Origin of the sequence: Thermaerobacillus caldiproteolyticus (genome assembly GCF_015326725.1) — a bacterium.
GTDB lineage: Bacteria > Bacillota > Bacilli > Bacillales > Anoxybacillaceae > Thermaerobacillus > Thermaerobacillus caldiproteolyticus.
Genome location: NZ_CP064060.1, coordinates 2,552,501 through 2,666,602, shown reverse-complemented (window position 1 = coordinate 2,666,602; position 114,102 = coordinate 2,552,501). Strand labels below are relative to the sequence as shown.

Here is a 114,102-nt window from a genome sequence, read left to right as displayed (position 1 = left end):
CTTCGATTTTTCTTGCGAATTTTTCTAGCCTTCTCGTTGTCTATCTTTGTGGATGTGTATGGTTATATGCAGCGATGAAATGGATCATTGAAAAACCGTTTACAATTGGACAAACATTATGGTTTGGCTTTGTGCTACCTGTGCCGGGCGATCTATTGTTATGTACGGTTTGCTCTGTTATCATCGCGCGCATCTTGCCACGAATCAATGTTGTTATCAGCAAACAGGAGGTGGCTTTATAATGGGAAAAGCGATTTTTATTACCGGAACGGGAACAGAAATTGGAAAAACAATGGTTACTTCTTTTCTAGCCTTGGCTTTACAAGAAATGGGGCTAAAAACAAAGATTTTTAAGCCGATACAAACAGGATTAGCTGAAGAAAGCTCCTCTTTCGCTGATCAATATTGGTATGAAACCGTGATGGGGGCAGAAAAAGGGTCGACGGGAATGTATTATATGGAACCGGCTGTTTCCCCTCATTTGGCTTCTGCGATAACGAATACTCCTATTGCTCCGCATTTAATAAAAAATAAAATCGTAGAATTAAAGAATCAGTACGATGTTGTTCTTGTAGAAGGCGCGGGTGGGCTTGCTGTGCCACTTATAGAAACAGGACATGATTTTTATATGACAAAAGATTTGATTCAAGAATGTGAGCTTCCAACTGTCATTGTGTCATTGGCTGGGTTAGGGGCAATTCATCACGTCGTTACGACCGTTTCGTATGCGGAGAAGCATGGGGTTGACGTTCTTGGATTTGTATTTAATCAATTTGATGCAAGCAATGTTATTCACGTCGATAATGTGCGGACAATTCAAAAATTGCTGGGTTTACCAATCATCGCGAAAGTTCCTGTATTCAAACATTTATCGCGAAATAACCTCGCTGCATTTGTTCAAGCATTTTTAGAGAACCACGAACAAAAGAGTTTATTCATGGAGGGATTGTCCATTGAAGTATAGTTATGAGCAGTTAGAACAATTGGATAAACAGTATGTTTGGCATCCATTTACACAAATGAAGACATATGTGGAAGAAAAGCCGTTAATTATTGAAAGAGGACAAGGGAGCTACCTGTTTGATGTCGATGGAAATAAATATTTGGATGGTTACGCCTCTTTGTGGGTAAACGTACATGGACATAACGACCCTGAATTAAACGAAGCTTTACATGAACAAATTGAGAAGATTTCTCATTCTACGTTATTAGGGTCTGCTAATGTTCCCTCCATTTTATTAGCGAAAAAATTAATTGAAATTTGGCCGGGACATCTCTCGAAAGTGTTTTACTCTGACACAGGAGCTGCGGCCGTAGAAATCGCCTTAAAGATGGCGTATCAATATTGGAAAAACATCGATCCAATTAAATATGAAAAGAAAAATAGGTTTATTTCCTTAAAGGAAGCGTATCATGGTGATACTGTCGGCGCTGTGAGTGTCGGTGGAATGGATTTATTCCATCGCATTTTTAAGCCACTATTGTTTGAACGAGTCGAAATTCCTTCTCCGTATGTCTATCGCATGGAAGAATACGGCGATGAAGAGGAGATTGTCAATTATTGTTTACAACAGCTAGAGGATGTTCTTATCCAGAAGCATGAGGAAATTGCTGGAGTGATTGTGGAGCCGCTCGTTCAAGGAGCTGCGGGTATCATTACTCATCCAAAAGGATTTTTAAAAGGCGTTGAAACACTTTGCCGCCAATATGGTGTGTTGCTTATTTGCGATGAGGTTGCCGTTGGGTTCGGCAGAACAGGAACGCTGTTTGCGTGTGAACAAGAAGAGGTTCATCCTGATATTGTTTGCTTAGGAAAAGGTATTACTGGAGGATATCTCCCTTTAGCGGCCACATTGACAACAGAAGACGTTTATGCTGCGTTTTTAGGAGACATCGATGAAAATAAGACGTTCTACCACGGGCATACATATACGGGAAACCAACTATCTTGTTCGGTAGCGCTAAAAAATATTGAATTAATCGAAAAGAGGAATGTTGTTTCAGAAGCGAAGCGCAAAGCCGCTGTATTAGCAGAGAAGCTGCCAACGCTATATGAGTTGCCTATTGTAGGAGATATTCGTCAAAAAGGATTGATGGTTGGAATTGAGATTGTGAAAGATAAAAAAACAAAACAAATCTTCCCTCGTTCTGAGAACATGGAGCATCAAATCATTTTAGAAGCAAGGAAGCGAGGGCTCATTATTCGCCCGCTTGGACCGGTGCTCACGTTCATTCCAGTATTAGCGATGACAGATGACCAGATTGAAACAGCAGTCAATATCATCTTCGATTCGATTGCGGAAATGGTCAAAGTCGTTCGATAATTGTTTCTACGGCTGCCCAGCGAGTCTAGGCGCCTATTTTTTTTGCAAAAACGGTCAATCGCCCATGCCCTTGGCGTTTGTCCTACATATGTTGAAAGGGAAGAAGCACAAAACAATCAGCAAAGGGGAGACGAACATGAGTGATGTAAGTTTACAAGATACAAGGATATGGGGATTTGGCCGTCCATGGGGATTTGGGAGATTTGGCCGCCCATTCTTTGGCGGTCCATTCTTTGGTGGTTTTGGTCGTCCATTCTTTGGCGGCTTTGGCCGTCCATGGGGATTTGGTTTTGGTGGTCCGTTCTTTGGCGGTCTGTTAGGTGGACTGTTGGGTGGCGCGCTAACAGCTCCGTTCTTTGGCGGATATGGTTATCCTTATGGCTACGGATACGGATTTCCTTATGGTGGAATATGGTAGTAACGTTGAAAGGGAAGAAACAAAACAATTAGCAAAGGAGAGACGAACATGAATGATGTAAATTTACAAGATACAAGAATATGGGGATTTGGTCGCCCATGGGGATTTGGGGGATTTGGCCGCCCATTCTTCGGCGGTCCATTCTTCGGCGGTCCATTCTTTGGCGGTCCGTTCTTTGGAGGTTTTGGTCGCCCATTCTTTGGAGGTCCGTTCTTTGGCGGTCCATTCTTTGGCGGCTTTGGCCGTCCATGGGGATTTGGTTTTGGCGGTCCGTTCTTTGGCGGAATGTGGTGGTAACAAAAATGGCTTGAGCCTGCCGGTTACTGGCAGGCTTTGATGTTTATCATCAAAATTATTTATTGTTCCATGTTCACATATCACATTGACCGAATAAAAGAATGGTTTTCATTTTTCTAAGGATGTTCTTGGTCGAAAGAAAAGCAACAAAGTTTCCGAAAATAGCCTAAAATCTGCTCAGTTAGTCAGTAAGCCTATGCTTTCCTAAATAGGGGGGATGTAGATGGTGATCTTAAGTAAAGAGGAAACAAGATGATTAGGCAGCGGCCATACTATGGTGACCGAGACTATTTTTAGGTGGACTATTAGGGAGTGAATTAATTCTCTATATACGTATCATTGGGATGAAAAATTTGTGGGCTGCTTCCCTATCATTTGATCCTTCATTGACATAACGTGTTGGTGTCCAGTTTTATTTTGGCGAAGGAGGTATTATGGGGAGTATCGTGTCTATTAGCTGATTTTCAGCGATGATGGAGACAACAGCTTTTATGGTCAAGAAGTTGAATCTCTTATGTTACATTATACATAAGTATTACTTACAGTGATGAAAGGTTTAACGTTTCGTTCTGCCAGTATTCTACGGTGTTCAATAATATATCTTTTGTTTGGCGAAATACGCCCATTTTACTATAATTGTAAGAAAGTTTAAAAGTATGGAGGAAAAGAACATGGATGAAACGTTTCTTGGACAGTTTGAGGCGTTAGTGGACAAATATACAGAGCTGTTGCTTGGTCACACGAATGAAGAGCTAAAAGAAAAAGTCAAAGTGTGGGCGTTATATTCTCATGTAGCAAAATCAATGCCGGCTCTCGCCAAGCATTGGAACGAACGATATCCTGAAGCGAAGGAACAGATGAAGCAGTTAGTTGCGGAAATTAAACAATTGAATGAAGAAGCGCGCGCGAATGCAAAAAAGCCATGATCTGCGTCATGGCTTTTTATACTTGTTTATTGCATCGTATTCTGATATGGAAATTGGTTTGTGTATCCTTGGAATTGTTGATACGATTGTTGCAGTTTTTGTTGATCGGCCGCTTCGATTTTGTACCACCCTTTTTTAAACATTAAATGGTAAAGTTCACGTTGACAATTTTGTGTTTCTGTAAATATGTTCAGTATGTCTTGATATAATTGTTGATGGCTTGCCTCGTGCAAAAATACGCTATAAGCCGATGTCATATATTTTTCTGTTGTTAACATATCGTTAAGAAAGTCGCGATCATTCATTTGCGGTGTTTTTGGCACTTGCGTTTCCGGATTTTGAATTTGATTTTGGTTCATCACGATTCCTCCTTTGTTACTGCAATGGTATTGTAGGCTGCTGGCTTGGATTTTGTAGGTGGTTTAGAATTTTTTGGTAGTGACGCTGGTGCATTTGCCCCGCTTTTTCAATTGCGGCAACAACTTCTTTGTCTTGACATTGAGATGCGAAAAAGTGAGCTTTTTTCATGGAGAGTAAATTCCAAGACATCATATCGGTTAAATAAAGTGCATCTTTTGTTGAAATTACTTGTGGTGGTTGCGGTATGACCGCTTGTTGCTGTTGCATGTTCATTTGTTGTTGCATACATAATGCTCCTTTCCAAAATGAATATTTCAGTTGTAGATTGTTCATTTTGTGGAAAACTATGCATAGAGCGGATTTTGTCGAAAAAGATATTCAATAATAAGAAAACATGTTACAATAAAATTATGAATGCGTTTACAGGATAAGGGGGTACAACAATGGAACAGTTGATGCGCGACTTTTTTTTGTTTTTATCGAAAAATAAGACATTAACGAAATTAGCGAAAAAATATGGATTGCGTTTCGGTGCCTCCCGATTTGTTGCAGGGGAAACGATTGAGCAGGCTGTCGAAGTGATTAAACAATTGAATAAAAAAGGCCTTGCTGTCACAGTTGATTATTTAGGCGAATTCGTAGATAACGAAAAAGAAGCCAACGAAATGGCCAATCATTGTATCGAAGCGATTCAAGCGATTGGACGAGAAAAGCTCAATTCACAACTGTCCTTAAAAATGACATCGATGGGGCTCGATATTTCCGATGACCTTGTGATGAGAAACATGCGCCGCATTTTAGAAACGGCGAAAGAGCACGGTGTGTTTGTGACCATTGATATGGAAGATTATTCTCGTTGTCAAAAAACGCTTGATATTTTCAAACAATTGAAAAAAGAGTATGACAATGTCGGAACGGTGCTACAAGCCTATTTGTATCGCACCGAAGCGGACATCGAAGATTTGAAAGATTATCATCCGAACTTGCGTCTTGTTAAGGGAGCATACAAAGAATCCCCAGAAGTGGCATTTCCAGATAAAAAGGACGTCGATGACAACTTCAAAAAAATTATTAAAATGCATTTACTAAACGGAAATTACACCGCAGTAGCGACTCACGATGATGCCATTATTGAGTACACGAAACAGCTGGTAAAAGAATATAATATTCCAAATGACCAGTTTGAGTTTCAAATGCTTTACGGAATTCGTCCAGAACGTCAAGAACAGCTTGTACGCGAAGGATATACAATGCGCGTATATGTCCCATATGGAACGGACTGGTATGGCTACTTTATGCGCCGCCTTGCTGAGCGCCCCGCGAACGTCGCATTCGTTTTAAAAGGCGTGTTGCGTAAATAAAAACAGCAAAAGGATGTCTTGTTAATGGGACATCCTTTTTTATATACTGTGCTGTTCGAACTGTACAGAAGCTATAGGACCATCTACATCTTTTTATTTACTCTCCTTGCATGTTGTGCTGTTTATATTGTTGATTTTGACTCGTCTTTTTTCCGCCGCCATCCATTTCTACTGTCGGACCTGCGTTTCCTTTCGCACTTGCTGCGCTGACCGCTGTTTTAGATGGATTTTTTTGTCTTTTTGCCATTTTGCTCACCTCCGCTATTAGCGTCACCGAAAAATAATTTCTTATGAATACAAAATTTGTTAAGTTTATATATTGCGAAAATTTGAAACATATTTTATATTTAAGATAGCAACAATTTGGTGCGAAATTTTTTTTTCGACAAAAAATGAATGACTATTCATTCAATATAGTGAGGGGGAAATGGCATGGTCAAACGAATTAGAAGGGCCGCTGTGCTTGGCTCAGGAATAATGGGCTCCGGGATTGCCGCACATTTAGCAAATGTCGGAATTCCAACGCTATTATTGGATATTGTGCCGCACGAATTGACAAAAGAAGAAGAAGCAAAAGGGCTTACTCTCGAGCATAAGGAAGTTCGCAACCGCTTTGTCAATCAAGCACTCCAAAAGCTGCTGAAACAAAAGCCAGCACCGCTTACCTCAAAAGAAAATTTGTCTCTTATCGAAATAGGAAACTTTGAAGACGATTTTCAACGTTTAGCAGAGGCAGACTGGATTATTGAAGTCGTCGTTGAAAATTTAGAAGTGAAAAAAAGCGTCTTTGCTAAAGTCGATGAGGTAAGAAAACAAGGAAGCATCGTCAGCTCCAACACATCGGGAATTTCTGTTGAGGCTATGGCAGAAGGGCGTTCGGAAGATTTTAAAAAACATTTTTTAGGCACTCATTTTTTCAACCCGCCCCGCTATTTAAAATTGCTTGAAATTATTCCAACGAAAGATACGGATCAGAACGTGTTGGCATTTATGAAAACGTTCGGTGAAGATGTTTTAGGAAAAGGGGTTGTCATCGCGAAAGATACACCAAACTTCATCGCGAATCGCATCGGAACATACGGTTTATTAGTTACGGTGCGCGAAATGATGAAAGGCGGTTACAGCGTCGGTGAAGTTGACTCGATTACAGGTCCACTGATCGGTCGACCAAAGAGTGCTACTTTCCGCACGTTGGATGTTGTCGGATTAGATACATTTATCCATGTCGCTAACAACGTATTTGAAAAAGTAGAAGGAGAAGAAAAAGAAGTGTTCCGCGTTCCGGATTTTATGAAAACGATGTTAGAAAAAGGCTGGCTCGGCAGCAAATCCGGACAAGGCTTTTTCCTCAAACAAGGAAAAGAAATCTTGGAGTTAAACTATGAAACGCTCGAATACGGGCCGCGCAAAAGGCTAAAAACCCCAGCAACGGAAATGAGCAAACAAGCAAAAGGGCTTGCAAATAAATTGAAAGCGCTTGTATATGCTGATGATCGAGCAGGAACGCTTCTTTGGAACATTTTAAGCCCTGTTTTGGTCTATTCTGCAGAGCTGTTAGGAGAAATTGCTGATGATATTGTGGCAATCGATCGCGCGATGAAGTGGGGATTTGGCTGGGAGCTTGGTCCGTTTGAAACATGGGATGCGATTGGCGTCGAGCAATCCGTTCGCAAAATGCAAGCGGAAGGGCGTGACGTTCCATCTTGGGTAACCGATATGCTTGCCGATGGCATTACCTCTTTCTATAAATCGGAGCAAGGACAGGTATCTTATTATGATTGCGGTGAGTATAAAGCAATTGAAGAAAATCCAAAAGTTATCCATATTCAACGGCTAAAAGAACAAAAAGGCGTAATTAAGAAAAATAGCGGAGCAAGCCTCATTGACCTCGGTGATGACGTTGCACTTTTAGAATTCCACTCACCAAACAACGCAATCGGCTTAGATATTGTACAGATGATTAACTACGCGCTTGAAGAAGTAGAACGTAATTATAAGGGTCTTGTTATTGGTAATCAAGGAAAAAACTTCTGTGTCGGCGCTAATCTTGCGATGATTTTAATGGAAGCACAAGATGACAACTATTTTGAGCTTGAGTTTGTCGTTCGCCAGTTTCAGCAGGCGATGATGAACATTAAATACAGTCCAAAACCAGTTGTCGCTGCTCCATTTGCGATGACGCTTGGCGGCGGAGCGGAAATTTGCCTGCCGGCTGCTCGCATTCAAGCAGCGAACGAAACATATATGGGGCTTGTCGAGGTCGGCGTCGGTCTCATTCCTGGCGGCGGCGGAAGTAAAGAATTGTATATCAAACATTTAAGCAGCATGCCAAACGGTGTCGAGTTCGACCTGCAAAAAGTAGCAAACAAAGTATTCGAAACGATCGCGATGGCGAAAGTGTCGACATCTGCAGCAGAAGCGCGGGAACTCAACTTCTTAAACAAACAAGACGGTATTACGATGAATGGCGATCATTTGCTTTATGAGGCGAAACAAGCGGTTATCTCTCTCTATGACAACGGTTACCAACCACCAATCCGCAAAAAAGTGCCGGTCGTCGGTGAAACGGGCTATGCAACATTGTTGCTTGCTGCTCAATCGATGTATCATTCCGGTTATATTTCTGATCATGATTTGACGGTTGCGAAAAAGCTCGCTTACGTCATTGCGGGCGGAAAGGTTCCATACGGTACGGAAGTAGACGAACAGTACTTACTAGATTTAGAGAGAGAGGCATTTTTAAGTTTAGTAGGAGAACCAAAATCACAGGCGAGAATGCAACATATGCTTGTGAAAGGAAAGCCGTTACGCAACTAAAAGAATGTTCTTTTTCCATGAAGAAGAGAGCATAAAAAAACAGGGGGGATAATTGTGAGAGAAGCGGTCATTGTAGCAGGGGCGCGTACGCCGGTAGGAAAAGCAAAAAAAGGAACGCTCGCCCATATACGTCCGGATGATTTAGGAGCGCTCGTCGTGAAAGAAACGTTAAAGCGGGCGGGAAACTATGAAGGAAATATTGATGATTTAATCATCGGTTGTGCGATGCCGGAGGCGGAACAAGGGTTAAATATCGCCAGAAACATCGGTGCATTAGCCGGACTTCCATATACGGTGCCAGCAATTACAATCAATCGCTATTGCTCATCTGGCTTACAAGCGATTGCTTACGCGGCGGAGCGAGTGATGCTTGGTCACTCCGATACGGTCATCGCTGGCGGAGTTGAATCGATGAGCCTTGTTCCGATGATGGGGCATGTCGTTCGTCCGAATGTCAAAATTGCGGAACATGCGCCAGAGTATTATATGTCAATGGGGCATACAGCGGAGCAAGTGGCAATGAAATACGGTGTCAGCCGTGAAGAACAAGATGCTTTTGCTGTTCGCAGCCATCAGCGCGCAGCCAAAGCGATTCGCGAAGGGAAATTTGTCGATGAAATCGTGCCAGTGGAAGTCACGATTCGGAAAGTGGAAAATAACCGTTTCGTTGAAAAGACCGTGATCTTTTCCGAGGATGAGGGTGTGCGTCCAGATACGAATATGGAAACATTGGCGAAACTTCGTCCAGCGTTCGCTGTAAACGGGACAGTCACGGCAGGGAACGCTTCCCAGACGAGTGATGGCGCTGCAGCGGTAATGGTGATGGACCGTGAAAAAGCGGAGTCATTAGGTTTAAAGCCGCTGGGAAAATTCCGCTCGTTTGCGGTTGCTGGAGTTCCACCGGAAGTAATGGGCATTGGTCCGGTTGAGGCAATCCCAAAAGCATTGAAACTAGCTGGACTAGAGCTTTCTGATATCGGCTTAATTGAACTGAATGAGGCGTTCGCTTCCCAGTCCATTCAAGTTATTCGTGAGCTAGGATTGGACGAAGAAAAAGTAAACGTGAACGGTGGAGCGATTGCGCTTGGGCATCCACTTGGCTGCACGGGGGCGAAATTAACGCTGTCATTGCTTTACGAAATGCGCCGCCGCAACGAGCAGTTTGGAATTGTGACAATGTGTATCGGCGGCGGAATGGGGGCAGCAGGTGTATTTGAATTAATTTCTTAATGGAACGAAGGAAGCGGGCGGTCTCACTCCCGTCCGGTTCGTTCAGAAATAAAGGGGAGGAGTTAAAAATGACAAAAGCAGTGGAAAATGTCATTAAAGGTGGAAGCTTTTTAATTGAAGATGTTCCTTGTGAGCGTGTATTTACTCCAGAGGATTTTACAGATGAGCATAAAATGATTGCGAAAACTACGGAAGAATTTGTCGTAAATGAGGTACTTCCACAGCTTGAGCATTTAGAAAATCATGAATTTGACCGCTCTGTCAAGCTATTAAAACAAGCGGGCGAGCTCGGCTTATTAGGAGCGGACGTTCCAGAAGAATACGGCGGATTAGGGCTTGATAAAATTAGCTCTGCGCTTATTGCTGAAAAAATGGCGCGTGCAGGTGGATTCTCGATTTCTCACGGAGCACATGTTGGAATTGGTTCGCTTCCGATTGTATTGTTCGGTACGGAAGAACAAAAGCAAAAATATCTCCCGGCATTAGCGACAGGAGAAAAAATTGCGGCGTACGCCTTAACGGAGCCTGGTTCTGGTTCAGACGCATTAGGAGCAAAAACGACAGCGAAGCTAAACGCAGAAGGAACTCATTACATTTTAAACGGTGAAAAACAATGGATTACCAATGCTGGCTTTGCCGATGTATTTGTTGTTTATGCTAAGGTGGATGGAGAGCATTTTTCAGCGTTCATCGTTGAGCGCGATTTCCCTGGCGTGTCAACAGGGACAGAAGAAAAGAAAATGGGAATTAAAAGCTCATCGACGCGTACGTTAATTTTACAAGATGCACTTGTACCAAAAGAAAACCTGCTTGGCGAAGTAGGAAAAGGTCATGTCATCGCCTTTAACATTTTAAATATTGGGCGCTATAAGCTAGGGATCGGTGCTGTTGGCGGAGCGAAACGAGCGTTAGAAATTACAATTCAATATGCGAACCAACGTCAACAATTTAAAACGCCAATTTCCAAATTTACGTTAACACAAGAAAAATTTGCGACAATGGCTTCGAGATTATACGCGACAGAAAGCTCTGTGTATCGTACAGTTGGTTTATTTGAAGAACGAATGAGCCAGCTCGATGAAGAGAAAGCAAAAGACGGAAAAGAAATCGCAAAATCGATTGCGGAATACGCGATTGAATGCTCGCTCAATAAGTTTTTTGCAACAGAAACATTGGATTACGTTGTCGATGAAGGTGTACAAATTCATGGCGGTTACGGATTTATGCAAGAATACGAAATTGAAAGGGCGTACCGCGATTCGCGCATTAACCGCATTTTTGAAGGAACGAACGAAATTAACCGCCTGCTCGTCCCAGGTATGTATTTACGAAAAGCGACGAAAGGCGAATTGCCACTTCTGCAAAAAGCGCAACAACTTCAAGAAGAATTAATGATGCTCATGCCGGAAGAAGTCGGCGATGGCGTATTAGAACAAGAAAAATATTTAGTGCGCAATGCAAAAAAAATTGCTTTACTGGTAGCTGGGTTAGCCGCGCAAACATTCGGTCCGAAATTAGATAAAGAACAAGAGATTTTAGTGAACATCGCTGACATTGTCAGCAACATTTATGCGATGGAATCTGCATTGCTTCGCACAGAAAAAGCGATTCAAAAATCAGGGGTAGAAAAAAATAAACAAAAACTTCTCTATACACAAATTTTCTGTCAAGAAGCATTTAATGAAATCGAAGCACATGCGAAAGAAACGATCGTTGCTGTCGAACAGGGTGACACATTGCGTATGATGTTATCTGCTTTACGCAAGTTGACTCGTCATACACCAATCAATGTGATTGCGAAAAAACGCGAAGCAGCTGCCGCATTAATTGAAGCAGAGCGCTATATTGTGTAATATGGAAAGTACCAGGCGAGCTCGTCTGGTACTTTGTGTTTGTAAAGGACGGTGGAATAGGAAGATGGCGTTCACGTTTTATTGGTATCCAAAGTGCGGGACATGTCGTAAGGCGAAAAAATGGCTAGAGGAGCATGGTATTTCTGTTCATGAAGTACATATTGTCGAGAATCCGCCGACAAGAGAGGAACTCGGCGAGCTTTATCGAAAAAGCGGATTAGAATTAAAAAAGTTTTTTAATACAAGTGGTATGAAATATCGTGAATTGGGCATGAAAGATAAAGTAAACACAGCTTCTGAATCGGAATTGCTTGATCTCCTTGCCTCTGATGGAATGTTAATCAAACGGCCGATTTTAACTGATGGAGAAAATGTGATCGTTGGTTTCAAAGAGGAAGAATATGAAAAATTTTTTTCCGCTCTGAAGAGATAGTCGGTGAGTTTTTCGAAAAAATCAGTTATTATTAAGAAGAATACAATTGTAGTTGGAGGGACTGTGATGAACACGCCAAAAGAATTGCGCTATTCTGAAGAGCATGAATGGGTACGTGTGGAAGGTGACAAAGTTCGTATTGGGATTACTGATTTTGCACAATCCGAGCTAGGTGACATTGTATTTGTGGAGCTACCTGAAGTGGGGGCAGAGATTACTGCCAACGAGCCGTTTGGTAGCGTTGAATCAGTCAAAACCGTTTCAGAACTATATGCACCTGTGAGTGGCAAAGTTGTCGAAGTGAACGAAGCATTAAATGATAATCCTGAATTTGTGAACGAGTCTCCGTATGAGAAAGCATGGATGATTGTTGTCGAGCCTTCTGACCTAAGCGAAGTAGACAACTTATTAACAGCGGAACAATATGAAGCGATGATTAACGAAGACTAAAGCATATTTATACCAAATAACGACAACGCTTCACCTGTAAGTATAAGGAAAATTGGGACAAGCAATGGCAATAGAGCCGTTGCTTGTTTCCATACGACGAGTATTCGACCAATGATTGGGCACCCTATAGTTAAATACGTTCGAGGGGGTGTCTTTTTTATGACGTTGGAGAAGAAAAGACTAGATATTACCGATCGTATAGTCGGTAAACTTAAAAATGATACAATCGAGCTGTTTGCGGAGAACGAACCGATCGGACGGATTGTTCTTTCCGAAGCCGGCGGTACCTTTGAATTGAACAATGGGTATGAGAAAGAACTAGATAAAATTTATAAGCAGGTCACATTGACAACCGATCCTGATCAAAAGTACGTCGATTGCGACAGCGAGTATGGCTGGTGTTGAAAGCAGCGGGTTTTTACCTTACCGTTGCTTTTTTATTTTTTGCAACATGAAAGGAGAAAATGGTGTGTTTATGGAATAAAATATATGTAATCTCTTTTCATTAGGTGATGCTTATGACAATGGTAGAGACAGGAAAAGTGATTATTGTAGAGGGGCGATCTGATAAGAAGAAACTAGAGTGCATTATTAAAGAACCAGTTGAAATCATTTGTACAAATGGTACGATTAGTAATGCTAAATTAGACGAATTAATCGATGAGCTATATAATAAAGAAGTATTCATATTAGTCGATGCTGACGAAGCAGGAGAAAAGCTGCGGAAGCAATTTCGACGTGAACTTCCCGAAGCGGAACATTTATATATTGATCGAATGTATCGAGAAGTAGCAGCAGCACCAAAACAACACATTGCGGCTGTGTTATTAAGCGCCAATATAGATGTGCATACGGATTATTTATAAAAGGTGTGAAAAATACGCAAATGGAAGCCTTGACATTGGAGCAAATCGACGAAGCAATCGAACAAGAGGAGATTGTATGCGTTTATTTATATACGCCGATGTGCGGAACATGTCAGCTCGCAAGCCGGATGCTTGAAATTGTTCAAGAGCTATTCCCTGATATAAAGTTTTGCAAATCAGACATTAATTATATGCCAGAACGTGCAATTTCATGGAGCATTGAGAGTGTTCCGTGTCTTCTCATATTCCGAAACGCGCAGCTAGAGAAAAAAATATACGCGTTTCATTCCGTTCCGTACTTGTATGAAACGATTAAAAAGCTTTTATAAAGAGATGGCTTGAAGCCCTTGATTTAAAATTCCAACCAAAAAATGAACGAAAGATAAGGCTGTCCGAAAAAATCACATTTTCGTGATCTTTTCGGGCAGCTTTTTTTTAAAAAAATATAGAAAAATTCGACATAAAAACCCTTTATTTCACATATTTCTCAGGAAATATCAGTAATACGTATAGAGTTTGTGGTTTAATTTGTATATTTTATTGGTCATTTGTCGAGAAGTTAGCAAAGGATTCATGCGCTTTCTCATGGAATGTACATGTAAGAGACTAATGGGGGAGGTTGGTAAAACAATGGGGATCTATAGTCTTATTCAGCAATTCATTGAAAGGATTCAAACGTTACATCATTTATTACCGCTTTTGCCTGAGGAGCATGTATATATTCAGTTTGAATGTGAGAACGAGAATGTTATTTTTGCTATTTCAAAAAACGGTACGGAAGAGGAAAAAAATGTAGATGAAAAAAGACTATTAACGATTCGGGGTTCAGAAGAGGCGATTCAAGCGCTTTTAACTGGAGAATTAAAATTACAGCAACAAATGCGCCTGAAAGAGTTGTCCGTTGTGGGAAGCTTTCGGCATATACTTCTTTTAGAATCAATTTTTCATTTAGCGAAGCCTTATCGATTTGTTCGCTAAAGGTTTTTAATATTAAGAAAATAATTAACGAAAAGAAAATGGCGTGGTACAATTCGAAAAAATAAAACGATTATACATTTCTTATCAAGAAAGGCGGAGAGGGACTGGCCTGATGAAGCCCGGCAACCGGTTTTTGCAACACGGTGCCAGAGTACGGTATTAAGATGCATTTTGTTGATCCAGCTAATCTGGAAAATTTTCGCGCGGCAATCACGCCAAATACAAAAGCGATTTTCGCCGAAACAATCGGCAATCCGAGCCTGCATGTATTAGACATTGAAGCCGTAGCTGAGATTGCTCATGAAGCAGGCATCCTACTTATTATCGATAACACGTTTGCGACTCCTTATTTATGCAGACCGATTGAGCATGGAGCTGATATTGTTGTTCATTCAGCAACGAAATGGTTACTTGGAAACGGAACAACGCTTGGCGGGATTATTGTCGATGGTGGAAATTTTGATTGGAACTCACCAAAATTCCCTGAATTTACAACGCCGGATCCGAGCTATCATAATCTTGTTTATGCCGAAGCGTTCGGACCTGCCGCCGATATTGCTAAGGCGCGAGTATAACTATTGCGTGATTTAGGCCCAGCCATTAGTCCTTTCAATGCCTTTCAGCTTAACTTTGTGGTCTTGAGACATTACATGTGCGTATGAAAGAACATATTGCTAATACGCGAACAATTGTTGAATATTTAGATCGTCATCCAGCTGTAGAATGGGTGCTTTATCCGGAACATGAGCAACATCCGTCTAAAGATTTAGCAGAAAAATATTTGCCAAAAGGAGCTGGTGCAGTCGTTGTTTTTGGAATTAAAGGTGGCCGGAAAGCAGGAGCAAAACTGATTAACAACGTGAAATTTTGGTCACATGTAGCCAACGCTGGTGACGCGAAAAGTTTAATTATTCATCCGGCAAGCACGACGCATCAGCAGTTGAGTGCAGAAGATTTAAAAGCATCTGGCGTTACTGAAGATTTGATTCGCTTATCTGTTGGAATTGAGAATGTGGATGATTTAATTGAAGATTTGGAACAGGCAATTCAAGCCGCTACTGAAGTTGCCTCGGATTTGTCTTTGTATCGATGATCAAAGTTTTTGTTGACACTTTATTTCATGCATGTTAAAATCACACTTGTAATTTATAAAACTACTTGAGCTGATTAAAGTTTTAATTGAATAAAGCGCGTTCAGTGCTCTTATCAAGAGAGGTGGAGGGATGTGCCCAATGAAACCCGGCAACCGTCAGCATTTTTGCTGAAATGGTGCCAATTCACACAAAGCGATTGCTTTGAGAGATAAGAGACAGAATAGGAGATAATGCCTTTCTGTTCTCTTGAGCAGAAAGGTTTTTTATTTTAAGTATGTCGGCGAAGATAGGAAGCAGCTGTGAAGAAAAGGAAGGTGAGAAGCAAATGATTACATTAGAAAATGTAACGAAAATTTATCAATCTAGCAACGGTTCAGTAACAGCTGTCGATGATGTGAGCTTGCACATTAAAGAAGGGGAAATTTTCGGGATTATTGGTTATAGTGGAGCTGGAAAAAGTTCGTTAATTCGTATGTTAAATGGACTAGAAAAGCCCACGAAGGGAAATGTCATCGTTGCTGATCGAAATATTGCCAATATTAAGGGGAAAGAATTACGCGAAGCTCGTCAAGAAATCGGGATGATTTTCCAACATTTTAATTTATTATGGTCAAGAACCGTGCGTGAAAATATTGCGTTTCCATTAGAGATTGCAGGAGTTCCAAAGGAACAACGGTTAAAACGCGTGGACGAGCTCATTCAGCTTGTTGGCTTGCAAGGACGTGAAAATGCCTATCCATCACAATTAAGCGGCGGCCAAAAGCAGCGTGTCGGCATCGCCCGTGCTTTGGCGAATAATCCAAAAGTATTATTATGCGATGAGGCGACATCAGCGCTAGATCCACAAACAACAGATTCCATTCTCGATTTATTGGTAGATATTAATCAGCGTCTTCGTTTGACGATTGTTCTCATCACTCATGAGATGCACGTTATTCGGAAAATTTGTGATCGTGTAGCCGTCATGGAAAACGGTAAGATTGTTGAACAAGGCGAAGTGCTTCAAGTGTTCCGTCAACCAAAGCAGACAATTACAAAACGGTTCGTTCAACAAGTCATTGAACCGGAAGAGACAAAAGAAACGATTGCTCATTTAATAGATAAATATCCGAGAGGGAACGTGATTCAATTAACCTTTGTTGGCGAGGCAGCTGAGCAGCCATTGATAGCGAATCTTACTCGTCAATTCCAAGTAAACGTGAATATCCTTCAAGGGAAAATTTCGCAGACCCATCAAGGTTCGTACGGGGTATTATTCGTGCATATTGATGGAACAGATGAGGAAGTAGCAAAAGCGATTGATTATATTCGCCAACAACAGGTTGGGGTGGAGGTGATTACCGATGTTCAATAGCCTCTTACCGAATGTGCAATGGGATACCATTTGGGCGGCGACAGTAGAAACCCTTTATATGACTGGTATTGCTGTTGTTGCAACGTTTGTGTTAGGTATTATCCTTGGTCTTTTATTATTTTTAACCTCAAAGGGGAATATATGGGAGAATCGGCTGGCGAATGCGATTATTGCGGCGTTTGTGAATATTTTTCGCTCTATTCCGTTCATTATTTTAATTATTTTATTGATTCCGTTTACTAAGCTTGTCGTTGGTACGATTCTCGGTGCGAATGCGGCATTGCCAGCACTTATTATTGGTGCTGCCCCGTTTTACGCGCGCATGGTTGAGATTGCGTTGCGAGAAATTGATAAAGGTGTCATTGAAGCAGCAAAAGCGATGGGAGCGACAACAGCGACAATTATTTGGAAAGTGCTTCTTCCGGAATCGTTGCCGGCTCTTGTTTCCGGAATCACGGTGACAGCGATTGCTCTTGTTGGCTATACAGCCATGGCTGGCGTTGTCGGTGCGGGTGGACTTGGAAACCTTGCTTATTTAGAGGGATTCCAACGCAACCATAACGATGTTACATTTGTGGCTACCGTTCTTATTTTAGTCATTGTTTTTGTCATTCAGTTTATTGGTGACTTTGTCACTTCTAAAATAGATAAACGATAAAAAGGGGGAAAATAGTATGAAAAAATGGCTTAGCGCATTATTTGCAGCTGTGCTCGTATTAGCGCTTGCTGCATGCGGCAGCAATGACAATGCTGAAGGAAGTAAAGAAGGAAAAACAACAAAATTAGTCGTCGGTGCTTCTAACGTTCCACACGCGGAAATTTTAGAACAAGCAAAGCCAATTCTTAAGAAAAAAGGAATTGATCTTAAAATCGTAAAATTCCAAGATTATATATTGCCAAACAAAGCATTGGCGGATAAAGAAATTGATGCGAACTACTTCCAACATATTCCTTATTTAGAATCTCAGAAAAAGGAATACGGTTATGACTTCGTGAATGCAGGTGGCATTCATATCGAACCAATCGGTATCTATTCGAAAAAGCACAAAAGCCTTGAAGAACTACCAAAAGGCGCAACGATCATTATGAGCAACTCTGTTGCAGACCATGGTCGTATTTTATCAATGTTGGAAGAAAAAGGACTTATTAAACTAAGAGAAGGTGTAGATAAAACAAAAGCAACGGTTAAAGATATTGTCGAAAACCCGAAAAAATTGAAATTTAAAGCAGATGTTGATGCAGGTCTTTTACCACAAATCTATAAAAACAATGAAGGCGATGCGGTGGTCATTAACGCAAACTATGCGTTAGATGCTGGTTTAGACCCTGCGAAAGATCCAATCGCAGTCGAATCGCCAAAAAACAACCCATACGTCAATATCATTGCGGTACGTAAAGGTGATGAAAACCGCAAAGAAATCAAAACGCTTGTAGAAGTGCTTCAATCGAAAGAAATTCAAAACTTTATTAAAGAAAAATATAAAGGTGCAGTTATTCCAGCGGCACAAAAATAATAACGGAAGCAGTTTTGCTTCCGTTATTTCTTTTTCGGCAGTTTTTCAAGAACAGCGATTAATAAAGTAATAATGATGACTGAACATTGTACAGAAATCACAATTACCGCAATGTCGGTAAACATTAGTGAACCGAGAGCGAATATAACATAAAGGAGCATCATTAAAAACATTGATATCCATTTGTCCAACATCATTTTGTCTTCACTTCACTATATTTGAATTCGCTTGTTTAATCTCCTTTTCCTTTAAGCATACTAACAGCGATATGATTCTTTCGAAGGGGTGTTTGTAGTGAATCAGCAAAGCTATACATCGACAGAAGCGGCGTTACAACATTACAAAGAAGGGTTGGGAACGTTTACGCAAAAATTGCCGGAAATCGCTAGAAGCTTTAATGCCTTTACGGAAGCTTGTTTTGAAGAAGGAGCATTATCGAAAAAAGAAAAGCAGCTCATCGCGCTTGGAATTAGTCTGGCTACCCAAGATGAGTATTGCACGATTTATCATACAAAAGGTTGCCTTGATCAAGGTGCATCGGAACAGGAAATTTTGGAGACTTGCGGTGTAGCCGCGGCATTTGCTGGAGGAGCAGCAATGAGCCAAGCGGTGACATTAGTTCAAGAATGTATCGCTGAACTTGCGACAAAACATTAAATCACTAAAGACTCCGAATGGGAGTCTTTTTTCGATTACATATGTACATCATAACTTGTCAACTGCGCATCACTTAATCGAAACTTCGTAAAGGTTTGAAGTGGGGATTGCGAGTGCCAAGCAGTCCTAACGTGTGGGGATCCGGTCGTTAGGGAAGGTTCGTATAGGATCGTGTCTTGTATGGTACCGTCCAACGGTTTGTTATCCATCGATAGTATTTATTTTCCACATATAGTAGACACATGATGACGTTCAACGTTTACGGTGGCGATGATTTCTTGCCGCAACCTATTATGTTGAGTAGTCCGTAAACAATAGGAGCGCCTGATTCAAGGGTTTTCTCCTGTGCTGGCCAAGTAAGTAGGAAATAAAGGGAAGATTTTGTCTAATGCTAACGTCCATTCCTCTCCGGATTCTCGCTTGCAGAAAGACCTTCATACACTTGAAGCTGGAGCCTTCTGTGCAATTTAAAATGGAACTTTTAAAAGTATAGGTAGGATGGTAAATGGTTGCTAATACTTTTAATTTGTTATAAAATTATAATGAGAATAAAATGAGAATATATCAATGAAGTAAGTTTAGTCAATGATATACACAATTTTTTGTGGAAATTGGAGGTATTTTTCATGGCAGTGCTGACGATTAAAGATCTTCACGTATCCGTTGAAGGAAAGGAAATTTTAAAAGGCGTGAACCTAGAAGTAAAAGGCGGTGAAATTCACGCCATCATGGGCCCGAACGGAACGGGGAAATCAACGTTGTCTTCCGCGATCATGGGCCATCCAAAATATGAAGTAACAAAGGGAAGCATTACGCTAGATGGACAAGACGTTCTTGAAATGGAAGTCGATGAACGGGCGCGTGCAGGTCTATTCTTAGCGATGCAATATCCAAGTGAAATTAGCGGTGTAACGAACGCGGACTTCCTTCGTGCGGCTATTAATGCTCGCCTTGGTGAAGGAAACGAAATTTCATTGATGAAATTTATTCGTAAATTGGATGAAAAAATGGAATTTCTTGAAATGAATTCAGATATGGCTCATCGTTACTTAAATGAAGGATTCTCCGGCGGTGAGAAAAAGCGCAATGAAATTTTGCAGCTAATGATGTTAGAGCCGAAAATCGCGATTTTAGATGAAATTGATTCCGGTCTTGATATCGACGCGTTAAAAATCGTTTCAAAAGGCGTAAATGAAATGCGCAGCAGCGACTTCGGCTGTTTAATCATCACACACTACCAACGCTTGTTAAATTACATTACTCCAGATTACGTACACGTAATGATGCAGGGACGAATTGTGAAATCAGGTGGTCCAGAATTAGCACAACGTCTAGAGGCGGAAGGATACGATTGGATTAAAAAGGAACTCGGTATTGAAGAAGAAACGGTTGAGCAAGAAGCGTAAGCGTTAGGAGGAATAGTATGGCGATTGAAACGAAACTACCATTCGACCAAGAATATGTGCGCTCCTTTTCTGAAGGGAGCGGTGAACCTAGCTGGCTTTTAGATCTTCGCTTACAAGCTCTTGCCAAAGCAGAAGAGTTACCACTACCAAAGCCAGACAAAACAAAAATCGATCAATGGAACTTTACTGAATTTGCTAACCATGTTGTGCAAAGCGCTCCGATTTCTTCATTAGAAGAACTGCCGGAAGCGGTAAAAGCACTCATTGATTTGAACGAAGAAGTGAAAAATTTATATGTCCAACGTGACAATACGCCGGCATATATTTCATTATCCGAAAACTTAAAAGAAAAAGGCGTTATTTTTACTGATATTTTTACAGCGGTACGCGAGCATAGTGAATTATTGCAAAAATATTTGATGAAAGACGGCGTCAAAATCGATGAGCATCGCTTAACCGCATTGCATGCAGCGCTTCTCAATGGCGGTGTGTTCGTGTACGTTCCAAAAAATGTGGAAATCGACACTCCGCTTCAAGCAGTGTATATTCAAGAAAGCAAAGACGCAGCATTATTTAACCACGTCATTGTTGTGGCGGAAGATAACAGTAGAGTGGTTTATGTTGAAAACTACATTTCCACAATGGAAACGTCTAATGCAGTAGTCAATATTGTTGCCGAAGTATTTGCCAACACGAATGCACGCGTATTTTTCGCAGCGGTTGATAACTTAGCCAAAGGCACGACAACGTATGTGAATCGCCGTGGCATTGCTGGGCGTGACGGACGCATCGAATGGGCATTAGGTTTAATGAATGACGGTAATACAGTTTCAGAAAATATCACCCGTTTAATTGGCGATGGTTCCTATGGTGATACAAAAACGGTTGTTGTTGGGCGCGGCGAACAAGTACAAAATTTCACGACAAGCGTGATTCATTACGGAAAACATACAGAGGGCCATATTTTAAAACATGGAGTAGTAAAAGATAGTGCTACATCGATTTTTAACGGCATCGGGAAAATTGAACATGGCGCATCAAAATCGAATGCACAGCAAGAATCGCGTGTTCTTATGCTTAGCGAAAAAGCGCGCGGCGATGCGAACCCGATTTTATTAATCGATGAAGATGATGTCATGGCTGGCCACGCTGCTTCTGTTGGTCGTGTTGACCCGATCCAGCTGTATTATTTAATGAGCCGCGGTATTCCAAGAGTAGAAGCGGAGCGCTTGATTATTCACGGATTCTTAGCTCCTGTTGTCAATGAAATTCCGATTGAAGGTGTGAAAAAACAACTTATTGAAGTGATCGAAAGGAAAGTTAGATGATGGATATGAAAGAGGTTCGTAAGCTGTTTCCGATTTTGAGTCAAGAAGTGAACGGAAAGCCGCTCGTGTATCTTGATAGCGCAGCAACCTCTCAGAAGCCTCTTCCAGTGATCGAAGCGCTTGATAAATATTATCGTGAATACAATTCGAATGTTCATCGCGGCGTGCATACCCTTGGTACAAAAGCAACGGATGCATACGAAGGGGCACGTGAAAAAGTGCGTAAATTTATTAACGCCAAGTCGACACAAGAGATTATTTTTACACGCGGAACGACAACCGCATTAAATACAGTTGCAACAAGCTATGCACGTGCAAACTTACATGAAGGCGATGAAATTGTCATTACGTATATGGAGCACCATAGCAACATTATCCCTTGGCAACAAGCCGCCAAATATACAGGGGCAACATTAAAATATATTCCGCTTCAAGAAGATGGAACCATCAGCTTAGAAGACGTTGAAAAAACGATAACACCAAATACAAAGATTGTTGCGGTTACGCAAGTATCGAACGTCTTAGGTACCATTAATCCGGTAAAAGACATTGCGAAAATCGCCCACCGAAACGGCGCTGTCGTAGTTGTAGATGCAGCGCAAAGTGCTCCGCATATGAAAATTGATGTTCAAGATTTAGATTGTGATTTTTTAGCCTTTTCCGGGCATAAGATGTGTGGTCCGACGGGAATTGGCATATTATATGGTAAAAAGGCATTGTTGGAACAGATGGAACCAGTCGAATTCGGTGGAGAAATGATCGACTTTGTCGGATTGTATGAATCGACATGGAAAGAACTTCCTTGGAAGTTTGAAGGAGGAACACCGATTATTGCAGGAGCGATTGGCTTAGGGGCAGCGATCGATTTCCTAGAGCAAGTAGGCTTAGAAAACATTGCTGCTCACGAACATGAGCTTGCTCAATATGCGTTGGAACAGCTTTCAACGATGGAAGGACTCACGATTTATGGACCGAAAGAACGTGCAGGATTAGTGACATTTAACATTGATGGTGTTCATCCGCATGATGTTGCGACTGTTCTTGATGCGGAAGGAATCGCTGTACGTGCCGGTCATCACTGTGCCCAACCGCTCATGAAGTGGTTGAATGTTTCGGCGACAGCACGTGCAAGCTTTTACCTTTATAACACAAAAGAAGATATTGATCAGCTAGTTGCCGCATTACGGAAAACAAAGGAGTATTTCGATCATGTCTTTTAATAACTCTTTAGATACTCTTTATCGCCAAGTAATTATGGATCATTACAAAAACCCGAGAAATCGCGGTGTTCTCGAAGGAAATAGTGTCGATATTAACATGAACAACCCAACATGTGGGGACCGTGTTCATTTAACGATGAAAGTAGAAGACGGGAAAATTATCGATGTAAAGTTCGAAGGGGAAGGCTGCTCGATTTCCATGTCATCAGCTTCGATGATGACGCAAGCGATTAAGGGAAAAACGGTCGAAGAAGCGTTGAGTTTGGCACAAATCTTCTCTAATATGATGCAAGGAAAAGAATACGATGACTCAATTGATTTGGGGGATATTGAAGCGCTTCAAGGTGTCTCGAAATTCCCTGCTCGCATTAAATGTGCGACGCTTGCATGGAAGGCGATGGAAAAAGGATTGCATCAACACGAATAATGGAAGCATGAAAAGGAGGCGAACATCATGGCGAAAAAAATGCCGGAAATCGGCGAATATAAATATGGCTTCGCCGATAAAGACGTTTCCGTGTTCCGGGCCAAACGCGGATTAACAAGAGAGATTGTCGAAGAAATCTCTCGCATGAAAAACGAACCGCAATGGATGCTCGAATTTCGTTTAAAGGCATTAGATATTTTCTACAGCATGCCAATGCCGCAATGGGGTGGCGATTTATCTAGCCTAGATTTTGATGAGATTACCTATTATGTTAAACCATCAGAAAAGTCCGGGCGTTCTTGGGATGAAGTGCCAGCGGAAATTAAAGCGACGTTTGATAAATTAGGAATTCCAGAAGCGGAACAAAAATATTTAGCAGGAGTATCAGCGCAATACGAATCGGAAGTTGTGTACCATAATATGAAAGAAGACCTTGAAAAATTAGGTGTTATTTTCAAAGATACAGATTCCGCATTAAAAGAAAACGAAGACATTTTCCGCGAGCATTGGGCAAAAGTCGTACCACCAACAGATAATAAGTTTGCGGCGTTAAACTCTGCGGTATGGTCCGGTGGATCGTTCATTTACGTGCCAAAAGGCGTAAAAGTAGAAACCCCATTGCAAGCGTATTTCCGCATTAACTCTGAAAACATGGGGCAGTTTGAACGCACGTTAATTATCGTTGATGAAGGTGCGCACGTTCATTACGTGGAAGGTTGTACAGCTCCAGTGTATACGACGAATTCTCTTCATAGTGCAGTTGTTGAAATTATCGTCAAGAAAGGCGCTTACTGTCGTTATACAACGATTCAAAACTGGGCGAACAACGTCTTTAACCTTGTTACGAAGCGTGCGGTTTGCGAAGAAAACGCAACAATGGAATGGATTGACGGAAACATCGGTTCAAAATTAACGATGAAATATCCAGCTGTCATTTTAAAAGGCGAAGGTGCACGTGGATTAACGCTTTCGATTGCGATTGCCGGAAAAGGTCAACATCAAGACGCCGGTGCGAAAATGATTCACCTTGCGCCAAATACATCATCGACGATTGTTTCCAAATCCATTTCGAAACAAGGTGGAAAAGTGACATATCGCGGTATCGTTCATTTCGGTCGAAAAGCGTCAGGCTCGCGCTCGAATATTGAATGTGACACGCTCATTATGGATAATCAATCAACATCCGATACGATTCCGTACAACGAAATTTTAAATGACAACATTTCGTTGGAGCATGAAGCAAAAGTATCGAAAGTATCAGAAGAGCAATTGTTCTATCTCATGAGCCGCGGCATTTCCGAACAAGAAGCAACGGAAATGATCGTCATGGGATTCATTGAGCCATTTACAAGAGAACTTCCAATGGAATACGCTGTTGAAATGAATCGTCTCATTAAATTCGAAATGGAAGGATCCATTGGTTAATTTGGATATCACTAACCCGGTCATTCGTTGCCACGAAGGACCGGGTTTTTCATTGTCACCTAATCTCATGGAATCATTACCAAGTCTTAAATGATTGTGATATGATGGAAGCAGGTGATACAAATGATTTATATTGGACTAACGGGCTGGGGGGACCATGATCGTCTTTATCCGCCCGGCCTTGCTGCAAAAGATAAATTACAAGAATACGCTGCTCATTTTCCAACTGTAGAAGTCGATTCATATTTTTATGCGATTCAGCCAAGGCAGAACGTGGAAAAATGGATTCGCGAAACACCAAAATCGTTCCAGTTTATCGTCAAAGCATACCAAGGAATGACAGGACATGAACGTGGAGAAATACCTTATCAAAACAAAGAAGAGATGTTTGCAGCCTTTTTAGCATCGATTGAGCCATTTATCGAAGCAGGCAAGTTAGCAATGGTATTGTTTCAATTTCCGCCTTGGTTTGATTGTCGCCGGGAACATGTGACGTATTTGCGTTGGTGTCGAATGAAGATGGGGAATATACCGGTGGCGTTAGAATTTCGCCATCAATCATGGTTTGCCCCTCGTTTTTATGAAAAAACATTACAATTTATGACCGAAGAAGGATGGATTCATAGTATTTGTGACGAACCACAGGCAGGGGAAGGTTCGGTTCCAACTGTTCTTTACCCAACGAACCGGGAAAAAACGCTCATCCGGTTTCACGGCCGAAATATCTACGGCTGGAATAAAGCAACAAGCGGAGAAAACTGGCGAGCGGTTCGGTATTTGTATCGCTATCGTGAAGAGGAATTGCTCGAATGGGTGAGCCATATTCAAAAACTGAAAGAGACAACAAACAATATTTATGTGTTATTCAACAATAATTCCGGCGGTGATGCCGCAGACAATGCGAAGCAGTTCATGCGTTTGCTTGGCATTGAATATACCGATTTAGCGCCGCGGCAACTAGACTTATTTTAATGGATGGAGATGAGGATAATGGAATACGTGCTGCTGATTCTAGTCGGGTTTTTAGCCGGTACCATTGGTAGTTTAGTCGGCTTAGGGGGAGGAGTAATTATCGTTCCGTCTTTATTATTTTTAGGAGCGACTCACTTTTTACCGACTGTTTCGCCGCAAGTTGCTGTTGGGACATCATTAGTTGTCATTATTTTTAACGGCCTTTCTTCGACGTTATCTTATATGAAAGATAAAATGGTTGATTACCGAAGCGGACTTCTCTTTTTTATTGGAAGTGGACCAGGAGCGATCGTTGGTGCATGGGTGAACAATGTGCTAAGCTTAGCTCATTTCTCCCTTTATTTCGGCCTCTTTCTAATCTTTGTCTCGTTTTTGCTAATGTTAAATAGAGATTCTTCGAAACAAGTAGAATCCAAGCATTTTAAAATTACGCGTACGTATATAACGAATGAAGGGGAAACGGTTACGTACGGCTATCATCCTGTGCTAGCGATTGTGATTGCATTTATCGTTGGTTTTTTTGGTGGACTTTTTGGTATCGGCGGCGGTTCGCTAATGGTTCCGGCTATGATTTTATTATTTTTGTTCCCGCCGCATGTGGCGGTAGCGACGTCAATGTTTATTGTGTTCCTGTCTTCCCTCGTTAGTTCTCTGACGCATATTACAATGGGAAATGTAGAATGGCTATTTGCCCTTGCTCTTATTCCGGGCGTTTGGTTTGGTGCAAAAACGGGCGCGTTCATTAATAAACGGTTAAAAAGTAAAACGGTCGTCATCGTTTTGCGGCTTGTGCTTGTTCTTCTTGGAATTCGCCTAATTTATCAAGGCATTTCGTAAAAGAGGTGTTGTTTGTTGGCACAAACGATTTATATTTACCATACAAACGATGTACATAGCCACTTTGAAAATTGGCCAAAAATCGTGAAATTTTTGCAGGAGCGAAGAAAAGAACATGAACGCAACAAAGAAGCGATGTTATTATTTGACATTGGAGATTTCATTGACCGGTTTCATCCGATTACAGAGGCGACAAGAGGAAAAGCGAATGTTGAGCTGTTAAATGAGCTCCATTATGATGCGATCACGATTGGCAATAACGAGGGAATTACCTTAACTCACGAAGAATTAAATGAGCTGTATGAAGAAGCTCGGTTTCCAGTCCTTGTTGCGAATTTGTTTCAACAAGATGGTAAACGTCCTGCTTGGCTCCGACCTTATGAGCTGATTTCTCTTTCAGATAAAATTACCTTGGGGGTTATCGGTATTACCGCCCCTTTTAGAAAATTTTATGAGTTGCTCGGTTGGACAGTCGTCTCTCCATTTGATCTGTTGGCAGAAATGGTAGCGGAAGTACGAAAAAAAGCGGATTTTGTCGTTTTGCTATCTCATTTAGGAATTAACGATGATGAGAAAATCGCCCAAACGGTACAAGGAATTGATGTAATTATCGGGGGACACTCCCACCATTTATTGCCTAATGGAAAAATAGTCGATGGCACGCTGTTATGTGGAGCGGGGAAATATGGCCAGTACATCGGTGTGGTCAAACTAGACATAGATGAGATCAATAAGCCGACAGCAACAGCTTCTGTAGTAGATGTGTCGATGCTTCCAGATTGTGAAAACACAAAACAACAACTGTTGGTACTTCAACAAGAAAGCGTGCGTCAGCTTGAACAAGAAAAAGTGGTTGAGCTTCATGAAGATTTGCCGTTACAATGGTTTGCCCCTTCACCGCTTTCTCAACTGTTAGCAACCGCCTTAAAAGAATGGTGCGATGGTGACATTGGGATGGTGAATGCGGGTGTGCTATTAGAGCCACTTTCTAAAGGGATCGTCACAAAAAAAGACTTACATCGCATTTGTCCACATCCAATCAATCCATGCAAAGTCTATTTGCGAGGCGATAAGTTAAAAGAAGTGATTTTGCAGGCGAATACGGAGGAAATGAAACACTTTCCTGTCAAAGGTTTTGGATTTCGTGGCAAAGTGATGGGGCAGATGGTATATGATGGGGTTGAATTACAAACGGAAATTATGAAAGATGGTTCAGAACGTATTTACCAGATTTTGATTAACGGAGAAGCACTAAATATGGACAAAACATATGCCGTGGCAACAATTGATATGTTTACATTTGGACATTTTTACCCAGAAATTTGCCGTGCTCTGCAAAAAACATATTATATGCCGGAATTTTTGCGTGATCTTTTAGCATGGAAGTTATCCAACAATAGATAGGAACACTTCCTTTCTCGATTCATACATTGAATTAGGGAAAGGAGCGTGGGGATGATGGTAACCGTCAAACCGATTATGATTGAGAACTATCCGTTTATCGCTGTTTCAGTTCAGTTGCCAAAAACGAATTTACTTGCTGTAGCAAATGAAAAGGGCTATATTATGTGCGGGGCATTAGATGTGAACCTGTTAAATGAACAATTGAAAGATCGCGGTATTATTGCAGGGAGAGCCGTAGGCGTCCGCACGATTGAACAATTATTAGAAGCTCCGCTTGAGTCCATCACGATCGCTGCTGAAAAGCTTGGCATCAAGGTTGGTATGAAAGGAAAAGACGCATTGCTGAAAATGATATAAAAAATTATAAAAGAAAAGTGCGTTATGTCCTCTCTTTACAGCATACATATAGCTTGTAAAGGGGGGATATTCATTTTGGCAAAGTTTCCCGTTCGCTTGTCGAAGAAAAGGGGTCCACTGCCTTTTCGCTATTTATTTTTGTTAACGTTCGTATTTTTTATATTATCGACAGCAGTTAGCCTTTGGATTATTAATAAAGGAATTGAGCCAACGCTTATGGATATTGCCGAGAAAGAAACGAAGCGGATTGCGAACTTGATCATTAATGGTGCAATAAATCAACAAATTACCGAAGACGATGTTGATGTCAAAGATTTGATTAAGGTTCAACAAGATGAATATGGAAGAATTTCTTCTATCGATTTTAACGCTGCCGTTGTAAATCGAGTTCTCGCTAAAACAAACAATCGAGTGTTAAAAAACTTAAAAGCGGCGGAACAAGGAGATTTACGAGAACTTGAATTTCCAGATGTAAAAATCGAAACAAACGGTATGGAAAATGAAGGAATTATTTATCATATCCCACTTGGTCAGGCAACGAACAATACGTTACTTGGAAATTTGGGTCCAAGGATTCCCGTGCGCTTTTACGTCATTGGTAATGCGACTTCAGATGTTAAAACAAAAGTGGAACCATTTGGAATTAACAATGCTCTTATTAAAGTGCTCATTCATATTAAAGTCAATGTACAAGTAGTGATTCCGTTCGCAACCAAGTCTGCTACTGTCTCAACTGATATCCCGATAGCGATGCACGTTATTCAAGGAGAGGTACCGAACTTTTATAACAATGGAGGAAATTCTGATCCATCATTTGAAATTCCGCTCAATTGATATGTACTGCAGTCTTGAATTTGTGATACTGTATTAATTACAAAAATTTTTTGATATATGACATTTTGTGTTAGCTATCCCAGCAATAATAAGGGATAGCTATTTTAATTGAATATCAAAATTTGTAAATATTATTTTGATATTGCAGACTATAGACGTTATACTCATTTATATATAAAAAGTCAAAAAATAAAAATTATTTTTTATCCATTTAAAGACAAGAACTTGTACAAATGGAAAATCGATAACAGCGGGAAACGCGAGACGGCTTTATTTTGGCAGAGGCGGGGCAGCCATCGGTTTGGGAAACTTAACAGCTTTGGTGTTGTGCTGGCTAAACTTAGTCGAAATCATTTTGCTTGCATGGGTCGTGCATGAACTAAACCATTTGCACAACCATGCGAGACAGTGTGGTTGACATTATGTTAGGGGCATGGTGGAAAATTTGCTTAAGTGTCATTACAATGATTGTCTTAGGTTATATGATGATTGATAACATTCGTACAAACTCAAAAGAAAATTACCGTGGATATGAGACTTGGTTTGTGATATCGCTCGGTTGGGTCGCCGCTGTGTTAACGCTACTTGTTGGCATTGCCTTTTCAATGAAACGGCAGAGAGTGTCATGATGCTTATTGATAAGGAGGTTTAGCGACTAAGTATTATTCATGCTGTTGTAAAAGCAAAACACAAAATCATAGAGAAGAAACGGTTTATTGATTGTGAACATATGGTAGGCAATTCGTCAGAGGGATTGTTTCTGCAAACCTGTCTCAAAGCTAAGATCAGATAAAGAAATGATGTTATGAAAAAGAGGTCGGATTACTTCCGACCTCTTTGTTTTTTCTTTATCTTTTCCATTCGCTCCCACATTTTTAAATGAGGATAAGGGTCAAATGACCATTCCGTGTAGCCGTTATCTTTATACATTCCATAATGGAGATGTGGAGGAAACTTTCCAGCAGTGCCTGGTGGACCGTAACCGGAGCTGCCGACAGAGCCGATAATCGTCCCCGGTTCAACGATTTGTCCCTCACGCAAATCGCTTACAAATCCGTTTAAGTGGGCAAAATAATGGTACGTATTGTTAATATCTCGGATGCCGACACGCCATCCTCCATATTTATTCCATCCTTTCAGCTCAACAATTCCATAACAAGTTGAACGTACGGGAACTCCATAACTAGCGAAGATATCTGTTCCTTCATGAATGCGTCTTCCGCCCCATCCTCTTGCGCTGCCCCATGTATTCTTGTAACTGTAATTGGAATAAAGGGGAAGAGGGAATACATGACCATCGAGCTTGAGGGTTTGATACTTTTTATAAATTTTGACTTTCCCTAAGATTAAATCGACTGTTTTGCTTCGTTGATAATAGTTCCATAATGCCATTTTAATATGCTGGTGGTCAGTTCCGTATGACTGGAGAAATCGAGCCATAGAGAAGATGATATCTTCATCGTTTGTTGGATCGGCTACACCGTCTCCGTTTCCGTCAATTCCCAATCCGCCAAATTGCGAGATCGTGAACGGGTTAGTATCATTTTCAGCTTTGTTGAGTGGCCCTGCCCATATTTCCGGCTTAATATAAATCCCAAGCACTCCTTTAGGTTTAGGGAGATCACGACGAACTTGACGAACATTTCGCTCATATTGATCAATGGCGGCAAAATAATACCAAGGAATGAGTGAGACAGCCTCCGCTTTTTTATACAACTCCATTCGTTGCTGATATATCTTGTCTTGATCAGTGCTTGTTTGCGCCAGTGCAGTAAGCGGTGTAGTAAAAGTAAATAGCGCGATGAGCGTGAGAACAACAAATTGATACACTCTTTTCTACTCCTTTCCCATCGGTCTCATATGTTTAGTTTGAGGAGATTCTTTCGTTTCATAAATGTTAAAAATCGGTAGACCAATCGGTTTGCGACAATTTCTTTGTGTTCGTCCGTTCTTTTTCTTATAATTAAGATATAACTTTAAATTATTGGAGTGTGAAAAATGGCTACAAATGAAGAACGTCTTCGAAAACCAGAATGGTTAAAGATAAAATTAAACACAAACGAAAATTATATCGGTTTAAAGAAAATGATGCGTGAAAAACAACTGCATACAGTATGCGAAGAAGCGAAGTGTCCAAACATTCATGAATGTTGGGCGGTAAGAAGAACAGCAACATTTATGATTTTAGGTAATGTTTGTACGCGCGCTTGTCGCTTCTGTGCAGTAAAAACAGGATTGCCGACGGAGCTAGATTGGCAAGAGCCAGAGCGCGTGGCTGATTCCGTGCGTCTCATGAATTTAAAACATGTCGTGGTTACTGCAGTAGCTCGGGATGATTTAAAAGACGGAGGCGCAGCTGTATTTGCGGAAACAGTACGGGCAATTCGCCGTAAAAATCCGTTGACAACCATTGAAGTCCTTCCTTCTGATATGGGAGGCGTATATGAAAATTTAAAAGTTTTGATGGATGCGCGACCAGATATTTTAAATCATAATATTGAAACGGTTCGACGTCTTACACCAAGAGTACGTGCGCGTGCTACATACGAGCGTTCTCTTGAATTTTTGCGTCGTGCCAAAGAATTGCAGCCAGATATCCCGACAAAATCGAGCATTATGGTTGGCCTTGGTGAGACGAAGGAAGAAATTCTCGAAGCGATGGACGACTTACGAGCGAATCATGTCGATATTTTAACGATCGGTCAATATTTGCAGCCAACGAAAAAACATTTGAAAGTCGAAAAATATTACCATCCACATGAATTTATGGAGCTGAAAGAAATTGCGTTAAGCAAAGGATTTAGCCATTGCGAAGCGGGTCCGCTTGTTCGCTCGTCTTATCATGCCGATGAACAAGTAAATGCTGCTACCCGCCAAATGAAAGCATAAATTCAAAAAACGGTCTGATTCCTTCTCAAAAGGAAATCAGGCCGTTTTATTTATTAAGGAAAGAGAGTATCAATTTTCCAAGAAGTCTAGTCCGGCATCTGTCCTCTTATGTCAAATGAACTCGTTACGAAGCAATCAGTACTTCTGCGTGTGAAGAACATTTGGCTTCGTAAACGATTCGCGCTATCTCCGCTTTCTTCATTGTGCAGATCCGGCGACCGTTTCCTAGATACGCTTTAGTTCCACTGCGGCGGCAACACATTGAGTCAACTTCTTTGAGTAACCCACGCAAGATTACATGAAGTTTGGTCTGAGCCTCCCCGCAGATCCTTTCAGTACGTTTCGAGGGATGCGGGTCGCTACTGTCTAGCTCGGTTCGCAATCAGTTTGCTTCACTCAACATTTGCTTAGAGCATGGTTTGAAGAGAGCTTTGTGGTCAAACCAGCTCTCCTTGGTGGGAAGAATATGTGCCCATCGCACTTAACAGAGAGACTTATTTCGTTCCCATTTGTTTTGGTGTGCCATCGTGAGTATCACGATCGAGACGGTCGTTCCTTTCATTAATCATTTCTCCGTTTGCATTTTCCCCGTCGCTTAATTTACGACCTTGAGGATATTTCAACATTTCTTTAATCGTTGTATCAATAATTTGGTCGATGTTGCGGCTGTTTGAATCTAAACGACCGAAGCGCTCAATTTCTTTCATCATGCGCGGGTCGTCAGCTACGTATACGTGGTAGTAGCGCGGGACAACAGAAAGCGCTGTCTTCTTCACTTGGTCAGCTGTTTCAAAACGGTTTTTTGTATCCGTATCGTAAGCAATTAACACTTCTTCATCTGTTACAAGAGTCGCAACATCATTGACGTTTGGAAGCTGTGTACACAATTTGCTGATTAAATCAGCGACACGTTCACGATTTAGTGTCGGCATATTTGCGTATTGATTCATATCACCGGGAATAGGGCTTTTTTGATGGCGAACATAACCAAAATTGTTCATCGGTGTATCATCGCCGTTTGGAACTCCTTCATCGTTATATAAATCATTACGATCTGTTACGTTAATTGTGTTGCCGCTTCGTTCCAATATGTCATCATCGTTATTTTCAGCCATTTGCGCACATCCAACTAGCGAAACAGTAGCGCTAATGGATAACGCAAGTAACGTCTTTTTCAATGCAAACACCCCCTCACCTTCAGCATGCCTTTCTTTGCAAACTTTGATAACAGTAATTGATTGGGAACGTTTCATCATTTATGATTAAAAGTGAAAGATGAGGTGAATAGAATGATTTGCATTAACAATACGTGTTATGAATTAATCGAAAATGTAAAGAACGGTTTTAATGAAGAAGCATTTCGCGCGCGCTATGCCGATATTTTAAATAAGTATGATTACATTGTCGGGGATTGGGGATATAATCAATTGCGTTTAAGAGGGTTTTTTGATGATCATAATCAAAAAGCCACGTACGATACAAAAATTAGTACGTTGTCGGAATATTTGTATGAGTATTGTAATTTTGGTTGCGCGTATTTTGTATTGCGGAAAGTAAAAAGGTAAAAATGGCTATCTCATTCCAATATGAGATAGCCGTTTTTTATCATAAATTATGCTTGTCCGTAAGGAAATTGCTCATTTTTTCTCGGATCGTCATGCGGTGGATGGGCCCCCGGATCTTGTCTCGGAATGTCTTGATGCAACGACTTGTATTCGTAGTTAAAGGCGCTATAATAACGCTGACCTTTTTTCCATGGAGTACTTTTGTTTTGCACGGGCTCGTTCTTACCACGCGGGGAACCGTACGGACCTTCTGGAAGCGTTTCCGGAACAAGAAAATTTCGGATTTTTTCGACCGTAGAAAAATCGCTATATTTTTCCTCTTCTCTCATATTATCACCTTCTTCGCAAGGGGGTTACGTATAATAATTTCCCCCGAACGAAAAGGAGCTATGAAATAAATTCATTTAAAAATGAGCGTAAATCGTTGGCATCTTCTTCGCTTAGGCGATACGCCTGCTCTAAATAACCCGGTTCGTCTAAATCATCTTGACCGATAATGGCAAAGCGGTTACTTTGCATATTGAGGACCAAATATTTTCCATAAAAGCGATCCGTTTGAATAATCGCCAAATCAAAACGTTGCTGCTTTCCTAAAAAGCTGACAAATCGTGTTTTCGTTTCCACTGTATCATCGTATAAGAAAAAGCGTTCATCCATTGCTTATTTCCTCCATCCAAACAAAGTTATATTTTTATGATAACAAACGTTCATGTAAATGTCTGTATGGATTTAGTGTGATACAATAGAAGAGAAACATCCAAAACAGGGGGGATAATAGATGTACTTTGTCGATCGTAATAAAATTGAGAAAACATTACGTTACATGGAAACGTTATTACGTGTATATAAACAGCAAACATCATGGGAGGGAGAGCTTGCCCAGCTTGCTTTGGAGCGCACCATTCATCTGTTGATTGAAGCGGTGTTAGATGTCGGAAATGCGATGATTGACGGTTTTATTATGCGCGATCCGGGCAGCTACGAAGACATCATCGACATTTTAACAGATGAAAAAGTAATTACTGAACATGATGCAAAAGGTTTGAAAGCGATTATTTCATATCGAAAAATGCTCGTCCAACAGTATACAGACGTTCATCATTCACAATTGTTAGAAACGGTCAACGAGCACTTCTCAGCATTACAATCGTATCCGATGGCGATTCGGACGTATTTGGAAAACGAACTCGGACCGGTATCAGCATTCCGAAATTAGCTCGAAAAGTGCGTAAACATAAGAAATACTATAAAATGAAGGGGAAGGCGGTAACGGTGATAGACTACAAATTCCCTTCTGCGAAACAGAGAAGTCGAAAAGTGTTTCACCGTAATTAGTGAAACGCTGTACGCCTCATTTGCAGGTATTAGAGCGTAATGGACTTGTACATGTCATTACTTGTTCGCCAAGCGATGGACAAGCGAACGAACGTATACGAACTGCCGGGAAAAGACAAAGAAATGCCCCTTAAATTGGTAAAAAACTGAATGATCGTGATTCTGTTTCAAATACGAACGGAACGAATGAACAAACAATACAGCTACGATTTTGTCAACTTGCCGGGATGGCACAATGAACAAGGTGCTAATCACAGTTATTTACACATGCCGGATGTAGTGTTACAAACGTGTATGGACACAAAAGAGATGTATTCATTAATCAGTTACAATATATGTGAAAACGCTTCAGATTGCCAAGAAGCGTTTTTGTTTTTGACATTTGCCATCCCTTGAGATAAAGTGTGTTACGTGTAAATGTGAAAAGGGAGTGAATGATGTTGAAAAAATATAAAGGATATTTAATCGATTTAGACGGTACGATGTATCGTGGAACAGAATGCATTGTTGAAGCGCGTGAGTTTGTCAAAGAATTATACCGACGTGATATTCCGTACTTATTTGTGACGAATAACTCATCACGGACGCCAGCACAAGTGGCAGAAAAACTTCAATCGTTTGACATTCCGGCAACAGAACAACAAGTGTTTACGACAAGCCAAGCCACGGCCAATTACATTTTTGAGAAAAATCCGAATGCGTCTGTCTATGTTATTGGAGAAGAAGGAATTCAAACCGCACTTAAGGAAAAAGGATTTACATTCGCAGGAGAAACTGCTGACTTTGTCGTAATGGGAATTGATCGAAGCATTACATACGAAAAACTAGCAGTGGCTTGTTTAGCGGTTCGCAATGGAGCTACGTTTATTTCAACAAACGGTGATATCGCAATTCCAACGGAACGAGGGCTATTGCCAGGAAACGGGTCGTTGACAGCGGTTGTGGCTGTATCTACCCAAGTTCAACCGATTTTTATCGGAAAACCAGAAAAAATTATTATGGAACAGGCATTAAAAGTTCTCGATGTACCAAGAGAAGACACCTTAATGATTGGTGATTATTATGATACCGATATTATGGCAGGGATGAATGCAGGGATCGATACATTGTTAGTTCATACGGGAGTGACGACAAAAGAACTATTACAGCAATATGAAAAACAGCCAACATACACTGTTGACTCGTTACAAGAGTGGATGGAACGAATTTAAATAACAAAGGAGGCGCGTGTGTTTTTTCGAAAAAGAAGAAAAGCGCCTCCGTTTTTTTATTCACTATGAGTCGCTCGATGTGCCAACCGGCTTGAAGCAGCGGCCGCAATGGCCCCGACGATGTCATCTAAAAACGTATTGCATTTTCCAGTTGATTTATCGTTTAAGTATTGTAAAATTCCCGGTTTTTGTTTATCAATATAGCCATAATTGGTGAATCCGATAGAACCATATACATTGACAATCGATAGCGCTAAAATTTCGTCTACCCCGTATAATCCTTCGTCACGGCGAATAATAGATTGTAATGGTTCATCCAATTTGCCTTCTTCGGCCAAACGATCAAGCTGAATGCCGGTAAGGATTGCATTTTGTACTTCCCGTTTCGAAATAACACGATTGACGTTTTCGATACACTCTTCAATTTGTAAATCCGGATGGTATTTCGACTGAAGATAGTAGACGAGTTGAGCGATATCTTCAATGGTGACACCGCGCTCTTCTAACCATTGGCGCGCAGTTTGTTCAAGGTTCGTCATGCTCTGTTCTTTCATTCGCTTCACCTGTTTCTTTTATAAAGTGTTTTTTATTATATGTTTATCATGACACAAATGTGTCTTTCATGTAAACCATGCTGCATTTATTGTGAGGAAGGGAAGATTTTTTTAAACAGACCCTCATATACTATTTTTATGAAGGGGGGAAGGGAGTGCGCGACATCATTAGCAATGAATACGGGCTAACCGTTGAGCGATGGGAAAAAATAGGACGTTATGATACGTTTATATGGAAAAATTATCGCTATATTTTAGTGCCTGCTTTACTGAGAACGGAAGCAGAAATCAGCGAATTGCAACAAATGAGTGCTTATTTATCGGCAAAGGGAGACGTGACGGTGGCCACATTTGTGCCAACACGAACCGGAACACTTATGACCCATATTTCTGAACAACCTGTTATTATTCTTCGCACGTATGTTCAGTCATATACGAGACAAGTTGTTGTTGGAAGGGAATTAGCAAAGCTTCATCATCGTGGCCGCTTATTTCCTGTGCCGGTTGTCCATTGCAAACGGATTGGACAATGGAAAGAGCTTTGGGGAAAACGGCTTGATCAAATGGAAGAGTTTTGGCGAAGCAAAACCCAACTAGGGCCCGAAGATGCATTTGATCGATTATTTATCGAATCGTTTCCTTATTATATCGGTCTAACAGAAAATGCCATTCAATATGTAGCCGATACCGAATTAGATGAGGTACCTAGTACAGTCGATTCAGCTACGATTTGTCATGAGCGATTACCGAACGCTCTCTGGGTGGAAGGAAAGGAAAGCAAGTTAGCAATAGATTGGGTATATGATCATTGCGCCCGCGATTTAGCCGAGTGGGTGCGCCATATGTATGTAAAGAGATCTGCTATTGCGGAAGAGGAAATTAGGCAGTTTTTTCGCGAATATGAACATACCACTCCGCTGTCGGCATTTTCTTGGCGGCTAATTTATGCGCGTTTATTATTTCCGCTTCATTATTTTGAGTGCATTGAAGGATATTACGTAACGGAGCACGAAGAGGAAAAAAAGAAGTATGAACAGACATTGATCACTATTCTTGACCGTTCACGGGAATATGAGCGATTTTTAGGCTCTTTCTATGACCTTCTTGAACTTTCTTCCCGTCGATGGCGCTTACCGAAAATTGGCTGGCTTTCTTATGCTTAGGACAGAACGGTGGTAGCGATATCATCGTTTTTTTATGGGCAATTATGGTAAGATAAAAACGGCAATGTGTTTTTATAGAAGAGAAAGGAGTTTTAGCAATGAATAAACCATACGTGTTTATTACAAGGAAACTGCCGGATGAAGCGATAAAGCCGTTAACAACATTGGCTGAGGTGAAGATGTGGCCATATGAGGATGTGCCAGTGACACGGGAAGTCTTACTTTCGGAAGCAAAAAAAGCGGACGCGCTTTTTACGATGTTATCCGATCGAATTGACCGTGAAGTGATGGAAGCAGGGGAGTCATTAAAAGTCATTGCCAATTTAGCAGTGGGCTTTGATAATATTGATGTTTCATTTGCGACAGAACGCGGTATCGCTATTTGCAACACACCCGATGTATTGACAGATACAACCGCTGATTTAACTTTTGCGTTATTATTGGCAACGGCTCGTCGCGTTGTAGAGGCAGCGGAATTTGTCAAAGCCGGTGAGTGGAAGAGCTGGAGTCCATTTCTTTTAGCTGGACATGATGTTCACCATAAGACGATTGGAATTGTCGGTATGGGGAAAATCGGTCAAGCCGTAGCTAAGCGGGCTACTGGATTTGAAATGAACATTTTGTATCATAACCGCTCACGAAACGAAGAAGCGGAACGAAAGTTAGGTGCAACCTATTGTACGTTTGCTGAATTATTGGAAAAATCGGATTTTGTCGTTTGTTTAACACCACTGACGAATGAAACACGTTGGTTGTTTAATCGAGAAGCGTTCCAGATGATGAAACGCTCTGCCATTTTCATCAATGCGGCTAGAGGAGCTGTTGTTGATGAGGAAGCGTTATATGACGCACTGATCAACGGAGAGATTGCCGGAGCAGGATTAGATGTATTCGAGAAAGAACCGATCGATCGAAACCATCCGTTATTAGCGTTAAACAATGTTGTGGCACTTCCGCATATTGGTAGCGCAAGTGTGGAAACGCGCGTAAAGATGATGGAATTGTGTTGTCGTAACATTGTTGCTGTGCTGAAAGGTGAAGCACCAGAAACGTTGGTCAATCAACAATGGTTAGAAAAGACGAGACGAGTTTTATAATCATCAAACGAGCAGTCTCCTCGCGAGACTGTTTTTTATAAAAAAAATTATCTGAATTTACTTGATGTTAAGCGTTTTCAATATATAAGATAATAAAATAATGATTGTAAAAGACAGGAACATCTTTTATAATGTCTACTATAAAAATACAAATGTACATAACGGAGAAACAAAAGGGGTGGAGAGCATGGTGAAGCCAATTTCGGTTGGTTTGTTAGGATTAGGAACAGTCGGCAGCGGGGTTGTGAAAATTATTGAAAATCATCAAGATCAACTCATTCATCAAGTCGGCTGCCCGGTTACCGTGAAAAAGATTCTCGTTCGAGATATATATAAAGAACGCGATGTGAAAGTGGACTCAAGCCTATTAACAACGAATGTGGATGAAGTCATCAACGATCCAGGCATCGATGTAATTATTGAAGTAATGGGCGGCGTCGAAGAAACGAAACAACATCTTTTACGAGCGTTGCAGCAAGGGAAACATGTCGTTACCGCGAATAAAGATTTAATGGCATTATATGGATCGGAGTTGTTAGCTGCAGCGACTGAAAATGGATGCGATTTATTTTACGAAGCAAGCGTTGCGGGAGGCATTCCGATTTTACGTACACTTGTTGATGGTTTATCTTCTGACCGGATTACAAAAATGATGGGAATCGTCAATGGAACGACGAACTTTATTTTAACCAAAATGTGCAAATACGGAAGCGCCTATGAAGAAGTATTGGCAGAAGCACAAGCGCTCGGGTATGCTGAAGCGGATCCATCTTCTGATGTCGAAGGGTTAGATGCAGCAAGGAAAATGGCAATTTTAGCGCGATTAGGGTTTTCTATGAACATTGATCTAGAAGATGTCCAAGTACGAGGGATTACGGATATTACGGAAGAAGACTTGAATTACGGAAAGCGATTAGGCTATACGATGAAGCTCATTGGTATTGCCCATCGTGAAGGAGAGAAAGTTGAGGTAAGCGTACAACCCACGTTCTTGCCTGATTCCCATCCACTGGCATCAGTAAGTGATGAATACAATGCGGTATACGTATATGGAGAAGCGGTTGGAGAAACGATGTTCTACGGTCCTGGAGCGGGAAGTTTGCCGACGGCGACAGCGGTTGTTTCTGACTTAGTGGCTGTCATGAAAAATATGCGGTTAGGTGTGAACGGTCGAAGCGCAGTAGCACCACAATACGAAAAGAAATTAAAAGCGCCAGCAGAAATTTTCTCGAAATACTTTTTACGTATTCATGTGAAAGATCAGGTCGGAGCATTCGCAAAAATTACAACACTGTTTTCAGAACGGGGTGTCAGCTTCGAGAAAATTTTACAATTACCATTAAAAGAGAACGGTCTTGCGGAGATTGTCATTGTCACTCACAGAGCGTCCCAAAAAGATTATGAAGATATTTTACAGCAATTAAGTGATCTTGAAATAGTTCATAATATAAAAAGTTGGTACCGTGTAGAAGGGGATGGAAAATGATGATGTGGAGAGGAATCCTGCACGAATACCGTGATTTTTTGCCCGTAACGGAACGAACACCTCGGCTTTCTTTGCAAGAAGGAAATACGCCGCTTATTCCACTGCAACGTTTGTCTAAGCAGTTAGGTATCGAGTTATACGTCAAAGTTGAAGGTGCGAATCCGACCGGATCTTTTAAAGATCGCGGCATGGTCATGGCGGTAGCAAAAGCGAAAGAAGAAGGGAGCCATACGATCATTTGCGCTTCAACAGGAAACACTTCCGCTGCGGCTGCCGCTTATGCTGCCCGTGCTGGCTTGCGCTGCATTGTTGTTATTCCGCACGGAAAAATTGCCATGGGAAAATTAGCGCAAGCGGTGATGTACGGAGCAGAAATTTTCGCAATTGAAGGAAACTTTGACGAAGCGTTAAAGATGGTCCGCCGCCTTAGCGAAATGGCTCCGATTACGCTTGTTAACTCAGTCAATCCATATCGTATCGAAGGACAAAAAACGGCCGCTTTTGAAATTTGTGATCAGCTTAGTAAAGCGCCTGACATTCTGGCAATTCCGGTTGGAAACGCCGGCAATATTACGGCTTATTGGAAAGGATTTAAAGAATATCATGTAAAAAAACAAACGGGGCTTCCAGAAATGCGTGGCTTTGAGGCAGAAGGAGCAGCTGCCATTGTCCGCAATCGAGTTATCGAACAGCCGGAAACGGTGGCGACGGCCATTCGAATTGGCAACCCGGCTAGCTGGGAAAAGGCGGTTCAAGCAGCTGAAGAATCAAAGGGAAAAATCGATGAAGTATCCGATGCGGAAATTATAGAGGCATATAAACTTCTCGCGCGTAAGGAAGGGATTTTTGCTGAACCGGCTTCATGTGCATCTATTGCCGGTGTGATCAAACAACGGAAGCGAAACGAAATTCAAGAAGGAAGCACTGTTGTTGCTGTATTGACTGGTAATGGACTAAAAGATCCGACGATTGCGATGGAAGTGGCCGATATTCAACCGCTTGTTCTTCCAAACGATGAAAAAGCTGTATTTGAGCATATCCAAGGAGTTGTCCATCAATGAAAGAAGATGGGATGTTAAAAATCGTTGTCCCGGCGAGTACAGCGAATTTAGGACCGGGATTTGACTCCGTAGGTCTCGCTGTTTCTCGTTATTTAGTATTAGAAGTGCGGCGGGGGGATGAATGGCGGTTTATTCCTCGTTCGCCGGAAGTGCAAACAATTCCGAGGGGAACAGAGAATTTAGTGTTTCAAGTAGCGGAAGAAGTAGCAAAACAATATGGCTGCACGTTACCGAACTGTGTTGTCGACGTATATAGCGATATTCCGTTTACACGAGGGCTGGGCAGCAGTGCGGCGGCGGTTGTTGCGGGAATTGAACTAGCCAATGAGCTTGCTTGCTTGTCATTAACTATCGATGAAAAGGCACGACTAGCTAGTTGCTATGAGGGACATCCTGATAATGTCGGTGCATCATTGTATGGCGGATTAGTCATCGGAAGCCATAGTGAACAGGAGACAAACATTCTTTCGGTTCCTGATATCGAACTTGATCTTGTTGCTGTTATTCCGAATTATGAATTGGAGACGAAAAAAGCACGCAATGTTCTTCCGCATTTTTTTTCAAAAGCGGCAGCGGTGGAAGCAAGTGCAGTAAGCAATGTGCTTGTAGCTTCATTATTAACGAAAAATTGGGAATTGGCAGGAAAAATGATGGAATCCGACTTATTTCATCAGCCGTATCGAAAAGAACTCGTTCCTGAATTATCGATGGTGCAAAAGCTTGCCAAAGAATATGGTGCTTTCGGGGTTGCGCTGAGCGGGGCAGGCCCGACTGTTCTTTCTTTTGCGGAGCCAGGAAAAGGAATCTTCATAAAAGAAAAGTTATCAGAACATTTTCAAGATTGCACGGTTGAGCTGTTAAAGGTAGAACAAAGGGGAAGTCAAGTATATTATAATATGGCCTTAGAAAAATAACAGCGATTCTCAATGAGAATCGCTGTTATTTTCATGTAGCTTTGAGAACTATTCGTGTCATCTTCGCCTTTTTTAGAACACTTGTTCAACTTCAACGACACCAGGTACTTCTTCTAAAAGAGCACGTTCAATTCCTGCTTTTAATGTGATCGTCGAGCTTGGGCAGCTTCCGCAAGCACCGAGCAGGCGTAATTTGACTACTCCGTCTTCTACATCGACAAGTTCGCAGTCACCGCCGTCGCGAAGCAAAAATGGGCGTAGTTTATCTAAAACTTCTTGGACTTGTTCTTTAATTTCTTGATCGCTCATTCTTATCGACTCCTTTCTTTAACTTTATTATAATCATGATAAAGAAAAAAATCTAATAACTTTTTTCGCTTAAGAGAGGAAAGGTGGCAAATATGTTATTTAAGCCCGTCGAAATATGTGTGTATGGCGCAGAGGTGATTTGCCCCTCTTGTGTCAATTTACCCTCTTCAAAGGAAACGTATGAATGGTTAGAGGCCGCCATCAAACGGAAATATCCGGATCAGCCATTTACGATTTCATATATCGATATTTTCAATCCACCTGAGGATGAGGAGAAGAAAGCTTTTGCCGCAAAGGTAATTGAAGAAGATTTATTTTATCCGGTTGTGCTAGTGGAAGGAACGATTGTTGGTGAAGGAAATCCAAAATTAAAAGTGATTTATGAGGCAATGGAAAAGTACGGTTATAAAGCAGTAGAGAAGGAATAAACCAAAGAAAAGGGATGATCTCGCCCAAGAGATATCCCTTTTCTTTGGTTTAATAACCATTGTGATATTTGTACATCCAAAGGACACCGGACTTTAGAAGCCGTGGTACTCTTCCTGTTAACGGGCGATCGGCAACGAGACCGAATCCGTGTTTTTTGCCAAGCGAACCAAGGATCCCTTTTAATTTAATTGGTGGAAATTCGCTTGGCGGATCTTCCCCATTCCAGCGTTTTTGCAATACTTGAACAATTTGTTCTGCTTGTCCTTCCGCAAGCTGTGCGCTTGGAGCGTGCGGTAAGCTTGCACAGTCGCCAACGACATACACATTTTCATAGCCGGGGATATGGTGCTGCTTCGTTAAAGTGACGCGTCCTTGTGCGTCTTTTGCCACATCTAATTCGCGAACGACTCGATTAGGTTGAATGCCCGCCGTCCAAACAATGGCATCACAGTCAATCGGCTCGTCATGGTTGTAAAGTACATTCTCTTCTACTTTTGTAATGTTAGAGCGGCGGATGATTTCTACTTTATGTTCTTCAAACCATTTTTCTACATAGTCGCTTAAGCGTTCTGGAAACATTGGTAAGATTCGCTCACCACGGTCAAATAACATAACGTGTAGATCCGGCCGGCTTTCTGAAAGCTCACTGGCCAGCTCGACACCGCTTAACCCAGCGCCAACAATTCCAACCACTGAACGAGGTGGCAAGTTATTTAATTTTTGATATGTAGCCCGTGCTTTATCAATCGATTGAATGCTGTAAGTGAATTCTTCCGCGCCAGGGACACCGTGATATTTATCTTCACAGCCTAAACCGATGACTAAATCATCATATGAAATTGTCGAATCGTCTTGGAGAAAAACGGTTTGGTTATCTAAATCGACTTTTACTACTTCCCCGAAGCAGTAAGTTAATTGGGGATGTTCAGGAAATGGGACGCGAATATGATGGTCGCTAATCGTTCCCGCCGCAAGAGCATAATACTCTGTTTTTAAGCAATGATATGAAACGCGGTCAACAAGTGTAATGTGAACGTTCTCAGGTAAATGATTTGGGAGGAGACGAAGCAAGATGCGCATATTTCCATATCCCCCACCAAGTAGAACGAGGTGTCTCATACGAAAATTCCCCTTTGTTATTGTCTTTTGAAGCACAACGTGTAACAAAATGTCACTAAAAGTATAGCGAAATTGTGACAAAATAACAACAATTTTTCGGAAAAATGATAAATATATGAACAAAAGAGAGGATAAATGCCAGCCAATATATAAAATAAAGCATCATAAATTGACGTTTGCGCAAAAAACGGATACGATGGAAGGCAGTAGAGAGGTGATGAAGCATTGATTCAACCAATTATTGAATTTTGTATGAGCAATTTAGCGAACGGTTCGCAAAAAGCGTTAGAAATATTAGAAAAGGATCCGAATTTGGATATTATTGAATACGGGTGTTTAAGTTATTGCGGAAAATGTGCGAAATCATTATTTGCTTTAGTGAATGGAGAAGTAGTTACAGGAGAGACACCTGAACAATTAGTGGAGAATATTTATAAATTTCTGGAGGAAAATCCTATGTTTTGAGGAAAAGCGGCTTCCGATGCCAACGGAAGCCGCTTTTTTTTTGCCTATTATGATTGAGGTGTCTGCTGGTTGTCACGAATTTCTTGCCACCGCTCCTGTGCCATACGAACAATTCCTTTTTCGATCGTTTCGTTCTTTTTGGCGGTAACTTTAGAAAAATATAAAATGGCTTCTTTTGTATTGTTTAATCTTCTATGTAATTCACCGATTAAATAAAGGAGACGTACTTCCGCCATGTGTGTGCCAACAAAATCATCTTTACTATAAGATGCTGTATATTCTTGCAGAGCTAGTCGCATAAATCGTTCTTCTTGATCGTGAATGTTGTATGTTCGATAGAGCCAAGCAAGACGCATATATAAACCGGCTAATACAATATGCTTTTCCTGTTTTAATGTTGCTGAATAAATTCCAAGCTTATAAGTATTCACCGCTTCTTGAAACGTTCGTTTTCCGCTATATTGTATTCCCCCTTTCCATGCTTGGCAGATGTTTTTTTGAATGGCATCAAGTGAGGAAGGGGGAAAATAAGAAGAAAATTCTTCAGTAACGGCAAACCCGCAATGAGGACAAATGCTTACATAATAAAAAAGAGGATTTAAATCGTCTGGTTGGTAATAAGAACAAAAATCGGTATCATGTCGAATTGCACGCACAAAGCGTGAGCGAATTTTCTTTGTGCTATACGGCTGTTTGCAAACGAGGCAAGTCATATGTTGGTCATATAATGCATCTACATTCATTGAGCATCCTCCAGCCTATTTGAATAACGATGTTCCCCATCATTATAACGGAAAATCTGTATCGTTCCTATTCCTTTTTGCTTAAAATAGAGAAAGAGGATGCCGCGTGGACATCCTCTTTCCAGGTGTATATGAAAAAACGGGGGATATTTTCATTGTGTCCCGATGATGTTCCCTTTATACTTATAGATAAAAAATTTTTATGTTTAGGAGGAAACAATGGATCGCTTTTCGTTTACAAAAATGCATGGATTAGGAAATAGCTACATATATGTAAATATGTTTGAGGAAACCATTCCAGAGTCGCTATTGTCGGAGCTAGCTGTTAAGGTATCGAATGTTCATACGGGAATCGGTGCAGATGGAATGATTTTGATTTGCCCGTCGGAAGTGGCACCTGTAAAAATGCGGATTTTTAATAGTGATGGTTCTGAAGGAAAAAATTGCGGCAACGGGCTTCGTTGTGTAGCAAAATATGCGTATGAACATCAATTGGTAAACGAACGATCGTTCTTTATTGAGACATTATCAGGACTAGTAAAGGCGGAAGTGTTTGTAGAAGACGGAATCGTGACGAAGGTAACGGTTGATATGGGAAAACCGCGATTAAAGAGAAGCGAAATCCCAATGCTTGGTGAAGAGGCTGCACAAGTCGTGGCAGAAAAAATAGAAGTGGCTGGCGAGACCTACGAAATCACAGCCGTGTCAATGGGAAATCCGCACGTCATCTTTTATGTCAATGATATCAATCAAGCACCGGTAACGACATTGGGGCCGATTGTCGAAAAAGATCCGCGTTTTCCAGAAGGAGTCAATGTTGAATTTGTGGAGGTCGTCAATGACTGTGAGCTTCACTTTCGCGTATGGGAGCGAGGTTCAGGGGTGACACAGGCGTGTGGAACAGGGGCATGTGCGGCAGTCGTGGCTTCTGTGCTAAACGGTAAAACGGCTCGAAATCAAGAAACGGTTGTTCATCTTGCTGGCGGGGATTTATCGATCACCTGGACGGATGAAGGAAATGTATTCATGACTGGACCAGCGGAAACGATTTGTACAGGTGTTTACTATATATGAAATATTTGAGCCGAATGTGTAAAAACAGATATACTAAATAGTAAGGAGGGAAAAAACATGGCTGACGTAATTATTCTTACTGAAGCAGCTGCTTTTCAAATTAAGGATATGATGAGAGAAAATGGAGAGGAAGGTGCCTACCTTCGTGTTGGAGTGAAGGGTGGCGGTTGCAGTGGTTTATCGTATGGCATGGGCTTTGATCATGAACGTCATGATAATGACCATGAATTTGAACAGCATGGGATTAAAATACTAGTCGATAAGGAAAGCGCCCCAATTTTGCAAGGAACGGTGATTGATTATAAACAATCGCTCATGGGAGGCGGCTTCACGATCAATAACCCGAATGCGATCGCGACATGCGGCTGTGGTTCATCATTCCGAACAGCAACGAATGCCGGTACACCAGAGCAGTGTTAAACGGTTAAACGGCGATATACAACGGTTTTAGAGGCGGGATATTTCTATCGCAAACATAAACGGATAATTCAGATAGGGTCGATAATTACACCGTAAAATTCGGTGATAAACAACCCCGGACAAACATATTAACGACCCTAAAATTCGCTTAATAGAGTTGCGGATAACGACCTTCCTACCGATGAGATTCGATATTCATCGGTGGGGAGGTTTTTTATTTGACTTTAAAGAGAAAGAAAAGGCGGGCTGAACGAGTTTCGCCAAAGCAATATCCGAAACTAATTAGTAATAGCAGGAAAACGGATAGAGGGATTGAGAGAGCATGCATTACAAGATTACATAAAAACATGGGGTTACTTTACGAATTGGTTAAAGAAAAATTACGGTGAAATTCAAGCAATCGATCAATTAACTACGGAAGTATTAAGAATTTCCATTAATTACATGGAACGTGTTGCAAAACGCATAATGGATGCATAAAAAGACAAGAAAAATCCACCTTTTTAGAAATTATATACAGTGAACAAAAAACCTATTTCCAAGAAGTGGACACGATCATGATTTCTCATATTGTCAGTGAACATGCATTGTCTAGCGAATGGACCCTCTTTTACAAGCTTTGTTTCTGTACATTGACCAACTTTCTTTATTAGAAGTTCCTTATGTGACAGGTCGATCACCCATTTCGAAAAAATCATAAAATGTTTCTTGTTAAAAACTTATTTTTCCATTGTTTCTCTACGCCAGTTGGTGGACACACTGAATCGCTTTGGCTACTTCCGACGAATTTGCGGACTTCAAGAGGTTCCACATCTTTCTTACGTTTTCGCGTGTAGGGAAATGGGTTCGAGAACAAGGTTTTTCCGTTTTTAACGCCCGACTTCTCAACGATTTAAGAGAAAAGTAGTCATCATCGACAGTACGGTACTCCGAAGCCGTCTCTATGATTCTCAAGCCGGATGGGAATCTCGACTCGGTACCACTGGTTCAAAGGATACTTTGTACCACAGCGGAAGGAATTATCTTATCTCATACTCTTGCAACATCCAATCAACATGATGCAGCCGTTGCGATTGAGTGATTCCTGCTTTAAAAAAGTGGCAGATTGAGTTTGCCCTTGGAGATGCTCTCTATGACAGTGAAAAAGTTCGTCCAACGCCGAACAAACAGGAATCTCTTTTGTTTCGCCCATGAATCCTCGAAATAGCCATGAACGAAAAGATGCCTACGGTCGGGTAATTTCTTCGTTTTTGAAAACCAAATTCGGAAAATGGTTGTTTCGTTTAACAGACATTTAATCGGTTAAACAACCATGTTGGTATGGGTTTCACTGCTATTTTCTGCATGTATCATTTGCATCCTTATGCACAACTTCGGGTTTTTACTCTAGTTTTGTAACAACATCAATAATTGTGATTATATGGAAAGAAACACTAATATGAATGAAGAATGCAGGTAAAGAAAATTAAATACGATGTTTCGTTCATAGTTCTATAGATCGATAGAAAAGAAGAAGACTATGGAGGACATTGTATTGTAGGAAATGAATCAGGAGGAACGAAATGAGTAATAAAGATTGTAACAGACGTAATATTTTTAATTATCTCTTGCAATGGGATAATTCTGCCCCTGTCCCTAAAATGCAAATTTTTTCAACTGCTTTAGGAATGGCATTGCCTATTATTTTTGGCGCGTTGATTGGTCATGTAGAAATTGGATTCATAGTTGCTCTAGGCGGTCTTTTTATTCCCCCTCCAAATGATAATGATCCATTAAAGGTGGAAGTTTTAAATTATGTGCAAGTAATTTTTACAGGATTCATTGCAATTAGTTTAGGAGCATCTATTGGAAATAATCATTCTTTACTAGCCAGTATCTTTTTGGTGTTTATTAACGGATTTGTTTCTTTAGTAGGTGGCATTAATCGTACATTAGCTGTTAACAGTGTACGTTTTACTATTTTTTTTATTATTGGTACAGGTATATCGTTACCAACACAGGTCAATCCATTTATTATTGGCTTGCTATTTTCTCTAGGTTCTATATGGGCTGCTTTTATATCTCTATTTTTTTCTATTTCTTATCTGTTTTTTATGAAACAGAAAAAGTCTAGTCAGTCCTTATCTAACAATGATTCAAATGCTGATTTTCCTACGCAATTTAGATACTGGCTATTCAGATTGAAAAAATTTCAGACTTGGTTCTATACGATCCGCTTGGTTTTGTGTTTGAGTATCGCTCAGGTTATTCAATTATTATCAGAGAACCCGCATGCCTATTGGATTAGTCTGACTATTGTTTTGGTACTTCAAAGAAATACATCTAGTGGTCCTTCTAGAATTTATCAACGTGCTGTAGGAACATTTTTCGGTGTTTTGATTGGTGGTATCGTATTAATATTTCCTTTGTCCATTCTATGGATTATTGTCATAGTAGCGCTCATCGGTGGTGTTCGTAGTTATTTAAAGGTCCGAAATTATGCAGTTTATTCGATGGTAATGACACCATTGCTTTTTATTTTGCTAAGTAGAGGAAAACAAATTTCTTTTGATCTGATTATCGATCGGCTTATGTATACTTTTGTTGGCTGTACCATTACCCTTGTTTTCGGTTATTATATTTGGACAGGTGTAGAAAAACAAAAATTAGTTAAAAAATAAAAAGTATTACGGATAATTTACTGCGATTTTGATTTTCAGACCGTTCGTAAAAGCACACCATTAGGGAAAAATGGACACAACGCTGCAAATATCGTTGTTTAACGTTTGTAAAGGTGCGTGGAAATATTTACGAACGTCTACGAAACCGTGGGACGTTGTAGGGATTCGATTCAAAAGGTAATAACCGTACTTAATTTGTGTATGTGTTCAAAAATGGGAGCCGAATATCTTCGGGCTCCCATTTTATTATCCACTCATTATTTACCGATAAACATTTGTGTCCAGTGGTTTCCAGCTTGCTCAAAACCTACTCCAATGTGAGTAAACTGTTTATTTAAAATGTTGGCTCTGTGACCAGGGCTATTCATCCAAGCTGTAACAACCTCTTGTGGGGTACGTTGACCTTGAGCAATGTTTTCACCCGCTGTTTTGTAAGTAACACCAAAATCCCTCATCATATCAAAAGGAGAACCATAAGTCGGACTTGTATGTGAGAAATAATGGTTTTGTTGCATATCCTGTGATTTCTTCTGAGCCACAGCACTTAGCTGAGTATCCGCTTTTAAAGCAGGAAGACCTGCTCGAGCTCTTTCTTTGTTCGTTAATTCAATTACTTGTTGAGCATATTGGCTGATCCCTGTAGAAACCTGAGCCTGCTGTTGCTGAGTTGGTGTCTGTTGTTTAGGTTGAGTTTGTTGTTGTGTTGGTGTTTGTATTTGCTGTTGTGCTGGTGTTTGTATTTGATTTGGTACTAGTACATATTGTCCATTCAATTGTTGCTGAAGTCTTGCTTGCAACTCAGCTGCTTCTTTAGGATCCACTTGAACAAATTTGTACTTTGCATCTTGGATCAATACTGCTCTTGTATGAGGATATTTGTTACTTGGTATTGATGTATACGAAGCCGAAATATTCATGTTTTTATTATCATAATTGTCATTACGGTCCGTATCCCTTATGTTACACGCTGCAAGTCCCATTACTAAGGCAGAAACTGCGAGAAAGCCAGTCACTTTCTTTATCATGGTAATGCCTCCTAAAGGTATTATTTTTACACCCTTAGTTTTTATATCTTTGAAAGAAAATAAATATGGGAATAACTGTGGTAAATGGAAGGTACGAAGAATAAAAGCAAGTTACTTATGGGGGAAATACGGAGTCAAATGCGATTCAGTGGTTTATGGTGAGAAAACTAACGGTTTTGTTTTAAGGTAGGTCTGCGATTTTTTTCTGTTTCGATGACTTGGGGCATTTATTTGAATTGATAATCATCGGTAAGAAATGACGTTAAAACAATCCTCAGACCTTTGCATAATTGGATTAAAACATTGATATTATGCGTTTGAATCTCCGGCAAACATACCGCATAATTTACGATGAATAATCCGAATGCCATTGCAACGTGTGGTTGTGGTTCGGCATTTCGAACAGCGACGATGCTAGTATGCCGAAGCAATGCTAATGATGATCTCCTTAACGATCGTTTCTTTTTCGCTAAGGAGATTTTTTATTGAGTAAATGTATTCATTAAAAGCAATAAATTAAACACCATTCACCTTTATACATTAAAGAAGGGAAGGATTGTGAAACTGCAATGGAATTTTATATTGGCACTCTTATCGGCGATCATTATAGCCATTTTTGCCGTTGCGAATGTGGAAGGCATTTCTGTTCATTATTTATTGGGAAAAACCGAGAAGCCACTGATTATTGTGGTTTTAGGATCAACAGTGACGGGAGGAATCATCATTGGTTCTATCGGTCGGTTTCGCCTTTTTATGTTGCGACGACAAGTCAAAATGTGATCAAAGGAAAATGAAGAGTGAAAGGAAAAACGAGTATGTTAAGGGAGAAAAAGACAAAGCTATCTGCTTTATCTCTAGAAACGGAATAGATGTGTAGGGATGTCTTGCGAGCAAAGACATCCCTGCTTTGATGATTAGAACATGGAAGAAGAATGCATAGGTTGTACTTTTGCATTCGGATCAATATAGGCTTTTGCGTTGTTTACCGCTGTTGGAGCTTCACCGAAGCCGCAGGCGATTAGTTTAACTTTTCCTTCATACGTGCAAATATCTCCTGCCGCGTACACGCCCGGAATATTTGTTTCCATTTTGGAGTTCACTTTAATCGAGTTTTTCTCAATTTCAAGCCCCCACTCTTTAATTGGACCGAGCGAGGAAACGAAACCATAGTTGACGATAACCGCATCAACATCAATCGTTTCGCGTGATCCGTCTTTAACATGTTCGAGTATTACTTGACGAACGCCGTTTTCATCGCCAATTAGTTCAACTGGAACAAATGGTGTTTTTACTTCTACTCGTGAGTTCATTAAATTTTCTACGCTATGTTCGTGAGCACGGAATTTATCGCGGCGATGCACAATGGTGACTTTTTCAGCAATCGGCTCTAACATCAATGCCCAGTCTACCGCAGAGTCTCCACCACCGCAAACAAGTACTTTTTGTCCAGCAAATTTATTTAAATCATCAATGAAGTAATGCAAGTTTTTGCCTTCGTATTGTGCCGCGCTCTCAAGCTCGAGACGACGTGGTTGGAATGCACCGTTCCCCGCTGTAATGATTACAGTTTTGGAATAGTGAATTTCTTTATTCGTTGTTAACTTAAAAATGCCGTTGTCTAGTTTTTCTAACTTTTCAACGGATTGTTCTAAGCAAATAGTTGGATTAAATTTTGCCATTTGTTCTTTCAAGTTATTAATAAGTTCTTGTGCACGAATTTTTGGGAATCCAGCAACATCATATATATACTTTTCGGGATAAAGGGCAGAAAGCTGTCCGCCTAACTGTGGCAAACTTTCGATAATTTTGACACTAGCTTGGCGCATTCCACCGTAAAAGGCTGTAAATAATCCCGTCGGGCCACCACCGATAATCGTGATGTCATACACTTTTTGATCCTCTTTCATGACTGACTAGTTCCCCCTTAAACATGAATTGTCTATACCCGATAGACGGCTAATCCTATCATATCATAAAAAAATCACATAAAGTATTTTTTACCTTTAAAATTTGAAAAAATGACTTGAAAAGATTCAAAAAAAGGACTAATATGTTTTAGTGGATAGATTGTTAAGATTTTACGACAATTTTTTTACGATTTTTTGTATTTTTTTATCTATTATCGTGAATTAGTTCACAAACTTCGTTCAATAAAAAAGTATGTAGCGGCAAAAGATATACGTAAGCTGCAAAATCTAAAAAAGGGTGGAAGTGATTTCGTTGAAAAAGCCAAATGTTGTCATTTTAGGTGCTGGTTATGGCGGTTTAATGACGACCGTACGTTTGCAAAAAATGGTCGGTGTCAATGAAGCAAACATTACGTTAGTGAACAAAAATGATTACCATTACGAAACGACATGGCTCCATGAAGCATCTGCAGGTACGTTGCACCATGATCGTGTACGTTACCCAATCGCTGATGTCATTGACCGCAACAAAGTGAACTTTGTGAAAGATACCGTTGTAAAAATTGTTCCAGATGAAAAACGAGTCATTTTGCAAAACGGGGAACTTTCTTACGATTATTTAGTTGTTGCGCTTGGTTTTGAATCAGAGACATTCGGCATTAAAGGGTTAAAAGAATATGCGTTTTCGATTGCCAATGTCAATGCATCACGCCAAATTCGCGAGCATATTGAATATCAGTTTGCTACGTATAACACAGAAGAAGAAAAACGTGATGAGCGCTTGACTATCGTTGTTGGCGGTGCTGGATTTACAGGTATTGAATTTTTAGGGGAACTTGTAAATCGTGTTCCAGTGCTTTGCCGTGAGTATGATATCGACCCGCATAAAGTGCGTATTATTTGTGTAGAAGCGGCGCCAACAGCACTTCCGGGCTTTGATCCAGAGTTAGTTGAATATGCGGTTGGTCTATTAGAACGTAAAGGCGTCGAATTTAAAATCGGAACGGCCATTAAAGAATGTACACCGGATGGAATTATTGTGGCAAAAGGCGATGAAATCGAAGAAATTAAAGCTGGAACTGTTATTTGGGCAGCCGGTGTCCGCGGAAGCTATGTGATTGATGAATCCGGCTTTGAAGCTATGCGCGGTCGCGTTAAAGTTGACCCATTCTTACGTGCTCCTGGCCATGACAACATTTTCATTGTTGGGGACTGTTCGTTAGTCATTAATGAAGAAACCAATCGTCCATACCCACCAACGGCGCAAATTGCGATGCAACAAGGTGAGCTATGTGCGAAAAACCTCGCTGTGTTAATTCGTGAGCAAGGAGAATTGCAACCGTTCAAACCAGATATTAAAGGAACGGTATGCTCACTTGGTCATGATGATGCGATTGGCGTTGTCTTTGGCAAAAAAATGTGGGGCACAAAAGCAAGCTTCATGAAAAAAATGATTGACAACCGTGCGCTTTATTTAATCGGTGGTCCATCGCTTGTCATGAAAAAAGGAAAATTTAAATTCTTTTAATGCGATTTGGGCAAACGAAAGGACAAGTCCTTCATGTTTGCCCTTTTTCGTTATTTTTTTATCGAAAAGGGATGGTGAATATGGGAGAGAAGCGCGGCAATGTATGGTTAGCAGCGGCTGGATTAGTGATCAACTCAGCTGGAGAATGGCTTGTTGTAAAGAAAAAATACGGGGGATTAAAAGACAAATGGTCGCTACCAGCAGGGTTTGTACAACCAGGGGAAACGTTAGATGAGGCGGCGGTTCGTGAAATCAAAGAAGAGACAGGCATTGATGCAGAAATTGTTGGATTGATCGGAATGCGCACCGGTGTCATCCGCGATGAAGTAAGCGATAATATGGCTATTTTCCTGCTCCGAGCTTTATCAGAAAAGATTATCGTTCAAACAGAAGAATTATGGACAGCCACATTTTCGAAAAAAGAAGTTTTAAAAGAAGATAAAAATACATCAGCATTATTGTTGCATTTATTGCAATTAGAGCCTTTTTCGTACTTATCACTTCATGATGGTATGAATCCAGGAGAGCCGTTTGGATACACAAAATATCACCTTTATTTTAAAAATTCGAAAAAATGAGATATACAAAGAAAATGAAAGCATAATGTTGATGTATCCGTTTACATCAATGGAAATGGCGGAAATTCTCCCTTTTCTTTTTAGATGAAATTTTGTTATATTATCAGAAAATTAAGAAAACAGAGAGGGGAATAACAAATGAAACAAACAGAACAAACGCTATGTCCATATTGTGCGGGGCACGGATATGTTCAATTGCTTTTAGGCGGGTCAGAAACATGTTATTGTTGTTCCGGAAAAGGAACAGAGCCGAAAAATAAATAATCGTCTTCGTTGACTCCCCATCGGTCATTCAGTACACTTAAAAAGGATATACTGGAGGTGATGGGGATGGAAATGAGCTTACCCGTTTTAATCATATCGATGTTGCTATTTTTCGTATTATTTTTTGGTATCGGCTTTTTATTAAATATGATATTAAGGCAGACATGGATCATGGCGATTTTAAGTCCAATCATTTTTATATTCATTATTGATGACGTGAGATGGACTGAATATTTTACAGCGCCAAGCGCTTCATTTTCTGCATTAAAACATAAAATTATGTCGTTAGCACCGGCAGATGTAATGATTCTTGGAAGCGGATTAGTCGGAGCGATTTGCGCTGGAATTGTCATTCGAACGCTGCGGGCAAAAGGATATCAAATGTTTTAAGGCTTTCGCATCTTAAGCGGAGGCTTTTTTAATTTTTCTCACTTCTCTCACAATGAATATTTCTTTTTTTCTTTGGAAATAAATAGAGCTGTGAGAGGAGTGAGGAAATGAGCTTTATAAGAAATATAATAAGAAGATCTATCATGTGTAGTTTATTCTGCTTTGCTTTATTAACCACTTTTCAATCGATTTCTGGTGTAGAAGCAAAAATGTTAACTGATTGGCTTTATGATTCACATTTTTATGGACAGCGATTTTTTGACAACTTAGATATAGAACCACATTTATTGGCAGATCGTCAAAATGATTGGGCGCATTATAAACCGGCAACGAAGACACAAATTTCATCCGTGCAAACAGTCAATGATTCTGTCAGTTTAGAAGAAGCATTTGATTGGTCAAAATATCCATCTGCTACTGTCGTTGCGACTGGCTATACAGCAGGAGCCGAGTCAACAGGAAAATCACCGGGACACCCAGAGTATGGAATCACGTATTCGGGAGTAAAAGTGAAAAGGGACTTATACTCTACTATTGCTGCTGATTTGAATGTTTTCCCGATTGGTACTATTCTTTTTATTCCCGGATATGGCTACGGTGTCGTTGCGGACAAGGGAGGAGCCATCAAAGGGAACCGCCTTGACTTATACTATGAGACAGTAGAAGATGTATACAAATATTGGGGCAAGAAAAAGGTTCAAGTGTACATTGTGAAAAAAGGCAGTGGAACGTTATCTGAAGAAGAATTGAAAAAACTTAATGAAGACGAGACAATGCAAGTATTTAGGCAACAATATTTAAAATCGAAGAGTTAAAAGAAAAGCAGAGGCGCCGTGATCGTTTCGTATACCATTGGCTGTTTGTGATTGAAGGAATATTATTGCTCCTTGGAAAAGGGCAGGCAGAAACCTTGCCCTTATTTTTATTGGCCGAGAAGACAATCGATACCGTCGTCTTTTGGGAAAATATAGGGGTGAAGGAGGGGAGCGAGTTTTTTTAATCCAACTAACAGGCGCGGAGAAGGACGACAGTAGAGGGCTTCTTCAAGAACATAAATACGATTGGTTCGGACAGCCTCGATCTCTTCCCATCCCGGCCGTTTTTTGACGATGTTTTTGTCCATTTTCTCTGTTTGCACGCCGACCCACACAAGACAAATATGTTCAGGATTTCGCACTTTCACTTCTTCCCAGTTTGTTTGTATATTTGCTTGCTTTATATCTGCAAAAATATTCGTTCCCCCCCGCTAATTCGCTTATTTCACTTAACCAGTTTGCTTTTCCGGGCGTAAAAACAGGCTTTGGCCACCATTCCCAATAAACCTGCGCTCGCTGCTCAATTTTCTCTGCTAGTTGTCTATACTTATCAATGAAAGCATGATAGCGACTTACAATCGTTTGTGCTCGCTTTTGTTGATTAAGCGCTTCCCCTAACCGAAGCAAATCGCCGGCAATATCGTTTAATGAATGAGGTTGCAGCACGAGATGGGGGATGTTTCGCTTTTGTAGTTCGATGACGTTTCTTTCCATACCGGGAACGCTTAAAGAGGCAAGCACGAGATCTGGTTTCATCGCTTCCACTTTATCGATATCAATGTTCAAGTCAGGTCCGACTTGTGGCAATGCGCGTACGGATGGTGGCCAATCGGAGTATTCGTCAACGGCAATGAGATGATCGAGCAATCCTAGATAGGCAATAAGCTCCGTATTGCTTGGGCAAAGAGAAATGATTTTCATCGTACCACTCCTTTATTTGTCGCTCCTCTTTTTATTCCACTCGTTCTCTTTCGTTTCCTTGTGTTATGATGAAAAAAGGGAGGGAGAAGTTTTGGCACATTATCCAACGGAATATTACGAATTTTTTGTAAAGTTTAACGAAGGCGACTATTATACCTGTCACGACTTATTAGAAGAAATTTGGATGGCTGATAAGGAAAACTTATTTATTAAAGGTTTGCTGCAAATGACGGTAGCGCTTTATCATTACAGCTATGGTAATGTGAAAGGTGCAAGGTCGATGATGCAAGTCGCTCGTGATTACTTGCAGAAATATCGCCCGTTTTATTGGGGAGTCGATGTGGAAGAGATTTATACCTACATTGAGCATTGTCTTGCTATCATTCCAACAGATGTGGATCGCATTGATTTTTCAGAAATCGATCGACTTCCATTACTTCCTCCCCTTGTGTTATACTTGCATGATTAATGTGATTATCGAAATATTTTACTGCTTCCTATATAATGGAGAAGAAAAGGGATAAATTAGGGAGGGAGCTGGATGTTTACCGTGAAGCAAGATGGGTTGTTTGATGCGCCGCATGAGGCTGTAGTGATAGGGCTTTTTGATAAAAACCAGCCTCTTAGCGGAATTGCAGCGAAATGGAATGAACAGCTTAACGGGCAATTAACGATTTTGTTAAAAGAAGGCGACATATCAGCGAAGAAAAAACGAATTTCGAAAGTACACACACTTGGTCAGACAGCAGTGAAGCGTCTTTATTTTGTCGGATTAGGAAAAGAAGAAGAGTTGACGTTTGAAGTGCTACGAGAAGCGTTCGGTAAGTTATTTAAAACTTTGAAGGAAGCGAAATTAACAGAAGTGGCGGTCGCTCTTGATACCTTCACGAATGAACGAATTGATGCAAATGAAGCGGCTCATGCTCTTTCTGAAGCACTTTTACTTGCGACGTATCAATTTGCTGGTTATAAGCAAAAAACAAACGAACCGGAAAAGAAATTAGAAAATATCGCGATTTATACAGAAGCGGATCAATCTGAAATAGAAGCAAGTGCATTTGTTGGCCGTGTGTATGGGAAAGCAACAAATTCCGCTCGGACATTAGTGAATACACCGAGCAATTTATTAACGGCAACAGACTTAGCGAACTATGCAGTCAAACTAGCGCAAAAGTACGATTTTGAGTGCGAAATACTTGAGAAAGATGATATGGAAAAGCTCGGTATGGGTGCGTTTCTCGCTGTGAATAAAGGATCGACGGAACCGCCGAAGATGATCGTTCTCAAATATCAGGGCAAAGAAACGTGGGAGAACGTCATCGGTCTTATCGGAAAAGGGGTAACATTTGATACGGGAGGCTATTCCATTAAGCCAAGAGAGAGTATGGTTGATATGAAAACAGACATGGCTGGGGCAGCAGCCGTGCTTGGAGCGATGGAAATTATCGGAGAACTTCGCCCGGAACAAAACGTTGTAGCAGTCATTCCAGCGACGGATAACGTCATTAGTGGCGATGCGTTCAAACCGGATGATGTCATTACATCGATGAGCGGGAAAACGATTGAAGTAAAAAATACAGATGCGGAAGGGCGCCTTATTTTGGCTGACGCGATTACGTATGCGAAGCATCATGGTGCCAATTATCTTATTGATGTTGCGACATTAACGGGCGGAGTCATTGTGGCGCTCGGCGTTCATACGACAGGAGCAATGACGAATGACGAAGCGTTATTTGAACAGCTATTAGAGGCATCGATAGAAACAGGGGAGTTTATTTGGCGTTTACCGATCACGGAAAAAGATAAAGAACGCGTGCGCAGCAGTAAAATTGCTGACCTCAATAATTCACCGGGACGTGAAGGACATGCGATTATGGGCGGTGCGTTCCTTGCCGAGTTTGCTGAGGATACGCCATGGATTCACCTTGATATTGCTGGAACGTCTGTCACATCGAAGGAACACGACCTCGGTCCAGCAGGAGCAACCGGTGTGATGGTACGGACGCTTGCTACATTGGTTGAACGATTTGAATAATTTTGAATAATATAGAACGAAGCTGTATGCTGGCTTCGTTTTATTTTGGTATTTTATATGTACAAAATGTGAAGGTAATGTAAATTTTGTGTAAAGTTTTTGATACATTGTTGTAAATTCGACAATTGTTGATAAAATAAGACAGGGTGGCTCATTTTTTAATATTGTAATAAATGGGGGTTTTCATATGATTTTCTCGCCAAAAAAGGATGTTTTTTTTGATTTGTTATTTACCATTTCAGAGAACGTAAAAGAGGCTGCACAATATTTTGTGGAGTATAAAATTCATAATTTAAGCGATTTAAAAGAATTTGCGCGCGTTATGAAAGAGTATGAGCGGAAAGGTGACTCTTTCATTCATGAACTGGTTGTGGCATTAAATAAAACATTTATTACACCGATTGAGCGCGAAGATATTCACCAATTAGCGATGAAAATGGATGATGTACTGGATGGATTAGAACAATGTGCGGCTCGTTTAGAAATGTTTTCATTTACTGAGATTGATGATCATATGATTAAATTTTTTGATAATATTTACAAAAGTACGATTGAAATTGCCGATGCGTTAAAGTTATTGGCAAGCAAGAAGTTAATTGAGATGAGAAAACATGCGATTCAAATTAAAGATTTTGAATCAAAATGTGACGAAATTTTACGTGCATCGATTAAAAACTTATTTGTAACACAGAAAGATCCGATCAAATTGATTCAGTATAAAGAGCTATACGAAATGTTAGAAGAAATCGCGGACAGCTGTGAGGATGTTGCAAATACCATTGAAACGATTATTATGCGTAACGCGTAAAAGGAGACTGCACTTCATATGGATACAGTACTCACACTTACCGTTCTTATTGTTATTTTCGCGTTAGCGTTTGATTTTATTAATGGTTTCCACGACACAGCGAATGCAATTGCAACATCCGTTTCAACGAGAGCGTTAACACCGCGTCAAGCAATTATTCTTGCAGCAACGATGAACTTACTTGGAGCTTTGACTTTTACAGGTGTAGCCAAAACGATTACGAAGGATATTGTTGATCCGTTTACGTTAGAAAACGGTTCGATTGTGATTTTAGCGGCGTTAACAGCGGCCATTGTGTGGAATTTACTTACATGGTATTACGGGATTCCAAGTAGTTCGTCCCATGCACTGATTGGTTCAATTGCTGGAGCGGCAGTTTCGGCGGCTGGTTTCGATATTTTAAACTACAAAGGATTTTTGAAAATTTTAGAGTCACTAATTATCTCCCCATTCCTCGCGTTAGCAGTTGGATTTGTCATGATGACTCTTTTTCGCAGCTTATTTAAAAATGCTAACCTTTCTAGAACGACAAAAGGGTTCCGAATGTTCCAAGTCGTAACAGCAGCACTGCAAGCATATACACACGGAACAAACGACGCACAAAAGGCAATGGGGATTATTACGATGGCGTTGATTGCGGCCAATTATCATACTTCTACTGATATTCCTGAATGGGTACGACTTTCTGCAGCTATAGCGATGGGGCTTGGTACATCGGTAGGTGGATGGAAAATTATTAAAACCGTTGGTGGAAAAATTATGAAAATTCGTCCGGTCAACGGAGCTGCGGCGGATTTATCTTCTGCATTAATTATTTTTACCGCTACGACATTCCATTTACCAGTGAGTACTACGCATGTCATTTCGTCTGCCATCATGGGAGTTGGTGCGGCTCAACGCGTGAAAGGCGTAAAATGGGGCGTTGCTCAACGCATTGTTTTAACATGGATTATTACATTGCCTGTATCAGCGTTAATTGCTGGGTTTGTGTATCAAGTTTTTAAGTTATTTATCTAGTAAAAAAAGTGCATGCCAACGCATGCACTTTTTTTACTTGTGATACATTTGCGCAGACATCCCACTCTGCAAAACTTATCCTCTCTAACATGCAACATCGTGCTATCCTAAGCAAGATGATAAGAGGTCGATTTGTGAATGGATGAATAAATACGAGGCGAAATCGCGCCAGCTATAACAGATAAAATGAGATCTTTTGGTAGAGGCACGAGCATCCATCCCCATGCCATGCTGTAAGAAAAGCCTTTCGGTGCGGCTGCCCAAAATTTATAAGCAAAATACATCCAGTTTGTACCGACGATGTAGTTGATGACCATTCCTGCTAATGCAGCGACAATAAACCGAACCATTGAAGGATGGTTGCTTTTTTCAGTAATTAGCCCTGTTACGTAGGCAGAAAGGATAAATGATAAAATAAAGCCAAATGTTGGACTGACGATCGTTCCAAATCCGCCGGAAAACCGAGCGAATACAGGGGCACCAAAAAGTCCGATCAGCATGTAAATGATCATCGCTAAAGCACCTAAGCGGCGCCCTAAAATCGCCCCAGCGAGCACGCAGAAAAATGTTTGTAAGGTGATTGGTACTCCACCAATGACTAAAAACGGTGCCCATGATGTGATGTTTGCACCGATGGCCATTAATGCTGCGAACATACCTACGAGCGTGAAATCAAGGGCACGCCATTTTGGTTGAGTGGTTCCCATATGTAAACCTCCTATTTTTTATAGTTAACAAAATCGTATCGAACAATGAGGCAGATGTCAATTGGATTTTTCGGCAATACACATATTCAGTAAAGACAATGGAAACACTATAATGACTTTAGTATGAGGTTAGGTGAATAGTGATGGAATTCAATGATTACATTCGTGAAATTGAACGGGCCAGTAAAATGGGAGCGAATGAAGATATCATCCATGTAAGCAAAAATGACGACGGATATGATTTGAGAGACGCCAGCAATATCGGAGTAAAACAACCATTTGATGAAAACGATAATGCATAAACATAGTTAAGAGCTGTTCGGCAAGAGGCCAAACAGCTTGACACTAAAAGACGATCCAACGTAATCCAATAGCAAGGCGACAACAATCAAACGTACCGGACGGCGGAGATAATGTTATACGAATTCCGTCTGGATTAAAGTAAACATCGACTTTTGATTGAATCCCGAGCGACTGAATTGATTTTTGCACTTCTTTTGTTTTGCCTGCTTGGGCAGCCGACATGACATTTGACGCAAATGATTTGGAGCTTGCTAATTTTCCTAAAATGACGCTTGCATCCTTCATGAGCTTTTGTGCAGCAGTTGCTGATTGGCCAAACAATGTCGGGTCGACAGGCGGGTATTGTCGAGGCGGATACAGGGGAGGAAAAGCAGAATCATATATCATGAAAACCCCTCCTAATAAGCAATTTTCTATACTACTATATGTACAAAACAGGAAAAAGGAGCGAATTTCTTTCATAAACCGCTCTTTTTTTCTGTTTTTGGTAAAACTAACGATGCTTACTAAATCAATCGATTACGCCAGGTACAATATGAGTTAAGACGAATACATCGTTAGAAATCATTTGGTCAATTTTACAGCTTTGCTTCATTGAGAGTGCTGCTGCCGCAACTGCTGTTTCTAAACTAGTAGAATGAGTCCTTACGTACGTTGTTCTTGATAGGCTCTCTCTTTAAAAATGGTATGATTTTCTTATCCTCAATAGCATGCGCGTTTTGATAAAAAAGAGCAGGAAGAAATGCTTCCTGCTCTTTTTGTTTATCACATTAAATAACGGAGAAATAAATAAACATGAGATAGCAATAGGGAAATGATTGTCAAAGGAGCACCAATTTTCAAGAAATCCATATAACTAAAGCCATGTCCCTCACGTGAAGCGATTCCTGCAACAATGACATTAGCGGAAGCACCGATAATGGTACCATTTCCGCCCAAGCACGCACCAAGAGCCAATGCCCACCATAATACATCGATTTGTGGAGAATCGGGAGATAATCCCATTCCAATCACCATATCTTTAATCAGTGGAATCATCGTGGCCACGAATGGGATATTATCGATCGTGGCCGAAGCAAATCCGGATACCCAGAGAATAAAATATGCCGCAACAGAAATATTGCCATCAGTTACTTCTAACGCCCTTTCAGCAAGACTTTTAATTAAGCCAATGTCAACAAGCCCTCCGACTAATGTAAATAAGCCGGCAAAGAAGAAAATGGTAACCCATTCCACCGAGTGAAATATGTCCTCGATTTCATGCTCCTGTACGCCGATCATCATAAGCACGATTGCTGCCGTCATCGCAATGACAGCAGCATCCACATGAATGACAGAATGAAGAATAAACCCTAAGATGGTCAATGCTAATACCGATACGGATTTTTTCAGTAAAACCTCATCTTTTATATAATCCTTTTCATTAATTTTCATTAATTCGCTGATGAGTTGATGGTTAGATTTTAATTGTTTACGGTAAATAAAGGCGAGAATCGCTACCGTCACAAGTATAATGATGATAATAATCGGCGTTAAGTTTAATAAAAAGTCGTTAAAATCAAGATGCTTGTTCGCTGAGCCGATCATAATATTCGGCGGATCACCGATTAATGTTGCCGTTCCCCCGATATTGGAAAGCAATACTTCTGATATTAAATATGGAACAGGATTGACGTTTAAGATGCGTGTAATCGAAAACGTGACGGGAACAATTAATAATACCGTCGTTACATTATCAAGAAACGCTGATAAGACAGCGGTTAATAGAGATAAAATGACTAAAATGCGAATCGGCTTTCCTTTGGCCAGTTTCGCTGCCTTAATCGCGACATATTGGAAAAATCCTGATTTGCTTGTAATGCCGACAAGAATCATCATTCCGATGAGCAGAGTGATCGTTCCCCATTCGATATGATAGGTAAATGCTTTTTGTAAATCAACAATACCAAAAATAATCATCAGTGCAGCGCCAAGTAATGCAATGACAGCACGATTGATTTTTTCCGAAATGATAATGGCATATGTAATAAGAAAAATGGCAATGGCAGCATAATATTGAATGTTTGATATTTCGTTTGCTGCTGTTTCATGCAAGATCATTCACTCCTTTGCTGAAGCGTTAGGACGGTTAATTGATGGAATTTCCACATGACGGGCATTTCCATGACGGCTTTCCTTTTAAATTTCGAATATAAAAAGAAAATTGGCAATGCGGACAGGTAATTTCCGTTAAGCGGTCCACAAACAGTTTGTGTGATGGTTGCGCACGTACAGATGTATCAACGATTTCAACATGAATATCGTTACGCGATTCATCTTCGTCAATGATAAGTCCTTCCGCTTCTTCCTCTGTTCGCCACCCTTGGCCGATGAGGTGTTGTTATCATTGGCTATGGGAAGAATGGTGAAGGATTTCTTCCGCTAACTTCATATATTGTTCATTTGTTAAGGAAGTGAATGGGAGATCTGTTTTTTTGTTTTTCCAATATGCTTTTAACTGTTCCTCTGTAAAGATGAACGTTACAATTTTATGAATGACAACATTTCTCACTCTGGGTCCTCCCTTTTGACAAACGACATTTGGAACTATTATATTTGTTCTTTTGAATACTCAAACAAATGGGAGAAAACTGTTTACTTTCTCTCTATTAGAAACCCGTACTGTTTAAATACCTGCTTCGCTTCACGAGAGTATAAATACTTGATGAATTGTTGTGCTTCTTTTGTTTGAGAGGAGGAAGCGACAACTCCAGCATCATAAGCAATTTTGCGATTCAAAGAGTCAGGTGCTTTTGTGGTAATGAGAACGTTATCGGAAGAAAGGGCATCTGTTCGATATACAATCCCTGCATCAACATTTTCTGATTCGACGTAGGTTAATACTTGGCGAACGTCTTTGGCCAACACCAATTTCCCTTGAAGCTTCTCCCAAAGATGTGTCGATTGAAGCCATTGTTTTGCATACGCTCCTGCAGGAACCGTTTCAGGAATGCCGATTGCTATTGATTGAACGGCTGGGTTCGTCGTATCGGAAAGTGAATGAACCCCATTTTGGCGCTGTTTTGGAACAATGAGAACGAGCTCGTTGTATACGAGAGGCTCGTTTCTTTTAGATATGACGAGACGTTTTTCTTTTAGCTGGCGAAACGAAGTGGGATCGGCGGAAATAAATACATCCATAGGAGCGCCTTGTTCAATTTGCTTTTGCAATGTGCCAGATGAAGCAAAATTAAAGACAAGATGGGTCGCAGGATGTTTATTCTCATATTGCTTGCCAATCGATGTAAGAACATCTTTCATACTTGCGGCTGCTGCGACAGTTATCGTTACTTTTTTGTCAGGTGAATGAGTGCAACTAACAAGTAACAACACCATACATAAACAAGAAACCCATTTTTTTAACATAATTCTCCCCCTTATCGTAAATGTGCAAGAAGGCTCCCACTTTGACAGGTTCAGGGCGTGACGAATAAAAGTGGAAGATGAACAGCTTTTTGGAGTTCGATACAAATACATGTTCTGTAATAAAGATTGTTCCTTGAGAACGAAAGATGCAGGATTGCGATGGAAAAAGAACTGCCCGTCGCAATCCTGCCCGATCCGCGCCGTGTTAATCAAAAAGCAAAAACGAAACGATCATCGGCTTGTCGAGTCCGATGTACAAGATTTTCGCATTCAGACCGAGATGATCCGGCGAACCTGGTCAATTTTCTTTGGGAGATTACCCAAGAGTCTTCCATTTTGAAAGAAACGAAGTGAATGTGATGGTAATTCAAGCAATATTTATATCATTATAACGTATTCGCGAGGAAAGAACGACTTTTTTACTAGAAATGTGCATACTTTCATTCGCCCTTTTTTTATATTTTCTGAAAAAAGAAATAAAATAATGCTCTCTCATGATATAATAAAAATAATAATGTTATTCGCAAATGTATAAGAGGGAAGCGGAATGGAAAGGGAGAGGAGCATGTCAGAAGAACATCAATATTTATTTCTTGATTTCGAGTTTACCATGCCGGAAAGTAAAACGAAGCCAAGTGGGTTTTTTCCAGAAATTATTGAGGTTGGTCTTGTATCTGTGATGAATGACGAAGTGCATGATCAATTTTCTGCATATGTGAAACCGAACAAATTTCCGATTTTAACCGATAGGTGTAAAGTGTTTTTAAATATTACCCAAGAACAGGTCGATGAAGGAATCAGTTTTACTGAATTAGTAGCTTTGTTAAAGGAGTATGACCGCTTGTGCCCAAGTACAGTTGTTACGTGGGGGAATATGGACATGAAGGTGCTCAAGCACAATTGTTTGCAGGCTAATCTTCCATTTCCGTTTACAGGAGAGCATCGTGATTTAGCGATGGAATATAAATTGTTTTTTGGTAAACAAAATCAGACTGGATTGCGAAAAGCGGTGCAAGAATATGGAAACGAAGGTGTCGGTAAACCTCATTGTGCCTTGGATGATGCATTCACGACGTATAATATTTTTAAACTTGTTGAAAAAGATAAAAAGTATTTAGCAAAACCGAAACCGCCAACGATCGGGGAGAGAATTGATGTAAGTCAATTGTTAAAAAAGTTTGCTTTATAGTCAGCCAAGTCACTTGTTTAGTGGTTTGGCTCATTTATTTTTGGTATAATAAAAATTAATTCAGATTTTTATGAATGAAAGGTTGGCGAAACTATGCCGTTTTATTATATATTAAACTTATTTTTATATTTTCCAGAGGATAAAAGAGAATATATTCCTGCAGCGATTACGTGTACAATCTTTTTAATTGCGGCGATTTTAACGATGCGGCTCATTATCAAAGTTTCGAAGTATCAAGAGGAAAAAGCAAAGCAATTGGAAGAACGGTTAAAACGAGAGAACATGATTCATAGTGAAAAATAATCGTTTAGAAAGGCCTCTCTTTGGCAATACTAAGTGAAAAAATATATTGCTGGAGGGGTTTTGTTTTGTGTTAAAAAAAATAGTTTCTATTTTTGCAATCATTGCTTTTATCAGCGGCTGTCAAGAGTCCGCGCCGACTAAAAAGGAAGTTAACATGATCAATAGTGCGGGAGATTCGTTAGGAACAGTGAAATTATCGGAACAGCCGGAAGGAGTGAAATTTACGCTTGATTTAGAAGGGCTTCCTCCGGGAGAACATGCAATTCATATTCACGAAAAAGCGCTTTGCAAAAAGCCTGATTTTCAATCAGCTGGTGATCACTATAATCCTGATGGGAAAAAACATGGCTTGCTCCATCCGGAGGGGGCGCATGCTGGCGACTTGCCGAACATCATTGTGAAAGAAGATGGGACGGTCAAAGCGGAATTTATAGCTCCAGATGTCACGCTGAAGGAAGGAAAGGGAACATTATTAACGAAAGACGGAACATCGCTTGTGATTCATGCAGGGAAAGATGATGGAATGACACAACCAGCAGGAGATGCCGGTGGGCGCATTGCTTGTGGTGAAATTAAAAATTCAAAATAAAGAAAGAAGGCTCGATATTACGATAAAAGAGAGCCTTCTTTTTTTGCTACAAGCCTTCAAAAGCGATGGAGATCCGGTGTAGGGCATCTTCTAATGTTTGACGTGCGCAGGCGACGTTCAGGCGGATAAAGCCGCGACCTTCTTCGCCGAATTTGCTGCCTAGATCGACGGCGATTTTTCCTTTATGCAAAAGGAGCTGCTTTAGTTGTTGTTCTGTTTTTTCGAGGCGGCGGCAATCAATCCAAACGAGGTAAGAGGCTTCTGGGCGAATGACATTGAGTTTCGGTAAGTGTTTTTCGAAAAACAAAGAAGTATTGTCGATATTTTGTTGAAGATACGATAAAAGCGCATCAAGCCACTCAGCACCATAGCGGTACGCTGCTTCTGCTCCAACAACGGCAAACGTATTTAACGTGAAAAAACCTTGCCGGTGCTGTGCTGCCTCAAATTGCTTTTTTAATGTTTCGCTCGGAATGATAATCACCGCTGCCTGCAGTCCGGCTAGGTTAAACGTTTTTGTCGGCGCTATACACGTCACGCTTATTTCGGCAAATGTCTCATTGATGGAAGCGAATGGTGTATGCTGATGTGGCGGTAATGTTAAATCAGCATGTATTTCATCAGATATGACAATGACATTGTGTTCCACGCAGAGAGTTCCTAATCTCGTTAGTTCCTCTTTCGTCCATACTCGCCCTCCGGGATTATGCGGACTGCATAGGATCAATGCTTTGGCATTTTTAATTTTTTCGTGTAAATCGTCCCAATCGATTTCATACTTTTTATCCGTAAGTCGGAGTGAGCTGGTAACAAGTTCCCGTCCGTTTTTTTTTACAAGTTGAAACAAAGGAGGATAAACCGGTGTAAGGACAACAATTCGGTCGTTGGGAGAAGTGAATGCTTCGATCGCTGTCGCTAAAGCGGGAACGACACCCGTCGAAAATGATATCCACTTACTATCGATCATCCACTGATGTCTTTTTTGCAGCCAACTGCTCAGCGCTTCTTTTAACGAAGAGGGAATGGTTGTGTAGCCAAAAACACCATGTTTGATTCGTTCAGATAGAGCCTCTATGACAGGCAACGGAGCTTGGAAATCCATATCAGCTATCCACATCGGCAATACGTCTTTGGCTCCAAAAAAACGTTCTGTTCCATCCCATTTAACAGAGTGCGTATTTCGCCGTTCAATTACTTCATCGAAGCAGTACATTCTGTTTCCTCTCCCTTCTTTTTTGGCTTATAATTTTTGTATGTTTCATCAATTTCGCTACGAAAGGTGGTCGACAACCATGGACATGCAACAAGTAAATCAAATGCTCGTTCGTATCATTCAGCGTTGGGATCCGCTCGGTTATGGTTGTGACGCGTATGAGACGGAAGCTGTTGACGTACTACAGGCTGTTCATGAATATGATGAGCTCTATCCGTTGGCTAAAAAAATTCAAGCTATTTATGAATTCTCTTTCGAGGAAGTAATTCCTTTGGAACAATGCATGAAAATCGCAAAACAGCTATTAGAACTAAAGCAAGCTGCTTCCTGTCAGCTTCCATGAAATTCACCCATAAACTGAATCATTTGGCGATAGACGTCATCCGGTTTTTCTTCGGGAAGAAGATGACCTGTGTTTGGAAATGAAATGAATTGGGAATTGCGTAAATCTTGGTGTAATCTTTTTCCAATTTTGATCGGAACGACACGGTCATTTTCCCCCCACAGAAGCAAAGTCGGAATATCGATTTTTTGCAAGTCAGTCGATAACAAATCTCCTTCGCGATGGCGAATAAATCGAATAAGTGCCTTAAATATTCGTTCATCGTAAAAAGGCTGTTCATATCCTTTTTTCATTTCATCATCGATGAGCGAATGGTTATAAACGACTTGCAGCAAGTTTTTTTCGACTCCTTGTTCGTAAAGTCGGCGTTTCACATATAAATGGAAATACGGAATATAAGTAGAAAATAGAAGCGATTTTCCGACTCGTTTCATATAACCCGAGCTGCAAAGTAAAATGATTTGTTTCACGATCTGAGGCTGCATTCGCGCGATGTATAAACAAATTTGTCCGCCCATCGAATGTCCGGCGAGCGTGCATTTTCTAATTTGTAAATGATGGAGCAAATCAATGACAAGTTGGGCAAGATTTTTGTACGTGTAACGAAACCGCGTAGATTTTTCGCTTTTTCCAAACGGTGGCAAGTCTATGGCGATGATCGAAAAATCGTTCATTAATAGCGGGATTAGCCGGCGATAGCTAAAGGCAGAAGACAGAAATCCATGCAACAAAACGATTACTGGACGCTGTTCATGAAAGTTATATAATTCATAATAAATGTTCACTTCGCGGATACGGACGGTTTGAGCGTTCGTGAGTGCGATTGACATTTTTTACACCTCCTGCTTCGTGTTATGGTTACTATGGGAATGTTGTACCAACGTATATAGAGTTGAAGCTGAAAAGCTGCATGTTTACTGGTAAGGCGGGTGAGATACCGCCATTTTTTCTTATTGTAACCTAATTGTATCTTTTGTAATTTTTTTCGTGCAAATGGGTCGATTTTATGTGAAAATCTTGGTAGGGAGGGATGGAGATGAAGCTAACAGAAAAAGAATTAGAAATCGTCGAAATATTAGAAAAAAACGCGCGTATCCCGCTGGATACGTTAGCAAAAATGGCGTCATTGTCGCTTGAGGAGACAGCGGACATTTTGAAGAAACTTGAGGAAATGAAAGTGATTGTCCAATATGCTGCCATTGTCGATTGGCGGAAAGTTGATGGACATGAAGGTGTAACGGCGATGATCGATGTAAAAGTGACACCGAAGAGAGGTGTCGGCTTTGATGAAGTGGCGGAGCGAATTTACCGCTTCCCGGAAGTAAAGTCTGTTTACTTAATGTCAGGGGCGTATGACTTATCCGTCATCATCGAAGGGCGTTCAATGTCAGAGGTGGCCCAATTTGTCTCTGAAAAATTGTCAACGCTCGATTCCGTCATTTCAACGACAACGCATTTCATTTTGAAAAAATATAAACACGATGGTACGGTGTTTGATCAAGGAGAACAAGATCGGCGTATCGTGGTGGCACCATGATGCACGGCACGAAAACGTATTTGTCGGAAACAGCTACCCGTCTTAAGCCATCTGGTATTCGGCGTTTCTTTGATTTAGCAGCAAGCATGGAAGGGGTTATTTCATTAGGAGTTGGAGAACCGGATTTTATCACATCATGGAGTGTTCGGGAAGCATGTATTCTATCGCTCGAACAAGGTTATACGTCCTATACAGCGAATGCAGGATTATTAGAACTGCGGCAAGAAATTGCGGCCTATTTGTCCCGAAAATTTCAAGTCCAGTATGCTCCGGAAACAGAAATCATTGTAACAGTCGGAGCGAGTCAAGCACTTGATTTAGCATTGCGGACCATCGTCAATCAAGGTGATGAGGTCATTGTTGTTGAGCCGAGTTTCGTTTCATATGGCCCGCTTGTGGAACTGGCTGGTGGCGTACCTGTTCCGCTTGAAACGAGGGGGGCAGATGAATTTAAGATTCAGCCAGAACAGATTGAATCCGTTATTACGAGTCGAACAAAAGCCCTTATGCTTTGTTCTCCGAATAACCCGACAGGAACGGTCTTACACAAAGAAGAGCTTGAGGCGATTGCGCGTATTGTGAAAAAGCATGACTTGCTTGTCATTTCCGATGAAATTTACGCAGAATTGACGTATGACGAACCGTATACGAGTTTTCCGGCCATTGAAGACATGCGTGAACGAACGATCTTAGTATCCGGCTTTTCCAAAGGGTTTGCGATGACAGGCTGGCGTCTTGGCTTTGCAGCAGCCTCTTCCACAATTTTACAGGTGATGTTAAAAATCCACCAATATACGATGATGTGTGCTCCAACAATGGCTCAATACGCGGCAATTGAAGCTCTAAAACATGGTGAACAAGATGTGGAAGAAATGAAAAAAAGCTATCGGCGCCGGCGCAACTATTTTGTACAATCATTAAATGAACTAGGCTTGCGCTGTCATCTACCGGGAGGAGCCTTTTATGCGTTTCCATCTATTCAGTCGACCGGGTTGACGTCCGAACAGTTTGCCGAACAGCTGTTGCTTGAAGAAAGAGTCGCTGTCGTTCCGGGAAATGTGTTTGGCGCAAGCGGAGAAGGATATATCCGTTGCTCATACGCTTCTTCGCTCGAGCAACTGCAAGAAGCGATCAAACGAATGAGACGATTTTTGTCTCGCTTATAACTTCTTGTTCCGCCACCGTTTTCAAAGCGTGGCGGAACAATAAAAATAAAAAAGACAAATCCCTGTTTGGGAATTTGTCGATCGGTGATAAAAATGGGAAAACGAATCGTTTGCTATATGAATGCCCGTGTGTTTTAGAAATAAAACAATAAAACAAATTAGGATTTGTTATATTTAATGTCGTATAGCATTTGCATCACTCGCAAAAAATCTTCCTCGCTAAATTCCTTTGCTTTCCGCAAAATTAACTTCGCCCTTTTTACTCCAATCTCCTTAATTAAATGCTCAATTTCTGGATCGATTTCTGATGAATTGTACATTTCCCTTTCCATTAATTCAGAAGCAGGGACATCTAGTGCAGTAGAGAGTTTTAGAATGGTTTGTGTGTCAGGAATTTGTTCCCCGGACTCGTACTTTTGAATAGTGGCTGTTCCAACACGCACCTTTAGCGCCAATTCTTGTTGAGTCATCTTTCGTTGCTCGCGATACATTTTAATATTTTCACCAATTGTGCTCATCTCTTTGTCCTCCTTCCCTTTCCTTTATCCCCATCATACCATTTTTTATTCGTGATGATATGGAAATTACATCCATTTTACAGATAGAAAAAGGAATGTTACTCAATTTGTCGAATTTGTCATATCGCTTCTGTTTTTGATTCAAAAGATGAACAATGATATAATGTAAAATTGCATATCCAAAAGTATCCAAATTTAATGAAATAGGAGTGTTTCGCTTGTCAAAAATTGAAGTAGGACGTATTGTCAAAGGGAAAGTAACAGGCATTCAGCCGTATGGTGCCTTTGTTGCCCTTGATGGAGAAATACAAGGGCTTGTTCATATTTCTGAGATTTCACGTGAGTTTGTAAGAGATATTCATGATTATGTCAAAGTAGGAGATGAAGTGACGGTGAAAGTGCTTGCTGTTGACAAAGAAGCAAAACGTGCGAGCCTTTCAATGAGGGCTGTTGAGACAACGGAATCTTCTCAGAAAGGAAAACGGCAAGCAAAAGTAAAAGCAGCACTTGAAACAGCAACGGGATTTCACATATTGAGAGAAAAGCTTCAAGAATGGATTGAACAATCAAAACGGGAAGATTTGCTCAATAAATAAAATGAACACTCACCGAATGAGGTGAGTGTTAGACGTTTTTGTCCTGTTCAGCCCCTGTTGTTTTTATGTGCGAGAAGTTTTTGGTTCTGTACGTCCTAGTTCTTCGGCTGGCTTGAACAGAAGTGCAAGGTTAATTAATCCGGCAATACCAATAAGGCCGTAAATAATCCGAGATAAAGCGGCATCTTGTCCGCCAAAAATGGCTGCTACTAAATCGAATTGGAAGAAGCCTATTAAACCCCAGTTAATCGCACCGATAATCGTAAGTAATAGTGCAAAGCGTTGAAGTGCACCCATAAATAGATCCCTCCTTAATTTTGAATCGTTCGCTTATAGATTGCATAATCAATGCTAAAAATATGCATTGCTTCTTGAAAATCGAATTACTTTACAGGAGAAGGAAAAAGCATCCATAATAAAAAGAAAGGAGGTTTAGTACATATGCAAAATTTTATTTTTCGCAATCCGACAAAATTAATTTTTGGAAAAGGCCAAATTGAGCAACTGAAACAAGAGCTTCCGCAATATGGGAAAAAAGTGTTGTTTGTATATGGTGGAGGAAGCATTAAACGAAATGGTTTATATGACGAGGTTATCAACATTTTGCGGGAATTGAACGCTGAAGTATTTGAACTTCCGGGAGTTGAACCGAATCCGCGTCTGTCTACGGTACGTAAAGGGATAGAGATCTGCAAAAGAGACAATATCGAATTTTTATTAGCTGTTGGCGGCGGTAGTGTCATTGACTGTACAAAAGCAATTGCTGCAGGAGCGAAATATGATGGGGACCCATGGGATTTCATTACGAAGAAAACGACGGTAACGGAGGCGCTGCCATTTGGTACGATTTTAACCTTAGCTGCCACTGGCTCTGAAATGAATTCTAGTTCCGTCATTACGAACTGGGAAACGAAAGAAAAATACGGATGGAGCAGCCCAGTGACGTTCCCGCAATTCTCAATTTTAGATCCGACTTATACGTTGACCGTACCAAAAGATCATACGATTTATGGCATCGTGGACATGATGTCGCACGTATTTGAACAATATTTCCATCAAGCAACGAATACACCGCTGCAAGATCGTATGTGTGAAGCCGTATTGCGCACGGTGATGGAAGCAGCACCAAAGCTTGTGAGCGACTTAGAAAATTATGAATTACGTGAAACGATTTTGTATAGTGGAACGATTGCATTAAATGGTTTCTTACAAATGGGAGTACAGGGAGACTGGGCGACACATAACATCGAACATGCTGTTTCCGCTGTCTATGATATTCCTCATGCCGGAGGATTGGCGATTTTATTCCCAAACTGGATGAAGCATGTGCTCGACGAAAATGTTGGCCGCTTTAAACAATTAGCTGTTCGCGTCTTTGATGTAAATCCAGATGGAAAATCAGACCGTGAAGTTGCTTTAGAAGGAATTGAAAAGTTGCGTGAGTTTTGGGCAAGTCTTGGTGCGCCTTCTCGATTAGCTGATTACGGAATCGGTGAAGAAAATCTTGAATTAATGGCAGATAAAGCGATGGCACGTGGTGAATTTGGTAAGTTCAAAAAGTTAAACCGAGACGATGTGTTAGCGATTTTACGCGCATCGCTTTAATAAAACAGGGCTACCGTCAACGATGGGCGGTTCCCTTTTTTATATTTCGCGGCACTTTTTTCTAAAAATGTCACAAATGAATCCGCTTACAATGTGCCGGCTAACTTGATTATCGAAGCTTGTTTCGCTAAAGTGTAAGAAGGTAAAACATTTTTCGTTTGGAGGAACGAGTGTATGACACATATTCGTTTTGATTATTCAAAGGCATTGTCTTTCTTTGGAGAACATGAGCTTACATATTTGCGTGACGCTGTGAAGGTAGCCCATCATTCATTGCATGAAAAAACAGGGGCAGGAAATGACTTTTTAGGATGGATTGATCTTCCTGTTGCTTACGACCGTGAAGAGTTTGCCCGCATTCAAAAAGCGGCAGCAAAAATTCAATCGGATTCCGATGTACTGCTTGTCATCGGTATCGGTGGCTCTTATTTAGGAGCGCGCGCGGCGATTGAAATGCTTCAGCACTCTTTCTATAACGCGCTTCCAAAAGAAAAGCGGAAAACACCGCAAATTATCTTTGTCGGCAATAACATTAGCTCCACATACATGAAAGATGTAATGGATTTGCTGGAGGGTAAAGATTTTTCCATTAACGTCATTTCGAAATCAGGAACAACGACAGAGCCTGCGATTGCGTTCCGTATTTTCCGCAAGCTTATTGAAGAAAAGTATGGAAAAGAAGAAGCACGCAAACGCATTTATGCGACAACTGACCGTGCGCGCGGGGCATTAAAAACGCTAGCGACGGAAGAAGGATACGAAACATTTATCATTCCGGATGATGTCGGTGGTCGTTACTCTGTGTTAACAGCGGTTGGCTTGCTTCCAATTGCCGTAAGCGGAGCGAACATTGAAGAAATGATGAGAGGGGCCGCCCAAGCACGTGAAGATTTCAGTAAATCCGAGCTTGAAGAAAATGCGGCTTATCAATACGCAGCGGTTCGTAACATTCTTTACAATAAAGGGAAAACGATTGAAATGTTAATTAACTACGAACCAGCGTTACAGTATTTTGCAGAATGGTGGAAGCAATTATTTGGAGAAAGTGAAGGAAAAGACCAAAAAGGTATTTTCCCGGCATCTGCGAACTTTTCAACAGATCTTCACTCACTCGGTCAATATATTCAAGAAGGTCGACGCGATTTATTCGAAACGGTATTAAAAGTAGAAAAACCGCGTCATGACTTAGTGATTGAGGCCGAAGAAAGCGACTTAGACGGATTGAATTACTTAGCTGGTCAAACAGTTGATTTTGTCAATACAAAAGCATTTGAAGGGACGTTATTAGCGCATACGGACGGCAATGTACCGAACTTAGTCGTTACGCTTCCTGAATTAAATGAATATACATTTGGCTACCTTGTCTATTTCTTTGAAAAAGCATGTGCGATGAGCGGCTATTTGTTAGGCGTCAATCCGTTTGACCAACCGGGCGTTGAGGCATACAAAGTCAACATGTTTGCGCTTCTTGGAAAACCAGGCTATGAAGAGAAAAAAGCAGAGCTTGAAAAACGCTTGAAATAACGATATTTTTCAGTAAAATACTGACTAAAAATCATTCTTTTCTCGGAGTACAAAAATAGCTTTTGACCACATTTTTTCAAGAGCTGTTAGACATGTACTCCGAGAATTTTTTTGGGTTTATTATTGAACTAGTTTCATGTCCAAAATCATGTTGGATTGGTTCAAGTGGTATACCACCTTTAGACTCAGTACAACAAATGTGTGACACCAATCGTGAATGCGGATATCGGGCACGCTTGCTTTCTTTTTAATTCTTTCAAATGCTTTATGGAGTGTGCGGTCCTTTAGCTTTGAGCCATATGATTTACAAAAAAACGAAGTTAAGATTCGAATAGGCGGAACGGAATTTCATTTTGTTTTTTCATTTGATCTAGCCGAAATTTTTAAATCTGCAGCTAATGAATGGGCCCAAATCGATCGTTCTCTTAGAAGTTTTTGTTTTTTAGGCGGATCAAAAGATCCCTCATTTTTTCGGTGATACGTTCATGTTTTATTAATGTTAATTCAAAATCGATGTCTTCTCGATGTAATGTTATCGCTTTACCTTTAACTATTTGGTATAGATGAACGTTGCGAAAAAGTAATATCGTTTTGTCTGTTTCGATAATCGTTTTTAAAAACCTTTGTACATGTTCTTTTTCTCAGTAGTAAATGTCATTCGAATTTTTCTGGTTCATTTTTTTATAACAATATTTGAGCAAGGAGTTTTTCAAAAATTCCTGATTCAACAGCATCTTTCATGGCGCTATTGAAGATGTTATGAATGTATTTTACTGTTGATCTTTTTCAATAAAATTGGTTAATGAATTTTTGGTACTGACGGCGGGAAGTATCGTTTACTCGTAAATAACCGAATTAGGGGATAAAGTTTTTATTTGAAAGGGTTTTGTAAGTCTGTTCTTTTCCTTTTTTGTATGTCTCTACCCACTCAAGAAAGTAATCTTTCACAAGCAAATGGTTATTTTCTTCATTTGTGTTTGATTGGACAATTCGCACTCTAATTGCGCGGCGGTCAGTTGTGCTTTTTTTGTTTTGAATCCTTTTCTGATTGCTGTAGTAGCAGAATCAATCCCGGCATCCATTTTAAACGTCCGCTTGTCGCCGTCTTTCATTTTGTACTTTGGGAACGAAGCCATTGTTTACAAGTACTTCAGCGACTTTCCCATAGAACGAAAGTGTAGCCAACGTTCTAGGCGTTTGGCTACAAAATCGTGCTCTACTTTGATGAAGAAAGTGAGGGGATTTCATCATGAATTTTGTTCAGCAGATTTGTGATACAGAGAGGTTGAGGGGATTCAGCGATTTTTGAAAGAGCAGAACGAACGGGACTATATGCTGTATTTAATTGCCATCCATACAGGGGTTCGTATTACGACTTCATTAAAGGGGTAGTTGAATTATTGCATTGGGGAAAAAGAAGATGATGAATATTTAATTAAAAGCTGCAACGGGCATAACAAGCAGATGAGATCGAAACATATACGCTCCGTAAAACATCTGGTTATCACTTTTGCCAACAGACCAAAGACGTGGCAATACTGCAAGAAATCAAGGTACATTGATGTCAACCAAGATACAATGGGCAGAGCAAAATTTAGAGAGATCATTGTTTCATTAAGACTCGTTATAATTCCATTGATCACCTAATTCTTTTATTAAATATTAATTCTTAGAGTGTAAACAATACTAATGATTAAATCAAAAAGGCTATTCATTTTCTAAGAGAAGTGATAATATTCTTATTGAAATTCTGCATATTGGTGGTGTATATATGTTTTCATCGTTAAAGCGATTCCTAATCGGCAGACCGTTGAAATCAACCGAGCTAGGAGAGCAAAAGTTGAACAAATTAAAGGCATTAGCTGTTTTATCTTCTGATGCTCTATCTTCGGTTGCGTACGGTACGGAACAGATTTTACTTGTTCTCGCGTCGATTGGCTTCATTGCATTTTGGTATTCCATTCCTATTGCGGTTGGGGTTCTTGTTCTATTGGTGGCACTTATTTTATCGTATCGTCAAATCATTTACTCTTATCCGCATGGAGGCGGAGCTTACGTTGTTTCTAAAACGAACTTAGGTGTAAATCCGGGGCTCATTGCCGGAGGCTCTTTACTGGTCGACTATATTCTAACCGTGGCAGTAAGTGTGTCTGCAGGAACGGATGCTATTACATCAGCGTTTCCATCCTTACATAAATACACAGTAGGAATTGCTATCGTTCTAGTTGTGTTTATCACTATTCTTAATCTTAGAGGCGTAACCGAATCCGCTTCCGTTTTGGCGTATCCTGTTTATTTGTTTGTGTTGGCACTCGTTATTCTCATTATTGTTGGGATTTTTAATATTATAAACGGACAAGTACCGACTACCTTACATGCACCTATTGGTACTGCGGTGCCCGGAATTACATTATTCTTATTACTGCGGGCATTTGCATCTGGTTGCTCTGCATTGACAGGGGTAGAAGCGATCTCAAACGCCGTTCCGAATTTTAAGGAACCGGCGGCAAAAAATGCTGCCCAGACATTAGTGATGATGGGGTTTATTCTCGCGTTTCTATTTGTAGGAGTCACTTTTTTAGCATACTGGTATGGAATTGCTCCGAAAGCGGAAGAGACTGTTGTTTCCCAACTGGCTTCCGAAGTGTTTGGAAGAGGCTTTATGTATTACTTTATCCAAGGAGCAACTGCCCTTATTTTAGTTTTGGCTGCAAATACGGGGTTTTCTGCATTTCCTCTGCTAGCGTATAATCTGGCATCCGATAAATACATGCCAAGAATGTATCTTATACGCGGTGACCGTTTAGGATATTCAAACGGAATTATCACGCTTGGTTTTGCTTCTATTTTGCTGATTATCGCTTTTAAAGGGCAAACAGAGCAGTTAATCCCTTTGTATGCTGTTGGTGTATTCATTCCTTTCACTTTGTCACAAACAGGAATGATTGTAAAATGGGTGCGCGAAAAACCAGCGGGATGGATACCGAAGCTGCTGACAAACTTGCTAGGAGCTATCATTACACTAACCGTACTGTGCATCTTCTTTATTACAAAATTTGCTCAAGTATGGTCTGTGCTTGTATTTCTTCCGATTATCGTATTTATTTTTCATCAAATCCATAAGCACTATGATGCTGTGGCAGAACAACTGCGGGTCAATCCAAATGAGATTCCGGACAAAATAGAGGGGAATGTCGTAATTGTACCAGTGGCGGGAATAACAAAGGTAGTAGAGCAATCCCTCAATTACGCTCAAACCATTGGAGATTATGTAGTGGCTGTATATGTGGCATTTGACCGGGAAAGCGAGCTTCGAATGGAAGAAAAATGGAAGAAATGGAGGCCGGACGTTCGCCTTGTTACACTAATTTCTTCTTATCGCGATCTTATAACACCAATTTCCAAGCTAGTGGATATAATTGAAAGCAAGGCAGAAGAAAGAAACCATACAGTAACGGTTCTTATTCCTCAATTTATACCGAAAAAGGGCTGGCATAACTTTTTGCATAACCAATCCAGCGTTTTGTTGAGATTGTATCTTCTATATAAGAAAAATGTGATTGTCTCGACAGTTCCTTATCGACTTCACAAGTAAAAGGAACGGGAGATTCCTTATTAATAATTTTTATATCTTACGTATTCTGCTGTAAGCGGGGATGATTACTGAACGATCATCCCCGTTTTTATGCAAGGAATGATAAAAATAATGATTTAATATTATTGCCTGTTAACTGAACAAGAAAATCAACCACATTCTTTAACAGATCATTCAGTAAAATTGAGTAATTTTTAATTCTACATAATCGCTCTTATGTAGAATAATTCTATTTGTCATTTTGATGACTGTTATTTAATTGCCTCTCATATCGCAGCAATGCTTAATATGAAAGGTATGAATCCTTCAACAGGAGCGACTATTGAAGAAAAAGTTTTGACTCCTGAAGTATTTATTGATATGGTAGATAGCTTTACTCAAATTTCCTCCTTTAGGATTTGTCTTAGTTATGATAATTAGGAGTGGACTTGCTGATCAAACCGGAATGATCTGTGCACTCATAAGACGGAGCAATATCGGTTACTCCTCCACGGTTATAATACTTGGTATTGTCGCGCTTGCTATACTAGGAAACGCCGTTGGTGATGCAGTTTTTATTGTTCTTCCTTCAATTGCTGCTATGGTTTTCGTTCTGATATTCCGATAAGGATGTTATAAAATATCTTGGGCAATCAATGGCAAGTATGGGACATTATATTGTTCTTGTTTTTGGAGTAGATCAAATGGATTGCTTTTTTTATTGGAGTAATTTAGGTCATTTTCTATTATAAGGAGCAAGTTTTTAGAAGGAATGGGGTTAACTGGCTTATCATTTCTCATGGTTAGCCTTAATTAATTTTATCTTAATCTTAGTAAGTTTCTTGGCAAAATGGACAGCTTTAGCACCCGTTTTTGTACCGATGTTGATGTTACTTGGTTATGTGATCTGGCAGTTACATCATTGGCTTATCAAATAGGAGATCCAATAACGAACCCGATCACTCCAATGTTAAAAATACGATCCTGACATTGGAATAGTAACATTAATTTTCAACACTGTTATTCTATTCGATATTCTGGATTATTTTATTTATCATCTGGTTTTTGTTGGTCCTTTCATTGAGAACAGGTGGGCAAATTTTCTTACCATAAACAGAAGACGAATCTTACAGACTACAAACATGGTTTGCCTTCTTTAAAGACTTGCCTAATTTTCTTTAAAGTAGATACATCTTCTAAGGGATTTCCTTCAACTAAAATTAAGTCAGCCCATTTTCCTTTCTCAATTGTTCCTACCTTTTTTTCGATTCTCAGGCATTCGGCTCCTACATAAGTTGCCGCGTGAATAACTTCCAAAGGAGACATACCCTCTGTTACCATTAGCTCCATTTCATCTACTATTAAACCAGGATAATTAAATGGAGTTCCTGCATCAGTCCCAACAGCAACCTTTACACCTTTTTTTAGCGCTCTCCGAAAACTTTGGCGATGCTCTTGTTCTATAATTTCAATTTTTTTAATCATATGTTTCGGTATGACTTCCGAGTGTTTCAAAATAAGAGTAGGGGCTAACAGCGTTGGAACTAAATATGTACCGTTTTTAACCATCATTTCAACAGCTTCATCATCAAGATAATATCCATGCTCAATTGTAGTAACTCCTGCCTTAATAGCGTTTTTAACCCCTTCCAATCCAATCGCATGTGCAGCTGTTGTTTTAGAGGCATGTGAGGCTTCTTTGCATGCAGCTTTTAGTTCATCTATACTTAATTGTGGAGCACCTGGATTATTTCCTTTTGTTAAAACCCCTCCTGTGGCCATAAGCTTCAATAAATCTGCACCAATCTTGATTTGTTTTCGAGAAGCTTTTCGAATCTCATCTACTCCATCAGCTTCAATAGCCATGGGATATCCATGTCCTCCCGTCATAGCAATAGGTTGCCCTGCTACGTAAACTCTCGGTCCCAGAACCGTTCCGTTCTTTACAGCATCTCGATAAGCAATATCTACGTTATTTTTTGTTCCCAGGTTACGAATGGTTGTAATGCCGGCTTTTAAAAATTTTTTTCCTTGGTCATATGCTATAAAGGCCGTATCGGCTTCTCGATCAGTTGCTATTTTTTTGAATGGATCCGGTGAACAGTCCATCCCTAAGTGAACGTGAGCATCAATCAAACCTGGAAGAATCGATAGACCGCTTCCATCAATATTAATGTCACCTTTGTCTGTTATTGATGTTTCTGTTACGTCGATAATTCCGGATTCATCGAAAAGAACAGTACCTTGCTCGTATGGTTGTTCTTTTTTACCAGAAATTATTCGAACATTATAGATACAATATTTCATTTCTCTCACCTCAATTTCTATTCTATCGTTTTTATCCATTTTTTTGAAAGTGAAAATTCCATTTGTTATAATAAATGATAGTATTTAACATTAATTACTGGGGGGGGATTTACATATGACAAGAGAACTTTTCTTAGAAGACAGTTATAAAAAAGCACATCATGCTCAAGTCATAGACATTAAGGAAGACAAAATTATTTTAGATGAGACGATTTTCTACCCTACAGGTGGTGGCCAACCTCATGATACGGGAATTATCAAACAAGGAAATGAGACATTTAAAGTGAATAAGGTCCAAAGAGAAAATGGACAAATTGTCCATTATGTAGACAATGTTGAAAAACTAAAACAAGGTCCTGTAGAGATACTGATAAACTGGGATCGACGATATAAATTTATGCGCTATCATTCCCTGTTACATGTATTAGCCGGTTATCTTTATAACAAATTTGGAGCTTTAGCCACAGGAAATCAAATTTTTGAGGACTGGGCAAGAATAGATTTTCAATTTGAAGAACCCTTAACAGACGAACAATTTAAAGAGGTTGAAGATGAAACAAACGAGTTAATCCAAGAAAATCATCGAGTCTCAATACGAACCGTTAGCCGTGAAGAAGCTGAGAAAATTGATGGTTTTATTAAAACAGTTATTAATTTGCTACCTCCTTCTATTAAAAATGTTCGACTCGTTACTATTGGTGACATTGATGAACAGGCTTGTGGCGGAACACATGTAAAGGAAACAAAAGAAATAGGTCCTTTTCAGATTTTGAAAATCAAAAGTAAAGGACAAAACAAAAGACGCTTAGAAGTTACTTTAACATAACAAAAACGCAATTTTATTTACAATATATGTTATTCATTTACTGTTATGATTGATATCGATCTAAGTCAATATCGATTTTAAATCTTTTTGCATTGTGCAGTGTTGCTGCTTTTAATCAAGTTGTTCATTCCCTCTATACTGATGTTCGTATGCACTTAATAGAAAAATCGATATATACAAAACGATTATTTTAAAAATATATTATTATAGGAATGTAATTACAATAATGTAATTTTAATGACGGGAATGGAGGTATTCTGATGACTCAATTATCAGTAAAGACATGGGATGTTGTGGAAACTGATAAGCTTTCTAAAAAGTTATTGGACGGCCTCTTGAAGGGGGAAATCGGCGCTGTTCGTATCCCGAATTTTCTGTCAAACGAGACCTGTGAACAAGCGCTAAAGGGGATTAAGAATTACGGAATTGATTATTATGAAGGGGTTTATCCGAAAATAGGAAAGATTGGAATTACTCAATTTGAGCACCGTTTTAGTAAAGACAAGAAAAAAGAGTATTTCAAAAAAGCTCCTAAAGCAAATAGGGCAAGAGAGTCCATCTTTCGAGATTCGGGTGACTTATTAAGGAAAGTGATTGATTTTGTTAGCGAAGCTTGGGAATTTGATGTTGATATAGCAGTTGAAGAAGAGACGGGTGAATCGTACTTCGCCGGCCTTGTTCGAGTTATGAGCCGAGCTCTCATACATATTGATTGGGCAGGGGGACTGGATGGTTTAAACCCCGAATGGACCATTGGAAAGATCCATGCTCAGCTAGCTTGGAATATCTACTTGCAGCCTAGTTCAGCCGGTGGATCTACTGTTGTTTATCAACGGCAGTGGAGAAAATCCGATGAAATATATTATAAACTAAAGGATAGTTACGGTTATGACCCAGAGGTTGTAAAAAACGTCGATTTCGTCAGAATTGCACCGAAACAAGGGGAATTGGTCTTTTTTAACCCTCAGCATTATCATGAAGTTCAAACAACAGAAGGCGATACTGAGCGTATTACGGTAAGCTCTTTTATTGGGTTAATGCCAAATGGAAATTTAGTTTTTTGGTCATAAACAAAATACTAGACAACCATCCTCTCAAAACGGCATGGTTGTCTAGTTAAATGATATAACACTAAAAGACCTTTTCTAAAGAAGAGAAGGTCTTAAATTATACTAATTTTACAGCCGAAACCATAATTCTTATCGCAAAATAAATCAGTATACCCCCAAGTAGACGGTCGAACCAGTATGCATACTTTTTATACAACGACCTAAATTTTGAGTAAGAAATCAGAATAGCCAAAAGAACAAACCATCCCCCTACGGCAAAAATAATTTCGGATCCATATATCCAATGCGTCCATCCAGTTGTATCTCTTTTAATAAATTGAGAGAAAATACTTAAAAAGAACAACGCTGCTTTTGGGTTTAAAACATTACATAGAAATCCCTCACGAAAACCTTGCATTAAAGTTTTGTTATTCTGAACTGATTCAACTTCGCTTTTCAGTTTTTCATCGTTTTTAGGCGGAGCTGAACGGATCGCATTATAACCTAACCATATCAAGTAAAGAGCTCCTAAAATTTTTATCGAAATAAATAAACTAGGATATGCCTGCATTACATATGCGAATCCTAAAATGGTGTATGTGATGTGTACAATTAAGGCCAAAGTAATCCCAAACGCCGTAGCAATTCCAACACGATAACCGAATTCTAAACTATTTCTCATTACAACGAAAAAATCAGGACCTGGAGACATTGCGGCTAAAATGCCTACCAAGAACACCTCTAAAAACATAAATTGTCTCCCCTCCAATAACAATAAAATAATATTTAATTTCCGAAATTTAAACCGTATTTAAATAAAAAGTGCTCTACTCTTTGAAGTGTCAATGGTTTTGCACAATTAATTGAAAAATGTTATCACTTAAGTAAAAAGACCAAAAGCCATAGTGAGTGCTTGTTGGTTGAGCTCCCATTAGTACATAATAAAAAGCTATGTAAGGAACATAGACGCACAACCTATGTTCTTTCTATAGTGCTATCAAACGCTTTATATGTAAAATTACTACTCTAAGCTTTTTCGTTAAAAAAATTTAGTACCTTCAGAGAGTTTAAGTTGTTATCCTTATTTTTGCAATTTATCTTTAAATTGTCAATGAAATATGAAGTATGTAATTCATTCGTATATGTTTGCTAAGTGCAGTAATATCAATAGATTCAGCGGATCACCCAATTACATAAAATATAAGATATGGGTAATCTGAATAAATACTTCTGAGAAAGGTGTTTCTGTCGTTTTATCCACTTGTAATGTCCACTTCGATATAAATTCAGTTTGAAATTCCGACATGTTTAACCAATGCCTATTCTTGTCTATACTGCTCCTAAACAGATGAATCAAAGGAGCGGATGAATGATGAAGAAAAAAGGATTACAAATTACGAACAATCATGGTTGGACCATCGAACGTCTTCAAGAACAGGAACGCAGAATGAAAAATGCGAACATGGCGAAACGAATGGCGGTGATTCGTCTGATTATGCAAGGCTACTTAGGAATCCAAGTCGCTGAGCTGTTGAACATCCATCGTGAAACCGTTTCGATTTACGTTCAAAAGTTTAATCAAGGTGGCATGGATGCGCTATTAGAACGCCATTATGCTCCCGGTAGAAAGCCGTATCTGTCTCCAGACGAAGAACGCGAATTAAGAAAGATGTTGGAAGAAAGCACCCCTGCCGATGAAGGATATGGCATCGAAACCAGCTGGAATACACGAATCATTCAACATGTATTAGAAGAGAAATTTTCTGTCACCATGTCTCGCGGTGGGATTTGTGACATGCTCCATCGATGGGGATTTCGCTATACACGCCCTACGTATACCCTCAAACGGGCGAATCCTCAAAAACAAAAAGAGTTTCAACAGGAAATAGAACTCATAAAAAAAACTTGTCCGACAACACAGTCATAATCTATGAAGATGAAAGTCATATTCGCGACTACCAAGCTCTTCGTACCACATGGAGTGTCAAAGGGCGTCAAAAACAAATCCCTACGTATGGACACCACGCAACGGTTAGCTTATTAGGTGGTGTGAATATCGAAACGGGTGAATTTCTCTGTATGGAAACGGACCAATGTAACGCACAGGCTTTTCTGCAGTTTCTTCAATACACATTGGACCAGTATCCAGATCAACATGTCGTGATGGTCTTGGATAACGCAAAAATTCATCATGCCAAAGTTCTTCAGCCTTTTTTACAGGAGCGTGAAGAGCAGTTAACTTTTGTATTCTTACCCCCTTATTCGCCGAATTTAAATTTAGTTGAACGAATTTGGGGTTGGCTGAAAGAAAGTGTCATTGCCAATCGGTTCCATCCCACTCGAAAGGAGTTGAGAGAATCGATTGTTTCGTTTTTGGAGTACCTTTCTGAATTTCCAGAAAGAGTGCTCCAGCGCATCGGACAGGTGGTTATGTCGGAAAATTAATCTGAATCTATAGAGATACGCTTGTTATCTCACATAATGGTTGAATCGAACCATAACACCCAGCCATTTCTTGAAGGATCACGCACTTCTTGTGAGCGGGTACGGCTTCCTTTCCCCTTTCACATCTTTAAAGCTTTTTAGAATCCCTACTTCCGCTTTCAGACGCTTTATTTGTGTTTTTGTTTGGTTCTTTCGTTTTGTCCCGTTTTTCTTCTAGATTATTCATAGTGTTTCACCCATCGACGTATCATGGAACTGATTATTAGCTACAGTTTCGTAGACATGCCCTCTATAAATTCACCGCTTTCTTTTTGTTTTCGGATTTTCCCCGTAGAAAAATCCTCTTATAGTAGGTTCTATTTACTATAAGGGGATCATATCAATTATTGGCAGCAATGCGTGAATTGGGAAAATTAAGAAGACAAAGAGTAAAAGTGGATGTTGACGTATCTGGAGCATTGAAGGGATTAAAAACATTACGGCGAGAAGCGGATACGACATTGAAGGCTTTTCGAGAGGGTTCGAGACATCAAATATACAGCTACGACAGTCATACAGGATGCAGTGGATAGTGAGCCATTCGCGGAGAGAATCCGCAAAGAAACCGTAGAACGCAGCAATGCGTTGAAGGAAAGAATCGGAGCTAAACGACAATGTTTGTCTAAATAACAGATATTTTTCTAAGCAAAATATGTTCTAAATGCAAAAATAGGTGAAGGGAATGGGACGATATTAAGGAGGAAGAAGAAAAAGGAAGCATAACCGCCACTATACAGTGAAAAAAGGCAGTGTTGCAAAAGAGCCATAATTTTTTAATTATTTTTGTCATTTTTGGTTCATTTCGTGTATAAATATATAACCGTGAAAATAAAAAAAATCACCCGGTATGGCAGTACCAGGTGAAGGAATGAACTGCTATCTGACAAGAACCACGATTAGAGCAAGAAAGGTAATGATAAAAAACAAGAAAGCAGAAAAAGCTAAATACGTTTTGCTCATATTTTTCACCTCCCTTGTTACCTTTATATTTTTAACAAAGGAACTTTATGCCATTTTTTTTGAGAAATTTGAATATTTTTTGTGCAAAACAAACGAAATCTTAATTATGACGAATTGAGGTTTGTCGACATTGATGAATAAAAATATAGAAAATATCTCCTTTTGTCGTATTCAGTAGGCGAAAGGAGATGAGAATAATGGAATTTTTGAAATTAGAAAGGCTAATTTTGATAAATCAGTACAAAATATTTAGAAAAATTGCATCCAGATGAAGCAAATGATTACAAAAGATTAAGAACAGCATTAGAACAAGGGGATTCGATTTATTATGATGATTTGTTTGAATGGATCGGCGGCGATATCTCTTAATAGAAAAATGTCGTGAGGTACTGAATGAATATATGAGAAATGTATAGAACCCTTAATTCTTCTTATTAGAAAACTTAATGATAAAGGAGATGTTAAGGAATCAGATCTAAAATCTGCTGGATTTGATGGTAATACCGAGACTTCATCATTAGCATATGCGAAATATTTTATGCACGAGTTGGATAAGTACAAAGAATTACGTAATACAAGTCATTATCTGGATTATGATGTTGCTGCAAAGATAGAGTAAAACTTGAAATTTTGCGCGTGAAATAAACATTGATGAACCACATATCATCATGGCTGTGCTAGCCCATCGCTCCTCAATTGCTTCAATACCCGTTCGATGACGGCACGAAAACCAAACTGCCACTTCTCGAATTTTGTTTTCAGAAAGATGGGAATGACACGATCATAAGAATCTTTTCGTTCATTACTATTCCGACGATTCATAGGCGAAACGAAAAAGATTCCGGCTTGTTTCATTACTTTACGAACGTTGTCACTGTCATATGCTGCATCACCAAGCGCAGACTCGATAATGCTATGGGATTTTTACGTATGAGTTGTGCGTTTTGCCACAATGTAGATGGGGGACAAGCTATGAAACGCATAGAAACAATGGAACATACAGTAAAGCAAACAATGGAAACATTGCCAGAAACCATGGTCTTTCGGGTTACAAACGAAACAAGTGGATGTTGAAGAGCTAGTAATCTTCTGCGTAAACATGTAGATTGGATTTCAATTAACCCATGATTATAATTGACGATGAATATACAATCTCTTTGGCGTCAAAACGATGCGATTTTAGCAATAAAGCACTATATCGATCTTCCTGATGGAGAATATATAAAAAATGAATTTTTTAATACGAAAGAGTCCATTTGGGCTCTTTTTATTTTGTTCGAAAAGTGTGAGACGATGGAACAACGCATTGAAAAGCTCAAATCAAATTTAAGCGAAGTGAAACATGAAAGCAAGATCGACAAAATCGAGTCCAAGACACCGTGGACTGCCGGACTGATTCTAGGTGCTGTTGCTGAAGGAGGTATGTAATGTGACATGGACAAAGCAAGTAATTTTATTTTGCTTATCGTTGTTATCATCAACGCTTGTGTTAAACATGATTGGTTATCAAACGATTTAGTGAATGATATCATTACTGCTGTTTCCGGGATAAAAACAACTATCTTAGCAAGAAAGGATGCAAACAAAAAGAGGTACTGAAAAAAGTATGGATTATCGTAAAGAGCGGCGGAATCGTTGTTTTGTTGAATTTTTGGCTAACTAACGGGCAGGGTGGTAAAATAAGAGTAAAATTATTATAAAGGGAGCTATGCTTGATAATGGCAAATGATAATCTACTGAAACAACTTAATGATATAGATAATGAATTGCATAAGCCTTTTCCTTATAAGGATGCCTGTAAGATACAAAAAGATTTTGACGATAAGTTTTCAGAGATTCACGATGAGGAAAATTGCTTAACATGTGATTTTGATACTTATTGTATGAATATTGCTGGGATTTTAAGTTATGTTCTGAGAGGAAAATCTAAAGATATTCCTAAAGGTCAAATCGAGATGCTTCAATTTTCCTTCTTTGAATTATTTAATCAATATAAGTTTTTTGAAGATAAAATCATACAGTATGAGGAGTTTTACCAAGAATATATGAACTACGAAAAGGCACGAAAATTGCTGTTGGAGTACCTGTCAGAATAACTAAACCTTCTTTAACTAGCTAGCGGATGCAATAGCTGGATAAGAGACCGATTTATGATTTTAAGGGGTTCACTTGCGGGAGAGAAAACACGAAATAACACAACTATTAGCAGACCAATTCACATAGGAATTGGTCTTTTTATTGTTTGATATGTAGTATCACAACTACATTAAAATCGATGGTTATATGGAATTTTATGTTAATATATTTGTATATAAGTTATTCAACTAACGAACAGGTTAGTTTAACAAACACATTTGGGGATTTGTGCTAAAATCCCTCTAAAGGAGGGGATTACGAAAAAAAGATAGCTAGAAAGTAAGAATGAAGCGGTTATTAGAAAAAGGGGGAGAAACGGTTTTGAATTTACTGGAAGTTAGAAATGAATTATCTGTAAGAGGCAAAAATGGCATATCATTTTTACTAGCAGCTACAATTATTTGGACAATTATAACAGTCATATTCTTACAACCATTTGGAATCAAGGAGAAAAATGTCTTTATGTTATACTCAACTGGTTTGATGTTTCCATTAGCAATAATCATCTCAAAGATGATTAAAGCAGATTGGAAAGCCAATGATAATCCATTAAGTAAATTAGGTTTATACTTAAATTTAGCACAGATTATGTATTTTCCCATAATATTTTGGGCATTTGTAAAGAGTCCCAATAACATGGTTCTATTTTTCGCAGTTATAACAGGAGCTCATTTTTTTTCCATATGGTTGGCTTTATAATACAAAAGTCTATTTTATAATAGCACCCATTATATCAATACTGATTATGATAATCGGATGGGCAGTAGCTGTTGAGAATTTATGGCTTCTTCCTTTTACTATGGTAATTTCCCTTTTGTTCTTAAATTTATTGCTTTATGTAGATTACAAGAAAAAGTGTAAGTAATTCTCTTAAAATCTTTGTTCAACTACAACAATAATAAATATAAAAAACGGTCGGAATGAAAATCCGAGCGTTTTTCTTTGTAATTTATTTATGTTGCCACTTTTGCTTCAAATATCGTGCTAGTTCCCTGGCTATTTTAGTGTTTTTTTAACATTTTCTCTTCCTGAAGTGACCCCATTACCATTTCAGTCTTTTTTCTTTGGACTAAAAACCAAATTTAACAGAGACACCCATGAAACGTAGCATGAAAATAACTCCCCTTTATTTTGAGGGGAGTCTATTATTTATTTAGATAAGGAGAGGATGAAATCACAAAAGACTTCATTAATGACTTGCCAAAAGGGCGATGCAAAAAATATGGCACGATAGTACAAGTATTATACAAACTCAACAATATCAAAGATCCCAATTTAATTCGTATCAGACAACGACAGCGCTTAACATAAGTCAAATGAGAAGGGCTGAGCTTGTGACTTTGTCGACAAGCTGAAACTACGGCTGCTTTTTTGCGGTGCCGAGGGGAAAGGGCTTTGTTTTGGAATGTATAGCAATTGAGACAAATAGGCAAAGTAAATAGTCGCTGCCTAGGTCAAAGATGACGGTAATGACTCTGCAGTCAAATTGTTGGAATGTATCTGTGTTGCATCCTTGATGTCAAATGTACGATGTTTTTTCCGTACAACATCATATCTTTCCTTTCATTTCTCAGTAAACAACTATTCCGCACCTACTAACTCATGAACGATCATTGTTGCCCACTTCCTAGTGAAATATCTCCTGATCGCAATCAACGACTTGCAAACAAAATGCTGTATTGTAACATTATCGTAAAAAATGTTAATTTTTATCTTTTTCTTGAACTGTGTCAATCTTTATTTTTCAAGTAATAGATGGATAGTATTGATATTCATAGAAAAAAAGGATGAAATACCTATGAAAGATGTTTTTTTACAATCTCAGTTTTTCTCAGAGATAGACCTAGATTTTTTCATGAAAAAATCTTTTCTTGCAGAAGACAATGTTAAATCCATCCAATATCCATATTTATCCACAAATATTACAAAAAATCCATGTTATTATGTATGTGCAAGCAAGGGATGAGATTGGAGGAGAAAAGCAATGAACAAAAAAGTCGTATTTTCACTTGCTGCCTCTTTAGCGATTGCAGGAGCATCTTTTACAGCGAAAACGGAAGCGGCTGGGCCTGCTCCATGTCCAGCTATAAAAAGCTATGAAGTGAAATATACTGTCGATCCATCTAGCCTTCAAGATATCGAAAAATGGTTTCAGTTAAACATTCCGTTTATTTTAGATAAAACAGGAAACGTAGAAGTAACCAAACCGGTACAGCCAAAAACATCCAAAACAACTGTCCAAAAACCGTCAGCGAATGTACAAGCTCCTGTAAATAAGACAGCAACACAGGCGCCTGTACCAAGTCAAAGCGAAAAAGCAAATGAAGCAGGGTTAAATGCTTATGAACAACAAGTAGTAGACTTAACGAATAAAGAACGGGCGAAATATGGCTTGCCGCCTTTAAAGATTGATTTAGCGCTAAGCAAAGTGGCCCGTGAAAAGTCAAGAGACATGGCAGTGAACCATTACTTTTCCCATAACAGCCCGACATATGGCTCTCCATTTGAAATGATGAGAAAATTTGGAATTTCTTATACAGCCGCTGGAGAAAATATCGCCAAAGGCCAACGGACTCCGCAAGAAGTAGTGACAGCTTGGATGAATAGCGAAGGACATCGGGCAAATATTTTGAACAAAAACTATACTCATATCGGGGTAGGTTTTGAAGAAAACGGGTACATCTGGACACAACAATTTATAAGAAAATAAGGATCAATATTTTTGCACCACACCACTAAGATAGGTATTAGTGGTGTGGTTTTTTATTTTATACGCTTTTTGACAGCAGAAGACGATTTGCATCAGCCTCATCTTGCCGATTTTGTTGACAAGCTGAGTCGGGCTTTTTGGAAATGTATGGAAAGGTGTTTTGGAGTCAAGTTGCGCTATCTCTTAAAAAGAGAAATTATAGAACCCCATTTTGTCTACAGGTTGATTTTACTAATCAGAGTGATCACAAATTGAATTTTTTAATAACCTCTAGAATGTACTTCCTAATTTCATACTCAAGAAAGCTAACAGAATACCCAATGTATAACTTGTTCCTAAATATACAGCGAGTATTTTCCACTTTTTATCTGCGTGTAGCTGAATGCTTTCCAGCTTAAACGTAGAGAAAGTGGTAAAAGCCCCCATAAATCCTGTCCCCAACAGTAATTGCCAACTTTTATCTAGACCTTCACCAATAATGTAGCCTAATAGGAATGCACCTATTAGGTTTATAACAAATGTGCCGATAGGAAAAGAAGAGGGATATCTCTTTTTGAACCAATTACTCATACCAAACCGAGCTATCGCACCAAAAAAACCACCTATTGCTACTAATAAAGCTGGATGTTCTATCATCACTTTTTCCCTCCTGAAGATTCTAAAGAAAGCCGTTTTTGTGTCCGTCTTATAAAAAGGATATTGCCTATCTGGAAACCAAGCCAAGACATAAAAAGACCTCCCCATAAACTGCTTAGTACATATAGTAAGGCCATACTCCATTGTGTGTGCTGGATCAGTCTTACAGTTTCTACACTGAATGTGGAGAAAGTCGTAAACGAACCGATGAAACCTGTGCCTATTCCTGTAACAAGATAAGGATGAAGGATATTTAATCGTGATACGTACATAGTGAGCCAACTAAGAAGAAAACAACCGATTAGATTAATGGACAGTGTAGCAAGTGGGAAGATATGATGCCACCATGTATCAATGAATAGTCCTAAATAATAACGTGAAAGAGCGCCCAAAATCCCGGCTATACCGACAACAACATATACCATATTTTTCACCTCTCCAATAGTTTGTGCAAAAAAAGACTCCTACCAGTAGTGATCTTCTTTACTGGTAGGAGTCATCAGCTCAAAGGCAATTACGGCGAACTCCATCGCCTGTTCAGTTATATCAGGGATTGTATCAAAGAAAAACATCTTCTGTCAATTACGAAATTAAAAAGAATATAAGGCAAGCAATGATAGAATGATTATATTTTTTATAGCTTAATCGGTATGAATAATCCTCCAAGCCGTTTTCTGAATAACCGGATCGGTTTTTATTTGTAACCCGAAATAAATAACGAAATCAGCCATTTTTCGGTCTCATAATTCGAGATGAAGCATTCGAGGGGGGCCTTTATGTATTAAATAGCAGAATCGCTTGAAAGGTTGCAGGAATTATGGTGTTCCTATATGAAGTGCTGTGCAAACAGGATTTTGGAAGGAGAAGAAAGCATAAAAAAGCGGAGTAACATACCTGTCTTCTTGACCACGTTTTAACGACGTATCTAATATTTTACAAAAGCTTTAAAATCAATGCTTTATAAAATTTAATGGAGCTGAAACAGACAAAGTCAACATGCTTACACTTCTCGACAGAGCATAGTATGAAGAGAAAAAGCGGAATTTGAAAAACGTTTGAAATAAGCAGCGGGGCTTGCCTATAGGAAAGCCCGTTTTTGTATAAGTAATATATTCGCGATTGGGGAAATCTACATAAAAAGGAGGTTGTCAACATGATTGAAATTCCTTCTCGTCTTGAGGGACAAACATTCCGATTATATAAATTGGAACAAGAGCTCAAGCCACTCGGTTATACAATCGGTGGCAATTGGGACTATGATCACGGTTCATTTGACTACAAAATCGATGATGAAGTCGGTTACCAATTTTTGCGCGTACCGTTCGAAGCGGTTGATGGACAACTCGATTCAAACGGAACCACCGTGAAGCTCGGTCGTCCGTATTTGTTATCCCATAACTATCAAGTCGGTTTAGATGACAATGTTCATGTCGGCAATTTAGGTGCTTCCTTCGATCAGTTTTCCGAGCCGCAAGACCCGGATGCGCAGTTTCCAGAAAAATATATTAATGTCGGCAAGGCGCTCGTGAAAGAATTGGAAAGCCGATTACTTGATTAAGGCTTTAAAACAAACAGACGGTCACTTTTTTCAATGATAAAATGGGGAGAAGGATTCATATAAGACGCTTCTCCTCTGATAATCCCTATAAGAAGAATCTGTTCACGTAACAGCACTTGGATACTTTGGGAAAATGTATTTCCAACCATTTCATCAGGAACGTCTATGAGCTGTAAGTTGCTCCCTTTTTGTTGATGTAATAATTCTTCAATCGTTTGAGAGATTCCTGGCGATTGAATGCTGTTGATCATCGTAAAACTAGACAGTAAATTTGTTTGAATCACTTCATCTGCGCCGGCTCGTTTCGCATTGTTCACTTGCTGCGCAGTGAGAATTTCAATAATGGCATAAATGTGTGGGTTCAGTCCTTTAATCGCTAATAATGTTAAAATCGAGTTCATATCTGCCTCTGTTTCGTTTTTATGTTGATCAGCGGTAATTAATACTGTTTTCGCTCCTGCCACATTTGCTTTATGTAACACAGCGTCATATGTCGCGTTTCCTTTAACAAAATGGACATTTTTCATAGAGACTGGGAGTTCGTTTAATGTGGCATCAATAATGACATATTGGGTGGAAGGGGCGAGTTTGGTGAATTGATTCAATACTTCACGTACTCGTTCATTCCAGCCAATGATGATCGTATGCCCTTTTTTTGCATAAGGGAGATGGCCGTGAACGAAAGCATTTTCTTTAGCAACGGCGGAAGCGGACAATGTAACAAAATACGTCGAAACAAATCCTGTACCTAATAAAATCAGGAGAATGGCGACGACTTTCCCTGCCGTTGTTTCTGGTACGATATCTCCATAACCGATTGTTGCCGCTGTCACAATCGCCCACCATATGCCATCAAACAGATTATGAAATGTTTTTGGTTCTACGAAATGAATGACTGTGCCAAACAGAAGAATCATCGTACTGCCAACAAGCAAAATTCTTATTAGGACGGGAAGACGTAAATAAGAGATGAGCAAATTCCAGCTTTTCATTGATTTCCCTCCCGATCGTTTATTGTTAACTATAGTGTGCGCAATCGTATGTTTTTTTTTGCATAAATTTTCCTTAATAACAAAAACTAAAAATAAATGATGTGAGGAGGTTGTAAATTATGGATATGAATCGCGTCAAACAAATTGTTTCGTCTCCGGCTGATATTCAGGTTCATTATCATGGTGTATCAGTATGGATTGATAGCTATGACGAAAAAAATGGTACAGCTACTGTTCATATGCGCGACGGTCATCTTCATGAGAAACGAGAAGTCCCTGTTGAAGAACTAGAGGAAGCATAAAAACGCCTTGGCCAGGGCGTTTTTTATGTTTTGGTTCATTTTTGTAGACTTTTCCTATACTGCTTGACGGGAGGTATTGTATGAATATTGAACAAGCAGAAGAAATTTTTAATGATTACGGATATGCATCATTGTTTCAGCACATTCGCTACCCGTTAATGATATCGGAAGCATTCAATGATGTTACCCCTGATGTTCTATCGCATTTTTTGGATGTATATTCATTTGAAACAGCTGAAATTCTTTCGTTTGAGGAGTTTATTTACCATCTTCTTATTTTAAAAAAAATATATATGAATAACGAATTACCTTTTGTATAATGGAACATAACTTTGTTTTCAGAGCTGTCTGCTGTCGAAACATATTTTCGTATTTCATCAATGAGTTGCTATATTAATTTATAGAGAAAAGGCAATAATACTTAAAATTTTGGGAGTGGAGAAGATGGAATGGACAATTAGACATGCAAAACGAGAGGACTTAAAGGCAGTTGTAGACATATATAACTCAACGATACCGTCAAGAATGGTCACGGCAGATACAGAACCTGTCACGGTTGAAAGCAGAGAGCCGTGGTTTTTAGAGCATACTCCCCATTCTCGACCGCTTTGGGTCGTAGAAGCAGACGGAAAGGTGTGTGCTTGGCTAAGCTTTCAATCATTTTACGGAAGGCCCGCTTACAGACATACCGCTGAAATCAGCATTTATATTGCTGAAGGGTGGAGAGGGCATGGGATTGGACGTTATTTATTGCAAAAAGCAATCGAGGAATGTCCGAGATTAGGTATTAAGACATTGCTCGGATTTATTTTTGGTCATAATGAACCAAGTTTGAAGCTATTTTCCCGTTTTGGATTTGAGAAATGGGGGCATTTACCGAGTGTTGCCGAGCTAGACGGAATTGAAAGAGATTTGCTCATTTTAGGAAAAAGAATTGATTCTCATAAAAAAGATAATATTTAACGATTTTTTCACCATCGTTGATTTTGAAGCATAGAACGAGAGGTTGTTGGACAATCGTAATAAAGAAAGGAAAGTATGAACTTAATGCTGCTTCGACTTTTCATTATTCAACATGGGGAAGGGATATGTAGCCGATGTTTTTCCATGTTTCGTTACCGGCAACCTTATTTAATAAACCGTCTGGGGCTCCGGTTGTTGTCTTTTATAACAATTTAACAGGACAATAAGAACTGACGAAATATGAATTTAAGCGTTTGGAGCAACGTCTTTGAAGAAGATCAGACGGTAGAAGTTAAGATATGGTGATACGGAAACTAAGAAAGTAAAATAGCAATGTGAACAATTAAGCAGGGAACTGAATGGGTTCCTGCTTTTTTGTTCGGCTTTATTAAATAATTGTGTTGATTTTTTACGAAAAAATTTAGAGAACCTAAAACTTTTTTCGTAAAGATTTTTTATTCTAATCCATTTCCTCTATGTCTAAACGAATCATATTTACTGTGTCATTAAAGAAACAGGGCTCAATGGTTTGATGCAAATTTTTATCAACATATTCAATGATAGATGCACTTTGTTCATTTCTTTCATAGAAGGATGTGCCATATAAAAGAGACAACCTCTTTTTTGAGCCACCTATTTCCCCTCTTTGTCGTTTTAAGTTTTTTCACACGTTTATTCAGGATTATGCGAATCACCTTATTATCGTTTTTTAGTAGAAGACTAATTTCATTACCAGGAGGACTGTCTAATGTGAGAATGAATTAAGGAGATAATGGGAATCCTTGGCGCTCATGGTAACACAAAAAGAACTAACGATCGTGTTTTTTATTATAGTCATTATTCAGAAAGTATTAAATATAAACAAATAGAGACTTCTATTTTCAACAAAAAGATGAATTTTTATAAAAAAGCCAAAAACATCATCTTAAAATATTAAAATTCCTCATATTTTGGGCGATAAAAAGAGTGTCGGAATGTTCATCGAAACAATATGAGAGGAAGTGAATAATGTCACAACTTTCCCGACATGAGTGGTGAGCTTCAAAGATGGGTTTTATTTGAGCCGAAGCTAGATTAGGTATTTTCTGTATATATCCAGAACAAACGATGGGGAGCTTTTGGTGAATTTGTGATTGGACGCCATACCCAAAAGGATGCCGTCTCTGCCTACAAAAAGCTAGCTCGGAACACATGATGGCATATAGTCGGATGGATTATTTATGTATTTAGAGCGATTAGCGGAGAGTTGGACAGTTTATCGCAAGCTCAATAATGAGACATTTCCGATCTTTATATAAAGCAACACAATCTCTACTTTAGGAAGGTGCATCAAGATGATTCTCATCAATGATCAAATTATTTCCCCTATTCTAGTCGAATCGTTGCAAGAACTTAATATACCTGTTTTCAAGCAAGGTAACCGTTCTGAAATGTTAAAATCATTACAGGTAATGGAAGCTGAGGAGTTTTTCCCTCTTATTAATGAACATCAAAAGTTATTGACAAATTCAGAAAGCTGTTTAGCATTGCTTGAATCTTACGTTCCTAATAGTGTTCAAAATCGTTGGGCACAGCAACTAAAAGATAAAGGAACGTTCCGTCAAATTCTTTCTACTATGTACCCTGATTATTTTTATAAGATAGTAAGCAGGGATGAGCTTTATAAAATTCCGGTAGAGGATATTCCTTTTCCAGTCGTGATTAAACCAAGCAAAGGATATTCCAGCATCGGAGTTTATAAAGTAAAGAGTGCAGCAGAGTGGGAAGATACCTTACATAAATTAAATACAGATCTGCTTCTTATGAAAAACATTTATGACGAGGAAGTGATTAACGGAGAGAGCATTTTAATCGAAAAGTGGATATTCGGGGAAGAATATGCAGTCGATAGTTATTACGATCACGATGGTAATCCTGTGATTTTAAATATTTTTAAGCGTTTGTTTAAAGACGAATACGATACGTCGGATCGAATCTACTATACATCGAAACAAGTCATCAATGAAATTTACGATGACATATTGGCTTTTATGCATAAGTTTAGAGAAATCATCCCAGTGAAGAATTTTCCAATTCACTTTGAAGTGAGAAAAAGTAATCATACTATCATTCCTATTGAAATGAATCCGCTCAGATTTGCCGGAGCGGGAACAACAGATCTTGGATTTTATGCTTACGGATGCAATGTGTATAAGCATTATTTTCATGGTACAAGCCCGGATTGGAAAGCGATGCTTCACAATATGGATCAAAGTATCTATAGTTTCCTCTGCGCAGAAATTCCAATGGATATTTCACAAAATCTTATACAATCTATTAACCATCAGTCGTTTAAAAAGCAATTTCAACAAATTTTAGAGTACAGAGAAATACAAGCAACAAATGATAGAACATTTGCTATTGTATTTTTCAAAAGCGAAACGATGGAAGAGCTCTATCGATTACTGCAAATGGATTTACGTCCATTTATTACATTAAAGGAAATAGAACATTCGAGGGAGAGGTAGGGAATGAGAAATATAACTTGGAAAAAATCAATCAAAACCCAATTAGTCATTAGCTTTTTATTCCCATTTCTTGTATTTTCACTGATTCTTTTTGGATTTGTTCGATATGTATCAGGTTACATTATTCAGGAACACGTTATTCCACAGTTTGATGAACGGCTAAAAGAAAATGGACGAAGATTGGCAGAGACGATTGATCCTGATTTAATTAAGAATACAATGGACTCCCCAGAGAAATATGGGATGGAACTGAAGCAGGATTTAGATTCATTTATTAAAAACAAAAAAGGAATTGAATACGTATATGTATTGTCTAAAAAAAATGGTAAGGATGTCATTGTTGCTTTAAATGGCAGTGACAAATTTATGGTTGAGTCTCCGTTTACAAATGATCAAAAATTATCATATGAAAACCAAGAGCCTGTGCTGAGTTCCATTTATAGAGATAAATGGGGGGTCCATAAATCATTTTTCATTCCTGTAGATGGTGCGGATGCCATCGTTGGAATAGATATGAGCGCTAAATTTATTGATCAACTAGAAAAATGGATATTGACTGTTTCTCTTATTTTAACAGCTGTCATGGTTGTTATTGGAGTCTTATTGGCTTTGTTCGTTGGAAATAGAATATCTAAACCTCTTAATCGTTTAGTACAATATGCGAAAGTCTTTTCCACTGGAGATCTTAGCCAATCGGTGAATATCAAGCAGGAAGATGAGATAGGGATTTTAGCAAATAGCTTTGAAGAAATGAGGAAAAACTTAAGTCGCATCATCGATCATGTAAGAGAGAAATCCGAAACGATTCATCATACTGGCCAAACTCTTTTGGAATCCTTTGAAGAATTAGCCCAAGCTTCTCAACAGATTGCAATGAGTACAAATGAAGAGGCAAAAGGAGCCGAAGAAAGAGCTAATCATATTGACCGAATTTCAAATATGATGTCTGAAATGTCAATAGCGATATCCAACGTAGATGAGCAAACGAAGATGATTAAAAACTTTACCGATCAGACTAGCCAGCAAGCTGAAAAAGGAAATGACCAAGTTCGAATGATTACCGAACAAATGAACAAAATAAAACAAAATGGCATGGTAAGTAAAGAGAACTTATTTAATCTAGGGAAAAAACTAGAACATATTAATGAAATCATTAAAATTATCCAAGACATTGCGTCTCAAATCAATCTTCTTTCTTTAAATGCATCAATTGAAGCGGCTCGTGCTGGAGAAGCAGGTAAAGGATTTTCAGTTGTTGCCCAAGAAGTTCAAAAGCTTGCCGGCCAAACTGATGAATCCATCAAAACAATATCTGAAGCGATACGTGAAATCAATGAACAGGCTAATATCGTGTTAAATCTGAACCAACAAGATTTTGAAGATATTGTAAAAGGTGTTGAGATTGTTGAAGATAATGGGCGATTGTTCAATTCCATCTTTGAATCAGTAGAGAAATTGGCAAAAGGGATCGATACGATTTCTGAAAGCACAGAAGATATTCGTCAAACGTCCGATGAAATTTTAACATCCATTCAAGAAATTGCGGCAATTTCAGAGCAAGGAGTGGCCGCGGTTCAAGAAATTTCTGCTTCTGCTGTTCAACAAAACAATACGATTGATTATTTAAAACAGCAAAATTCAGAGCTAAAACTCTTGGCTGACAACCTCCAAGATATGATTAAGCAATTTAAGACAAGTGAGATCACAACAAAATAAAATGAAACTTCCATAAGATACTCTTATCTTACTTCTAACGTCCGTGATCTTTTAATTACAGGTAGGAGATCACGGGCGATTAGAAGTGGATAAAAATGGATTTCCTCAAAACAGAGATATGTATCTGTCCTCGATCATACGAACTTTTACCCGCGATTTCGCTTCGTCCCTTCCTAGACGCTTGGAACTGAATTACCCTTTTCCTGTACCGGATGAAGTTTTATGGCTCTTGAACTTGAGCATAAATCATTAGATGCATGAATTAGAAAAGTTAAATACACAAAAGCATTTGATACGGTATTCTTAATACAGAAAAGACTTATTGTAAAGTGACAAGCGTAAAAGCCGTGGTTATGTCAAGATTTTTTGCGTTCTATTTTTGTAAATGGGAAGCAATCAGGAAAATTTTTGCGTTTTTATTTATATTGAAATTATTATCCTTATAAGGAAAACTTTATAAAAAGCGGTTTTTGACATGACGGAAATGGCAAACGAATAAGCTTGAGCGAACAGAGGCTATACAGCTGTTGAGAGAAGCGATGAATGCCTTTTAACAAAAAGCATGGATTGTAATCCATGATAATCCCGTTAGAGTGAGTTTCACGGAATTGGATTCTGCGATTCCTAGCGGCGTTAGAAAAATATAACAACGAAAGCGAAAACATTTAGGCTTATACTGTGAACAAATGCTATATTCAGTAAGACACTTCAAAAACCTTAATTTTCTTACATTGACATAAATATGGGGAAAACTTCGCTTTTTGATCGTAATGGCCTTCAATTATTAACATTTCTCATTGGAATCAGAATATGCGGCGTCATTAAGTAAGTGTTTTCCATGCATGATTTTGCTTCTCTAATGCACATTAATAAGTGTTCGAAAAGAATCATTCTTTTTTCGAGCGCAAGGAAAATTCGAAAAGAGGAGTGTAAAAATCATGAATCGTTTACGTCTACTTAATTTTGGGCGTAATAGAGGAATGTGGAACCAATTGTTGCGCTTGACGGGACGCCGAAGCAATAACAATACCATGTGGACTATATTAAGTTTAGGCCTGGGAATTGCCGCGACAGCCATTTTCAGCATGAGAAGAGGACGCAGCACTCAGTATATGATGCCAAAACCGATTCAGCGTGCAATGAGTGGCATAAACAACTTTATGAATCGACGAATGAGAATACCGAGTTTAGCGACTATGGAATTTTCCAAGGAAATAGCGGAACAGCCGAAAAGCCTTGCAATTAACCAGAGTCATCACCAACAACAAAAATAACTCAGTGCGGTTCGTTAACTCTCCTGATATTTTATGGTCATAAATACTCCCGATGCGATCTCTTCTGTGTAGACGGCAGTAAAATAGCTATGCTGTCAAACAGGAGAGATTTTTTGTAGAAAAAGGTATGATATACAAGAGCAAGAAGAGGAGACAAGGGAAAAGTAGGACGAAATGATCTTTACCCTTGCGGCAGCAGGAAAAAGCAGTGTCGCTTTATGGGATGAAATTATCACTAAGAAGTCATTGATTCAAAACGGTATTATAGGTTATAGATGGCGTATTACGGCGACGTGATGGAAAATTTTTTCGAAAGCATTTGGTGATTGATAAATAGTTGGAAGTATTTTTATGTTTTTTAATACGACAAATTGAGAGTTATTTAGCGAACCGTTTGCCGACGAAAAGACGATTGTCGCGGAAAACATGCTCCACGCATCAAATGCCAGACCATTCGAGCGATGTTCGAATCGTGGGTGGACGTTGTTTCGGCTTTTACGCGAATGATCGAAAATTTCTTTTTGAAGTATGGTCCAGTGTATGTCAAACGACAATAGCAACTAAACTTCCCTAATCCGGCTGAAACGGTTCTAGTCATTGGTAATATCAATAGGCACCCAGTTTTTTATTCGCTCCTAAAACCCGTATTGTTAACACAAACGCACAGCCTAAAAAGGCAGCATCGACAAATCCGTATACAATATAATACCCACCAATAGCCAGCAACAAGCTTCCAACCATCGGTCCAAACGCCATTCCCATGTACCGGAAAAAGTTATAGACGCCGATAGCGGTTGACCGATTCGTTTGAAACACTTGTGTTAAAAGTGTTGTTTGTACTGGTAAAGATGTTCCTAAGAATAAGCCGAATAGCATAATCGAAGCAATGAGCAATGGAATCGATATATGTGAGACGAGAAGGAACAGAAAAATTGCCGCCACATTCAAATAAGATGTGACAACGATGACATTTCGATCTTCAAAGCGTCCTTGGATTCTTCCACCGACAAAGCTTCCGATGACAATCATGCAAGACATCGTTAGAAAGACAAGCCCTTTTTGCTCGGCAGACAGCCCATAGCGCTCGCTTAAAATTCCCGGTAAGAATACAAGGAAATTATACATCGCGTAATATTGAATAAAACCTAACAAAATAATCGACGAACCCGTACGATCTTTAAGGATTGTCAAGAAATTGCGAAGTTGAAATCGTTGTGATGAACTTGTTTCCGGTTTTGTTTCTTTGAGAAAAGCCAAGTTCCCTATGAATATAAGGACACCTACGAACACTAACACAAGGAATACAGCATGGAAGTTAAATCGTCCACCGAGAAAGCCCCCTACAATCGGACCGACGACAGGACCGAGTGACACCATCATTTGAAACGTCCCCATTGCTTTTCCGCGAGCTTTTCCCTCAAATAAATCGCCGATGACAGTAGCAGCGACGACAGAACCAGCGGCAATCCCAATAGCTTGTAAAGCACGAAAAACGAGTAATACGTAGATAGATTTAGAAAAAAAGCAACCAAGTGATGCAAGCGTGTAAAGGAAAATACCGAACAAAATGACATTTCGACGCCCTTTCGTATCTGTTAAAGGACCGTAAACCATTTGCATTAATGCCAAACATAATGTGAAAATCGAAATCGTTAAATTCACTAAAAACGATGATGTGCCAAAATCTTTTGCCACTTCCGGTAAAATAGGCGTATAAATAGTTTGCGTAAAAGGGCCGAGAAATGCAGCAAGCGAAACGAGATAGACGATGACTGTGCGATTCATTCCACTTCTCCTTTCTGTACGAGATACTTAAGATTATAATCTCCCTTTTACTTGTTTTGGCAAATAAAATGCTTTACGTAAAACAAATGAAAGAGAAACGAAGAAGGGAGATTTACGAGCGATTGTTGATACATAAAAACTATCTCGACAAGATGGGTAACTGCTGATACGGAGCCAGTGGCAGCAGAAAGAAAAAACATGGTGACCGCTATGGCTTGTTGATATCGTATGTGCATGGCTTAGTTTTCAATCGTTTTACGGCACTCCATACGGCGGTGGTGATCTTGGGAAGCTGTTATTGCAAAAAACGATTGATGAATGCCCAAGACTGCAAATGAAACCGTTACTTTAGATTTATTTTTGAGCATAATGATCCGAGTTTGCGGCTCTTTTCTCGCTGTGGTTTTGAAACATGGATGCATTTACTAGACATAGCGGAGTTAGATGGTATCGAACAGGAGTGGCTCATTGCGGAAAAAGAACCATATAGAATGAAGGATGATTGGACAATCGTAATAAAGAACATACCAACAGAAAGAGGGAAGAGAATGAATGTAATGCCGATTCGCTTATTTACGATTCAAGATGGAGAAGGCTTTGTTGCTGATGCGTTTCAATGCCCCGTGACGGGAAATTTAATTTATAAGTCCTCTGAAACGCCGGCTGTGGTTCCTTACAATGAACTAACTGAAGCGCAAAGACAACGCCTGCAAAAATACGGGTTCAAGCGCTTGGAGTCAGCCGCACTAACGCACGCAACCTCCTCAATCGACGAATTGTTGCCGGAACAATAAAGAACAATGTATGAATAGACTTCCTTTTTCAAAGAGTAAGAAGGACCATGATCATTTTGGGATGCACTTGATTATGTGCACCCTTTTTGTATAAAGCCAAACGCATATAAAATAGTGCATTTTTTCTTGCAGAAAAACAGTTTCATCTCATTAGACAGGAACGCTTGCGAGAAAAAGGCGGTTCTTTTCGAAATCGAGACAGTCATTCAAACCATGATCACGCTGGCAGCGAAGTTGGCTGAATATGAAAAAATGGAGATTAAAGCTGCCTGTAGCCAATCTGTTTCTCCTTCCATTTTGAGCGATTATATTGCTCGATTTGTCACATAGAGATAAGGGAACTGAAAAGGATGTGTGTTCGTTAGATGAACGCATCTTCTTTTTTCTGCTGATTTATCCTTTAAAAGTCTTTGATTGTACTCATCTACCGAGTAATTACAGGTTTCAATGATGTTTGTCACGGATTCAGGATAATGTGAATGAATCATTACCATTGAGTTAAAAGAATAAAAATTTTCATCATTACTCAAGACGAATGAAAACAGAAACAGGTTTTGACATCAATATATGTGGACATAATGGAACGGAAGAGGTGAAAAACTGTTAACAAAAAAGACAAATTTTCATTATCAATAGTACTAGTTAAAGTTTGTGAAATAGTGTACAATCTAATTGTGAAATATTTCACAAAAGAAGCTAGAAAGGATGATAAAACATGGCAAAAGAACGTGTAAATCGAGTAGTCGTTGTAGGAACAGGATTTGTTGGATCTAGCTATGCATTTGCACTCATGAATCAAGGAATAGCGGATGAGATCGTATTGATTGATGTGAATAAAGAGAAAGCAATGGGCGATGTCATGGACTTAAATCACGGAAAAGTATTTGCTCCGCAACCAACGAATATTTGGTATGGGGATTATCAAGATTGCCGGGATGCTGATTTAGTAGTAATTTGCGCAGGAGCAAACCAAAAGCCAGGGGAGACAAGACTAGATCTTGTTGATAAAAACATTAACATCTTTAAAACGATTGTCGATTCTGTCATGAAATCAGGTTTTGATGGGATTTTCCTTGTTGCAACGAATCCAGTAGATATTTTAACGTATGCGACATGGAAGTTTAGTGGTTTGCCAAAAGAGCGCGTCATTGGTTCTGGTACTATTCTTGATACTGCACGATTCCGCTTTTTGTTAAGTGATTATTTCAAAGTAGCTCCAACGAATGTGCACGCGTATATTATCGGAGAACACGGGGATACGGAGCTGCCTGTTTGGAGTCATGCCGAAATTGGTAGTATTCCGGTTGAACAATTAATCACTCAAAATGACAACTATAAAAAAGAGGACTTAGAAAATATCTTCACAAACGTTCGTGATGCAGCGTACCAAATTATTGAGAAAAAAGGAGCAACGTACTACGGTATTGCGATGGGACTTGTCCGTATTACACGTGCCATTTTACACAATGAAAATGCCATCTTAACAGTTTCTGCTTATCTTGATGGTCAATACGGCGAGAAAAATGTGTATATCGGTGTCCCTGCCATTGTCAATCGAAGCGGTATTCGCGAAGTGATGGAAATGAAGTTAAATGAAACAGAACAACAACAGTTTCATCATAGTGTAACCGTATTAAAGGACATTCTTGCTCCTTATTTCGATGAAGTAAAGGCATAAAAGCTAACTAGAAGAAACAAGGTGATCATTATGTGGGTTCAACATTACAACCCTCTTCATAATACGTATCTTTCTGCATTGATTGCAGCACTCCCAATTATCTTATTCTTGTTAGGTTTAACAGTGTTTAAGATGAAAGGGGTAAAAGCTGCATTTCTTACCCTTTTGTTTAGTTTGGTAACGGCTGTTTGGTTTTTTGATATGCCCATTTCAAAAGCGATTGCTGCTTCCATTCATGGAATCGCGAACGGTTTATGGCCGATTGGCTATATTGTAATAATGGCTGTCTGGTTATATAAAATTGCCGTTAAAACGGGAAAATTTGATATCATCCGTGGCAGCATTGCAAATATTTCTAAAGATCAACGACTCCAACTCTTGCTCATTGGTTTTAGCTTTAATGCCTTTTTAGAAGGTGCGGCGGGATTTGGTGTTCCGATTGCCATTTCTGCCGCTTTACTCGCCCAACTTGGATTTAAACCATTAAAAGCAGCTGCTCTTTGTTTAATTGCCAATGCTGCATCTGGCGCGTTCGGAGCAATTGGGATTCCGGTCATTGTAGGAGCACAAATGGGAGACTTAAAGCCAATTGAATTATCTCGTACACTTGCGTGGATTTTGCCATTCATCACTTTTATCATTCCGTTCTTATTAGTTTTTATTTTAGATAAATGGCGGGGCATTAAAGAAACGTTTCCTGCTCTTTTAGTCGTAAGCGGAAGCTATACTATTGTCCAAACATTTACGATGATCGTGTTTGGTCCTGAACTTGCCAATATTTTAGCAGCACTTGTCAGTATGGGGGCCATGGCTCTTTTCTTAAAAAAATGGCAGCCATCACATATATACCGAATTAATACGGAAGAAGAGGTTGTGGAACAACCAACATACAGCTTGAAAGAAATCGCCAGTGCTTGGTCTCCGTTTTATATCTTAACGGGGATGATTACAATATGGAGTTTACCGGGTTTTAAAGCTTTATTTGCTGAAGGCGGTTTGCTTTATAAAACAACTATTTTATTCAAAGTGCCATTTTTACATGGTGAAGTCGTAAAAATGCCTCCGGTTGCTTCAGCTAAAACTGTATTAGACGCAATATTTAAGCTAGATCTTGTATCAGCAACAGGTACGGCCATTTTACTTGCTGTCGTGTTCACAGTCATGTGTAGTAAAAACATTACGTTCGTTGAAGGGCTGCAAAGTTTAAAAGAAACTTGCAAAGAATTATGGGTTCCAATATTAACTATTTGCTTTATTATGGGATTTGCGAACTTAGCCAACTATGCAGGGCTATCATCTACGATTGGTTTAGCATTAGCGAAAACAGGGGATGCTTTTCCGCTCGTTTCCCCGGTCCTAGGCTGGCTCGGCGTATTTATTACAGGATCTGTCGTGAGCAATAACGCTTTATTTGGACATTTACAGGTTGTTACAGGTACTCAAATTGGGACAAACTCTTCATTATTACTCGCAGCTAACACAAGTGGAGGAGTTATGGGGAAACTCATCTCACCACAATCCATTGCGATTGCAACAGCTGCAGTACAAGAGACCGGTAAAGAATCTAACTTATTTAAAATGACGATTAAGTACAGTTTAGTACTGTTATTAGTTGTAGGGATATGGACATATATCCTTTCACTCATTGGGATTTAAACTACTGGCATCGAGTAAAACTACCCAATTTTTATAAACCGAAGAAATATCATTGTGTTGATGGAAATTGTCTTCCATGAGAATTTTTCCGACTATCGTTAAAGATCGAGTCAATGATGAATGAGAAAAATCTTGTTTTCGACATTATCAAACTAAGTGGTCTTGCGAAACATTAAATGAAACAGAACAAAATATCTTGGCACCGTTTTTTGAAGAAGTGAAAGCATCTATATTAATGAACGACATCCAGACAGTCATCCTTTCTTCCCGATATATTAGAAAAGCTTGACGAACTTTCCGTCAAGCTTTTCGTTTATGTTGGTGTATATTTTTAAGTGACGAAAGGATATACTATTTGATTTCTTAGGACACAAGAAATCTAATAACACCCAAAGGATTTTTAGAAGCGATTATCGAGTATTCTTTCCAAAATGGGAAGGTTTTTCGTTTTATTTGGAAAAATTTTTATATTTTATTTTACCTGAATCCGTAATGAAATTCACCTTACCTTCGGCTGAGAACTTTAATACACTAGAGAAAAATAAGGTGAAGCAGAGGATGCTTGCCCTTCGCCCAGTAGGTGAGAATGATGAAATTTGAGATTGACTATCTAATGAAGTGAATACAGCTTATTCCGGTTTCAGCTTGGTTGACATGTTGATGAAGCAAACGAGAGCGGCAAAACGATTTTCTCGCGTGAAGGTTCTTACTATATGTTAGCTGCTCTGCCATTTCCAATGGAGATGTAGTCTGTTCCTATGTCGAACTGTCGGCTCATGGAAAATATGATTTTGACCATAGGGATGAACGATATTCCAGATGTGGTGATGTTTTTTATTGGAAAGCAGATCAGCTAATGACACAGGGTATTTGTTTTTTTAAAGGTACTGTTTTGTATTATCCTTCGATAAATGTGATCTTATAACCGAGGTATTTTCCGTACGAAACAAAAAACCCCTCCATAGTAGAGTCCATGATGTTTGTTTTTTGTCTACTATAAGGGGCCATGATTATTACATCCCTCAATTAAATTTATACATATTTCCTGTTATATTTTGATCATTATACATGATTATCACAGCATCAAAATCTTTTCCTTTCATGTATTGCTCTACTGTTCTTTCGTTGTGGCGCATATCGAAAACAGTAGTTTTATGAAAATGTTGTGCGATATGCAGAATGATTGGATTAGCATATGAATCCTTGATTATGAGAACGTTCGAATTTTTCACGTTATGATTGACAATATTAATCTCCGGTAAGTCCGGCGTATAAAGTCCGTGATAAGTAATAGTTTTATTACCACTTTTTAACCCACTTCCGTAAAATGTTTGCATTTGGACTTTTTTATCTCCAAGATAAAAATCAAACTTGGAAAATCGACTATCTTTCGGCATAGATAAACATAGTTTTTCGCCGGAAGGATCGACCATCATATATATTTGCCGGTTATAACTTCCCTCAAATTTCTTATTTTGTATGCAGGTCATTTTGTATTCAGGTTCGTTTGCTACATAATAAGGTTCACGGGATAATACTTTGTTTATTTCTTCATATGCCGCAAAAGCTCCCAATATATTCCAATGATGATCGGTTTTAAAATACATATTGTTTAGTTCCGATTTTGAAAATCGATGAATAAAAGATTTTCGGATATCTACCACTTTCATATTTTCCTTTGAAAGTTGGGATAAAAAATATTCTTTATTTACTAGTCCCATCCCTTTCTTTACATAAGGGGGAAATTTGACGTTTATGGTATTGTCTCTATGTGGTAAGGAAAAATAAAATAAATCAGCATCATGATCGGATACAAACTTAGCAAACTCATTCAAGTTTGTTGCCGCTATATCCATTTCTTTTTTTGGTAACTTTTCAATCGGTTTTTTGAGTATCCAATTATCTTTAGAAATATAATAATTGTCGTTCAAAAACGTTTTGCCTGTGAATTTTTGAATGTATAAATAAAGGCGCAACCAGAGATTTCTTCCTGGAAATTGATCCGTAAAATACGCTTCATACTTCTTTGCATATTCTCCATTTAGTAAGTTATCAAATGTCAAGTCGGGTTGTTGTTCGAGCACTCGATATTCCACATAGGATATCTTCAGATCTGGCGATAAAATGAAATAAACTCCAAAGGAAAATATAAACAATAGAAATAAGCAAATTAATAAACGTTCGTTCAACCTTTGAAATTTCATTTGAAGCAGCTCCCTAAAATCTAAAGTAAATAAATGGATTATAGGTAGAATTAACAAGGTAGATCATTACAAGTATTAACATAATCATATAAGTAGCAGATTCAAATAACGAACGAAAAACTACCGCTGAATTTGTATTTTTAATTTCAATTTTAGTCAGCTTAGATAGAATAGGAGTACTAAAAACGATACCAATTAAGAATAAGAACCAATTATCATGAGCAAACAGAATAAAGGTGTTATCATAGAGATCGCTTCCGCTGAATCCGAACATGGTTTTTAAATAATCAACAGAATAAGTGAAGTTGTCTGCCCGGAAGAAAACCCATCCAACCATAACGATCAATACGACGTAGAGATGTTGCAGTGGTGCCCAAAGTTTTGATACAAACCGTAAAAACCCAAATCGTTCTAGAGAAATTAAAATTCCATAGTAAAAACCCCACGCCATAAAGGTCCAACTGGCCCCATGCCAAAGTCCTGTTACTGTCCAAACAATTAAAAGGTTTCGTAAAGTGATAATTGTCCCTTTTCGATTGCCCCCTAATGGGATATAGAGGTAATCACGGAACCACGAACCTAAAGAGATATGCCACCTTCTCCAAAATTCACTTACACTCTTTGAAATATAGGGATAATTAAAGTTTTCCAAGAAATCAAAACCAAACATTTTTCCAAGACCTATTGCCATATCACTGTAACCAGAAAAATCAAAATATATTTGCAGGGTGTATGCTGTTATCCCCATCCATGCTGTGAGTACGCTCAATTCCCCTGTAGGTGTTCCAAAAATAGTATCCGCGATACTAGCAAAGCCATTAGCCAATAATACCTTCTTTGATAATCCGATAATAAACCGCTTAATACCTTCATTAAATTTTTCAAGATTTATACTTCTTGATTGAATCTGTTCTTCTATGTCGTTATACCGAACAATCGGGCCGGCAACCAACTGAGGAAATAAAGTAACATACAATGCTAACGAAAATATATTTTTTTGAACCTTTGCATCGTTTCGATAAACATCAATCACATAACTCATGGACTGGAAGGTAAAGAACGAAATCCCGATTGGTAATGGTAATTCACCAATACTCCATTTTGTTCCAAAAATTTCATTCAGATTGTCAATCAAAAAGCCACTGTATTTGAAATAACCTAATATAGCGATATTTACTACAATGGAAAGTATTAGAATTGTTTTTTTTATTTTTAAGGAATTACGATAACGGTGTATCCCCAAACCAAAAAAATAGTTCAATAAAATGGAAAAAAGCATTAAGAAAACGTATTGTGGTTCACCCCATGCATAAAATACTAAACTAGCAATTAACAATATGATATTCTTAAACGTATCTTTTACTATGTAATAAAAAAATAAGACAAGTGGTAAAAACACAAAAATGAAAACCAAATTACTAAAAACCATCGTTTTGCACCAACCTTATAACTATTAGGAATAAAGTTAATTTTAACCAAAATAAAATATAACATTTATTGATAGTAAAAAATATCAAATTAAAAATTCATACTTATCTAAAATTTATACATTCGATGGAACCATTGCCAAAGATTTTATTCTTACTGATGCTCAAAAAATTAAAGAGTATAATGATTATGAAATTTGGAAGGAAAGTGATTGAGTGTAAAAGTGATTTGTTGGCTGTAAAATTTCCTAATTCAGAACCTAAAATTTATTCATTGTAATTGGTAAAGGAATGAAGTATTCGCACTCACAATAGGTGTTGATCACAAAAAGAGCCTACTCAAAACGAGTAGGCTCTTTTTGTGAGAGCGTTTTGGACATATATTCAAAAGAAAAATGTAAAAAATAGGATTTAACCGACAATCAAAGCAAAATAAGAAAAACCCCCTTGATACACAAGGGGGGGCGAATGGAGCATACCGGGCTCGAACCGGTGACCTTCGCGCTGCCAGCACGACGCTCTCCCAACTGAGCTAATGCCCCTTTACTATCCAGATTTTATTATATATACATTGTTTTTTTTATGCAATATGGCAACCAAAAGAAAAGCAAAGCAATTGCTCATGGATACTATATTTACTATCAGACAAAATGTGATATCATCGAACTGTCAATAGAATGTAGATGTTTCCCTTACGTTGGTTAAACGTAAGGGCTTTTTGTAGTGATCAATCTAGACACTTTCAATATCGATGTTAGTAATTGAAGGAATATCATGAATTGAATAGTATACATCGGTGGTTGAGCGTTTTTGGTCAACAGTTACTTTTAATTTAATTAAGTGATGTTGTTCGTCTAAATCTTTAATACGAACGGTTTTAATATGAATGTTTTTTTCTTGAATAGCTTCAATAACATTAGCAATATTTTTTGAATCTAAAACCGTAATTTGTAGTAAAATTTCTTTTTCCCTTAGTTGCTTTGGACCAAAAAGAGTCGTGAGCAGTGGAATGAGTTCGACACTAACAATTAATAAAGCTACCCCAAAAATGGACTCCCAATAAAACCCTGCTCCTACAGCGATACCGATTCCTGCGGCTCCCCAAATTAACGCAGCTGTTGTGAGTCCGGAAATGCTATCATTGCCGCGTCGTAAAATCACTCCTGCTCCTAAAAAACCGATCCCCGATACAATTTGAGCAGCGAGGCGAAGCGGGTCCATGGTGATATGGTCTTTCATAGGAAAGATATACGCTGATTCAATAGAAACAATAGTTAATAAACAACTAACAATGGAAATGACTAAACACGTTTTTAAACCTACAGGCTTCCGTTTTAATTCCCTTTCTAGACCGATAATTAGTCCTAAAATGGCGGATATACTCAGTTTTAAAAACATTTGAAAATCCATATCCCTCACCTTTTTCCCTTCTAGCGATGCTATAATAATTATAAACGTTTCATGAGAGGGATGGGGTATGCAATCAAAAAATTTATTTAAACCTTATTTGGCGTTAATCATTGGCGCTTTTTCTGTATCAACATCCGCCATTCTTGTCAAATGGGCACAGGCTCCTGCGGCGGTTATTGCCTTTTATCGTCTGTTTTTTACTGTCCTATTAATGACACCTTTTTGTATTCCATATATCGGTGAATTGAAAGCGATCGCGAAAAGGGATTGGCTATTTTCCTTCATTTCTGGTGTTTTGTTAGCATTTCATTTTATTCTTTGGTTTGAATCGTTGAACTATACAAGTGTGACAAGCTCGGTTGTGCTTGTCACATTGCAGCCATTGTTTGCGTTTGTCGGAGGATATGTCTTTTTTAAAGAAAAATTGACCATTGGTGCTTTTCTTAGTGGGTTGCTCGCTATTTTCGGGAGCATCATCATTAGCTGGGGTGATTTTCAAATAAGCGGTAAAGCTTTATTTGGAGATATTTTAGCGTTACTTGCATGTGTAATGATTACTGGCTACTGGTTATTCGGGCAGGATTTACGAAAGCGGCTATCGCTGGTGGTATATACATATGTGGTTTACGGTGTTAGTGCGATCACTCTTTTTTTGTATGTCATTGTTTTTCGCTATCCATTATTTTTATACGGTCAAATGGATTGGATTTGCTTTCTTCTATTAGCAATCGTGCCAACATTGCTTGGACATTCGCTGATGAATTGGTCGGTCAAATGGGTCAGTGCAGCTACGATTTCCATGGGGATTTTATTTGAGCCGGTAGGTGCTTCGATTTTGGCATATTTTTTACTGGGGGAAGTCATTCAACCTTCTCAATGGATAGGAGGCTCATTCATTTTAACAGGTATCGGGACATATTTATGGAGCGAAAAATCGAAAGAGACTGCTACAAATATAAGAAAGTAGCTGAGCCAATTGCTCCAACAACAAAGCGATTTCGATCAATGGGGAGTTCAGCATGTTTGCGTACATTGGCAAAGGTCGATAAATATTGAAAATCGATCCTTGTTGTTTGTTCTAATAAATAAGCTGATTTAGTCGCTCCTCTTTTTCGTTTTTTATTTAATACAGCAATAATTTCCTCTTTTGTTTTTATACCAATTCCATGACCGTAATGCAGTCCGTCTCCTAAATAAATCGTATTCTCTCCTTGCCATTGAGGTGTTTGAGG

General features: G+C 39.4%; 125 protein-coding genes, 1 tRNA gene, 7 pseudogenes and 2 riboswitches (2 of these 135 only partly in view). Of the genes and pseudogenes, 97 read left to right on the top strand and 36 right to left on the bottom strand.

Features of this window, described 5'->3' with window-relative positions; all coding sequences use genetic code 11:
* The 6 genes from ISX45_RS13495 to ISX45_RS13470 all read left to right on the top strand — a co-directional run.
* Positions 1–242: the final stretch of a biotin transporter BioY gene (locus ISX45_RS13495; RefSeq protein WP_194519187.1), read on the top strand. It extends 322 nt beyond the left edge of the window; 242 of the gene's 564 nt are visible here — the last part of the coding sequence; its start codon lies beyond the left edge, outside the window; it ends in the stop codon at positions 240–242.
* Complete coding sequence (gene bioD / locus ISX45_RS13490; protein ID WP_194519186.1) at positions 242–964, top strand: dethiobiotin synthase; 723 nt, start codon at positions 242–244, stop codon at positions 962–964. The genes ISX45_RS13495 and bioD overlap by 1 nt, the downstream gene beginning before the upstream one ends.
* Positions 954–2,324, top strand: a complete 1,371-nt coding sequence (gene bioA / locus ISX45_RS13485; protein WP_194519185.1) for an adenosylmethionine--8-amino-7-oxononanoate transaminase — start codon at positions 954–956, stop codon at positions 2,322–2,324. Before bioD ends, bioA begins: the two co-directional genes overlap by 11 nt.
* A 136-nt stretch (positions 2,325–2,460) precedes the next feature.
* Complete coding sequence (locus ISX45_RS13480; protein WP_194519184.1) at positions 2,461–2,742, top strand: hypothetical protein; 282 nt, start codon at positions 2,461–2,463, stop codon at positions 2,740–2,742.
* Between the two features lie 48 nt (positions 2,743–2,790).
* Positions 2,791–3,039 (top strand): hypothetical protein, encoded by a 249-nt coding sequence (locus ISX45_RS13475; RefSeq protein ID WP_194519183.1) that lies wholly within the window; start codon positions 2,791–2,793, stop codon positions 3,037–3,039.
* Between the two features lie 671 nt (positions 3,040–3,710).
* Positions 3,711–3,965: a YusU family protein gene (locus ISX45_RS13470; protein ID WP_181556464.1), complete on the top strand. Its 255-nt coding sequence runs from the start codon at positions 3,711–3,713 to the stop codon at positions 3,963–3,965.
* 26 nt (positions 3,966–3,991) lie between these two features.
* On the opposite strand, the gene ISX45_RS13465 is transcribed toward ISX45_RS13470, so the two are convergent.
* Both ISX45_RS13465 and ISX45_RS13460 read right to left on the bottom strand, forming a co-directional pair.
* The gene (locus tag ISX45_RS13465) at positions 3,992–4,324 is read right to left on the bottom strand and encodes a spore coat protein (protein WP_181556463.1); all 333 of its coding nucleotides are present in this window, start codon (positions 4,322–4,324) and stop codon (positions 3,992–3,994) included.
* A gap of 16 nt (positions 4,325–4,340) precedes the next feature.
* Positions 4,341–4,610, bottom strand: coding sequence for a hypothetical protein (locus ISX45_RS13460; RefSeq protein WP_181556462.1), 270 nt, complete (start codon positions 4,608–4,610; stop codon positions 4,341–4,343).
* A gap of 158 nt (positions 4,611–4,768) precedes the next feature.
* On the opposite strand from ISX45_RS13460, the gene ISX45_RS13455 reads away from it, so the two are divergent.
* On the top strand, positions 4,769–5,686 hold the full coding sequence (locus ISX45_RS13455; protein ID WP_194519182.1) for a proline dehydrogenase family protein: 918 nt from the start codon (positions 4,769–4,771) through the stop codon (positions 5,684–5,686).
* Between the two features lie 97 nt (positions 5,687–5,783).
* Here ISX45_RS13455 and ISX45_RS13450 read toward each other — a convergent pair whose 3' ends face one another.
* Complete coding sequence (locus ISX45_RS13450; RefSeq protein ID WP_181556460.1) at positions 5,784–5,933, bottom strand: YuzL family protein; 150 nt, start codon at positions 5,931–5,933, stop codon at positions 5,784–5,786.
* Between the two features lie 185 nt (positions 5,934–6,118).
* On the opposite strand from ISX45_RS13450, the gene ISX45_RS13445 reads away from it, so the two are divergent.
* The 13 genes and pseudogenes from ISX45_RS13445 (at position 6,119) to ISX45_RS13385 (ending at position 18,275) form a co-directional block, all read left to right on the top strand.
* Positions 6,119–8,503 carry a 3-hydroxyacyl-CoA dehydrogenase/enoyl-CoA hydratase family protein gene (locus ISX45_RS13445; protein ID WP_194519181.1) on the top strand — a complete coding sequence of 795 codons (2,385 nt, stop codon included), beginning with the start codon at positions 6,119–6,121 and terminating at the stop codon, positions 8,501–8,503.
* 54 nt (positions 8,504–8,557) lie between these two features.
* Complete coding sequence (locus tag ISX45_RS13440) at positions 8,558–9,733, top strand: acetyl-CoA C-acetyltransferase (protein WP_194519180.1); 1,176 nt, start codon at positions 8,558–8,560, stop codon at positions 9,731–9,733.
* A 68-nt stretch (positions 9,734–9,801) separates the two neighbouring features.
* The gene (locus ISX45_RS13435; RefSeq protein WP_181556457.1) at positions 9,802–11,586 is read left to right on the top strand and encodes an acyl-CoA dehydrogenase family protein; all 1,785 of its coding nucleotides are present in this window, start codon (positions 9,802–9,804) and stop codon (positions 11,584–11,586) included.
* Positions 11,587–11,650: 64 nt separating this feature from the next.
* Entirely contained in the window at positions 11,651–12,019 is a 369-nt protein-coding gene (locus tag ISX45_RS13430; protein ID WP_181556456.1) for an arsenate reductase family protein, read from the top strand.
* Between the two features lie 66 nt (positions 12,020–12,085).
* The gene (gene gcvH, locus ISX45_RS13425) at positions 12,086–12,469 is read left to right on the top strand and encodes a glycine cleavage system protein GcvH (RefSeq protein WP_194519179.1); all 384 of its coding nucleotides are present in this window, start codon (positions 12,086–12,088) and stop codon (positions 12,467–12,469) included.
* 159 nt (positions 12,470–12,628) lie between these two features.
* Positions 12,629–12,874, top strand: a complete 246-nt coding sequence (locus ISX45_RS13420) for a YusG family protein (protein ID WP_181556454.1) — start codon at positions 12,629–12,631, stop codon at positions 12,872–12,874.
* Positions 12,875–12,993: 119 nt separating this feature from the next.
* Entirely contained in the window at positions 12,994–13,335 is a 342-nt protein-coding gene (locus ISX45_RS13415) for a toprim domain-containing protein (RefSeq protein WP_373367417.1), read from the top strand.
* Positions 13,336–13,355: 20 nt separating this feature from the next.
* On the top strand, positions 13,356–13,664 hold the full coding sequence (locus ISX45_RS13410) for a thioredoxin family protein (protein ID WP_181556452.1): 309 nt from the start codon (positions 13,356–13,358) through the stop codon (positions 13,662–13,664).
* A 301-nt stretch (positions 13,665–13,965) separates the two neighbouring features.
* Positions 13,966–14,313, top strand: coding sequence for an SCP2 sterol-binding domain-containing protein (locus ISX45_RS13405; protein WP_194519178.1), 348 nt, complete (start codon positions 13,966–13,968; stop codon positions 14,311–14,313).
* Positions 14,314–14,444: 131 nt separating this feature from the next.
* Positions 14,445–15,406: pseudogene (locus tag ISX45_RS13400) on the top strand (O-acetylhomoserine aminocarboxypropyltransferase/cysteine synthase family protein); the annotation flags it as partial.
* Positions 15,407–15,513: 107 nt separating this feature from the next.
* Positions 15,514–15,622: riboswitch (SAM riboswitch) on the top strand.
* A 110-nt stretch (positions 15,623–15,732) separates the two neighbouring features.
* The gene (locus ISX45_RS13395) at positions 15,733–16,761 is read left to right on the top strand and encodes a methionine ABC transporter ATP-binding protein (RefSeq protein WP_181556450.1); all 1,029 of its coding nucleotides are present in this window, start codon (positions 15,733–15,735) and stop codon (positions 16,759–16,761) included.
* Entirely contained in the window at positions 16,751–17,419 is a 669-nt protein-coding gene (locus ISX45_RS13390; RefSeq protein WP_181556449.1) for a methionine ABC transporter permease, read from the top strand. The genes ISX45_RS13395 and ISX45_RS13390 overlap by 11 nt, the downstream gene beginning before the upstream one ends.
* A gap of 16 nt (positions 17,420–17,435) precedes the next feature.
* Complete coding sequence (locus ISX45_RS13385) at positions 17,436–18,275, top strand: MetQ/NlpA family ABC transporter substrate-binding protein (RefSeq protein ID WP_181556448.1); 840 nt, start codon at positions 17,436–17,438, stop codon at positions 18,273–18,275.
* 23 nt (positions 18,276–18,298) lie between these two features.
* Here ISX45_RS13385 and ISX45_RS13380 read toward each other — a convergent pair whose 3' ends face one another.
* A complete protein-coding gene (locus ISX45_RS13380; protein WP_194519177.1) occupies positions 18,299–18,472 on the bottom strand; it encodes a hypothetical protein in 174 nt (57 codons plus the stop codon).
* Positions 18,473–18,569: 97 nt separating this feature from the next.
* On the opposite strand from ISX45_RS13380, the gene ISX45_RS13375 reads away from it, so the two are divergent.
* From ISX45_RS13375 to ISX45_RS13315, 13 genes are all read left to right on the top strand, one after another.
* Positions 18,570–18,932, top strand: a complete 363-nt coding sequence (locus ISX45_RS13375; RefSeq protein ID WP_194519176.1) for a carboxymuconolactone decarboxylase family protein — start codon at positions 18,570–18,572, stop codon at positions 18,930–18,932.
* Positions 18,933–19,558: 626 nt separating this feature from the next.
* Entirely contained in the window at positions 19,559–20,338 is a 780-nt protein-coding gene (sufC, locus tag ISX45_RS13370; RefSeq protein WP_181556445.1) for a Fe-S cluster assembly ATPase SufC, read from the top strand.
* Between the two features lie 17 nt (positions 20,339–20,355).
* Positions 20,356–21,666, top strand: a complete 1,311-nt coding sequence (gene sufD, locus ISX45_RS13365) for a Fe-S cluster assembly protein SufD (protein WP_181556444.1) — start codon at positions 20,356–20,358, stop codon at positions 21,664–21,666.
* The gene (locus ISX45_RS13360) at positions 21,666–22,886 is read left to right on the top strand and encodes a cysteine desulfurase (protein ID WP_181556443.1); all 1,221 of its coding nucleotides are present in this window, start codon (positions 21,666–21,668) and stop codon (positions 22,884–22,886) included. The genes sufD and ISX45_RS13360 overlap by 1 nt, the downstream gene beginning before the upstream one ends.
* Entirely contained in the window at positions 22,876–23,313 is a 438-nt protein-coding gene (gene sufU / locus ISX45_RS13355) for a Fe-S cluster assembly sulfur transfer protein SufU (protein WP_181556442.1), read from the top strand. Before ISX45_RS13360 ends, sufU begins: the two co-directional genes overlap by 11 nt.
* A 27-nt stretch (positions 23,314–23,340) precedes the next feature.
* On the top strand, positions 23,341–24,738 hold the full coding sequence (gene sufB, locus ISX45_RS13350) for a Fe-S cluster assembly protein SufB (RefSeq protein WP_181556441.1): 1,398 nt from the start codon (positions 23,341–23,343) through the stop codon (positions 24,736–24,738).
* A gap of 123 nt (positions 24,739–24,861) precedes the next feature.
* A complete protein-coding gene (locus ISX45_RS13345; RefSeq protein ID WP_194519175.1) occupies positions 24,862–25,710 on the top strand; it encodes a DUF72 domain-containing protein in 849 nt (282 codons plus the stop codon).
* Positions 25,711–25,728: 18 nt separating this feature from the next.
* Positions 25,729–26,547: a sulfite exporter TauE/SafE family protein gene (locus tag ISX45_RS13340; RefSeq protein WP_194519174.1), complete on the top strand. Its 819-nt coding sequence runs from the start codon at positions 25,729–25,731 to the stop codon at positions 26,545–26,547.
* Between the two features lie 15 nt (positions 26,548–26,562).
* Positions 26,563–27,951, top strand: coding sequence for a bifunctional metallophosphatase/5'-nucleotidase (locus ISX45_RS13335; RefSeq protein WP_194519173.1), 1,389 nt, complete (start codon positions 26,563–26,565; stop codon positions 27,949–27,951).
* A 54-nt stretch (positions 27,952–28,005) separates the two neighbouring features.
* Positions 28,006–28,308 (top strand): YunC family protein, encoded by a 303-nt coding sequence (locus tag ISX45_RS13330; protein ID WP_181556572.1) that lies wholly within the window; start codon positions 28,006–28,008, stop codon positions 28,306–28,308.
* Between the two features lie 75 nt (positions 28,309–28,383).
* Positions 28,384–29,142: a sporulation protein YunB gene (gene yunB / locus ISX45_RS13325; protein ID WP_228485552.1), complete on the top strand. Its 759-nt coding sequence runs from the start codon at positions 28,384–28,386 to the stop codon at positions 29,140–29,142.
* Positions 29,143–29,250: 108 nt separating this feature from the next.
* Positions 29,251–29,520 carry a hypothetical protein gene (locus ISX45_RS13320; RefSeq protein ID WP_194519172.1) on the top strand — a complete coding sequence of 90 codons (270 nt, stop codon included), beginning with the start codon at positions 29,251–29,253 and terminating at the stop codon, positions 29,518–29,520.
* 44 nt (positions 29,521–29,564) lie between these two features.
* Complete coding sequence (locus ISX45_RS13315; protein WP_194519171.1) at positions 29,565–29,771, top strand: hypothetical protein; 207 nt, start codon at positions 29,565–29,567, stop codon at positions 29,769–29,771.
* Positions 29,772–29,964: 193 nt separating this feature from the next.
* Here ISX45_RS13315 and ISX45_RS13310 read toward each other — a convergent pair whose 3' ends face one another.
* The gene (locus ISX45_RS13310) at positions 29,965–30,909 is read right to left on the bottom strand and encodes a M23 family metallopeptidase (protein WP_228485726.1); all 945 of its coding nucleotides are present in this window, start codon (positions 30,907–30,909) and stop codon (positions 29,965–29,967) included.
* 231 nt (positions 30,910–31,140) lie between these two features.
* Here ISX45_RS13310 and lipA point away from each other — a divergent pair, with 231 nt between their 5' ends.
* Entirely contained in the window at positions 31,141–32,031 is an 891-nt protein-coding gene (lipA, locus tag ISX45_RS13305; RefSeq protein ID WP_181556435.1) for a lipoyl synthase, read from the top strand.
* Between the two features lie 494 nt (positions 32,032–32,525).
* Here the strand turns inward: lipA and ISX45_RS13300 are convergent, their stop codons facing one another.
* Positions 32,526–33,209: a YhcN/YlaJ family sporulation lipoprotein gene (locus tag ISX45_RS13300; RefSeq protein WP_194519170.1), complete on the bottom strand. Its 684-nt coding sequence runs from the start codon at positions 33,207–33,209 to the stop codon at positions 32,526–32,528.
* A gap of 111 nt (positions 33,210–33,320) precedes the next feature.
* On the opposite strand from ISX45_RS13300, the gene ISX45_RS13295 reads away from it, so the two are divergent.
* Positions 33,321–33,596 (top strand): YutD family protein, encoded by a 276-nt coding sequence (locus tag ISX45_RS13295; protein WP_181556433.1) that lies wholly within the window; start codon positions 33,321–33,323, stop codon positions 33,594–33,596.
* 47 nt (positions 33,597–33,643) lie between these two features.
* On the opposite strand, the gene ISX45_RS13290 is transcribed toward ISX45_RS13295, so the two are convergent.
* Both ISX45_RS13290 and ISX45_RS13285 read right to left on the bottom strand, forming a co-directional pair.
* Entirely contained in the window at positions 33,644–33,925 is a 282-nt protein-coding gene (locus tag ISX45_RS13290) for a cytosolic protein (RefSeq protein ID WP_194519169.1), read from the bottom strand.
* Positions 33,926–33,983: 58 nt separating this feature from the next.
* On the bottom strand, positions 33,984–34,253 hold the full coding sequence (locus tag ISX45_RS13285) for a DUF3055 domain-containing protein (RefSeq protein ID WP_194519168.1): 270 nt from the start codon (positions 34,251–34,253) through the stop codon (positions 33,984–33,986).
* 121 nt (positions 34,254–34,374) lie between these two features.
* Here ISX45_RS13285 and hepT point away from each other — a divergent pair, with 121 nt between their 5' ends.
* The 3 genes from hepT to ISX45_RS13270 all read left to right on the top strand — a co-directional run bounded on the left by hepT (position 34,375) and on the right by ISX45_RS13270 (position 36,142).
* Entirely contained in the window at positions 34,375–34,812 is a 438-nt protein-coding gene (hepT, locus tag ISX45_RS13280) for a type VII toxin-antitoxin system HepT family RNase toxin (RefSeq protein ID WP_194519167.1), read from the top strand.
* 269 nt (positions 34,813–35,081) lie between these two features.
* A complete protein-coding gene (locus ISX45_RS13275) occupies positions 35,082–35,327 on the top strand; it encodes a hypothetical protein (protein ID WP_194519166.1) in 246 nt (81 codons plus the stop codon).
* Between the two features lie 44 nt (positions 35,328–35,371).
* Positions 35,372–36,142, top strand: a complete 771-nt coding sequence (locus ISX45_RS13270; RefSeq protein ID WP_181556429.1) for a TIGR01457 family HAD-type hydrolase — start codon at positions 35,372–35,374, stop codon at positions 36,140–36,142.
* Between the two features lie 56 nt (positions 36,143–36,198).
* On the opposite strand, the gene ISX45_RS13265 is transcribed toward ISX45_RS13270, so the two are convergent.
* Positions 36,199–36,696 carry a phosphatidylglycerophosphatase A family protein gene (locus ISX45_RS13265; RefSeq protein ID WP_181556428.1) on the bottom strand — a complete coding sequence of 166 codons (498 nt, stop codon included), beginning with the start codon at positions 36,694–36,696 and terminating at the stop codon, positions 36,199–36,201.
* A gap of 155 nt (positions 36,697–36,851) precedes the next feature.
* Between ISX45_RS13265 and yutH the strand changes: the two genes are divergently transcribed.
* From yutH to thrB, 5 genes are all read left to right on the top strand, one after another.
* A complete protein-coding gene (gene yutH / locus ISX45_RS13260) occupies positions 36,852–37,859 on the top strand; it encodes a spore coat putative kinase YutH (RefSeq protein WP_194519165.1) in 1,008 nt (335 codons plus the stop codon).
* A gap of 98 nt (positions 37,860–37,957) precedes the next feature.
* On the top strand, positions 37,958–38,956 hold the full coding sequence (locus ISX45_RS13255) for a 2-hydroxyacid dehydrogenase (RefSeq protein ID WP_181556426.1): 999 nt from the start codon (positions 37,958–37,960) through the stop codon (positions 38,954–38,956).
* A gap of 187 nt (positions 38,957–39,143) precedes the next feature.
* Positions 39,144–40,442 carry a homoserine dehydrogenase gene (locus tag ISX45_RS13250; RefSeq protein WP_194519164.1) on the top strand — a complete coding sequence of 433 codons (1,299 nt, stop codon included), beginning with the start codon at positions 39,144–39,146 and terminating at the stop codon, positions 40,440–40,442.
* A complete protein-coding gene (thrC, locus tag ISX45_RS13245; RefSeq protein ID WP_194520708.1) occupies positions 40,442–41,503 on the top strand; it encodes a threonine synthase in 1,062 nt (353 codons plus the stop codon). The genes ISX45_RS13250 and thrC overlap by 1 nt, the downstream gene beginning before the upstream one ends.
* Positions 41,500–42,417 carry a homoserine kinase gene (gene thrB, locus ISX45_RS13240; protein ID WP_181556423.1) on the top strand — a complete coding sequence of 306 codons (918 nt, stop codon included), beginning with the start codon at positions 41,500–41,502 and terminating at the stop codon, positions 42,415–42,417. Before thrC ends, thrB begins: the two co-directional genes overlap by 4 nt.
* A gap of 72 nt (positions 42,418–42,489) precedes the next feature.
* Here thrB and ISX45_RS13235 read toward each other — a convergent pair whose 3' ends face one another.
* Entirely contained in the window at positions 42,490–42,726 is a 237-nt protein-coding gene (locus ISX45_RS13235) for a NifU family protein (RefSeq protein ID WP_181556422.1), read from the bottom strand.
* Positions 42,727–42,818: 92 nt separating this feature from the next.
* Here ISX45_RS13235 and ISX45_RS13230 point away from each other — a divergent pair, with 92 nt between their 5' ends.
* On the top strand, positions 42,819–43,154 hold the full coding sequence (locus ISX45_RS13230) for a YuzD family protein (protein WP_181556570.1): 336 nt from the start codon (positions 42,819–42,821) through the stop codon (positions 43,152–43,154).
* Positions 43,155–43,203: 49 nt separating this feature from the next.
* Here the strand turns inward: ISX45_RS13230 and ISX45_RS13225 are convergent, their stop codons facing one another.
* Positions 43,204–44,274 (bottom strand): NAD(P)/FAD-dependent oxidoreductase, encoded by a 1,071-nt coding sequence (locus tag ISX45_RS13225; protein ID WP_194519163.1) that lies wholly within the window; start codon positions 44,272–44,274, stop codon positions 43,204–43,206.
* Positions 44,275–44,502: 228 nt separating this feature from the next.
* On the opposite strand from ISX45_RS13225, the gene ISX45_RS13220 reads away from it, so the two are divergent.
* Entirely contained in the window at positions 44,503–44,739 is a 237-nt protein-coding gene (locus tag ISX45_RS13220) for a YuzB family protein (protein WP_181556569.1), read from the top strand.
* A gap of 47 nt (positions 44,740–44,786) precedes the next feature.
* Here ISX45_RS13220 and ISX45_RS13215 read toward each other — a convergent pair whose 3' ends face one another.
* A complete protein-coding gene (locus ISX45_RS13215) occupies positions 44,787–45,482 on the bottom strand; it encodes a DUF2225 domain-containing protein (protein ID WP_194519162.1) in 696 nt (231 codons plus the stop codon).
* A 219-nt stretch (positions 45,483–45,701) separates the two neighbouring features.
* Between ISX45_RS13215 and dapF the strand changes: the two genes are divergently transcribed.
* The 5 genes and pseudogenes from dapF (at position 45,702) to ISX45_RS13190 (ending at position 49,636) form a co-directional block, all read left to right on the top strand.
* On the top strand, positions 45,702–46,556 hold the full coding sequence (gene dapF, locus ISX45_RS13210; RefSeq protein WP_181556419.1) for a diaminopimelate epimerase: 855 nt from the start codon (positions 45,702–45,704) through the stop codon (positions 46,554–46,556).
* A 57-nt stretch (positions 46,557–46,613) separates the two neighbouring features.
* Positions 46,614–46,976 carry a HesB/IscA family protein gene (locus tag ISX45_RS13205; RefSeq protein ID WP_194519161.1) on the top strand — a complete coding sequence of 121 codons (363 nt, stop codon included), beginning with the start codon at positions 46,614–46,616 and terminating at the stop codon, positions 46,974–46,976.
* Between the two features lie 312 nt (positions 46,977–47,288).
* Positions 47,289–47,456, top strand: a complete 168-nt coding sequence (locus tag ISX45_RS13200) for a hypothetical protein (RefSeq protein ID WP_181556417.1) — start codon at positions 47,289–47,291, stop codon at positions 47,454–47,456.
* A 77-nt stretch (positions 47,457–47,533) separates the two neighbouring features.
* A pseudogene (locus ISX45_RS20410) lies at positions 47,534–48,366 on the top strand (transposase).
* Between the two features lie 172 nt (positions 48,367–48,538).
* Positions 48,539–49,636 carry an FUSC family protein gene (locus ISX45_RS13190; RefSeq protein WP_194519160.1) on the top strand — a complete coding sequence of 366 codons (1,098 nt, stop codon included), beginning with the start codon at positions 48,539–48,541 and terminating at the stop codon, positions 49,634–49,636.
* A gap of 257 nt (positions 49,637–49,893) precedes the next feature.
* On the opposite strand, the gene ISX45_RS13185 is transcribed toward ISX45_RS13190, so the two are convergent.
* On the bottom strand, positions 49,894–50,661 hold the full coding sequence (locus tag ISX45_RS13185; RefSeq protein ID WP_194519159.1) for a CAP domain-containing protein: 768 nt from the start codon (positions 50,659–50,661) through the stop codon (positions 49,894–49,896).
* Between the two features lie 345 nt (positions 50,662–51,006).
* On the opposite strand from ISX45_RS13185, the pseudogene ISX45_RS20095 reads away from it, so the two are divergent.
* A pseudogene (locus tag ISX45_RS20095) lies at positions 51,007–51,098 on the top strand (iron-sulfur cluster assembly accessory protein); the annotation flags it as partial.
* 121 nt (positions 51,099–51,219) lie between these two features.
* A complete protein-coding gene (locus ISX45_RS13180; RefSeq protein WP_181556414.1) occupies positions 51,220–51,441 on the top strand; it encodes a lipopolysaccharide assembly protein LapA domain-containing protein in 222 nt (73 codons plus the stop codon).
* A gap of 134 nt (positions 51,442–51,575) precedes the next feature.
* Here ISX45_RS13180 and ISX45_RS13175 read toward each other — a convergent pair whose 3' ends face one another.
* Complete coding sequence (locus ISX45_RS13175; RefSeq protein ID WP_181556413.1) at positions 51,576–52,568, bottom strand: NAD(P)/FAD-dependent oxidoreductase; 993 nt, start codon at positions 52,566–52,568, stop codon at positions 51,576–51,578.
* A gap of 304 nt (positions 52,569–52,872) precedes the next feature.
* Here ISX45_RS13175 and ISX45_RS13170 point away from each other — a divergent pair, with 304 nt between their 5' ends.
* The 5 genes from ISX45_RS13170 to ISX45_RS13150 all read left to right on the top strand — a co-directional run bounded on the left by ISX45_RS13170 (position 52,873) and on the right by ISX45_RS13150 (position 56,143).
* Positions 52,873–54,096, top strand: a complete 1,224-nt coding sequence (locus tag ISX45_RS13170) for an NAD(P)/FAD-dependent oxidoreductase (protein WP_181556412.1) — start codon at positions 52,873–52,875, stop codon at positions 54,094–54,096.
* A gap of 80 nt (positions 54,097–54,176) precedes the next feature.
* Positions 54,177–54,674, top strand: coding sequence for an NUDIX domain-containing protein (locus ISX45_RS13165; protein WP_194519158.1), 498 nt, complete (start codon positions 54,177–54,179; stop codon positions 54,672–54,674).
* A 138-nt stretch (positions 54,675–54,812) separates the two neighbouring features.
* Entirely contained in the window at positions 54,813–54,938 is a 126-nt protein-coding gene (locus ISX45_RS13160; protein WP_181556410.1) for a YuiA family protein, read from the top strand.
* Between the two features lie 66 nt (positions 54,939–55,004).
* A complete protein-coding gene (locus ISX45_RS13155) occupies positions 55,005–55,328 on the top strand; it encodes a YuiB family protein (RefSeq protein ID WP_181556409.1) in 324 nt (107 codons plus the stop codon).
* Positions 55,329–55,435: 107 nt separating this feature from the next.
* On the top strand, positions 55,436–56,143 hold the full coding sequence (locus ISX45_RS13150) for a 3D domain-containing protein (RefSeq protein ID WP_194519157.1): 708 nt from the start codon (positions 55,436–55,438) through the stop codon (positions 56,141–56,143).
* Between the two features lie 107 nt (positions 56,144–56,250).
* On the opposite strand, the pseudogene ISX45_RS13145 reads toward ISX45_RS13150, so the two are convergent.
* Positions 56,251–57,064 (bottom strand): annotated as a pseudogene (locus ISX45_RS13145) (cobalamin-binding protein).
* 91 nt (positions 57,065–57,155) lie between these two features.
* Between ISX45_RS13145 and ISX45_RS13140 the strand changes: the two are divergent.
* The 4 genes from ISX45_RS13140 to ISX45_RS13125 all read left to right on the top strand — a co-directional run bounded on the left by ISX45_RS13140 (position 57,156) and on the right by ISX45_RS13125 (position 60,924).
* Positions 57,156–57,533: a DUF309 domain-containing protein gene (locus ISX45_RS13140; RefSeq protein ID WP_228485550.1), complete on the top strand. Its 378-nt coding sequence runs from the start codon at positions 57,156–57,158 to the stop codon at positions 57,531–57,533.
* 72 nt (positions 57,534–57,605) lie between these two features.
* Entirely contained in the window at positions 57,606–59,099 is a 1,494-nt protein-coding gene (locus tag ISX45_RS13135; RefSeq protein WP_194519155.1) for a leucyl aminopeptidase, read from the top strand.
* A 187-nt stretch (positions 59,100–59,286) separates the two neighbouring features.
* Positions 59,287–59,907, top strand: a complete 621-nt coding sequence (locus ISX45_RS13130) for a DUF47 domain-containing protein (RefSeq protein WP_181556404.1) — start codon at positions 59,287–59,289, stop codon at positions 59,905–59,907.
* Positions 59,908–59,925: 18 nt separating this feature from the next.
* A complete protein-coding gene (locus ISX45_RS13125) occupies positions 59,926–60,924 on the top strand; it encodes an inorganic phosphate transporter (protein ID WP_181556403.1) in 999 nt (332 codons plus the stop codon).
* A 107-nt stretch (positions 60,925–61,031) separates the two neighbouring features.
* On the opposite strand, the gene ISX45_RS13120 is transcribed toward ISX45_RS13125, so the two are convergent.
* Positions 61,032–61,631, bottom strand: a complete 600-nt coding sequence (locus tag ISX45_RS13120; protein ID WP_194519154.1) for a biotin transporter BioY — start codon at positions 61,629–61,631, stop codon at positions 61,032–61,034.
* Between the two features lie 143 nt (positions 61,632–61,774).
* Between ISX45_RS13120 and ISX45_RS13115 the strand changes: the two genes are divergently transcribed.
* Positions 61,775–61,933 (top strand): hypothetical protein, encoded by a 159-nt coding sequence (locus tag ISX45_RS13115; RefSeq protein WP_181556401.1) that lies wholly within the window; start codon positions 61,775–61,777, stop codon positions 61,931–61,933.
* A 43-nt stretch (positions 61,934–61,976) separates the two neighbouring features.
* On the opposite strand, the gene ISX45_RS13110 is transcribed toward ISX45_RS13115, so the two are convergent.
* From ISX45_RS13110 to modA, 4 genes are all read right to left on the bottom strand, one after another.
* Positions 61,977–62,321, bottom strand: coding sequence for a YuzC family spore coat inner layer protein (locus tag ISX45_RS13110; protein ID WP_181556400.1), 345 nt, complete (start codon positions 62,319–62,321; stop codon positions 61,977–61,979).
* Positions 62,322–62,699: 378 nt separating this feature from the next.
* Positions 62,700–64,034: an ArsB/NhaD family transporter gene (locus ISX45_RS13105; protein WP_194519153.1), complete on the bottom strand. Its 1,335-nt coding sequence runs from the start codon at positions 64,032–64,034 to the stop codon at positions 62,700–62,702.
* Between the two features lie 283 nt (positions 64,035–64,317).
* Positions 64,318–64,485, bottom strand: coding sequence for a hypothetical protein (locus ISX45_RS20090; RefSeq protein ID WP_306465174.1), 168 nt, complete (start codon positions 64,483–64,485; stop codon positions 64,318–64,320).
* 83 nt (positions 64,486–64,568) lie between these two features.
* Entirely contained in the window at positions 64,569–65,339 is a 771-nt protein-coding gene (modA, locus tag ISX45_RS13095) for a molybdate ABC transporter substrate-binding protein (RefSeq protein WP_228485549.1), read from the bottom strand.
* Positions 65,340–65,904: 565 nt separating this feature from the next.
* Between modA and kapD the strand changes: the two genes are divergently transcribed.
* From kapD to ISX45_RS13080, 3 genes are all read left to right on the top strand, one after another.
* Positions 65,905–66,528, top strand: coding sequence for a 3'-5' exonuclease KapD (gene kapD, locus ISX45_RS13090; protein ID WP_181556398.1), 624 nt, complete (start codon positions 65,905–65,907; stop codon positions 66,526–66,528).
* 93 nt (positions 66,529–66,621) lie between these two features.
* Positions 66,622–66,831, top strand: a complete 210-nt coding sequence (locus ISX45_RS13085) for a hypothetical protein (protein ID WP_194519152.1) — start codon at positions 66,622–66,624, stop codon at positions 66,829–66,831.
* A gap of 88 nt (positions 66,832–66,919) precedes the next feature.
* The gene (locus ISX45_RS13080; RefSeq protein WP_373367396.1) at positions 66,920–67,420 is read left to right on the top strand and encodes a superoxide dismutase family protein; all 501 of its coding nucleotides are present in this window, start codon (positions 66,920–66,922) and stop codon (positions 67,418–67,420) included.
* Positions 67,421–67,466: 46 nt separating this feature from the next.
* Here ISX45_RS13080 and ISX45_RS13075 read toward each other — a convergent pair whose 3' ends face one another.
* A complete protein-coding gene (locus tag ISX45_RS13075) occupies positions 67,467–68,633 on the bottom strand; it encodes a MalY/PatB family protein (RefSeq protein ID WP_194519151.1) in 1,167 nt (388 codons plus the stop codon).
* Positions 68,634–68,712: 79 nt separating this feature from the next.
* Here ISX45_RS13075 and ISX45_RS13070 point away from each other — a divergent pair, with 79 nt between their 5' ends.
* Complete coding sequence (locus tag ISX45_RS13070) at positions 68,713–68,976, top strand: DUF1871 family protein (protein WP_181556395.1); 264 nt, start codon at positions 68,713–68,715, stop codon at positions 68,974–68,976.
* Here ISX45_RS13070 and ISX45_RS13065 read toward each other — a convergent pair.
* Positions 68,964–69,806 carry an alpha/beta fold hydrolase gene (locus ISX45_RS13065; RefSeq protein WP_194519150.1) on the bottom strand — a complete coding sequence of 281 codons (843 nt, stop codon included), beginning with the start codon at positions 69,804–69,806 and terminating at the stop codon, positions 68,964–68,966. The genes ISX45_RS13070 and ISX45_RS13065 overlap by 13 nt on opposite strands.
* A gap of 206 nt (positions 69,807–70,012) precedes the next feature.
* On the opposite strand from ISX45_RS13065, the gene ISX45_RS13060 reads away from it, so the two are divergent.
* Together ISX45_RS13060 and ISX45_RS13055 are read left to right on the top strand one after the other, a co-directional pair.
* A complete protein-coding gene (locus ISX45_RS13060) occupies positions 70,013–70,513 on the top strand; it encodes an Lrp/AsnC family transcriptional regulator (protein ID WP_181556393.1) in 501 nt (166 codons plus the stop codon).
* Complete coding sequence (locus tag ISX45_RS13055) at positions 70,513–71,679, top strand: aminotransferase (protein WP_194520706.1); 1,167 nt, start codon at positions 70,513–70,515, stop codon at positions 71,677–71,679. Before ISX45_RS13060 ends, ISX45_RS13055 begins: the two co-directional genes overlap by 1 nt.
* 158 nt (positions 71,680–71,837) lie before the next feature.
* Here the strand turns inward: ISX45_RS13055 and ISX45_RS13050 are convergent, their stop codons facing one another.
* The gene (locus ISX45_RS13050) at positions 71,838–72,197 is read right to left on the bottom strand and encodes a helix-turn-helix domain-containing protein (protein WP_181556391.1); all 360 of its coding nucleotides are present in this window, start codon (positions 72,195–72,197) and stop codon (positions 71,838–71,840) included.
* 218 nt (positions 72,198–72,415) lie between these two features.
* Between ISX45_RS13050 and yugI the strand changes: the two genes are divergently transcribed.
* The gene (gene yugI / locus ISX45_RS13045; protein ID WP_181556390.1) at positions 72,416–72,793 is read left to right on the top strand and encodes a S1 domain-containing post-transcriptional regulator GSP13; all 378 of its coding nucleotides are present in this window, start codon (positions 72,416–72,418) and stop codon (positions 72,791–72,793) included.
* A 63-nt stretch (positions 72,794–72,856) separates the two neighbouring features.
* Here yugI and ISX45_RS13040 read toward each other — a convergent pair whose 3' ends face one another.
* The gene (locus ISX45_RS13040; RefSeq protein ID WP_181556389.1) at positions 72,857–73,090 is read right to left on the bottom strand and encodes a DUF378 domain-containing protein; all 234 of its coding nucleotides are present in this window, start codon (positions 73,088–73,090) and stop codon (positions 72,857–72,859) included.
* A 144-nt stretch (positions 73,091–73,234) separates the two neighbouring features.
* Here ISX45_RS13040 and ISX45_RS13035 point away from each other — a divergent pair, with 144 nt between their 5' ends.
* Positions 73,235–74,398: an iron-containing alcohol dehydrogenase gene (locus ISX45_RS13035; RefSeq protein WP_181556388.1), complete on the top strand. Its 1,164-nt coding sequence runs from the start codon at positions 73,235–73,237 to the stop codon at positions 74,396–74,398.
* A gap of 174 nt (positions 74,399–74,572) precedes the next feature.
* Positions 74,573–75,922 (top strand): glucose-6-phosphate isomerase, encoded by a 1,350-nt coding sequence (locus ISX45_RS13030; RefSeq protein ID WP_181556387.1) that lies wholly within the window; start codon positions 74,573–74,575, stop codon positions 75,920–75,922.
* A 944-nt stretch (positions 75,923–76,866) separates the two neighbouring features.
* On the opposite strand, the gene ISX45_RS13025 is transcribed toward ISX45_RS13030, so the two are convergent.
* The gene (locus tag ISX45_RS13025) at positions 76,867–77,058 is read right to left on the bottom strand and encodes a hypothetical protein (protein WP_181556386.1); all 192 of its coding nucleotides are present in this window, start codon (positions 77,056–77,058) and stop codon (positions 76,867–76,869) included.
* Between the two features lie 327 nt (positions 77,059–77,385).
* Here ISX45_RS13025 and ISX45_RS20330 point away from each other — a divergent pair.
* From ISX45_RS20330 to ISX45_RS20320, 4 genes and pseudogenes are all read left to right on the top strand, one after another.
* Positions 77,386–77,481, top strand: a pseudogene (locus ISX45_RS20330) (site-specific integrase); the annotation flags it as partial.
* Positions 77,482–77,693: 212 nt separating this feature from the next.
* Positions 77,694–79,517 carry an APC family permease gene (locus ISX45_RS13020; RefSeq protein ID WP_194519149.1) on the top strand — a complete coding sequence of 608 codons (1,824 nt, stop codon included), beginning with the start codon at positions 77,694–77,696 and terminating at the stop codon, positions 79,515–79,517.
* Positions 79,518–79,884: 367 nt separating this feature from the next.
* Entirely contained in the window at positions 79,885–80,124 is a 240-nt protein-coding gene (locus tag ISX45_RS20325) for an AbgT family transporter (RefSeq protein ID WP_374058308.1), read from the top strand.
* Positions 80,125–80,152: 28 nt separating this feature from the next.
* Entirely contained in the window at positions 80,153–80,248 is a 96-nt protein-coding gene (locus tag ISX45_RS20320) for an AbgT family transporter (RefSeq protein ID WP_181556383.1), read from the top strand.
* A 382-nt stretch (positions 80,249–80,630) separates the two neighbouring features.
* On the opposite strand, the gene ISX45_RS13000 is transcribed toward ISX45_RS20320, so the two are convergent.
* The gene (locus ISX45_RS13000; RefSeq protein ID WP_228485547.1) at positions 80,631–81,842 is read right to left on the bottom strand and encodes a metal-dependent hydrolase family protein; all 1,212 of its coding nucleotides are present in this window, start codon (positions 81,840–81,842) and stop codon (positions 80,631–80,633) included.
* Positions 81,843–81,918: 76 nt separating this feature from the next.
* Between ISX45_RS13000 and ISX45_RS12995 the strand changes: the two genes are divergently transcribed.
* Positions 81,919–82,629 (top strand): alanyl-tRNA editing protein, encoded by a 711-nt coding sequence (locus tag ISX45_RS12995; protein WP_194519148.1) that lies wholly within the window; start codon positions 81,919–81,921, stop codon positions 82,627–82,629.
* A gap of 260 nt (positions 82,630–82,889) precedes the next feature.
* Positions 82,890–83,699 (top strand): 2OG-Fe(II)-dependent halogenase WelO5 family protein, encoded by an 810-nt coding sequence (locus tag ISX45_RS12990; RefSeq protein WP_181556379.1) that lies wholly within the window; start codon positions 82,890–82,892, stop codon positions 83,697–83,699.
* A 97-nt stretch (positions 83,700–83,796) separates the two neighbouring features.
* On the opposite strand, the gene ISX45_RS12985 is transcribed toward ISX45_RS12990, so the two are convergent.
* Positions 83,797–84,429 (bottom strand): LysE family translocator, encoded by a 633-nt coding sequence (locus tag ISX45_RS12985; protein ID WP_181556378.1) that lies wholly within the window; start codon positions 84,427–84,429, stop codon positions 83,797–83,799.
* Between the two features lie 618 nt (positions 84,430–85,047).
* On the opposite strand from ISX45_RS12985, the pseudogene ISX45_RS20315 reads away from it, so the two are divergent.
* The 7 genes and pseudogenes from ISX45_RS20315 to ISX45_RS12950 all read left to right on the top strand — a co-directional run bounded on the left by ISX45_RS20315 (position 85,048) and on the right by ISX45_RS12950 (position 91,968).
* Positions 85,048–86,123: pseudogene (locus ISX45_RS20315) on the top strand (IS630 family transposase).
* 1,396 nt (positions 86,124–87,519) lie between these two features.
* Positions 87,520–87,741, top strand: a complete 222-nt coding sequence (locus tag ISX45_RS20310; protein WP_181556565.1) for a YfbU family protein — start codon at positions 87,520–87,522, stop codon at positions 87,739–87,741.
* Between the two features lie 521 nt (positions 87,742–88,262).
* Positions 88,263–88,550 (top strand): hypothetical protein, encoded by a 288-nt coding sequence (locus ISX45_RS12965; RefSeq protein ID WP_194519146.1) that lies wholly within the window; start codon positions 88,263–88,265, stop codon positions 88,548–88,550.
* Positions 88,551–88,840: 290 nt separating this feature from the next.
* On the top strand, positions 88,841–89,218 hold the full coding sequence (locus tag ISX45_RS12960) for a YxiJ family protein (RefSeq protein WP_194519145.1): 378 nt from the start codon (positions 88,841–88,843) through the stop codon (positions 89,216–89,218).
* A gap of 325 nt (positions 89,219–89,543) precedes the next feature.
* Entirely contained in the window at positions 89,544–89,957 is a 414-nt protein-coding gene (locus ISX45_RS12955) for a DUF7010 family protein (RefSeq protein ID WP_228485546.1), read from the top strand.
* Positions 89,929–90,123 (top strand): DUF7010 family protein, encoded by a 195-nt coding sequence (locus ISX45_RS20305; RefSeq protein WP_407649761.1) that lies wholly within the window; start codon positions 89,929–89,931, stop codon positions 90,121–90,123. The genes ISX45_RS12955 and ISX45_RS20305 overlap by 29 nt, the downstream gene beginning before the upstream one ends.
* A 1,119-nt stretch (positions 90,124–91,242) precedes the next feature.
* Positions 91,243–91,968, top strand: a complete 726-nt coding sequence (locus ISX45_RS12950; RefSeq protein WP_194519144.1) for a CAP domain-containing protein — start codon at positions 91,243–91,245, stop codon at positions 91,966–91,968.
* Positions 91,969–92,238: 270 nt separating this feature from the next.
* Here the strand turns inward: ISX45_RS12950 and crcB (ISX45_RS12945) are convergent, their stop codons facing one another.
* Both crcB (ISX45_RS12945) and crcB (ISX45_RS12940) read right to left on the bottom strand, forming a co-directional pair.
* Positions 92,239–92,604: a fluoride efflux transporter CrcB gene (gene crcB, locus ISX45_RS12945; protein ID WP_194519143.1), complete on the bottom strand. Its 366-nt coding sequence runs from the start codon at positions 92,602–92,604 to the stop codon at positions 92,239–92,241.
* The gene (crcB, locus tag ISX45_RS12940; RefSeq protein WP_194519142.1) at positions 92,604–93,029 is read right to left on the bottom strand and encodes a fluoride efflux transporter CrcB; all 426 of its coding nucleotides are present in this window, start codon (positions 93,027–93,029) and stop codon (positions 92,604–92,606) included. Before crcB (ISX45_RS12940) ends, crcB (ISX45_RS12945) begins: the two co-directional genes overlap by 1 nt.
* 58 nt (positions 93,030–93,087) lie before the next feature.
* A riboswitch (Fluoride riboswitch) is annotated at positions 93,088–93,147 on the bottom strand.
* 610 nt (positions 93,148–93,757) lie between these two features.
* On the opposite strand from crcB (ISX45_RS12940), the gene ISX45_RS12935 reads away from it, so the two are divergent.
* Entirely contained in the window at positions 93,758–94,162 is a 405-nt protein-coding gene (locus tag ISX45_RS12935) for a YugN-like family protein (RefSeq protein ID WP_181556371.1), read from the top strand.
* On the opposite strand, the gene ISX45_RS12930 is transcribed toward ISX45_RS12935, so the two are convergent.
* Complete coding sequence (locus ISX45_RS12930) at positions 94,159–95,154, bottom strand: potassium channel family protein (RefSeq protein ID WP_194519141.1); 996 nt, start codon at positions 95,152–95,154, stop codon at positions 94,159–94,161. The genes ISX45_RS12935 and ISX45_RS12930 overlap by 4 nt on opposite strands.
* A gap of 119 nt (positions 95,155–95,273) precedes the next feature.
* Between ISX45_RS12930 and ISX45_RS12925 the strand changes: the two genes are divergently transcribed.
* From ISX45_RS12925 to ISX45_RS12900, 7 genes and pseudogenes are all read left to right on the top strand, one after another.
* The gene (locus ISX45_RS12925; RefSeq protein ID WP_181556369.1) at positions 95,274–95,456 is read left to right on the top strand and encodes an H-type small acid-soluble spore protein; all 183 of its coding nucleotides are present in this window, start codon (positions 95,274–95,276) and stop codon (positions 95,454–95,456) included.
* Positions 95,457–95,536: 80 nt separating this feature from the next.
* Positions 95,537–95,776: a hypothetical protein gene (locus ISX45_RS12920; protein WP_194519140.1), complete on the top strand. Its 240-nt coding sequence runs from the start codon at positions 95,537–95,539 to the stop codon at positions 95,774–95,776.
* Between the two features lie 124 nt (positions 95,777–95,900).
* Positions 95,901–96,419, top strand: coding sequence for a GNAT family N-acetyltransferase (locus ISX45_RS12915; RefSeq protein ID WP_181556367.1), 519 nt, complete (start codon positions 95,901–95,903; stop codon positions 96,417–96,419).
* Between the two features lie 1,120 nt (positions 96,420–97,539).
* Positions 97,540–97,611 (top strand): annotated as a pseudogene (locus tag ISX45_RS20300) (hypothetical protein); the annotation flags it as partial.
* A 142-nt stretch (positions 97,612–97,753) separates the two neighbouring features.
* Complete coding sequence (locus ISX45_RS12910) at positions 97,754–98,926, top strand: ATP-grasp domain-containing protein (RefSeq protein WP_194519139.1); 1,173 nt, start codon at positions 97,754–97,756, stop codon at positions 98,924–98,926.
* A 3-nt stretch (positions 98,927–98,929) separates the two neighbouring features.
* Entirely contained in the window at positions 98,930–100,642 is a 1,713-nt protein-coding gene (locus ISX45_RS12905; RefSeq protein ID WP_181556365.1) for a methyl-accepting chemotaxis protein, read from the top strand.
* 938 nt (positions 100,643–101,580) lie between these two features.
* The gene (locus ISX45_RS12900; protein WP_194519138.1) at positions 101,581–101,916 is read left to right on the top strand and encodes a hypothetical protein; all 336 of its coding nucleotides are present in this window, start codon (positions 101,581–101,583) and stop codon (positions 101,914–101,916) included.
* A gap of 606 nt (positions 101,917–102,522) precedes the next feature.
* On the opposite strand, the gene ISX45_RS12895 is transcribed toward ISX45_RS12900, so the two are convergent.
* Positions 102,523–103,701: an MFS transporter gene (locus tag ISX45_RS12895; RefSeq protein ID WP_194519137.1), complete on the bottom strand. Its 1,179-nt coding sequence runs from the start codon at positions 103,699–103,701 to the stop codon at positions 102,523–102,525.
* Positions 103,702–104,249: 548 nt separating this feature from the next.
* Between ISX45_RS12895 and ISX45_RS12890 the strand changes: the two genes are divergently transcribed.
* The 4 genes from ISX45_RS12890 to ISX45_RS12875 all read left to right on the top strand — a co-directional run bounded on the left by ISX45_RS12890 (position 104,250) and on the right by ISX45_RS12875 (position 107,829).
* Positions 104,250–104,495, top strand: coding sequence for a hypothetical protein (locus ISX45_RS12890; protein WP_181556362.1), 246 nt, complete (start codon positions 104,250–104,252; stop codon positions 104,493–104,495).
* A gap of 126 nt (positions 104,496–104,621) precedes the next feature.
* On the top strand, positions 104,622–104,825 hold the full coding sequence (locus ISX45_RS12885; RefSeq protein WP_194519136.1) for a hypothetical protein: 204 nt from the start codon (positions 104,622–104,624) through the stop codon (positions 104,823–104,825).
* A gap of 385 nt (positions 104,826–105,210) precedes the next feature.
* Positions 105,211–106,173, top strand: a complete 963-nt coding sequence (locus ISX45_RS12880; RefSeq protein WP_181556361.1) for an L-lactate dehydrogenase — start codon at positions 105,211–105,213, stop codon at positions 106,171–106,173.
* A gap of 30 nt (positions 106,174–106,203) precedes the next feature.
* Positions 106,204–107,829: an L-lactate permease gene (locus tag ISX45_RS12875; protein WP_194520703.1), complete on the top strand. Its 1,626-nt coding sequence runs from the start codon at positions 106,204–106,206 to the stop codon at positions 107,827–107,829.
* Between the two features lie 1,022 nt (positions 107,830–108,851).
* On the opposite strand, the gene ISX45_RS12870 is transcribed toward ISX45_RS12875, so the two are convergent.
* The 4 genes from ISX45_RS12870 to ISX45_RS12855 all read right to left on the bottom strand — a co-directional run bounded on the left by ISX45_RS12870 (position 108,852) and on the right by ISX45_RS12855 (position 112,870).
* Positions 108,852–109,925, bottom strand: coding sequence for a DHHW family protein (locus ISX45_RS12870; RefSeq protein WP_194519135.1), 1,074 nt, complete (start codon positions 109,923–109,925; stop codon positions 108,852–108,854).
* A 121-nt stretch (positions 109,926–110,046) separates the two neighbouring features.
* Positions 110,047–111,462: an MBOAT family O-acyltransferase gene (locus ISX45_RS12865; RefSeq protein ID WP_194519134.1), complete on the bottom strand. Its 1,416-nt coding sequence runs from the start codon at positions 111,460–111,462 to the stop codon at positions 110,047–110,049.
* Between the two features lie 467 nt (positions 111,463–111,929).
* Positions 111,930–112,002 (bottom strand) — tRNA-Ala (locus ISX45_RS12860).
* A 190-nt stretch (positions 112,003–112,192) separates the two neighbouring features.
* Positions 112,193–112,870, bottom strand: coding sequence for an MgtC/SapB family protein (locus ISX45_RS12855; protein ID WP_181556562.1), 678 nt, complete (start codon positions 112,868–112,870; stop codon positions 112,193–112,195).
* A 67-nt stretch (positions 112,871–112,937) separates the two neighbouring features.
* Between ISX45_RS12855 and ISX45_RS12850 the strand changes: the two genes are divergently transcribed.
* Complete coding sequence (locus tag ISX45_RS12850; protein WP_194519133.1) at positions 112,938–113,837, top strand: DMT family transporter; 900 nt, start codon at positions 112,938–112,940, stop codon at positions 113,835–113,837.
* Here ISX45_RS12850 and ISX45_RS12845 read toward each other — a convergent pair.
* On the bottom strand, positions 113,818–114,102 hold the final stretch of the coding sequence (locus ISX45_RS12845) for a protein-glutamine gamma-glutamyltransferase (RefSeq protein WP_194519132.1). Its footprint extends 537 nt past the window's final position; 285 of the gene's 822 nt are visible here — the last part of the coding sequence; its start codon lies off the right edge, out of view; it ends in the stop codon at positions 113,818–113,820. The genes ISX45_RS12850 and ISX45_RS12845 overlap by 20 nt on opposite strands.

Excerpts from the sequence above, each read along its gene's own strand:
- ISX45_RS12855 (WP_181556562.1), bottom strand. The coding sequence starts at position 112,870 with ATGGATTTTCAAATGTTTTTAAAACTGAGTATATCCGCCATTTTAGGA.
- ISX45_RS13205 (WP_194519161.1), top strand. The coding sequence starts at position 46,614 with ATGGCTGACGTAATTATTCTTACTGAAGCAGCTGCTTTTCAAATTAAG.
- ISX45_RS12890 (WP_181556362.1), top strand. The coding sequence starts at position 104,250 with ATGAATGTAATGCCGATTCGCTTATTTACGATTCAAGATGGAGAAGGC.
- crcB (WP_194519143.1), bottom strand. The coding sequence starts at position 92,604 with ATGATAGAACATCCAGCTTTATTAGTAGCAATAGGTGGTTTTTTTGGT.
- modA (WP_228485549.1), bottom strand. The coding sequence starts at position 65,339 with ATGTTAAAAAAATGGGTTTCTTGTTTATGTATGGTGTTGTTACTTGTT.
- ISX45_RS13250 (WP_194519164.1), top strand. The coding sequence starts at position 39,144 with ATGGTGAAGCCAATTTCGGTTGGTTTGTTAGGATTAGGAACAGTCGGC.
- ISX45_RS13480 (WP_194519184.1), top strand. The coding sequence starts at position 2,461 with ATGAGTGATGTAAGTTTACAAGATACAAGGATATGGGGATTTGGCCGT.
- ISX45_RS13465 (WP_181556463.1), bottom strand. The coding sequence starts at position 4,324 with ATGAACCAAAATCAAATTCAAAATCCGGAAACGCAAGTGCCAAAAACA.
- sufD (WP_181556444.1), top strand. The coding sequence starts at position 20,356 with ATGGCGATTGAAACGAAACTACCATTCGACCAAGAATATGTGCGCTCC.
- ISX45_RS13420 (WP_181556454.1), top strand. The coding sequence starts at position 12,629 with ATGACGTTGGAGAAGAAAAGACTAGATATTACCGATCGTATAGTCGGT.
- ISX45_RS12990 (WP_181556379.1), top strand. The coding sequence starts at position 82,890 with ATGACTCAATTATCAGTAAAGACATGGGATGTTGTGGAAACTGATAAG.
- sufU (WP_181556442.1), top strand. The coding sequence starts at position 22,876 with ATGTCTTTTAATAACTCTTTAGATACTCTTTATCGCCAAGTAATTATG.
- ISX45_RS13385 (WP_181556448.1), top strand. The coding sequence starts at position 17,436 with ATGAAAAAATGGCTTAGCGCATTATTTGCAGCTGTGCTCGTATTAGCG.
- ISX45_RS13185 (WP_194519159.1), bottom strand. The coding sequence starts at position 50,661 with ATGATAAAGAAAGTGACTGGCTTTCTCGCAGTTTCTGCCTTAGTAATG.
- kapD (WP_181556398.1), top strand. The coding sequence starts at position 65,905 with ATGTCAGAAGAACATCAATATTTATTTCTTGATTTCGAGTTTACCATG.
- lipA (WP_181556435.1), top strand. The coding sequence starts at position 31,141 with ATGGCTACAAATGAAGAACGTCTTCGAAAACCAGAATGGTTAAAGATA.
- ISX45_RS13175 (WP_181556413.1), bottom strand. The coding sequence starts at position 52,568 with ATGAAAGAGGATCAAAAAGTGTATGACATCACGATTATCGGTGGTGGC.
- ISX45_RS13165 (WP_194519158.1), top strand. The coding sequence starts at position 54,177 with ATGGGAGAGAAGCGCGGCAATGTATGGTTAGCAGCGGCTGGATTAGTG.
- ISX45_RS12935 (WP_181556371.1), top strand. The coding sequence starts at position 93,758 with ATGATTGAAATTCCTTCTCGTCTTGAGGGACAAACATTCCGATTATAT.
- ISX45_RS13065 (WP_194519150.1), bottom strand. The coding sequence starts at position 69,806 with ATGTCAATCGCACTCACGAACGCTCAAACCGTCCGTATCCGCGAAGTG.
- ISX45_RS13290 (WP_194519169.1), bottom strand. The coding sequence starts at position 33,925 with ATGAGAGAAGAGGAAAAATATAGCGATTTTTCTACGGTCGAAAAAATC.
- ISX45_RS13035 (WP_181556388.1), top strand. The coding sequence starts at position 73,235 with ATGCAAAATTTTATTTTTCGCAATCCGACAAAATTAATTTTTGGAAAA.
- ISX45_RS12915 (WP_181556367.1), top strand. The coding sequence starts at position 95,901 with ATGGAATGGACAATTAGACATGCAAAACGAGAGGACTTAAAGGCAGTT.
- ISX45_RS12865 (WP_194519134.1), bottom strand. The coding sequence starts at position 111,462 with ATGGTTTTTAGTAATTTGGTTTTCATTTTTGTGTTTTTACCACTTGTC.
- ISX45_RS13115 (WP_181556401.1), top strand. The coding sequence starts at position 61,775 with ATGGAATTCAATGATTACATTCGTGAAATTGAACGGGCCAGTAAAATG.
- ISX45_RS12950 (WP_194519144.1), top strand. The coding sequence starts at position 91,243 with ATGAACAAAAAAGTCGTATTTTCACTTGCTGCCTCTTTAGCGATTGCA.
- ISX45_RS13295 (WP_181556433.1), top strand. The coding sequence starts at position 33,321 with ATGATTTGCATTAACAATACGTGTTATGAATTAATCGAAAATGTAAAG.
- ISX45_RS13040 (WP_181556389.1), bottom strand. The coding sequence starts at position 73,090 with ATGGGTGCACTTCAACGCTTTGCACTATTACTTACGATTATCGGTGCG.
- ISX45_RS13330 (WP_181556572.1), top strand. The coding sequence starts at position 28,006 with ATGGTAACCGTCAAACCGATTATGATTGAGAACTATCCGTTTATCGCT.
- ISX45_RS13050 (WP_181556391.1), bottom strand. The coding sequence starts at position 72,197 with ATGAGCACAATTGGTGAAAATATTAAAATGTATCGCGAGCAACGAAAG.
- ISX45_RS13380 (WP_194519177.1), bottom strand. The coding sequence starts at position 18,472 with ATGATGTTGGACAAATGGATATCAATGTTTTTAATGATGCTCCTTTAT.
- ISX45_RS12895 (WP_194519137.1), bottom strand. The coding sequence starts at position 103,701 with ATGAATCGCACAGTCATCGTCTATCTCGTTTCGCTTGCTGCATTTCTC.
- ISX45_RS12900 (WP_194519138.1), top strand. The coding sequence starts at position 101,581 with ATGAATCGTTTACGTCTACTTAATTTTGGGCGTAATAGAGGAATGTGG.
- ISX45_RS12960 (WP_194519145.1), top strand. The coding sequence starts at position 88,841 with ATGGCAAATGATAATCTACTGAAACAACTTAATGATATAGATAATGAA.
- ISX45_RS13405 (WP_194519178.1), top strand. The coding sequence starts at position 13,966 with ATGGGGATCTATAGTCTTATTCAGCAATTCATTGAAAGGATTCAAACG.
- ISX45_RS13315 (WP_194519171.1), top strand. The coding sequence starts at position 29,565 with ATGTTAGGGGCATGGTGGAAAATTTGCTTAAGTGTCATTACAATGATT.
- ISX45_RS13085 (WP_194519152.1), top strand. The coding sequence starts at position 66,622 with ATGCCGTTTTATTATATATTAAACTTATTTTTATATTTTCCAGAGGAT.
- ISX45_RS12955 (WP_228485546.1), top strand. The coding sequence starts at position 89,544 with ATGAAGCGGTTATTAGAAAAAGGGGGAGAAACGGTTTTGAATTTACTG.
- ISX45_RS13415 (WP_373367417.1), top strand. The coding sequence starts at position 12,994 with ATGGTAGAGACAGGAAAAGTGATTATTGTAGAGGGGCGATCTGATAAG.
- ISX45_RS13105 (WP_194519153.1), bottom strand. The coding sequence starts at position 64,034 with ATGATCTTGCATGAAACAGCAGCAAACGAAATATCAAACATTCAATAT.
- ISX45_RS13225 (WP_194519163.1), bottom strand. The coding sequence starts at position 44,274 with ATGAGACACCTCGTTCTACTTGGTGGGGGATATGGAAATATGCGCATC.
- ISX45_RS12875 (WP_194520703.1), top strand. The coding sequence starts at position 106,204 with ATGTGGGTTCAACATTACAACCCTCTTCATAATACGTATCTTTCTGCA.
- ISX45_RS13055 (WP_194520706.1), top strand. The coding sequence starts at position 70,513 with ATGCACGGCACGAAAACGTATTTGTCGGAAACAGCTACCCGTCTTAAG.
- ISX45_RS13410 (WP_181556452.1), top strand. The coding sequence starts at position 13,356 with ATGGAAGCCTTGACATTGGAGCAAATCGACGAAGCAATCGAACAAGAG.
- ISX45_RS13070 (WP_181556395.1), top strand. The coding sequence starts at position 68,713 with ATGGACATGCAACAAGTAAATCAAATGCTCGTTCGTATCATTCAGCGT.
- ISX45_RS13445 (WP_194519181.1), top strand. The coding sequence starts at position 6,119 with ATGGTCAAACGAATTAGAAGGGCCGCTGTGCTTGGCTCAGGAATAATG.
- ISX45_RS13030 (WP_181556387.1), top strand. The coding sequence starts at position 74,573 with ATGACACATATTCGTTTTGATTATTCAAAGGCATTGTCTTTCTTTGGA.
- ISX45_RS13255 (WP_181556426.1), top strand. The coding sequence starts at position 37,958 with ATGAATAAACCATACGTGTTTATTACAAGGAAACTGCCGGATGAAGCG.
- ISX45_RS13155 (WP_181556409.1), top strand. The coding sequence starts at position 55,005 with ATGGAAATGAGCTTACCCGTTTTAATCATATCGATGTTGCTATTTTTC.
- ISX45_RS13450 (WP_181556460.1), bottom strand. The coding sequence starts at position 5,933 with ATGGCAAAAAGACAAAAAAATCCATCTAAAACAGCGGTCAGCGCAGCA.
- ISX45_RS13000 (WP_228485547.1), bottom strand. The coding sequence starts at position 81,842 with ATGGATAAAAACGATAGAATAGAAATTGAGGTGAGAGAAATGAAATAT.
- ISX45_RS12995 (WP_194519148.1), top strand. The coding sequence starts at position 81,919 with ATGACAAGAGAACTTTTCTTAGAAGACAGTTATAAAAAAGCACATCAT.
- ISX45_RS13020 (WP_194519149.1), top strand. The coding sequence starts at position 77,694 with ATGTTTTCATCGTTAAAGCGATTCCTAATCGGCAGACCGTTGAAATCA.
- ISX45_RS13390 (WP_181556449.1), top strand. The coding sequence starts at position 16,751 with ATGTTCAATAGCCTCTTACCGAATGTGCAATGGGATACCATTTGGGCG.
- ISX45_RS20320 (WP_181556383.1), top strand. The coding sequence starts at position 80,153 with ATGGCAAGTATGGGACATTATATTGTTCTTGTTTTTGGAGTAGATCAA.
- ISX45_RS12910 (WP_194519139.1), top strand. The coding sequence starts at position 97,754 with ATGATTCTCATCAATGATCAAATTATTTCCCCTATTCTAGTCGAATCG.
- ISX45_RS13275 (WP_194519166.1), top strand. The coding sequence starts at position 35,082 with ATGATCGTGATTCTGTTTCAAATACGAACGGAACGAATGAACAAACAA.
- ISX45_RS13395 (WP_181556450.1), top strand. The coding sequence starts at position 15,733 with ATGATTACATTAGAAAATGTAACGAAAATTTATCAATCTAGCAACGGT.
- ISX45_RS13125 (WP_181556403.1), top strand. The coding sequence starts at position 59,926 with ATGGATACAGTACTCACACTTACCGTTCTTATTGTTATTTTCGCGTTA.
- ISX45_RS13285 (WP_194519168.1), bottom strand. The coding sequence starts at position 34,253 with ATGGATGAACGCTTTTTCTTATACGATGATACAGTGGAAACGAAAACA.
- hepT (WP_194519167.1), top strand. The coding sequence starts at position 34,375 with ATGTACTTTGTCGATCGTAATAAAATTGAGAAAACATTACGTTACATG.
- ISX45_RS13160 (WP_181556410.1), top strand. The coding sequence starts at position 54,813 with ATGAAACAAACAGAACAAACGCTATGTCCATATTGTGCGGGGCACGGA.
- ISX45_RS13230 (WP_181556570.1), top strand. The coding sequence starts at position 42,819 with ATGTTATTTAAGCCCGTCGAAATATGTGTGTATGGCGCAGAGGTGATT.
- ISX45_RS13235 (WP_181556422.1), bottom strand. The coding sequence starts at position 42,726 with ATGAGCGATCAAGAAATTAAAGAACAAGTCCAAGAAGTTTTAGATAAA.
- ISX45_RS13340 (WP_194519174.1), top strand. The coding sequence starts at position 25,729 with ATGGAATACGTGCTGCTGATTCTAGTCGGGTTTTTAGCCGGTACCATT.
- ISX45_RS13130 (WP_181556404.1), top strand. The coding sequence starts at position 59,287 with ATGATTTTCTCGCCAAAAAAGGATGTTTTTTTTGATTTGTTATTTACC.
- ISX45_RS13190 (WP_194519160.1), top strand. The coding sequence starts at position 48,539 with ATGAGTAATAAAGATTGTAACAGACGTAATATTTTTAATTATCTCTTG.
- ISX45_RS13470 (WP_181556464.1), top strand. The coding sequence starts at position 3,711 with ATGGATGAAACGTTTCTTGGACAGTTTGAGGCGTTAGTGGACAAATAT.
- ISX45_RS13075 (WP_194519151.1), bottom strand. The coding sequence starts at position 68,633 with ATGTACTGCTTCGATGAAGTAATTGAACGGCGAAATACGCACTCTGTT.
- ISX45_RS13265 (WP_181556428.1), bottom strand. The coding sequence starts at position 36,696 with ATGAAAGAACAGAGCATGACGAACCTTGAACAAACTGCGCGCCAATGG.
- ISX45_RS13475 (WP_194519183.1), top strand. The coding sequence starts at position 2,791 with ATGAATGATGTAAATTTACAAGATACAAGAATATGGGGATTTGGTCGC.
- ISX45_RS12985 (WP_181556378.1), bottom strand. The coding sequence starts at position 84,429 with ATGTTTTTAGAGGTGTTCTTGGTAGGCATTTTAGCCGCAATGTCTCCA.
- ISX45_RS12965 (WP_194519146.1), top strand. The coding sequence starts at position 88,263 with ATGAATATACAATCTCTTTGGCGTCAAAACGATGCGATTTTAGCAATA.
- thrC (WP_194520708.1), top strand. The coding sequence starts at position 40,442 with ATGATGTGGAGAGGAATCCTGCACGAATACCGTGATTTTTTGCCCGTA.
- dapF (WP_181556419.1), top strand. The coding sequence starts at position 45,702 with ATGGATCGCTTTTCGTTTACAAAAATGCATGGATTAGGAAATAGCTAC.
- ISX45_RS13150 (WP_194519157.1), top strand. The coding sequence starts at position 55,436 with ATGAGCTTTATAAGAAATATAATAAGAAGATCTATCATGTGTAGTTTA.
- ISX45_RS12930 (WP_194519141.1), bottom strand. The coding sequence starts at position 95,154 with ATGAAAAGCTGGAATTTGCTCATCTCTTATTTACGTCTTCCCGTCCTA.
- ISX45_RS13120 (WP_194519154.1), bottom strand. The coding sequence starts at position 61,631 with ATGGGAACCACTCAACCAAAATGGCGTGCCCTTGATTTCACGCTCGTA.
- ISX45_RS13455 (WP_194519182.1), top strand. The coding sequence starts at position 4,769 with ATGGAACAGTTGATGCGCGACTTTTTTTTGTTTTTATCGAAAAATAAG.
- ISX45_RS13060 (WP_181556393.1), top strand. The coding sequence starts at position 70,013 with ATGAAGCTAACAGAAAAAGAATTAGAAATCGTCGAAATATTAGAAAAA.
- ISX45_RS13360 (WP_181556443.1), top strand. The coding sequence starts at position 21,666 with ATGGATATGAAAGAGGTTCGTAAGCTGTTTCCGATTTTGAGTCAAGAA.
- ISX45_RS12850 (WP_194519133.1), top strand. The coding sequence starts at position 112,938 with ATGCAATCAAAAAATTTATTTAAACCTTATTTGGCGTTAATCATTGGC.
- ISX45_RS12880 (WP_181556361.1), top strand. The coding sequence starts at position 105,211 with ATGGCAAAAGAACGTGTAAATCGAGTAGTCGTTGTAGGAACAGGATTT.
- bioD (WP_194519186.1), top strand. The coding sequence starts at position 242 with ATGGGAAAAGCGATTTTTATTACCGGAACGGGAACAGAAATTGGAAAA.
- sufC (WP_181556445.1), top strand. The coding sequence starts at position 19,559 with ATGGCAGTGCTGACGATTAAAGATCTTCACGTATCCGTTGAAGGAAAG.
- ISX45_RS13025 (WP_181556386.1), bottom strand. The coding sequence starts at position 77,058 with ATGGCTTCGTTCCCAAAGTACAAAATGAAAGACGGCGACAAGCGGACG.
- ISX45_RS13460 (WP_181556462.1), bottom strand. The coding sequence starts at position 4,610 with ATGCAACAACAAATGAACATGCAACAGCAACAAGCGGTCATACCGCAA.
- gcvH (WP_194519179.1), top strand. The coding sequence starts at position 12,086 with ATGAACACGCCAAAAGAATTGCGCTATTCTGAAGAGCATGAATGGGTA.
- ISX45_RS13110 (WP_181556400.1), bottom strand. The coding sequence starts at position 62,321 with ATGATATATGATTCTGCTTTTCCTCCCCTGTATCCGCCTCGACAATAC.
- ISX45_RS12920 (WP_194519140.1), top strand. The coding sequence starts at position 95,537 with ATGAATATTGAACAAGCAGAAGAAATTTTTAATGATTACGGATATGCA.
- crcB (WP_194519142.1), bottom strand. The coding sequence starts at position 93,029 with ATGGTATATGTTGTTGTCGGTATAGCCGGGATTTTGGGCGCTCTTTCA.
- ISX45_RS13215 (WP_194519162.1), bottom strand. The coding sequence starts at position 45,482 with ATGAATGTAGATGCATTATATGACCAACATATGACTTGCCTCGTTTGC.
- ISX45_RS13345 (WP_194519175.1), top strand. The coding sequence starts at position 24,862 with ATGATTTATATTGGACTAACGGGCTGGGGGGACCATGATCGTCTTTAT.
- ISX45_RS12905 (WP_181556365.1), top strand. The coding sequence starts at position 98,930 with ATGAGAAATATAACTTGGAAAAAATCAATCAAAACCCAATTAGTCATT.
- ISX45_RS13430 (WP_181556456.1), top strand. The coding sequence starts at position 11,651 with ATGGCGTTCACGTTTTATTGGTATCCAAAGTGCGGGACATGTCGTAAG.
- ISX45_RS13435 (WP_181556457.1), top strand. The coding sequence starts at position 9,802 with ATGACAAAAGCAGTGGAAAATGTCATTAAAGGTGGAAGCTTTTTAATT.
- ISX45_RS12925 (WP_181556369.1), top strand. The coding sequence starts at position 95,274 with ATGGATATGAATCGCGTCAAACAAATTGTTTCGTCTCCGGCTGATATT.
- sufB (WP_181556441.1), top strand. The coding sequence starts at position 23,341 with ATGGCGAAAAAAATGCCGGAAATCGGCGAATATAAATATGGCTTCGCC.
- thrB (WP_181556423.1), top strand. The coding sequence starts at position 41,500 with ATGAAAGAAGATGGGATGTTAAAAATCGTTGTCCCGGCGAGTACAGCG.
- ISX45_RS13135 (WP_194519155.1), top strand. The coding sequence starts at position 57,606 with ATGTTTACCGTGAAGCAAGATGGGTTGTTTGATGCGCCGCATGAGGCT.